Annotated in this window: 115 protein-coding genes, 2 tRNA genes, 1 pseudogene and 2 riboswitches (2 of these 120 running past the window's edge); of the genes and pseudogenes, 41 read left to right on the top strand and 77 right to left on the bottom strand. The window is 62.0% G+C overall.

The features are described from left to right. Both ACZ5U1_RS12740 and ACZ5U1_RS12735 read right to left on the bottom strand, forming a co-directional pair. Positions 1-347 carry the 5' end (the start) of a Y-family DNA polymerase gene (locus ACZ5U1_RS12740; RefSeq protein ID WP_464780051.1) on the bottom strand. The gene continues 1,249 nt to the left of window position 1, outside the view, so the window shows 347 of its 1,596 coding nt (coding positions 1-347); its start codon is at positions 345-347; the stop codon falls past the left edge of the window. Next, positions 244-1,059, bottom strand: coding sequence for an ImuA family protein (locus ACZ5U1_RS12735; protein ID WP_464778710.1), 816 nt, complete (start codon positions 1,057-1,059; stop codon positions 244-246). The genes ACZ5U1_RS12740 and ACZ5U1_RS12735 overlap by 104 nt, the downstream gene beginning before the upstream one ends. A gap of 169 nt (positions 1,060-1,228) precedes the next feature. Between ACZ5U1_RS12735 and ACZ5U1_RS12730 the strand changes: the two genes are divergently transcribed. After that, on the top strand, positions 1,229-2,599 hold the full coding sequence (locus tag ACZ5U1_RS12730) for a sulfotransferase domain-containing protein (RefSeq protein ID WP_464778709.1): 1,371 nt from the start codon (positions 1,229-1,231) through the stop codon (positions 2,597-2,599). Between the two features lie 136 nt (positions 2,600-2,735). Here ACZ5U1_RS12730 and ACZ5U1_RS12725 read toward each other — a convergent pair. The 7 genes and pseudogenes from ACZ5U1_RS12725 to dapA form a co-directional block, all read right to left on the bottom strand. After that, positions 2,736-3,445, bottom strand: a pseudogene (locus ACZ5U1_RS12725) (IS5 family transposase). Positions 3,446-3,725: 280 nt separating this feature from the next. Continuing rightward, a complete protein-coding gene (gene recA, locus ACZ5U1_RS12720) occupies positions 3,726-4,799 on the bottom strand; it encodes a recombinase RecA (RefSeq protein ID WP_464778708.1) in 1,074 nt (357 codons plus the stop codon). A 102-nt stretch (positions 4,800-4,901) separates the two neighbouring features. Continuing rightward, on the bottom strand, positions 4,902-5,258 hold the full coding sequence (locus tag ACZ5U1_RS12715) for a response regulator (protein ID WP_196225113.1): 357 nt from the start codon (positions 5,256-5,258) through the stop codon (positions 4,902-4,904). A gap of 79 nt (positions 5,259-5,337) precedes the next feature. Then, positions 5,338-7,761, bottom strand: coding sequence for a hybrid sensor histidine kinase/response regulator (locus ACZ5U1_RS12710; protein ID WP_464778707.1), 2,424 nt, complete (start codon positions 7,759-7,761; stop codon positions 5,338-5,340). A 44-nt stretch (positions 7,762-7,805) separates the two neighbouring features. Further along, complete coding sequence (locus ACZ5U1_RS12705) at positions 7,806-8,396, bottom strand: DUF2062 domain-containing protein (RefSeq protein ID WP_464778706.1); 591 nt, start codon at positions 8,394-8,396, stop codon at positions 7,806-7,808. Positions 8,397-8,413: 17 nt separating this feature from the next. Continuing rightward, positions 8,414-8,896 (bottom strand): SsrA-binding protein SmpB, encoded by a 483-nt coding sequence (smpB, locus tag ACZ5U1_RS12700; protein ID WP_196225111.1) that lies wholly within the window; start codon positions 8,894-8,896, stop codon positions 8,414-8,416. Between the two features lie 45 nt (positions 8,897-8,941). Next, positions 8,942-9,820, bottom strand: coding sequence for a 4-hydroxy-tetrahydrodipicolinate synthase (dapA, locus tag ACZ5U1_RS12695; RefSeq protein WP_464778705.1), 879 nt, complete (start codon positions 9,818-9,820; stop codon positions 8,942-8,944). 154 nt (positions 9,821-9,974) lie between these two features. On the opposite strand from dapA, the gene ACZ5U1_RS12690 reads away from it, so the two are divergent. Both ACZ5U1_RS12690 and greB read left to right on the top strand, forming a co-directional pair. Next, a complete protein-coding gene (locus tag ACZ5U1_RS12690; RefSeq protein ID WP_464780050.1) occupies positions 9,975-12,014 on the top strand; it encodes a lytic transglycosylase domain-containing protein in 2,040 nt (679 codons plus the stop codon). Positions 12,015-12,088: 74 nt separating this feature from the next. Then, positions 12,089-12,571, top strand: coding sequence for a transcription elongation factor GreB (gene greB / locus ACZ5U1_RS12685; protein WP_464778704.1), 483 nt, complete (start codon positions 12,089-12,091; stop codon positions 12,569-12,571). Between the two features lie 90 nt (positions 12,572-12,661). Here the strand turns inward: greB and ACZ5U1_RS12680 are convergent, their stop codons facing one another. From ACZ5U1_RS12680 to aspS, 6 genes are all read right to left on the bottom strand, one after another. Continuing rightward, positions 12,662-14,011 carry a S41 family peptidase gene (locus ACZ5U1_RS12680; protein WP_464778703.1) on the bottom strand — a complete coding sequence of 450 codons (1,350 nt, stop codon included), beginning with the start codon at positions 14,009-14,011 and terminating at the stop codon, positions 12,662-12,664. 92 nt (positions 14,012-14,103) lie between these two features. Continuing rightward, entirely contained in the window at positions 14,104-14,289 is a 186-nt protein-coding gene (locus ACZ5U1_RS12675) for a hypothetical protein (protein WP_196225106.1), read from the bottom strand. 80 nt (positions 14,290-14,369) lie between these two features. After that, positions 14,370-15,689 carry a methyl-accepting chemotaxis protein gene (locus ACZ5U1_RS12670; RefSeq protein ID WP_464778702.1) on the bottom strand — a complete coding sequence of 440 codons (1,320 nt, stop codon included), beginning with the start codon at positions 15,687-15,689 and terminating at the stop codon, positions 14,370-14,372. An 85-nt stretch (positions 15,690-15,774) separates the two neighbouring features. Continuing rightward, the gene (locus ACZ5U1_RS12665) at positions 15,775-16,557 is read right to left on the bottom strand and encodes a polyphosphate kinase 2 family protein (protein WP_464778701.1); all 783 of its coding nucleotides are present in this window, start codon (positions 16,555-16,557) and stop codon (positions 15,775-15,777) included. A gap of 107 nt (positions 16,558-16,664) precedes the next feature. After that, a complete protein-coding gene (locus ACZ5U1_RS12660) occupies positions 16,665-17,669 on the bottom strand; it encodes an IS30 family transposase (RefSeq protein ID WP_464778700.1) in 1,005 nt (334 codons plus the stop codon). A gap of 113 nt (positions 17,670-17,782) precedes the next feature. Then, entirely contained in the window at positions 17,783-19,567 is a 1,785-nt protein-coding gene (gene aspS / locus ACZ5U1_RS12655) for an aspartate--tRNA ligase (protein ID WP_464780049.1), read from the bottom strand. 127 nt (positions 19,568-19,694) lie between these two features. Here aspS and rnd point away from each other — a divergent pair, with 127 nt between their 5' ends. Together rnd and ACZ5U1_RS12645 are read left to right on the top strand one after the other, a co-directional pair. Further along, positions 19,695-20,861: a ribonuclease D gene (gene rnd / locus ACZ5U1_RS12650; protein ID WP_464780048.1), complete on the top strand. Its 1,167-nt coding sequence runs from the start codon at positions 19,695-19,697 to the stop codon at positions 20,859-20,861. Between the two features lie 11 nt (positions 20,862-20,872). After that, a complete protein-coding gene (locus ACZ5U1_RS12645) occupies positions 20,873-21,169 on the top strand; it encodes an I78 family peptidase inhibitor (protein WP_464778699.1) in 297 nt (98 codons plus the stop codon). 374 nt (positions 21,170-21,543) lie between these two features. On the opposite strand, the gene ACZ5U1_RS12640 is transcribed toward ACZ5U1_RS12645, so the two are convergent. The 3 genes from ACZ5U1_RS12640 to lepA all read right to left on the bottom strand — a co-directional run bounded on the left by ACZ5U1_RS12640 (position 21,544) and on the right by lepA (position 24,723). Further along, positions 21,544-22,242 carry a hypothetical protein gene (locus ACZ5U1_RS12640; RefSeq protein WP_464778698.1) on the bottom strand — a complete coding sequence of 233 codons (699 nt, stop codon included), beginning with the start codon at positions 22,240-22,242 and terminating at the stop codon, positions 21,544-21,546. A 151-nt stretch (positions 22,243-22,393) separates the two neighbouring features. Next, on the bottom strand, positions 22,394-22,780 hold the full coding sequence (locus ACZ5U1_RS12635) for a PH domain-containing protein (protein ID WP_464778697.1): 387 nt from the start codon (positions 22,778-22,780) through the stop codon (positions 22,394-22,396). Positions 22,781-22,917: 137 nt separating this feature from the next. Then, a complete protein-coding gene (gene lepA / locus ACZ5U1_RS12630) occupies positions 22,918-24,723 on the bottom strand; it encodes a translation elongation factor 4 (protein ID WP_464778696.1) in 1,806 nt (601 codons plus the stop codon). Between the two features lie 164 nt (positions 24,724-24,887). Between lepA and ACZ5U1_RS12625 the strand changes: the two genes are divergently transcribed. Next, positions 24,888-25,700: a CsgG/HfaB family protein gene (locus tag ACZ5U1_RS12625; protein WP_464778695.1), complete on the top strand. Its 813-nt coding sequence runs from the start codon at positions 24,888-24,890 to the stop codon at positions 25,698-25,700. 91 nt (positions 25,701-25,791) lie between these two features. On the opposite strand, the gene ACZ5U1_RS12620 is transcribed toward ACZ5U1_RS12625, so the two are convergent. From ACZ5U1_RS12620 to rpsL, 29 genes are all read right to left on the bottom strand, one after another. After that, positions 25,792-26,796 (bottom strand): acyltransferase family protein, encoded by a 1,005-nt coding sequence (locus tag ACZ5U1_RS12620; protein WP_464780047.1) that lies wholly within the window; start codon positions 26,794-26,796, stop codon positions 25,792-25,794. 130 nt (positions 26,797-26,926) lie between these two features. Continuing rightward, positions 26,927-27,466 (bottom strand): ATPase, encoded by a 540-nt coding sequence (locus ACZ5U1_RS12615; RefSeq protein ID WP_464778694.1) that lies wholly within the window; start codon positions 27,464-27,466, stop codon positions 26,927-26,929. A gap of 37 nt (positions 27,467-27,503) precedes the next feature. Further along, a complete protein-coding gene (locus ACZ5U1_RS12610) occupies positions 27,504-28,160 on the bottom strand; it encodes an adenylate kinase (protein ID WP_464778693.1) in 657 nt (218 codons plus the stop codon). Between the two features lie 44 nt (positions 28,161-28,204). Then, complete coding sequence (gene secY / locus ACZ5U1_RS12605) at positions 28,205-29,569, bottom strand: preprotein translocase subunit SecY (RefSeq protein ID WP_464778692.1); 1,365 nt, start codon at positions 29,567-29,569, stop codon at positions 28,205-28,207. A gap of 218 nt (positions 29,570-29,787) precedes the next feature. Beyond that, positions 29,788-30,312, bottom strand: a complete 525-nt coding sequence (rplO, locus tag ACZ5U1_RS12600) for a 50S ribosomal protein L15 (RefSeq protein WP_464778691.1) — start codon at positions 30,310-30,312, stop codon at positions 29,788-29,790. A gap of 154 nt (positions 30,313-30,466) precedes the next feature. Further along, on the bottom strand, positions 30,467-30,643 hold the full coding sequence (gene rpmD / locus ACZ5U1_RS12595; protein ID WP_013847753.1) for a 50S ribosomal protein L30: 177 nt from the start codon (positions 30,641-30,643) through the stop codon (positions 30,467-30,469). Positions 30,644-30,648: 5 nt separating this feature from the next. Beyond that, complete coding sequence (rpsE, locus tag ACZ5U1_RS12590; protein ID WP_464778690.1) at positions 30,649-31,374, bottom strand: 30S ribosomal protein S5; 726 nt, start codon at positions 31,372-31,374, stop codon at positions 30,649-30,651. A 2-nt stretch (positions 31,375-31,376) separates the two neighbouring features. Beyond that, positions 31,377-31,742, bottom strand: a complete 366-nt coding sequence (rplR, locus tag ACZ5U1_RS12585) for a 50S ribosomal protein L18 (RefSeq protein ID WP_464778689.1) — start codon at positions 31,740-31,742, stop codon at positions 31,377-31,379. A 1-nt stretch (position 31,743) separates the two neighbouring features. Continuing rightward, positions 31,744-32,277 (bottom strand): 50S ribosomal protein L6, encoded by a 534-nt coding sequence (gene rplF / locus ACZ5U1_RS12580; protein ID WP_464778688.1) that lies wholly within the window; start codon positions 32,275-32,277, stop codon positions 31,744-31,746. Continuing rightward, complete coding sequence (rpsH, locus tag ACZ5U1_RS12575; protein WP_087574637.1) at positions 32,277-32,672, bottom strand: 30S ribosomal protein S8; 396 nt, start codon at positions 32,670-32,672, stop codon at positions 32,277-32,279. The genes rplF and rpsH overlap by 1 nt, the downstream gene beginning before the upstream one ends. 12 nt (positions 32,673-32,684) lie before the next feature. Beyond that, positions 32,685-32,990: a 30S ribosomal protein S14 gene (gene rpsN, locus ACZ5U1_RS12570; protein ID WP_007707881.1), complete on the bottom strand. Its 306-nt coding sequence runs from the start codon at positions 32,988-32,990 to the stop codon at positions 32,685-32,687. A gap of 48 nt (positions 32,991-33,038) precedes the next feature. After that, positions 33,039-33,611 (bottom strand): 50S ribosomal protein L5, encoded by a 573-nt coding sequence (rplE, locus tag ACZ5U1_RS12565; protein WP_464778687.1) that lies wholly within the window; start codon positions 33,609-33,611, stop codon positions 33,039-33,041. Next, complete coding sequence (gene rplX / locus ACZ5U1_RS12560; protein WP_022682108.1) at positions 33,611-33,922, bottom strand: 50S ribosomal protein L24; 312 nt, start codon at positions 33,920-33,922, stop codon at positions 33,611-33,613. Before rplX ends, rplE begins: the two co-directional genes overlap by 1 nt. Beyond that, positions 33,922-34,290, bottom strand: coding sequence for a 50S ribosomal protein L14 (gene rplN / locus ACZ5U1_RS12555; RefSeq protein ID WP_007686569.1), 369 nt, complete (start codon positions 34,288-34,290; stop codon positions 33,922-33,924). Before rplN ends, rplX begins: the two co-directional genes overlap by 1 nt. A gap of 166 nt (positions 34,291-34,456) precedes the next feature. Then, entirely contained in the window at positions 34,457-34,720 is a 264-nt protein-coding gene (gene rpsQ, locus ACZ5U1_RS12550; RefSeq protein WP_006960320.1) for a 30S ribosomal protein S17, read from the bottom strand. Positions 34,721-34,732: 12 nt separating this feature from the next. Further along, positions 34,733-34,936: a 50S ribosomal protein L29 gene (rpmC, locus tag ACZ5U1_RS12545; protein ID WP_184269416.1), complete on the bottom strand. Its 204-nt coding sequence runs from the start codon at positions 34,934-34,936 to the stop codon at positions 34,733-34,735. 2 nt (positions 34,937-34,938) lie between these two features. Further along, entirely contained in the window at positions 34,939-35,370 is a 432-nt protein-coding gene (gene rplP, locus ACZ5U1_RS12540; protein ID WP_464778686.1) for a 50S ribosomal protein L16, read from the bottom strand. A 21-nt stretch (positions 35,371-35,391) separates the two neighbouring features. Then, positions 35,392-36,087: a 30S ribosomal protein S3 gene (gene rpsC, locus ACZ5U1_RS12535; protein ID WP_196225090.1), complete on the bottom strand. Its 696-nt coding sequence runs from the start codon at positions 36,085-36,087 to the stop codon at positions 35,392-35,394. Between the two features lie 4 nt (positions 36,088-36,091). Next, positions 36,092-36,478, bottom strand: coding sequence for a 50S ribosomal protein L22 (rplV, locus tag ACZ5U1_RS12530; RefSeq protein WP_196225089.1), 387 nt, complete (start codon positions 36,476-36,478; stop codon positions 36,092-36,094). Continuing rightward, positions 36,478-36,756: a 30S ribosomal protein S19 gene (gene rpsS / locus ACZ5U1_RS12525; RefSeq protein ID WP_007686576.1), complete on the bottom strand. Its 279-nt coding sequence runs from the start codon at positions 36,754-36,756 to the stop codon at positions 36,478-36,480. The genes rplV and rpsS overlap by 1 nt, the downstream gene beginning before the upstream one ends. A gap of 5 nt (positions 36,757-36,761) precedes the next feature. Next, positions 36,762-37,598 (bottom strand): 50S ribosomal protein L2, encoded by an 837-nt coding sequence (rplB, locus tag ACZ5U1_RS12520; protein ID WP_196225088.1) that lies wholly within the window; start codon positions 37,596-37,598, stop codon positions 36,762-36,764. Between the two features lie 2 nt (positions 37,599-37,600). Continuing rightward, a complete protein-coding gene (locus ACZ5U1_RS12515; RefSeq protein WP_021239762.1) occupies positions 37,601-37,918 on the bottom strand; it encodes a 50S ribosomal protein L23 in 318 nt (105 codons plus the stop codon). Beyond that, positions 37,911-38,534 (bottom strand): 50S ribosomal protein L4, encoded by a 624-nt coding sequence (gene rplD, locus ACZ5U1_RS12510; RefSeq protein ID WP_464778685.1) that lies wholly within the window; start codon positions 38,532-38,534, stop codon positions 37,911-37,913. The genes ACZ5U1_RS12515 and rplD overlap by 8 nt, the downstream gene beginning before the upstream one ends. Positions 38,535-38,536: 2 nt before the next feature. After that, entirely contained in the window at positions 38,537-39,292 is a 756-nt protein-coding gene (rplC, locus tag ACZ5U1_RS12505; protein ID WP_464780046.1) for a 50S ribosomal protein L3, read from the bottom strand. A 271-nt stretch (positions 39,293-39,563) separates the two neighbouring features. After that, a complete protein-coding gene (gene rpsJ / locus ACZ5U1_RS12500; RefSeq protein ID WP_007686587.1) occupies positions 39,564-39,872 on the bottom strand; it encodes a 30S ribosomal protein S10 in 309 nt (102 codons plus the stop codon). 207 nt (positions 39,873-40,079) lie between these two features. After that, the gene (gene tuf / locus ACZ5U1_RS12495; protein WP_464778684.1) at positions 40,080-41,270 is read right to left on the bottom strand and encodes an elongation factor Tu; all 1,191 of its coding nucleotides are present in this window, start codon (positions 41,268-41,270) and stop codon (positions 40,080-40,082) included. 136 nt (positions 41,271-41,406) lie between these two features. Then, on the bottom strand, positions 41,407-43,500 hold the full coding sequence (fusA, locus tag ACZ5U1_RS12490) for an elongation factor G (protein ID WP_464778683.1): 2,094 nt from the start codon (positions 43,498-43,500) through the stop codon (positions 41,407-41,409). 154 nt (positions 43,501-43,654) lie between these two features. After that, complete coding sequence (gene rpsG / locus ACZ5U1_RS12485) at positions 43,655-44,125, bottom strand: 30S ribosomal protein S7 (protein WP_013847768.1); 471 nt, start codon at positions 44,123-44,125, stop codon at positions 43,655-43,657. 13 nt (positions 44,126-44,138) lie between these two features. Continuing rightward, positions 44,139-44,510 carry a 30S ribosomal protein S12 gene (gene rpsL / locus ACZ5U1_RS12480; RefSeq protein ID WP_007686591.1) on the bottom strand — a complete coding sequence of 124 codons (372 nt, stop codon included), beginning with the start codon at positions 44,508-44,510 and terminating at the stop codon, positions 44,139-44,141. 65 nt (positions 44,511-44,575) lie between these two features. On the opposite strand from rpsL, the gene ACZ5U1_RS12475 reads away from it, so the two are divergent. The 3 genes from ACZ5U1_RS12475 to ACZ5U1_RS12465 all read left to right on the top strand — a co-directional run bounded on the left by ACZ5U1_RS12475 (position 44,576) and on the right by ACZ5U1_RS12465 (position 48,494). Then, positions 44,576-44,740, top strand: a complete 165-nt coding sequence (locus ACZ5U1_RS12475; RefSeq protein ID WP_464778682.1) for a hypothetical protein — start codon at positions 44,576-44,578, stop codon at positions 44,738-44,740. A gap of 136 nt (positions 44,741-44,876) precedes the next feature. Next, on the top strand, positions 44,877-47,162 hold the full coding sequence (locus tag ACZ5U1_RS12470; RefSeq protein ID WP_464778681.1) for a putative bifunctional diguanylate cyclase/phosphodiesterase: 2,286 nt from the start codon (positions 44,877-44,879) through the stop codon (positions 47,160-47,162). A 915-nt stretch (positions 47,163-48,077) separates the two neighbouring features. After that, positions 48,078-48,494 carry a M23 family metallopeptidase gene (locus ACZ5U1_RS12465; protein WP_464778680.1) on the top strand — a complete coding sequence of 139 codons (417 nt, stop codon included), beginning with the start codon at positions 48,078-48,080 and terminating at the stop codon, positions 48,492-48,494. Positions 48,495-48,567: 73 nt separating this feature from the next. Here the strand turns inward: ACZ5U1_RS12465 and ACZ5U1_RS12460 are convergent, their stop codons facing one another. From ACZ5U1_RS12460 to yajC, 7 genes are all read right to left on the bottom strand, one after another. Further along, entirely contained in the window at positions 48,568-50,076 is a 1,509-nt protein-coding gene (locus tag ACZ5U1_RS12460; protein ID WP_464778679.1) for a YifB family Mg chelatase-like AAA ATPase, read from the bottom strand. A 39-nt stretch (positions 50,077-50,115) separates the two neighbouring features. Further along, on the bottom strand, positions 50,116-50,790 hold the full coding sequence (locus ACZ5U1_RS12455; protein WP_464778678.1) for an RlmE family RNA methyltransferase: 675 nt from the start codon (positions 50,788-50,790) through the stop codon (positions 50,116-50,118). Further along, positions 50,787-51,905, bottom strand: a complete 1,119-nt coding sequence (locus tag ACZ5U1_RS12450) for a Ppx/GppA phosphatase family protein (RefSeq protein WP_196225081.1) — start codon at positions 51,903-51,905, stop codon at positions 50,787-50,789. The genes ACZ5U1_RS12455 and ACZ5U1_RS12450 overlap by 4 nt, the downstream gene beginning before the upstream one ends. 135 nt (positions 51,906-52,040) lie before the next feature. Next, positions 52,041-52,382 (bottom strand): MTH938/NDUFAF3 family protein, encoded by a 342-nt coding sequence (locus tag ACZ5U1_RS12445; protein WP_464780045.1) that lies wholly within the window; start codon positions 52,380-52,382, stop codon positions 52,041-52,043. Positions 52,383-52,435: 53 nt separating this feature from the next. Further along, a complete protein-coding gene (gene secF / locus ACZ5U1_RS12440; protein ID WP_464778677.1) occupies positions 52,436-53,422 on the bottom strand; it encodes a protein translocase subunit SecF in 987 nt (328 codons plus the stop codon). An 18-nt stretch (positions 53,423-53,440) separates the two neighbouring features. After that, positions 53,441-55,039, bottom strand: coding sequence for a protein translocase subunit SecD (secD, locus tag ACZ5U1_RS12435; protein WP_464778676.1), 1,599 nt, complete (start codon positions 55,037-55,039; stop codon positions 53,441-53,443). A 7-nt stretch (positions 55,040-55,046) separates the two neighbouring features. Then, positions 55,047-55,382, bottom strand: a complete 336-nt coding sequence (yajC, locus tag ACZ5U1_RS12430; protein ID WP_464778675.1) for a preprotein translocase subunit YajC — start codon at positions 55,380-55,382, stop codon at positions 55,047-55,049. 183 nt (positions 55,383-55,565) lie between these two features. On the opposite strand from yajC, the gene ACZ5U1_RS12425 reads away from it, so the two are divergent. From ACZ5U1_RS12425 to ACZ5U1_RS12415, 3 genes are all read left to right on the top strand, one after another. Next, positions 55,566-55,642, top strand: a tRNA-Pro gene (locus ACZ5U1_RS12425). A gap of 165 nt (positions 55,643-55,807) precedes the next feature. Next, positions 55,808-56,347: a glycoside hydrolase family 108 protein gene (locus tag ACZ5U1_RS12420; RefSeq protein WP_464778674.1), complete on the top strand. Its 540-nt coding sequence runs from the start codon at positions 55,808-55,810 to the stop codon at positions 56,345-56,347. Next, on the top strand, positions 56,340-56,624 hold the full coding sequence (locus ACZ5U1_RS12415; protein ID WP_464778673.1) for a 3TM-type holin: 285 nt from the start codon (positions 56,340-56,342) through the stop codon (positions 56,622-56,624). The genes ACZ5U1_RS12420 and ACZ5U1_RS12415 overlap by 8 nt, the downstream gene beginning before the upstream one ends. A gap of 582 nt (positions 56,625-57,206) precedes the next feature. On the opposite strand, the gene ACZ5U1_RS12410 is transcribed toward ACZ5U1_RS12415, so the two are convergent. Further along, entirely contained in the window at positions 57,207-57,731 is a 525-nt protein-coding gene (locus ACZ5U1_RS12410) for a hypothetical protein (protein WP_464778672.1), read from the bottom strand. Positions 57,732-58,191: 460 nt separating this feature from the next. On the opposite strand from ACZ5U1_RS12410, the gene rpsM reads away from it, so the two are divergent. The 11 genes from rpsM (at position 58,192) to ACZ5U1_RS12355 (ending at position 69,876) form a co-directional block, all read left to right on the top strand. Next, positions 58,192-58,560 carry a 30S ribosomal protein S13 gene (gene rpsM, locus ACZ5U1_RS12405; protein WP_007707977.1) on the top strand — a complete coding sequence of 123 codons (369 nt, stop codon included), beginning with the start codon at positions 58,192-58,194 and terminating at the stop codon, positions 58,558-58,560. Between the two features lie 76 nt (positions 58,561-58,636). After that, positions 58,637-59,026 carry a 30S ribosomal protein S11 gene (gene rpsK / locus ACZ5U1_RS12400; protein WP_004208752.1) on the top strand — a complete coding sequence of 130 codons (390 nt, stop codon included), beginning with the start codon at positions 58,637-58,639 and terminating at the stop codon, positions 59,024-59,026. A gap of 118 nt (positions 59,027-59,144) precedes the next feature. Beyond that, positions 59,145-60,206: a DNA-directed RNA polymerase subunit alpha gene (locus tag ACZ5U1_RS12395; RefSeq protein WP_196225075.1), complete on the top strand. Its 1,062-nt coding sequence runs from the start codon at positions 59,145-59,147 to the stop codon at positions 60,204-60,206. Between the two features lie 226 nt (positions 60,207-60,432). Further along, the gene (rplQ, locus tag ACZ5U1_RS12390) at positions 60,433-60,858 is read left to right on the top strand and encodes a 50S ribosomal protein L17 (protein ID WP_449470786.1); all 426 of its coding nucleotides are present in this window, start codon (positions 60,433-60,435) and stop codon (positions 60,856-60,858) included. Between the two features lie 186 nt (positions 60,859-61,044). Then, positions 61,045-61,587 (top strand): hypothetical protein, encoded by a 543-nt coding sequence (locus ACZ5U1_RS12385; RefSeq protein ID WP_464778671.1) that lies wholly within the window; start codon positions 61,045-61,047, stop codon positions 61,585-61,587. Between the two features lie 278 nt (positions 61,588-61,865). Continuing rightward, positions 61,866-63,119 carry a TCR/Tet family MFS transporter gene (locus ACZ5U1_RS12380; RefSeq protein WP_464778670.1) on the top strand — a complete coding sequence of 418 codons (1,254 nt, stop codon included), beginning with the start codon at positions 61,866-61,868 and terminating at the stop codon, positions 63,117-63,119. 42 nt (positions 63,120-63,161) lie between these two features. Further along, complete coding sequence (gene guaA / locus ACZ5U1_RS12375) at positions 63,162-64,721, top strand: glutamine-hydrolyzing GMP synthase (RefSeq protein WP_464778669.1); 1,560 nt, start codon at positions 63,162-63,164, stop codon at positions 64,719-64,721. 184 nt (positions 64,722-64,905) lie between these two features. Then, the gene (locus ACZ5U1_RS12370) at positions 64,906-66,078 is read left to right on the top strand and encodes an aminotransferase (RefSeq protein WP_464778668.1); all 1,173 of its coding nucleotides are present in this window, start codon (positions 64,906-64,908) and stop codon (positions 66,076-66,078) included. A gap of 71 nt (positions 66,079-66,149) precedes the next feature. Then, complete coding sequence (locus ACZ5U1_RS12365) at positions 66,150-67,583, top strand: DNA recombination protein RmuC (RefSeq protein ID WP_464778667.1); 1,434 nt, start codon at positions 66,150-66,152, stop codon at positions 67,581-67,583. 590 nt (positions 67,584-68,173) lie between these two features. Continuing rightward, positions 68,174-69,163, top strand: a complete 990-nt coding sequence (locus ACZ5U1_RS12360) for a UbiA family prenyltransferase (protein WP_464778666.1) — start codon at positions 68,174-68,176, stop codon at positions 69,161-69,163. Between the two features lie 11 nt (positions 69,164-69,174). After that, positions 69,175-69,876, top strand: coding sequence for an HAD family hydrolase (locus tag ACZ5U1_RS12355; protein ID WP_464778665.1), 702 nt, complete (start codon positions 69,175-69,177; stop codon positions 69,874-69,876). A 27-nt stretch (positions 69,877-69,903) separates the two neighbouring features. Here the strand turns inward: ACZ5U1_RS12355 and ACZ5U1_RS12350 are convergent, their stop codons facing one another. Continuing rightward, a complete protein-coding gene (locus ACZ5U1_RS12350; protein ID WP_464778664.1) occupies positions 69,904-70,347 on the bottom strand; it encodes an EamA family transporter in 444 nt (147 codons plus the stop codon). Between the two features lie 33 nt (positions 70,348-70,380). Further along, positions 70,381-71,499 carry a hypothetical protein gene (locus ACZ5U1_RS12345; protein ID WP_464778663.1) on the bottom strand — a complete coding sequence of 373 codons (1,119 nt, stop codon included), beginning with the start codon at positions 71,497-71,499 and terminating at the stop codon, positions 70,381-70,383. Positions 71,500-71,857: 358 nt separating this feature from the next. On the opposite strand from ACZ5U1_RS12345, the gene ACZ5U1_RS12340 reads away from it, so the two are divergent. The 8 genes from ACZ5U1_RS12340 (at position 71,858) to gltB (ending at position 83,061) form a co-directional block, all read left to right on the top strand. Next, a complete protein-coding gene (locus tag ACZ5U1_RS12340; protein ID WP_464778662.1) occupies positions 71,858-73,291 on the top strand; it encodes a pectate lyase family protein in 1,434 nt (477 codons plus the stop codon). Between the two features lie 53 nt (positions 73,292-73,344). Then, positions 73,345-73,473: riboswitch (yybP-ykoY riboswitch) on the top strand. 100 nt (positions 73,474-73,573) lie between these two features. Next, a complete protein-coding gene (locus ACZ5U1_RS12335; protein ID WP_464780044.1) occupies positions 73,574-74,152 on the top strand; it encodes a TMEM165/GDT1 family protein in 579 nt (192 codons plus the stop codon). An 89-nt stretch (positions 74,153-74,241) separates the two neighbouring features. Then, positions 74,242-75,189 carry a complex I NDUFA9 subunit family protein gene (locus ACZ5U1_RS12330; RefSeq protein ID WP_464778661.1) on the top strand — a complete coding sequence of 316 codons (948 nt, stop codon included), beginning with the start codon at positions 74,242-74,244 and terminating at the stop codon, positions 75,187-75,189. A gap of 62 nt (positions 75,190-75,251) precedes the next feature. Beyond that, positions 75,252-75,383: a hypothetical protein gene (locus ACZ5U1_RS12325; protein WP_464778660.1), complete on the top strand. Its 132-nt coding sequence runs from the start codon at positions 75,252-75,254 to the stop codon at positions 75,381-75,383. After that, positions 75,365-76,174, top strand: a complete 810-nt coding sequence (locus ACZ5U1_RS12320; RefSeq protein ID WP_464778659.1) for an undecaprenyl-diphosphate phosphatase — start codon at positions 75,365-75,367, stop codon at positions 76,172-76,174. The genes ACZ5U1_RS12325 and ACZ5U1_RS12320 overlap by 19 nt, the downstream gene beginning before the upstream one ends. Before the next feature lie 163 nt (positions 76,175-76,337). Continuing rightward, complete coding sequence (locus ACZ5U1_RS12315) at positions 76,338-77,789, top strand: NAD(P)-dependent oxidoreductase (protein WP_464778658.1); 1,452 nt, start codon at positions 76,338-76,340, stop codon at positions 77,787-77,789. Continuing rightward, complete coding sequence (locus ACZ5U1_RS12310) at positions 77,789-78,520, top strand: DUF2059 domain-containing protein (RefSeq protein WP_464778657.1); 732 nt, start codon at positions 77,789-77,791, stop codon at positions 78,518-78,520. The genes ACZ5U1_RS12315 and ACZ5U1_RS12310 overlap by 1 nt, the downstream gene beginning before the upstream one ends. Then, positions 78,520-83,061, top strand: a complete 4,542-nt coding sequence (gltB, locus tag ACZ5U1_RS12305; RefSeq protein WP_464778656.1) for a glutamate synthase large subunit — start codon at positions 78,520-78,522, stop codon at positions 83,059-83,061. Before ACZ5U1_RS12310 ends, gltB begins: the two co-directional genes overlap by 1 nt. Positions 83,062-83,140: 79 nt before the next feature. Here the strand turns inward: gltB and ACZ5U1_RS12300 are convergent, their stop codons facing one another. Next, entirely contained in the window at positions 83,141-83,623 is a 483-nt protein-coding gene (locus ACZ5U1_RS12300) for a hypothetical protein (protein ID WP_464778655.1), read from the bottom strand. 151 nt (positions 83,624-83,774) lie between these two features. Between ACZ5U1_RS12300 and ACZ5U1_RS12295 the strand changes: the two genes are divergently transcribed. Continuing rightward, positions 83,775-83,861: transfer RNA gene (locus ACZ5U1_RS12295), tRNA-Leu, on the top strand. A gap of 599 nt (positions 83,862-84,460) precedes the next feature. Here ACZ5U1_RS12295 and ACZ5U1_RS12290 read toward each other — a convergent pair. Beyond that, positions 84,461-84,673 (bottom strand): DUF3489 domain-containing protein, encoded by a 213-nt coding sequence (locus ACZ5U1_RS12290; RefSeq protein ID WP_464778654.1) that lies wholly within the window; start codon positions 84,671-84,673, stop codon positions 84,461-84,463. Positions 84,674-85,084: 411 nt separating this feature from the next. Beyond that, complete coding sequence (locus ACZ5U1_RS12285) at positions 85,085-86,080, bottom strand: ThuA domain-containing protein (protein ID WP_464778653.1); 996 nt, start codon at positions 86,078-86,080, stop codon at positions 85,085-85,087. On the opposite strand from ACZ5U1_RS12285, the gene ACZ5U1_RS12280 reads away from it, so the two are divergent. Then, positions 86,079-86,213, top strand: coding sequence for a hypothetical protein (locus ACZ5U1_RS12280; protein ID WP_464778652.1), 135 nt, complete (start codon positions 86,079-86,081; stop codon positions 86,211-86,213). The genes ACZ5U1_RS12285 and ACZ5U1_RS12280 overlap by 2 nt on opposite strands. Before the next feature lie 126 nt (positions 86,214-86,339). On the opposite strand, the gene ACZ5U1_RS12275 is transcribed toward ACZ5U1_RS12280, so the two are convergent. From ACZ5U1_RS12275 to ACZ5U1_RS12250, 6 genes are read right to left on the bottom strand one after another with little or no spacing between them, the layout of a single operon-like run. Continuing rightward, entirely contained in the window at positions 86,340-88,028 is a 1,689-nt protein-coding gene (locus tag ACZ5U1_RS12275) for a GMC oxidoreductase (RefSeq protein WP_464778651.1), read from the bottom strand. Positions 88,029-88,043: 15 nt separating this feature from the next. Further along, on the bottom strand, positions 88,044-88,778 hold the full coding sequence (locus tag ACZ5U1_RS12270; protein ID WP_464778650.1) for a gluconate 2-dehydrogenase subunit 3 family protein: 735 nt from the start codon (positions 88,776-88,778) through the stop codon (positions 88,044-88,046). A gap of 14 nt (positions 88,779-88,792) precedes the next feature. Next, entirely contained in the window at positions 88,793-89,650 is an 858-nt protein-coding gene (locus ACZ5U1_RS12265; protein ID WP_464778649.1) for a sugar phosphate isomerase/epimerase family protein, read from the bottom strand. Continuing rightward, on the bottom strand, positions 89,647-90,966 hold the full coding sequence (locus tag ACZ5U1_RS12260; RefSeq protein ID WP_464778648.1) for an MFS transporter: 1,320 nt from the start codon (positions 90,964-90,966) through the stop codon (positions 89,647-89,649). Before ACZ5U1_RS12260 ends, ACZ5U1_RS12265 begins: the two co-directional genes overlap by 4 nt. Before the next feature lie 20 nt (positions 90,967-90,986). Further along, entirely contained in the window at positions 90,987-92,042 is a 1,056-nt protein-coding gene (locus tag ACZ5U1_RS12255) for a sugar phosphate isomerase/epimerase family protein (RefSeq protein WP_464778647.1), read from the bottom strand. Positions 92,043-92,053: 11 nt separating this feature from the next. After that, positions 92,054-93,193 (bottom strand): Gfo/Idh/MocA family protein, encoded by a 1,140-nt coding sequence (locus ACZ5U1_RS12250; RefSeq protein ID WP_464778646.1) that lies wholly within the window; start codon positions 93,191-93,193, stop codon positions 92,054-92,056. A gap of 133 nt (positions 93,194-93,326) precedes the next feature. Here ACZ5U1_RS12250 and ACZ5U1_RS12245 point away from each other — a divergent pair, with 133 nt between their 5' ends. Next, the gene (locus tag ACZ5U1_RS12245; protein WP_464778645.1) at positions 93,327-93,512 is read left to right on the top strand and encodes a plastocyanin/azurin family copper-binding protein; all 186 of its coding nucleotides are present in this window, start codon (positions 93,327-93,329) and stop codon (positions 93,510-93,512) included. A 50-nt stretch (positions 93,513-93,562) separates the two neighbouring features. On the opposite strand, the gene ACZ5U1_RS12240 is transcribed toward ACZ5U1_RS12245, so the two are convergent. Beyond that, entirely contained in the window at positions 93,563-93,697 is a 135-nt protein-coding gene (locus ACZ5U1_RS12240) for a hypothetical protein (protein WP_464778644.1), read from the bottom strand. A gap of 4 nt (positions 93,698-93,701) precedes the next feature. On the opposite strand from ACZ5U1_RS12240, the gene ACZ5U1_RS12235 reads away from it, so the two are divergent. Then, a complete protein-coding gene (locus tag ACZ5U1_RS12235; RefSeq protein WP_464778643.1) occupies positions 93,702-94,532 on the top strand; it encodes a 23S rRNA (adenine(2030)-N(6))-methyltransferase RlmJ in 831 nt (276 codons plus the stop codon). 253 nt (positions 94,533-94,785) lie between these two features. Next, positions 94,786-95,106 carry a hypothetical protein gene (locus ACZ5U1_RS12230; RefSeq protein ID WP_464778642.1) on the top strand — a complete coding sequence of 107 codons (321 nt, stop codon included), beginning with the start codon at positions 94,786-94,788 and terminating at the stop codon, positions 95,104-95,106. 237 nt (positions 95,107-95,343) lie between these two features. Here ACZ5U1_RS12230 and ACZ5U1_RS12225 read toward each other — a convergent pair whose 3' ends face one another. The 5 genes from ACZ5U1_RS12225 to ACZ5U1_RS12205 all read right to left on the bottom strand — a co-directional run bounded on the left by ACZ5U1_RS12225 (position 95,344) and on the right by ACZ5U1_RS12205 (position 100,239). Beyond that, positions 95,344-96,411 (bottom strand): nucleotidyltransferase family protein, encoded by a 1,068-nt coding sequence (locus ACZ5U1_RS12225; protein WP_464778641.1) that lies wholly within the window; start codon positions 96,409-96,411, stop codon positions 95,344-95,346. After that, positions 96,398-97,498 carry a hypothetical protein gene (locus ACZ5U1_RS12220; RefSeq protein ID WP_464778640.1) on the bottom strand — a complete coding sequence of 367 codons (1,101 nt, stop codon included), beginning with the start codon at positions 97,496-97,498 and terminating at the stop codon, positions 96,398-96,400. The genes ACZ5U1_RS12225 and ACZ5U1_RS12220 overlap by 14 nt, the downstream gene beginning before the upstream one ends. Before the next feature lie 59 nt (positions 97,499-97,557). After that, entirely contained in the window at positions 97,558-97,833 is a 276-nt protein-coding gene (locus tag ACZ5U1_RS12215) for a hypothetical protein (protein WP_464778639.1), read from the bottom strand. Positions 97,834-97,970: 137 nt separating this feature from the next. Then, positions 97,971-99,818: a phosphomethylpyrimidine synthase ThiC gene (gene thiC, locus ACZ5U1_RS12210; protein ID WP_464778638.1), complete on the bottom strand. Its 1,848-nt coding sequence runs from the start codon at positions 99,816-99,818 to the stop codon at positions 97,971-97,973. A 13-nt stretch (positions 99,819-99,831) separates the two neighbouring features. Beyond that, entirely contained in the window at positions 99,832-100,239 is a 408-nt protein-coding gene (locus ACZ5U1_RS12205) for a DUF2065 domain-containing protein (RefSeq protein ID WP_464778637.1), read from the bottom strand. A 58-nt stretch (positions 100,240-100,297) separates the two neighbouring features. After that, positions 100,298-100,408, bottom strand: a riboswitch (TPP riboswitch). A 79-nt stretch (positions 100,409-100,487) separates the two neighbouring features. Between ACZ5U1_RS12205 and ACZ5U1_RS12200 the strand changes: the two genes are divergently transcribed. Then, positions 100,488-100,784, top strand: a complete 297-nt coding sequence (locus ACZ5U1_RS12200; RefSeq protein ID WP_464780043.1) for a hypothetical protein — start codon at positions 100,488-100,490, stop codon at positions 100,782-100,784. Between the two features lie 158 nt (positions 100,785-100,942). Here the strand turns inward: ACZ5U1_RS12200 and ACZ5U1_RS12195 are convergent, their stop codons facing one another. Both ACZ5U1_RS12195 and ACZ5U1_RS12190 read right to left on the bottom strand, forming a co-directional pair. Next, positions 100,943-102,307 carry a cytochrome P450 gene (locus ACZ5U1_RS12195; protein WP_464778636.1) on the bottom strand — a complete coding sequence of 455 codons (1,365 nt, stop codon included), beginning with the start codon at positions 102,305-102,307 and terminating at the stop codon, positions 100,943-100,945. Then, positions 102,304-103,431 (bottom strand): tudor domain-containing protein, encoded by a 1,128-nt coding sequence (locus ACZ5U1_RS12190; protein WP_464778635.1) that lies wholly within the window; start codon positions 103,429-103,431, stop codon positions 102,304-102,306. The genes ACZ5U1_RS12195 and ACZ5U1_RS12190 overlap by 4 nt, the downstream gene beginning before the upstream one ends. Positions 103,432-103,452: 21 nt before the next feature. Between ACZ5U1_RS12190 and ACZ5U1_RS12185 the strand changes: the two genes are divergently transcribed. After that, a complete protein-coding gene (locus tag ACZ5U1_RS12185; protein ID WP_464778634.1) occupies positions 103,453-103,746 on the top strand; it encodes a hypothetical protein in 294 nt (97 codons plus the stop codon). 6 nt (positions 103,747-103,752) lie between these two features. Next, entirely contained in the window at positions 103,753-104,580 is an 828-nt protein-coding gene (gene kdsA, locus ACZ5U1_RS12180) for a 3-deoxy-8-phosphooctulonate synthase (protein WP_464778633.1), read from the top strand. A 137-nt stretch (positions 104,581-104,717) separates the two neighbouring features. On the opposite strand, the gene ACZ5U1_RS12175 is transcribed toward kdsA, so the two are convergent. From ACZ5U1_RS12175 to ACZ5U1_RS12165, 3 genes are all read right to left on the bottom strand, one after another. Further along, positions 104,718-105,983 (bottom strand): glutamate-5-semialdehyde dehydrogenase, encoded by a 1,266-nt coding sequence (locus ACZ5U1_RS12175; RefSeq protein ID WP_464778632.1) that lies wholly within the window; start codon positions 105,981-105,983, stop codon positions 104,718-104,720. 203 nt (positions 105,984-106,186) lie between these two features. Continuing rightward, the gene (locus ACZ5U1_RS12170; RefSeq protein WP_464778631.1) at positions 106,187-106,813 is read right to left on the bottom strand and encodes a class I SAM-dependent methyltransferase; all 627 of its coding nucleotides are present in this window, start codon (positions 106,811-106,813) and stop codon (positions 106,187-106,189) included. Positions 106,814-106,964: 151 nt separating this feature from the next. Continuing rightward, on the bottom strand, positions 106,965-109,259 hold the full coding sequence (locus ACZ5U1_RS12165) for a CDC48 family AAA ATPase (protein ID WP_464778630.1): 2,295 nt from the start codon (positions 109,257-109,259) through the stop codon (positions 106,965-106,967). Positions 109,260-109,595: 336 nt separating this feature from the next. Between ACZ5U1_RS12165 and ACZ5U1_RS12160 the strand changes: the two genes are divergently transcribed. Beyond that, on the top strand, positions 109,596-110,477 hold the full coding sequence (locus ACZ5U1_RS12160) for a LysR substrate-binding domain-containing protein (protein ID WP_464778629.1): 882 nt from the start codon (positions 109,596-109,598) through the stop codon (positions 110,475-110,477). Positions 110,478-110,566: 89 nt separating this feature from the next. Then, positions 110,567-111,502, top strand: the 5' portion of a protein-coding gene (locus ACZ5U1_RS12155) for a GGDEF domain-containing protein (protein WP_464778628.1). 228 nt of this gene lie beyond the right edge of the window; only the first 936 of its 1,164 coding nucleotides appear in the window; it begins with the start codon at positions 110,567-110,569; its stop codon lies beyond the right edge, outside the window.

Below are 111,502 nucleotides of genomic sequence, written 5' to 3'. Positions count from 1 at the left end.
ATCGCGGCCGCAGGCGTATAGCGCGCGCAGCCATCGCATAGCCGCTCCAGCCAATCCTGATCGGCATGATGATCGGCCTCGAAGCTGACCAGATCCGGCTCTTGCGCCCGCGCATCGGCCAGCGTCGTGCCTGCGCTAAGGCCCAGCGCCAGCGCGTCGGCATCCGGCGTGACAAGGCGCATGGCCCCGCGCACGGATTCCACGATGGCGACCGGCGCGGCACCGGCCTGCGCCTGCCACAGGTCAGGCCGCGCGATGCGCAGCCGATCGACCGGCAGGAAGGGGAACCACAGCGCCAGGTAGCGCCGCCTCGTCAGCGCGTCCTCCGCTTGCCCATCCATGCTCATGGCGTTCATCGCACTCTTCTCCAAAATCTCCCCGCTCGGCATTCCACACCATCCGCCACGTCATGCCGTCTGCCCCCGAACGGCGGCGCAACAGATGGAGCGAAAAGGCGCTCATGCCCGGCGCATTGCCCGGCAAAGGCACGGATGGCGCAGCCTCCACCCGCCACCGCGTCTCCGCCGCGCTTGGCACCGGATCACCGCCGATCCGCAGCACGAAAGCCGTAACCCCCGACGTCTCCGCCGCCAGCGCCAGACGGCGGCTGGCAGTCAGGTCCAGCAGCGGCGCGCGCCCGCGCAGTTCGATGACCAGCGCGCCCAGCGCCGGACACCGCAACGCATCGACCGCCGCGCGCAGCAGCAGCGCCTCATCCTTCATGACGCCGATCAGCAAATGGGCCGGATCTATTCCAAGCGCGGAGAGCCCCGGGCCATAAGGTTGACCGGCCGTTCCATTTGGAAGGCGCAGCCAGAACAAAGGGGCCTCACGCGCTGCAAGATGGGCAAGGATCAGGGAAAGACCGGCAGTAGCGCCCTCATCTTCAGCATTCCCGAAAAATTCATGTACCCGACCCCTGGCAAGGCCACCCTGCAATGCCTGATCAAAAGCCGCATGTCCGGTCGCGATACGCGCGCCTGCTTTAACGGCCGGAATCCCTTCCAGTGATGCAATGTGCCGCCTGAGGGCTGCAAGCCTGTTCACCGAATCCACCATGGAATGTTCTCTATATGTTCTCTATATGTTCTTTTCGGCGATAGCGCATCCCCTGTCAATCAAGTTGCTGCCATCAGAAAAAAGGGGGGATGATTTCAGCTTCTTACACACATTGGCCATCATCCGGAAAAGTTTCACACCCGGCTTTCTGCCAAGCTAGTCTGTGTTGATGGACACGCCCCACATCGCTTCTCTGGCTCATGCGCCCTTCATTCTGGCGCGCCGAATCGCTTCGGCTCGCAGCCTGCGTCTTGTTTCCAGCGCTGCGACCGCGCTCCTTGCCTCCTACCCGAAGTCGGGCAGGACCTGGCTCAGGTTTATCCTGGCCCAATATTTCCTCGCGTCGCGTGCATATCCGCCCATTACGACCCAGAGCATGTTCACCTTTGCTCCCAATTTCGACTTGGATCCGGTGCGCGGCATACCGGCCTTTGTCCGCAGGTCGGAGGAGGCCTCTTTCCCCCTCATCCCTTCCACCCATCTGCGCTTCAAACCAACCCTCCCCGGTCGGCTTCCCATCATATTCCTCATCCGCGATCCGCGAGCCGTACTCATTTCCGACTATCACCATGTGACCCGGCACAAGATGTCGTTTCAAGGCAGCGTTGACGATTTTCTCATGGACGAGAATAGAGGCCTGCCTCACTATATCAAATATATGAACAGCTGGGCCAATGGCCTCGAACGGCATGATCATCACGTCATATATTATGAGGATCTACTGCTTCAAACGGAGGCAGAAGTCGAAAAGATGCTCAATTTTCTGGATGAGCCAGTCAACACCCATGCCCTTGGATATGCGGTGGAAAACTCATCCTTCGAAAAGCTCAAGGCACTGGAACTCGCCCAGGGCATTCCCGGCCATGAATATGACAGATCGGATTCAGATGCCCTGCGGATCAGAAAGGGGCAATCCGACAGCTTCCGGCAGGAGCTGACGATCGAGCAACAAAAATTCATCGAGGATAGCTGCAAGTCTCAGTTGAACCCCCGGATGTTGGCCAAGCTGGATCGATACGGCTTTTCGGACCCGCCTTCGTCATCCACCGTGAGGCCGATCGGGGTATCGCAATCTCCGGCGCCCGAAAGACAAGTACATGATCCTGTAATCAAGGGCCGCCTTCCCTCTCTTGGTGTACAGCTCTTGAGCGAGGCGATGGTGATAATCGGCCTCGCCGCCATGCTCATCGCCCCGACCATTCTGGCGATAGAAGTAGGCGAATGGCTTTTCCGGCGAGAATGGGATGGTCATTCCCTTGAAGACGGCCTCGCCTTGTTCGGGATCGACCGGGTGGGGCCTGTGGAAACGCCGACCGAACGAATACTCGACGTCTTTCTCGCGTTGCCCCTCACCATCGCCTTGTTCATGAACGGCCTCCTCATATTCCTGGCTGCCGTACATTTCGGAGACTGGGGTCTTCAGGGCGTACGGCTCAAGAAAAAGCTCGCCGTCGAGCAGAGCAAAAGGCGCCAGCGGAGCCACGCCAACAATCCGCCCTCTGACCTCAAACCGACAGGAACGGTAAGCCCCAGCCGCTGATCAATGTTCATTTAGAGCATCGTGCGCAAAAGTGGGAACCGGTTTTGCGCAACAAACGATGCGGCAACAAATAACTAGAGCGCGCATCTTGCGTCCGATTTAACGCAGCGCGCTCTAGGCTGTAGTGACGATTTAATCATTTGAGCCATAGCATGATGCTTGCGAGCTTGATGAAGCCGAGGAAGTTGGCGGCGATTTTGTCGTAGCGGGTAGCGATGCGGCGCCATTGTTTGAGGCGAGCGAAGAAGCCTTCGATGCCCCATCGCTGTTTGTAGGCGATGACATCATATGGTCGGCGGATGCTGCGATGGCGGCGTGGCGGGATGACGGCCTCACCGCCTTGGGCACGGATCAGATCGCACAGGCTATCGGCATCATAGGCGCGATCGGCAAGAACCTGCTTTGCGGGCAGTCCTCGGATCAGGTCGCAAGCAGGCGCCATGTCGTTCTGTTGTCCGGGACCGAGTATGAAGCGCACCGGCAGACCAAGGGCATCGACTACGGCGTGGATTTTGGTGCCGAACCCGCCTCGGGAGCGGCCGAGAGCCTGGGCTTGAACGCCCCCCTTTTTACCCGCGCTCCGGCCGCTTGAGCCTGGGCGCGGATCACGGTGGCGTCGATCGCAAGCCATTCGATGTCGGGATCGTCCGATACCGCCGCGAATATCCGGTCAATCACCCCTTGCTCGACCCACCGATAATAGCGTCGCTTAGCCGTCTGATAGGGGCCAAAACGCTCGGGCAAATCACGCCAGCGTCCGCCCGAACGCGCCAGCCACAGCAGCGCATCAAGAAACCGGCGGCCATCGCTGCGTGGACCACGCTTGCCCTTTCGTCCGCCCGGCACAAACTCGCGCAGTCGCTCCCACTGATCGTCCCGTAAAACCTCGCCTTCCACACCAGCCTCCAAAAGCCAGTGTTGAATCAGAAATCTACGCTCGCGTGAATCCCTAAAATGTCACTACAGCCTAGACCTGTTGAGCAAGCCTCGCCCAGTCGCGCTTTATAACGGTAAAAGGCCCGCCCCGCGAAAATGCGCGGGCGGGCCTTTTCAGTGCGTGAAACGAAAGGCGGGCAGAACCGCGCGGCTATCCTGCGGCTGATCCGGCCGCAGGCGCTTGCCGTGCTTATTCGCCATCATCCTCCGCTTCGGGTCCGGTCATCATTCCTTCGGCGACCTCTTCGGTCTTGCCCCGGATCACCTTTTCCAGGCGCTCCGCCATTTCGGGATTTTCCTTGAGGAAGGTCTTGGCATTTTCACGACCCTGGCCGATGCGAACGGAGTCGTAGGAGAACCAGGCGCCCGATTTTTCGACCACGCCAGCCTTGACGCCAAGGTCGAGTATCTCGCCGATCTTCGAAATCCCCTCGCCATACATGATGTCGAATTCGACCTGCTTGAAGGGCGGGGCCACCTTGTTCTTCACCACCTTCACGCGGGTCGCGTTGCCGACGATATCGTCACGATCCTTGATCTGGCCGGTGCGGCGAATGTCGAGGCGAACCGAAGCATAGAATTTGAGCGCGTTGCCGCCCGTCGTCGTTTCCGGATTGCCGTACATGACGCCAATCTTCATGCGGACCTGGTTGATGAAGATCACCAGACACTTGGAGCGCGAGATCGAGCCCGTAAGCTTGCGCAGAGCCTGGCTCATCAGGCGCGCCTGAAGGCCAACATGGCTATCGCCCATTTCGCCTTCGATTTCAGCGCGCGGCACCAGCGCGGCGACCGAGTCCACCACCAACACGTCGATGGCGTTCGACCGCACCAGCGTATCGACAATCTCCAGCGCCTGTTCGCCGGTATCCGGCTGCGACACGATGAGTTCGTCGATGTCGACGCCCAGCTTCTTGGCATAGGCCGGATCAAGCGCATGTTCCGCGTCGACAAAGGCCGCGATACCGCCGGTCTTCTGCGCCTCTGCAATGGCATGCAACGCCAGCGTGGTCTTGCCCGAGCTTTCAGGGCCATAGATTTCGATGATGCGGCCGCGCGGCAGGCCGCCGATACCCAGCGCGATGTCGAGCCCCAGCGATCCCGTCGAGATCGCCTCAATCTCGATCTTCTCGCGGCTGCCCAGCTTCATGGCCGAACCTTTACCGAAGGCGCGGTCAATCTGGGAAAGGGCCGCTTCCAATGCTTTCTGTCTGTCCATTGTCCCTGTCTTCTTGGAATCGATGAGTGAGAGCATTGCTGTCATCGGCCTATCCCCTGTCAAGCGGAAGCGCCGATTAAGTGGCGCCTTGGCCACCATGTATCCCCTTTGTTCCAAAAGAACAAGAGGGGAACGGAAATTTCCTATTTAGGCGGAAAGAACCTTCGTCAGCGCCCGCTCAACGGCGCCAATCGTATAAGGTTTTGCCAAAGTCGGCCGATCCGAATGCCCTGACGGCACATCATCAGCCATGCCGCCTGTCGCGAAAATAAAGGGGATGCCGCTTTGCGCCAGCAGGTCCGCGACCGGCCAGCTTTTCTCACCCTGCAGATTGCAGTCCACCAACGCGGCGTCGAAGCCGCCCTTGCGCGCATGGTCGCACGCCTCATCCACCGAAACGGCAATGGCATGCAGGCGATATCCCAATGTTTCGAGATAATCTTCCAGCATCATGCCGATCATCGCTTCATCCTCGACCACCAGGATGGTCTTGCCGTCCGACATGTGCGTCCCCTATTTCGTTGCGCTCGCTATCTTATCATCGGCGCGCGGACCAGCATAAACGCTTGATCGTTCAAGAAGTTCATTCCACCGCTGTACCCATTGCCAAGGCGTCCCGCGCCGCCTCCGCGAGCTGGCTGACGGAAAATGGTTTGGGTAGGAAGGCGACATTGGCAAGGTCGATCGACTTGCGCAGCTGCTCCTCGGCATAGCCGGACATGAACAGCACCGGCAGGTCGGGATGCGTATCCCGTGCCCGCGCGACCATGGACGGGCCATCCATGTTGGGCATGACCACGTCGGAGATCAGCAGGTCTATCTTCTCACCGCTCGCCAGCACCTCCAGCCCCTGCTCGCCGTCGTTGGCGGTCAACACCTTGTAGCCCTGACGCGAAAGGGCGCGTTCTGCGACGGCGCGGACCATATCCTCGTCCTCGACCACCAGCACCGTGCCCGTGCCCCATGTCTCGCTGCGCTTGATCGGCAGCTTGGCGGGAATCGCCTGCTCCATGTCGGCGCCCTGATAGACGGGCAGGTAGATGACGAAACTCGCCCCCCGGCCAATTTCAGATTCGGCGAAGATATAGCCGCCCGATTGCTTGACGATGCCATAGACGGTGGAAAGGCCAAGCCCCGTGCCTTTGCCCAGCTCCTTGGTCGTGAAGAAGGGCTCGAAGATCTTGGACAGAATGTCGGGCGGGATGCCAAGGCCGGTGTCGGACACGCGCAGCGCGGTATAATCGGCGGCGGGCAATATCTCCTGCCGCATCTCGCGCACCTTGCCAGCCGGAACCGCATAGGTTTGGATATTGAGGATGCCGCCTTCCGGCATCGCGTCGCGCGCATTGACCGCCAGGTTCACGATCACCTGCTCCAGCTGCCCCGGGTCCGCGCGCACCGCGCCCAGGTTGCGGCCATGGCTGACCTCCAGCTTCACGCTCTCACCCAGCAGACGCTTCAGAAGGTTGGAAACGTCGGCAACGATGTCCGGCAATTGCAGCACCTGCGGACGCAATGTCTGCTGCCGCGAAAAGGCGAGCAGCTGGCGCGTCAGCCCAGCCGCGCGATTGCTGTTCGACTTGATCTGCTGAATATCGTCATAGTCGCTGTCGCCCGGCGTATGGCGCATCAGCATCAGGTCGCAATGGCCGATGATCGCGGTCAGGATATTGTTGAAGTCATGCGCGACGCCCCCGGCCAACTGGCCGATCGCCTGCATCTTCGTCGCCTGCGCCACCTGCCGCTTGAGCTTGCTTTCCTCGCTATTGTCCTTGAGGCTGAGCAGCACCGCTGCCTCGCCCAGGCCCCGGACGCCCGCCAGACTGAGCGCCGTCGGCTCCTCCGGCTCGTTGCGCAACCTGATGGCGATATCGCCCGACATTTGCGGCCCCACCGCAAAGCGGCGCACGGCGTCTGCGACTGCTGCCTGATCTTCCCGCACGACCAGATCGCCGGGATAACTCGGCCGTTCGCTACGCTTGAGCCCCGCCGCACGGGAAAAGGCGCTGTTGAGAAACAGGACGCGACCATCGCGATCCGCCATGGCAAGACCGAAAGGCAGCAGGGACAGCAGCGTTTCGATATAGGAAAGCGCCGATGTGCCGCCCGCGCTGCCCGCTGGCTCATCGATCAGCAGCAGCAGCATCGGACCATCCTGGCCGACTTGACTACCAGCAGGCTGAGCCGTCCGACGCAAGGGCACCTGCAACAGCCGCAGCGGCAGCCCGCCCGACTCCTCACGTGCCAGAAATAGCCGCCCCTTGTCATCGACGCGCATATGGGCGGCAAAGTCACGGCCGGTGATATTGGCGTCGATCCGGCCAGCGGCGCGCAGCAGGAAAGCCCCGTTCGCCGCGCGAATACGCCCTTCGCCGCCGATCATCACCGCCATGATCCCGGCCTCGCCCATCTGCCGTCCCGCATCCCCGGTCAGCAGGCGGTGCACATCGTCCAGCGCGTTGGGCTGGCGAACCGGGGTAAAGCGCCACAGCAGATAATCTTCCGACCGGCCCGTGCGGCACAGATCGACGTCCAGCCGGAGAGCACCCTGCGCCACGCCTTCGACCCGCGCCTCACCATCGCGCCAGGCCGCGCGGGCGGCAGCGCTCAGGCTTTCCGTCAGGCCCGGCTCGGCGGTGAGATTGGGGGGCGTCGGAAATCCGGGAAACCATTCGCCGAACAGGTCGCTGGCGCAGACAAGCCGCCCAGCCCTGTCGGTCACGGCAATCGCCATATTGGACGCGTCGGCCGCAGCGCGCGCTACCGTCCAATCCGGCACCGCCTCGCCGTCTGCCGCCTCTTCCGGGAAAATACGCCGATACCAGCTGAGCAGCGCAGCGATGGCAAGGATCATTGCGCCGAACCCTGTGGCCAGAGCCGGGTTGCCGGTCGCATAGATGACGAGAACCGCCGAAAGCAGCGCCGCCAGTATCAGCAGCGGCAGGGACAGTCGGGAGGGGCGCTCGCCCGTCCACGCTTCCTCATCCCTTTTGACGCGCGAGGCCATCGGCCGGCCTTCCCCCTGAAAACGCCTGGACTATTCGCCTTGCGTCAGACGCGGGCGACTTCTTCCAATGCGCTGCTTTCGGGTGCCTTGCCAATCCTCAATTTACGCGCATGCCATTTCCGGCCCATCCGATGGCGCCAGATCCAGTCGGCAAGGAAATATCCGACCACCGCGAATGCGATCGAAATCAGCGACAGCCCAAACAGCATGGCGGGCGCCGCTTCGGAAAAAAGCCAGCCACACCATTCGCGGATCGATGCGTGCTTATCCACCAGCGCCATGAAACCCGATGCATCCGCGCTGCGCCCGAGAAACCAGTTGCCGACATAGACCGACGCCATCAGGAACAGCGGTGTTGTCGCTGGATTGGAAAGAAACGTCATCGCCGCCGCCAGCGGAATATTGGCCCGGAACGGCAGCGCCAGCATCGCCGCCCCGGCAATCTGCACACCGGGGATCAACAGAAATATCCCGACCAGCAGCCCCAACGCGACTCCACGCGGCACGGAACGACGGGTGAAGCGCCACAACGATGGCTCCAATACCCGGTGCGCGACGGGGGCGATGAAGCGATTGTCCTCCAGCGATTCACGGGTCGGGGCATTGGCATGCCACCACCGCGACAGGCGGCTCATGCTCGCTCTCGGCCCCATCAGCGATGGTCCTTCATGATACGCTGTTGATCGCGCTTCCAGTCGCGTTCCTTGATCGTTTCGCGCTTGTCGTGCGTCTTCTTGCCCTTGGCCAGCGCCAGTTCGACCTTGGCCTTGCCACGGCTGTTGAAATAGACGCTCAAGGGGACAAGCGTCATGCCCTTGCGCTCCACCGCGCCGTGCATGCGCGCGATCTCCCGCTCGTGCAGCAGCAGCTTGCGGGGCCGCTTGGGTTCATGATTATAGCGATTGCCGTGGCTGAATTCGGGGATGTTGCTGTTGACCAGCCACACCTGATCGCCCTTCACCTCGGCATAGCTCTCGGCGATGTTGCCCTCGCCGAAACGGAGCGATTTCACCTCCGTGCCTTGCAGCGCGATGCCCGCTTCGAACACATCCTCAAGGAAATATTCAAAACGCGCGCGCCGGTTCTCGGCGACGATCTTCTTCTTGTCGAACAGTTCGGGACGGGGGCGGGCCATGGGACTCTTAACTAACTCACTTCACCATATAAGGCCGCAGCCCATTTAGACGAGACCCGCAATTTCCAACGCCCGATCGACAGCGGCGCGGCTCGATTCCGACGGCCAGGTGATCGGCAGGCGCAATTCACCGGGCATGTCGGACCGCACGCGGCTGAGCGCATATTTAACCGGTCCAGGTGAAGAATCGCTGAACAATGCGTCATGCAGCGGGTATAGCCGGTCCTGTAACGCCAGTGCACCAACCCAGTCACCCGACGCACAAGCCGCCTGGAATTGCGCGCACAGTTGCGGCGCGACATTAGCCGTGACGGAGATGCAGCCCCTGCCCCCCATGGCGTTAAATCCCAGCGCGGTTTCGTCATTGCCGGACAGCTGGCAGAAATCATCGCGGCAGGCGAGCCGCTGCGCGGTGACCCGCCCTAGATTCCCGGTGGCGTCCTTGATGCCCACGATTGTCTGATATTCTTCCGTCAGGCGATGGATGACCGGCACGCCAATGTCGGTGATCGTGCGGCTCGGCACATTGTAAAGAACGATCGGCAGCTGACAGCGCTCGGCCAGATAGGCGAAATGCTGATATACGCCTTCCTGGTTGGGCTTGTTATAATAAGGCGCGACCACCAGCGCCGCGTCCGCGCCAGAAGCCTGCGCCGCAAACATATGCTCCAGCGCGATTCGCGTGTCGTTGGACCCACAGCCCGCAATCACCGGCACCCGGCCCGCCGCCTGATCGACACAGATCGCGACGACGCGGTTATGCTCTTCCACCGTCATGGTGGCGCTTTCGCCGGTGGTGCCGCATGGCACCAAAGCGCTGCTTCCTTCCTCGATCTGCCAGTCCACTAGGGCGCGAAACGCGGCCTCATCCACGCTCCCGTCGCGAAATGGAGTGACCAGCGCCGGAATCGACCCGGAAAACATCAACAAACTCCTTCAATTCACCGGCATTCCGGGGCACACTGTCGAGTGTAGGCAACGGCGCGCTATAGCGTGTCATTCAGGGCCTGATAAGGATGGAATTGCGATGATGTCCAGTAGGCTGTCAGCTCGCCGCCCCGAAACAACATTGGTCCGCATGCCCTTGATCGCTCTTCTTCTTTTTACCGCCGGCGCCAGCGCCCAGACCGAAGCCCCTGTTGCGTCGCCCTATCCGGCTGGCGCGGTGGTCCAGCAACTGCCCGCCTCGACTCAGGCATCGCCTCAGCCATCGCCCTGGAATCAGGTCAGCGGCCGAATCGGCGTCGCGTCCGATCCATCCATCTCCGCGACGATCAGCCAATGGCGCGCGTTGCAGCAGAGCGATGGCCTGGGCTTTTCGACCTATGCCAGCTTCATCCTCGCCAATCCCGGTTGGCCGGGGGAGGACCGGATGCGGCGGCTGGCGGAAACCGGCATCAATCCCAACAGCTATGATCCGCGTCAGGTTACGGCCTTCTTCGCCCGCTTCCCCGCGCGCACCGCCACCGGCCATGCACGCAATGCGCTGGCGCTGATGCAGATGGGCAGCATGCCCGAAGCGCGCATTGCCGCACGCAGCGCCTGGGTCGGCGGCACGCTTTCGCCGGATGACGAGGCTCGGCTTCTTTCGCTGTTCGGATCCAGCTGGACCAGTGCGGACCATGATCAGCGCGCCGACGTGCTGCTATGGGGCGGCGACATCGCCGGCGCGCAACGGATGCTCGCTTATGTGACGCCCACGCGACGGCCGGTCTACGAAGCGCGTATCGCCTTCCGCCAGAAGGCGCCGGACGCCGCCTCCCGGATGCAGGTCGCCGAGCCGGTTGGCATATCCGACGCAGGCTTCGTCGCGGACAAGGCGACCTGGCTGATGAACACGGGCAATTGGGTCGCCGCGCGGCAATATCTTGCCAACCGTCCCCAGCTGACCTTCCGCCCGGGCAATGCCGAAAAATGGTATGAGACATTGCTTGGCCAGGCGCGCGCCGCCGCCAACGACAGCCAGTGGAGCTTCGCCTATGGCATCGCCAGCAAGCTCGACGACGCCTATGCGCCCGGCACCGACGTTTCCAGCCGCCCGATTGGCGAGCGTGACGACTATACCAGCCTCGCCTGGCTGGCGGGATCGACCGCCTTCTACAATCTGAACCGCCCAGCGGACGCTGCGGCGATGTTCCGGCGCTACGCAACGGCTGCCAAATCCCCCCAGACCCAGTCGAAGGGCTATTATTGGGCAGGTCGCGCAGCACTGGCAGCCGGTGATACGGCCACCGCGACCAGCTATTTCGCCCAGGCTTCGGTGTTCCCGGATCAATTCTACGGCCAACTTGCCCTAGAACGCGTCGGAAAGCCGGTGCCCGCGCCTGCCCTCGTGGAACGGGCCGTGGAGATTTCCGCCGCCGATCGCACATCCTTCAACAATCGTTCGGTCGTCCGCGCCGTGAAGGCGCTGGGACAGATGGGCTATTGGGAGGATCAGAGCAAATTCGCCCGAGCTATCGCCAATAATGCCGACAGCGACAGCGACCATTATCTCGCCGCCGAACTCGCCAAGAGCATCGGCAGGCCCGACATGGGCGTGATGGTCGGCCGCCGCGCCGTGTCCAGCGGCCTCACCGGCTATGGCGAAAGCGCCTTCCCCCGCATGCCCGTGCCGCCCACCGCGCAATCCAACTGGACGATGGTGCACGCCATCGCCCGGCAGGAAAGCCAGTTCGACCGGCAGATCGTCAGCCACGCTGGCGCGCGCGGCCTGATGCAGCTTATGCCCGGCACCGCGCGGGAACAGGCGGGCAAACTTGGCCTCGGCTACGACCCCGGTTCGCTCAACGATCCAAGCTACAACATCATGCTCGGCTCATCCTATTTCCAGCGAATGCTTAACTATTATGGCGGCAGCTATCCGCTGGCGGTCGCAGCTTATAATGCCGGTCCCGGCAATGTGAACCGCTGGATCTCCGCCAATGGCGACCCGCGCCTGCCGGGTGCCGACATGCTGCGCTGGATCGAGCAAATCCCGATTTTCGAAACGCGCAACTATGTACAGCGTGTGCTGGAAAATGCGGTCGTCTATGAAGCGATGAATCCCGAACGCGCCCGCTTCCGGGGCTCGAACACGCCGCTGTCCAAATATCTGGGCAAGCAGACGCCGGGCTAAGGTCCCAGTGTCCCCAGTCGGGCTGAGCGGAGGGCTTCGACAAGCTCGGCCCGACAGGATAGGGATGTCCCGTCATGACCGCTCATCCCAACTATATATCGCCTGAAGGCTTCGCGAAGCTGCGCGCCGAATATGACCAGTTGCTTGGGCAGGAGCGGCCACGCATCGTGGAGATCGTCAGTTGGGCAGCGGGCAACGGCGACCGCAGCGAGAATGGCGATTATCTCTACGGCCGCAAGCGCATGCGTGAGATCGACGGCCAACTCCGCCGCCTGTCAAAGAAGATGAAGGATGCGAAAGTCGTCGATCCTCGTCAACAACCCGACAAGACCCGCGTCTTCTTCGGCGCGACCGTGACGATCGCCGACGAAGACGACAATCACCGCACCGTCACCATCGTCGGCAATGACGAGACCGACGCCAGCGCGGGCCGGATCGGCTGGAGCTCCCCCATCGCGCGCGCTCTGCGCAATGCCGCAGTAGGCGATCTGCGCCGCGTTATGCTGCCCGCCGGGGAGAAGGAATATGAGGTGATGGAGATCGGTTATCCGGAGTGACGTGAAGCTCGTTAAGGGTTCAAACCATCCCTCTCCCCTTCAGGGGAGAGGGAGGAAGTACCCTTCACCCAAAAAAACCAGCCACTCAGATCACCGAACCACCTTCTTCCCTGTCGTTCCCGCCTGTGCAACCACCGCGCCCGGCTTCGCCGCCAGCCGCCCGATCGTCTTCAGCGCATAATCCAGCTGGAAATCCTCGATCCCCTTCTTCTTCAGCTCCTCGGCCGTCATGGCGAAGCGGGGATCTTCCTTGGTGTCTTCTTCCAGCGCGGCATTGTCCGTCTTGATCTCGTTGATCAGGTGGCGGCGCAGGTCGCTTTCGCGGAACTTCGGCCGGTTCTTGTAATCGGGATCCGATAACTGCGGCACCCGGACGTCAGGCTCGATACCGCCTTCCTGCACAGACCGGCCGGACGGCGTATAATAGCGCGCCGTCGTCAGCTTGAGCGCGGTCGTATTGGTCAGCGGCAACATCGTCTGCACGCTGCCCTTGCCGAAGCTGCGCTCGCCCATCACCAATGCGCGATGCTGATCCTGAAGCGCGCCCGCGACGATCTCGGAGGCCGAGGCAGACCCGGCATCGACCAGCACGATGACCGGCAAGCCCTTCGCATCATCGCCGGGCTTGGCATAATAGCGCTCAACATCGCCCTTGTTGCGGCCGCGCTGTGATACGATCTCACCGCGCTCCAGGAACGCGTCGCTCACGGACACGGCTTCATCCAGCAACCCCCCCGGATTGGACCGGAGGTCAAGGATGTAGCCGGTCGGCTTACGGCCCAGGCTCTTGTCGATGCTGCGGATCGCCTGCCGCAAATCGGCGCCCGTATTGGCGGAAAAGCTGACGATGTTGATCACGCCAACGCCGTTCTTCACTTCCCACTTCACCGGCTTCAGCTGAATGATCTCGCGCGTCAGCGTCACTTCGATCGGCTTGTCGCGGCCTGCGCGCACGATGGTGAGCTTGATCGACGTGCCCGGCGCGCCGCGCATCTTGTCGACGGCTTCGTCCAGCGTGCCGCCATAAATCAGCTGCCCGTCGAGATGTGTGATATAATCCCCAGCCTTGATCCCTGCGCGCCAGGCCGGGGTATCCTGCGTCGGTGCGATCACCTTGACCGCGCCATCCTCCTGCGTGACCGATAGGCCAAGGCCGCCATAGCTGCCCTCTGTCTGGGTGCGCAGGTTCTGGAAGTCTCGCGCGTCGAGGAAGCTCGAATGCGGGTCGAGGCTGGCGAGCATGCCGTCGATCGCGCCCTTGATCAGCTTTTCGTCATCGACCTTTTCGACATAGTCGCTGCGGACTTTCTGGAAGACGTCCATGAACTCGTCGAGCGCCTTGTAGCTGCTCGCTTCCCCGTCCGCGAGCGCGGCCGTGGTGGCGGGGATGAGCGCGAGCGCGCCAAGGGCAACGGCGCCCCGGAAGAAATTGGATTTCATTGCTGTCCTGAGTCCTGGCATCAAGCCATCAGTATAGGATGCTTCTCAGGCATACGCAAAGCATCGGTTGCGGCGTAGCGCCGGGCGCGACGCTATTCGTGCGGCCGCAACGCCTGATTGAGATCCTCCATCACCTGGGCGATCGGTTCTACCACGGTGACGCTGCGGCCTTCGCCAAAGCGGATGCGGGTGCCGTCAGTAACAGAAGATACGAAGGTGACCTGCGCGGCATTGATGGCGGTTTCGGTCCGGTCGGCGCCCACGAACATCACGAGCATGGCTTTCCTCTCCTTCTTGTTGGATGTTGAGGTTAGCCGCATTTGCGCATGGCGCCAGCCATTTTTCCCTGAAGCCGACGTCAATCCAATCGAATGGCCTCGATAAAGAGACTGGCCCGCGCATCCAGCCGCTGCGCTTCGCCCGCCAGTTGGCTTGCCGCATGCCGGATGTTGCGCGCGCCATCGACCGCCGCGTCGGCATTCCGGCTGATCTGACTGGCGCTCAGCCGGACATGGTCGCTGGACTCGCCCGCTTCGGCCATGCTGGCAGCGATGCCCCGGCTAAAGGCGCCATGACGCGCCACCGCGTCGAACACGGAAGCCGACAGCCGATCCGCCGTCTCAATCGCGGACCCCATCAACGCATGGCCCTGCGCCACATGACCGACAGTCGCGCGGATATGGTCTATCCGGTCGGCAATTTCCGCCGCGGCTTCGCGGGTCTGCCCGGCGAGCAGCTTCACCTCGCGCGCGACAACGGCAAAGCCTTGCCCCGCCTCCCCGGCTCGCGCGGCCTCTATGCCCGCGTTCAGGGCCAGCGTCGCCGTTGCCCTGGCAACCGCGTCGATCAGCGCCGTCACCTCGCCGATCCCATCTGCCTGAACGCGCAATTGTTGGGTCTGTGCCGACCCCAGCCGCGTCTGTTCGACCGCCGCCTTGATCGCGGCACCCGCCTGACGCACCTCATCCTCGATCGACTGGAACAGCAGGCCAAGGTCGTTGGCCGATCCAGCGATGCCGGACAGATTGTCAGCGGTTTGCGCGGCGGCCACTGCCATGCCTGCTGCCGCCTGACCGTTATGGGCCGCCCTTTCCGCGGCGTCGCTCGCCAGCCGGGACAGCATATCGGCCATCCCCACCAGATCGGCGATCAACGTCGCGATGTCGTCGCGAAAGCTGCCGCTCTCCCGCGTCACGCGCTCCAGCCGCTCCGCCCGCGCAATCGCGACGCGCGCATCCCGCTCCGCCGCCAGCTTCAGCAGCAACTGCCCGCCGACCATCCCGGCATAACGGCCGGCTTCGATGACGATCAGCCCTTCGCATTTCTGCCCCTGCGCTGCGTAGAGGTCGATCAACATCTCGATCGTGGCGCTCCGCTCAACCGAGGCACAGGGCCGGATATGGTCATCAAGCCGCCCACCAAAGCTGGGGTTACGCAGCAGCGCATGACCGAACGGATTGAACAATATCCGCCGCATGTTCCGCTCGTAGATCGCGCCCTTGGGCCGATCCGCTTCGTCCAGCACGGGCAGCAGCCGCAGCGAAGGGTTTTGCTGAAAATGCTCCACCGCTTCGCTCAACGGCCGTCCGATCCGGATTGCCGGACTGGTGGAGACGAAGGGCAGGCCCTGCCAGCGAGGCAGCGACGGCGAAGGATCGAGCATCATGGGCGCGTACATGCGCCGCTGGTAGCGCCCGAATGGTAAATGAGCGGTTAGGTTTTGATGACATATTTATGACAACACACTGTTTTGTTTTGGTTTTTTACGGCAGTTGATAGTTGAATGCTTCCTTGGCGAGCTTGACCACCTCCGGGTCGGCCTCAGGAAAATCCATCGGCACCAGCTTTTCCAAGGACTTGGCGACATATTTCAGCGCGGCGATCCGCCCGGCCGCACGGTGATTATTGTCGATCACCTGCCATGGCGCATATTTGCTTTCCGTCTTCTTGAACATGTCGTGCATCGCGTCGAGATAATCGTCGCGCCGCGCCCGGTTGCGATAATCTTCCTTGCCGGTCTTCCACCGCTTCCACGGCGTGTCGAGCCGCTGCGCCAGCTGCTTGTCCTGCGTTTCCTGGGTAATATGGACGAACAGCTTGATGATGTTCGTCCCCGCGTCCGCCTGCTGCTTTTCGAAGGCGTTGATCTCGTCATAGGCGCGCTTCCATTCGCCCTTGGAGCAGAGCCCTTCCACTCGCTCGACCAGCACGCGCCCGTACCAGCTGCGGTCGAACACCGCGATGTTGCGGCCTGCGGGCAGCCGCGTCCAGAAGCGCCAGAGGAAATGATGATCGCACTCTTCCGCCGTCGGAGCGGCTATCGGCCAGACCCGATAATAGCGCGGGTCCCATTGCGCGGTCATCCGCTTGATGATGCCGCCCTTGCCCGCCGCGTCCCAGCCTTCGAACAGGATGACCGACCGCCGGTCATGGATCACATGAGCAACCTGAATCTTCGCCAGCCGCTCCTGCAGCTTTTGCAGCTCCGCCTCATAGTCGCCTTTGATAGGCTTGCCCTTCTCATAATCGGCAAGGTCAATCGCCATGCGCGTCATCCTTCCTGTTCAGATGAGGAAAGCAACGCCCGAAGCGGCAAAATGTCAAATCCGCCCCGCTCCTGCCCCGTCATCCCAGCGAAAGCTGGGATGTAGATTCACGTTTGAAGTGCAACATTTGGATTGAAGCGAGAGAATGCCTCTGCGGGAGTAAGGAAGTCGAGGCATTTTCTTGGCGTATGATTATAGCGCTGTATGGCAGCGAGGATGTCATCGGTGGTGATGGCATCGAGGTTGGTTTTGCGCGGCAGGCTGCGGCGGAGGCGTCCGATGGCATTTTCGACGCCGCCTTTTTGCCAGGGTGAACGGACATCGCAGAAGAAGGTCTGGATACCGATCTGGTTTGCGAGCTGGTGATGCCGGGCGAACTCGGGTCCATTGTCGAAAGCGATGGAGCGTCGGAGGGTTTGGGGCAGGTCGGCCAGCATGTCCGCCAGATGGCCTGCGGTTCTGCGGGCCTTTCGATCCTGTGGCCGGTGGATGATCGTGAACCGGGAGGCGCGTTCATGGGCGACGAGGATGGCCTGGCCATAGCGGGCAAAGAGCATGAAATCGGCTTCCCAATGGCCTGGGCTTTGCCGATCATCGGCGTCAGGAGGGCGCTCGGTCAACGGGCGGCGATGCTTGATGATGTCGAGCATGCTCCCGCCGGTAGGGACAGGGTGGCCGCGCCTGTGCCGGGCGCGCGGCAGCAGGCGGTGCCAATAATCCTTCTGTGCCGAACGGTGGTAGATGAAGCGGTAGATTGACTCAGGGCTGATGAGGGTGCGACCGTGCTCGCGCGTCAATCGGCCTGCGATCTGCTCGGGGGACCATCCCATCGCAAGGCCGTCCCTCACAAGGCCGCGCAGGTCCGGTTGGCGTTCCAGCTTGAAGCGGCAATCCCATCGGCGCCTGCGTTCGGCAAGCTGCTGGGCGCGGACAGGCTCATAGCCACCGGGCCAGACCTTGGTTCGCACGCTGTTGCGCCGCAGTTCGCGGCTGATCGTAGCTGGCGCCCGCCCGAGATGCGCCGCTATGGCTCTTTGCGATTTACCGCCTGCATGCAGCCGGTAAATCTCGATCCGCTCCTCAAGGCTGAGCTGGCCATATCTCTGTCCCATCGCAACAACACCCTAGCAGGTGTTGCACTTGTTCCGTGAACTCAGGGCATCTCAGGAGGCGCAGCGCGATCTCGACCAAGATCCCAGCTTTCGCTGGGATGACGGTAGGGTGATCAAGCCTTCGCCTGCGGCTCCACCACCCGAACATGCAGTTCGCGCAGTTGCTTGAACTCCGCCGCGCTCGGCGCGCCCATCAGCAGGTCTTCGGCCCGCTGGTTCATTGGGAACAGCGTCACTTCGCGCAAATTCTGCGCCCCGCACAGCAGCATGACGATGCGATCGACACCAGCGGCCATACCACCATGCGGCGGCGCGCCATATTGAAACGCGCGATAAAGGCCGCCGAAACGCTCCTCCACATCCTGTTGGCTGAGGCCCACCTTCTCAAACGCCTTCACCATCAGCTCAGGCGACTGGTTACGGATCGACCCCGAAGCAATCTCATAGCCGTTGCAGACCATGTCATACTGATACGCCTTGATCGTCAGCGGGTCCTGATGCTCCAGCGCGTCCATCCCGCCCTGCGGCATGGAGAAGGGGTTGTGCGCAAAGTCGACCGACTTCGATTCCTCGTCATATTCGTAGAAGGGGAAATCCACGATCCAGCAGAGGTCGAACCGATCCTTGTCGATCAGATCAAGCTGCTCACCCACGCGAATGCGCGCCAGACCCGCCAGCTTGGCGGCCTGGCTTTCCTTGCCCGCCGCGAAGAACACGCCGTCATTGGGGCCAAGGCCCAGCGCCTCGATCAGCTTGGCCGTCCGCTCCTCGCCATGGTTCTTGGCGATCGGGCCGCCGGGCGCGCCGTCCTTGATATTGATATAGCCAAGGCCGGAATAGCCCTCGCCCCGCGCCCAATTATTCATGTCGTCGAAGAACTTCCGGCTCCCCGCGCCCGCGCCCGGCGCCGGGATCGCACGAATGACGCTGCCGCTCTCGACCAGCGATGCGAAGATGCCAAAGCCCGAGCCATGGAAATGCTCGGTCACGTCCTGAATAAGGATCGGGTTGCGCAGGTCCGGCTTGTCCGATCCATATTTCAGGATCGCCTCATCATAGGCGATGCGCGGAAAGCTGCCCGCAGGCGTCACCGGCTTGCCGTCGGCGAACTGCTCGAACACCTGCGCGATCACCGGCTCCATCGTGTTCCACACATCTTCCTGCGTGACGAAGCTCATCTCCAGATCAAGCTGGTAGAACTCACCCGGCAGGCGGTCGGCGCGCGGATCTTCGTCACGGAAGCAGGGGGCGATCTGGAAATAGCGGTCGAAACCCGCCACCATCAGCAGCTGCTTATATTGCTGCGGCGCCTGCGGCAGGGCGTAGAATTTGCCGGGATGGATACGGCTCGGCACCAGAAAGTCGCGCGCGCCTTCCGGGCTGCTCGCGGTCAGGATCGGCGTCGAATATTCGGTGAAGCCTGCCCCTTCCATGCGGCGGCGCATGTCGGAGATGACCTTGGTCCGCTTGACGATGTTCGCATGCAGCGTCTCGCGCCGCAGGTCGAGGAAGCGGTAGCGCAGGCGGATATCCTCGGGATATTCCTGCTCGCCCGCCACGGGAAGCGGCAGATCGGCGGCAGCCGACAGCAGAACCGCGTCCAGCGCCCGGATTTCGATCTCGCCCGTCGGCAGGTTGGGGTTCACGGCCTCGGGCGCGCGCGCCACCACCTTGCCGGTCACCGTCACCACGCTTTCGGCGCGCAGCGATTCGATCACCTTGAAGACGGGACCGTCCACCTCGGTGACGATCTGCACCATGCCATAATGATCGCGCAGGTCGATGAAGACCAGGTCGCCATGATCGCGCTTGCGATGCACCCATCCGGACACGCGCACTTCATTGCCAACTTCGGCAGAAGTCAGGGCGCCGCAAGTATGAGTGCGATAGGCGTGCATGGCGATTGTATCTTTCAGCTTCGTTTTACGGAAATGACAAAGTGCCGCAGCCCCGCTATGGGCGGTCTTGTCAAGCATTGACGAGCCCGTGAGCGACGGGCCAGCCCATAATAAGATCGAAGACCATATGCAAATCCATCCGCTGATCACCGACAGCAAGACTCTCGCCCAATTCTGCGCCCGTATCGCCAAATCACCCTACATCGCGGTCGATACGGAGTTCATGCGCGAAAACAGCTATTGGCCTGACCTCTGCCTCGTCCAGGTGGCCGACAGCAAGGAAGCCGCCGCGATCGACCCCAAGGCGCCGGGCCTCGACCTTAGCCCCCTGCTCGACCTGATGGTCGACAATGAGGATGTGCTGAAGGTCTTTCATGCCGGCGGGCAGGATCTGGAGATCATCTACAACCTCACCGGCCGGACCCCGCATCCGATGTTCGACACGCAGATCGCCGCCATGGCATTGGGCCTTGGGGAACAGATCGGTTACGGCAACCTCGTCGATGCGTGGCTCGGCGTGCAACTCGACAAGGGCGCGCGTTTCACCGACTGGGGCCGCCGCCCGCTCGACAAGCGGCAGATCGACTATGCGATCGGCGACGTCACCTATCTGATCCAGATTTTCCCGATGATGCTGGAGGAGTTACGCAAGACCGGACGGGGCGACTGGCTCGATCAGGAAATGGAGCGCGTCTGCGACCCTTCCAACTATGTGAACGAACCGCAGGACGCCTGGAAGCGCGTCCGCATCGCCAGCCGCAAGGCCGACGTCCTCGGCCGCCTCAAGGCGCTCGCCGCGTGGCGCGAGATCGAGGCGCAGGACAAGAATCTTCCCCGTGGCCGCATCGTCAAGGATGAGACGCTGGCCGACATCGCCAGCCATCCACCCCGGTCTCAGGAAGACCTTGGCAAGGTGCGCGGCCTGTCCGCCACCTGGAAAACCAACGACATCGGCGCCCGCCTGATGGCGGCGCTCGGCAGCCACACCCCGCTCGACAAGGATGAGATGCCCGAACGCGATCCAAAGCGTCCGGGCCTCGGCAAGGACGGCGCGCTGGTCGCGGATTTGCTGAAGCTGCTCCTCAAGATCCGCTCACGCGACATCAACGTTGCCGCCCGCCTCTTGGCCCGCAGCGACGATCTGGACGCGCTGGCCGCAGGTGTCCGCGATGACCTGTCGATCCTGGAAGGCTGGCGCTATGAACAATTCGGCCGCGATGCCGTTGACCTTGTCGAAGGACGCCTGGCCTTTGCGGTCAAGGGCGGCCGCCTCAAGATGACACGCACCGAATAGGAGCAATTATAATGCGGGCAGCGGCGCTAATGATCCCCCTGTTGCTGGCGGCCTGCACCGCCGCTGACGGACAAAGCCCCGCTACCACGCCAGCGACAGCCGAAGGCCCATGCCGCAACGAGGGCCTCGATCGCTTCGTCGGCCAGACCGCAAGCGTCGACCTCGGAACGCAACTGCTAGAAGCATCCGGCGCCCGCACCCTCCGCTGGGGCGCCCCCAGCATGGCCATGACCATGGACTTCCGCCCCGATCGCCTAACCGTCAGCTACGACGAGAAGATGACAATCACCTCCGCAAGGTGCGGTTAGCGCACTCCTACTCCCCCTCCCGCAAGCGGGAGGGGGTCGGGGGGTGGGCCAGCGCAACACCGGTTTCATAGAAGAAGCTCGCTACGCTCGCCCCACCCCTAACCCTTCAAACGAGTCACCTGCCTCCCTTGAATGCAAGCGGAAGGGGAATAACTAATCAGCGCCACCGTCACCCAAATGCCACACCCCCCTAAAAAACCATCCTATTCCCAACACCAGCCCAAAATTCACCCTGTCCTATTCCCCCACAACAACCCTATCCCCGCCCCTCTCTTTGAAACGTCCCACATCACCCCCTCGCGCACGCGCGCCCGGCCACGCGCGCGCATACACTGTGAACTTCGACGGAAATCCGCCGTTTTTTACGCATCACCTCAACATTCCAGTCCTACAAGCGCGCCGCTACCGATCCGGTTCACATGGCGCTTACCGTCGATCTCCAGCCAATCCGGCGTCACCTCCAATCGCCGCCCCCGGATCGTCGTGCGCAAATGTTCCACCGCGATCCGGTTACGCGCCACGATCCGCAAAATGGCTAACCCCTCGCCGCGCGCCGCCATGACGCTGTAGCGATCACCCCGCAGCAGAAACCGCCAGCTACCATTGGCGGCCAGCCATTCATTGCCCTGGATCACCTGCACCGGGTTGCCGTGCGGATCGCCGAGCCGCAGGCTGATCCGCGTCGCGCCCCGGCTGCGGCGCGGCGGCGCGAACATCAGGATCGGCTCCCCATCCAGCACCAGCGGAATCGGCGTATCGCGCAGCGGCCGCGAGCCCCCGACGATCAAAGTCGGCAACTCCGAAGAAAATGGCATGCGGTCCCGAGCGAAGTGCCGCTGGCGGACCACCGGATTGGTATGAAATCCCTGCACCTGCGCCGTGGTCAGCCGCCCCTCCTCCACCAGCGCGTGGCAAGTCGGGCAGAGCAATGTCGCTTGGGGCGAATCGGGCAGGCGAAGATAGCGATAGATGGTCACGCCACATCGGACGCAGGCGAAGCCGCAGGCCTCACGAACGGCCTCACGCTGCGGCTCAGTTAATTCAGGCAGCGAAAGCATCACCGGCAAGGCCATGAAGGACACCCTTTGCAACCGCGCCCCGCGCCATTGCGAAGCAGCGTTACCCAGCGGCATCCTTCCCCGGATACAGGCTTTTCACTGTCCCTTCAGTCAGGACATATGGTCGAAATAAATTGGCGTCAGGTCAAGGGGGCGCGAGCGCCCGTCAACGCTGTGGCAGCAAATCCAGATTACGCGACGCCGCGATGTTCCGGATGCGCCCCGGTCGCGGCATCGACTTGATCGCGATTTCCGCCATATCGCCCGCGCTGAACAGCTCGACATTGCCGACATCGAAGATGCGCTGGCCGAATGTCTGGGTGATGCGCACGCTGCGAATGCTCGATAGCGCGATCTCCGTCCGCTGCTTGGCCAGCAGCCCGCGCTCCATCAGCACCTCCCGGTCGGACAACGCCAACCGTTCCCCCTTCACCCGCAGCCACCAGACCCCGATCGCCAGCAGCCCGACAACCGAAATCAGCAGCAGGATGAACAGGAACGGATGCGCGCGAAACATCGCAGGATGCTCGTCATACAGCCAGGCGTCGCTCATCATTCGTCCCATCAAGAAGTGCGCACGGACATGATCATGGATGCCCCGCCCGCGTCAATCCTTGCTCAGCGCGCCCCTCCTGCCCTTCTCCAACGAAAAGAGCAGGCTTCGACCAGCCCAACCCAAACGAAGGAGTGTTAGCTCTCATCCCCCATACGCAACGCCGCAATGAAGGCCTCCTGCGGGATCTGCACCGACCCATATTCCCGCATCCGCTTCTTGCCTTCTTTCTGCTTCTCCAGCAGCTTCTTCTTGCGGGTGATGTCGCCGCCATAGCATTTCGCGGTCACGTCCTTGCGCATCGCCGCGATCGTCTCCCGCGCAATCACCTTGCCGCCGATCGCCGCCTGGATCGGGATCTTGAATAGGTGGCGGGGGATCAGGTCCTTCAACCGCTCGCACATATGCCGCCCACGCGCCTCGGCGGCGCTGCGGTGGACGATCATCGACAGCGCATCGACCGGCTCATTGTTGACGAGGATGCTCATCTTGACGAGATCGCCCTCGCGCGTGCCGATCTGATGATAGTCGAAGCTCGCATATCCCCGGCTGATCGACTTCAAGCGATCATAAAAGTCGAACACCACTTCGTTGAGCGGCAGTTCATAGGTCACCTGCGCGCGTCCGCCAACATAGGTCAGGTTCTTCTGAATGCCGCGCCGGTCCTGACAGAGCTTCAGGATCGAGCCGAGATATTCGTCAGGGCAGTAAATCACCGCCTCGATCCACGGCTCCTCGATCATCTCGATATGGTTCGGGTCAGGCATGTCGGCGGGGTTGTGCAGGTGCTTCACCTCCCCATCCTTCATGTGCATTTCATAGACCACCGACGGCGCGGTGGTGATGAGATCGAGATCATATTCGCGCGTCAGCCGCTCCTGGATGATCTCCAGATGCAGCAGCCCCAGGAACCCGCAGCGGAAGCCGAAACCGAGCGCCGCCGAGGTCTCCATTTCGAAGGAGAAGGACGCATCGTTGAGCCGCAGCTTGCTGATCGAATCGCGCAGCTTCTCAAAATCATTGGCATCCACCGGGAACAGGCCGCAGAACACAACCGGCTGCACTTCCTTGAAACCCGGCAGCGGCTTAGCGGCAGGGTTCTTGACCGTGGTGATGGTGTCGCCGACACGGGTCTGGCTGATGTCCTTGATCTGCGCGGTGATGAAGCCGATCTCGCCCGGCCCGAGTTCGGGCAGTTGCTCGATCTTGGGCCGCATGCATCCGACGCGGTCGATCAGATGCTCGGTCTCGCCGATCATGAACTTGATCTGCTGGCCCTTCTTGATCACGCCGTTGACGACGCGGACCAGGATGACGACACCGAGATAAGGGTCGTACCAGCTGTCGACCAACATGGCTTCCAGCGGGGCGTTGCGATCACCCTTGGGCGGCGGGATCTTGGCGACGATGGCTTCGAGAATATCGTCGATGCCGATGCCCGACTTGGCGCTCGCCAACACCGCTTCCGACGCATCGAGGCCGATCACTTCCTCGATCTCCGCCCGCACCTTTTCCGGTTCGGCGGCGGGCAGATCGATCTTGTTCAGCACCGGCACGATCTCATGGTCATGCTCGATCGACTGATAGACATTAGCCAGCGTCTGCGCTTCCACGCCCTGCGCAGCATCGACAACCAGCAGCGCGCCCTCGCACGCAGCCAGGCTCCGGCTCACTTCATAGGCGAAATCGACATGGCCCGGCGTGTCCATGAGGTTGAGCTCATATGTCTCACCATTTTTCGCGACATAATCGAGGCGCACGGTCTGCGCCTTGATCGTGATGCCGCGCTCCTTCTCGATATCCATATTGTCGAGGACCTGCGCCGACATCTCCCGGTCGGTCAGCCCCCCGGTGCGCTGGATCAGGCGGTCGGCCAGCGTCGACTTGCCATGGTCGATATGGGCGATGATCGAGAAATTACGGATGTGCGAAAGGTTGGTCATGGACCGCGCCGATAGCAGCCATTTGCGGGCCTGTCAGCAGAGCTTGCAACCAGCCTGACCATCAGTAGGAAAAGCCCGCGAGCTATGGTAATTGACGCGAGCCTTAAACGGGTCGTACCATAATAAAAATTCCATAATTAACCGCTCGAAAGGGATTTGGGGCAATGTTCAAGACGGTTTCCGCGCTCCTCGCGACAGCATCGATGCTTGCTACGCCGATGTCTGCGATGGCGCAGACGAATATGAGTTCTTCTGGCAAGACCTATAAGGATGGCACCACCAAAGGCGCCTCCTCGGGCCGCAGGGCGCAAGAGCGCGCTCAGCAGGAGATTCCCCGCTGTACCCGCCGCCTTGGCACTGTCGCGATCGTCGAACCCGACAACCAGTGGTGGCGCGAGTTGAACCTGGGCAGCCCGGAAGCGATCCTCAAGATATTCATCCAGCAGTCTGGCTGCTTCGGCATCGTCAACCGGGGCCGCGCCATGCAGAGCCGGGCGATGGAACGCGCCATGGCGGACTCGGGCGAATTGCAGGCGGGATCGAACCTGGGCCGGGGTCAGGTCAAGGCAGCCGACTATTATCTGGAGCCTGATATCGTCTCGTCAAACCGCAACTCTGGCGGGGGCGGCTTTGGCGCTGCACTTGGCGGCCTGATGGGCGGCACGTTCGGCGCACTTGCTGGGGGCCTCAACATCAAGAAGAAGGAAGCGAACGTCACGCTTTCCATCGTCAACGCCCGCACGACTGAAGAAGAGGCGCTGACCGAGGGATACGCCCGCAAGACCGACATCGGCTTCGGCGGCGGCGGCGGTGCCGGTTGGTGGGGTGGCTTTGCTGCTGCCGGTGCGAGCGGCTACCAGAATACCGAAATCGGTCAGGTGATCGTGCTCGCCTATCTGGACGCCTATACCAAGCTGGTCACGCAGATGGGTGGGTTGCCCGCCAACGCGGCAGCAGCCGCCCCCCGCGCGCAGTAAATCTTATGCAGGGGCTTGGCGCCAATGCCGAGCCCCTGTGCTTCTCCTTCCGATCACCACCACTGTCGGTGCGACGGAATAAACATCTTCATTAAATAGGCCGGGACGAAACTTCAGCCTGCACAAACCTATTTCCACATCGCCGTCGCCACCACGATATTATCGCCTCGCCTGCGGGACGCTCCACCAGCCTGTTGATGCCCGTGCCCAAAGTTAACGCGACAAGAAACGCGGAGAAGAAGGCGAGCCACGGGCTGTAGCCCCGCTCCGCCATTTTCAGCATCACGACGAAACCAACATGCTGATGGATGAGGTAGAAGGAATAGCTGATCCCGCCCATCCAGAGCAGTGGACGTGACGCGATCCACTGCAGATGCCCTCTGATTAGCGCTGCAAAGCCTGCAAGCAGAATACAGGCCATAAGCGTGACGTCCCAACTTTCCATCGAGGCGGCCGACAGCAGTGCAAGGGCGGCATAGGGAGATTGTTGGCGCCAGCTCCGCTGACCAGACCAGACACGGTAAGACAACATCCCGATGATGAAGAAGGGGAGATAGCGCAGTACCAAAAGCATGATGATGCGTTCTGGCATGTCGGGCCATAACCCATAGATAGCGCGAACCGCGAGCCACAATGCCAGCATCGGTTCGAGCCTTTTCAATCCAGCCCATTTCCAGATCGATATCATGCAGAAGTAAAAGGCGATTTCGACGGTCAATGTCCAATAAGCGCCGTCTACCTCAGGAAGAAACGCGAACCCCTGCAACATCGTGAAGTTAGCCAGGATCGCGCTGGGACCCACCAGCAATTGGGACGCCTTTGCCGCATATTCGATCGACAAGGTCAGCAGCATCGCGACGATATAAGCCGGATAAAGCCGGGCGATCCGGTTTACCGCGAAGTCGGCGACGCTACCGATCCGATCCAGCGTGAAGAATATGGCGAAGCCCGAGATCGTGAAAAACAGCAGGACGCGATAATTGCCTCCGGGAAAGCTGAACGGCACGTGCGCCGCTTGGGGAAAAAGCTCGTGGAAACGCGTGGAATAATGAAAAACCAGCACGCACAGCGCACCGATGCCTCTCAAGGCATCCAATTCCGCCAAGCGGTTCCGAGTAGGTAATGCAGTCACTCGAGTGCATTAGCAATGAAACAGCAATCAATCGGTTAAGATATTGGGGTCGGATACATATTGTTGCTGGCACGGTTACGTCCGGCTTGGAAGGTCAGTCGCCCTGCTCGGCTGTGCGCTTCAGCCGTGCCAATTGCTCGGCCAGAACCTTGTTCACAATGGGCGCAATCTGGGCTGGACGCATTCGCATATAGTCTCCCGCGACATAACTGATGGTCACACGAGCATCCTTGCCAGCCGGATAAAGGGCGATGTCGAGCGTACCAGTGACCGCCTCGGCTTGCAGAGGTCCCAAGGCTTCGGAAAGCCTTAAATGCTTATATGGTTCGGCAAAAATCACGCGAGCATGTTCGACGCTGCCTGCCGACCCGCGTGGGCCGGGAAGCTGCTCACAGAAACAGCCTCCCGCTTTTGTATCCAGGCTAAGGTTGGCGGCATCGCTACTGCAGGTGTGTTCGCTGCTCCACCAGCGCGCCGGTGAAGCGATCAAAGAATATATCGTTCGCACGTCGCCTACGATTTCGACGCTGCTGACTACCTCTAAGCGGAAATTGTTCGCCGACTTAACTTCCGCTTGGGCGGCCGTTCCGCCAGCGAGCGCAGTGACCAGGATGGCCCGAATAGAGTTCCGCATGCCTGACTCCCGCCTCTGAAAGACGGGAGAAATTACTTCAGCCTTTGGCGTGATCCAATATGCCCGCGATTGCCGCAGTCACATCGTCCATGTCAGCCATGCCGTCCACACGAGACACGATCCCTCGCGCTTCATAGATTGGAAGGATGGGGGCGGTCTTAGCGCGATATTCCGCCATCCGGGTCCTTACCGTTTCTTCATTATCGTCGGGACGGCGCTTGAACTCGTGCCCATGGCATTTGTCGCACTCATCAGCAACCTTGGGCTGCTTGAAGCTGTCGTGATAACCCTCTCCGCAGGTCGCGCAGGTGAAGCGACCCGTGATGCGCTCAACCAGAGCGTCCTCATCGACGTCGAGTTCGATGACATGGTCCAATGTACGGCCGCGATCGGCAAGAATGGCGTCGAGCGAACGGGCCTGAGCTTCGGTGCGCGGGTAGCCGTCGAAGATCACGCCTGTGCTGTCGGCCAAACCATCCAATGCTTCGCCGATGATGCCGGAAACGATTTCATCCGAAACCAGTTCACCCGCTTCCATCACCGCCTTGGCCTTGAGGCCAATCGGCGTCCGCGCCTTTACCGCCGCCCGCAGCATGTCACCCGTCGACAGCTGAACCATGCCACGGGTTTCAACCAGGCGGCTCGCCTGCGTGCCCTTCCCTGCTCCTGGAGGACCCAGCAGAATGATGTTCATTTTGCGCATACTCCCCTATTCTTGCGCCGCGCCTCGATGCGCTTTTAGCGAAGACGTCCCTTCAGCTTCGCCTTTTTGATCAGATCCCCATATTGGTGAGCCAGCAAATGGCTCTGGATCTGCGTCACGGTATCCACCGTGACATTGACCACGATCAGCAGACTGGTCCCGCCCAGATAGAAGGGAATACCCGCCCGGGCGATGGCAAATTCCGGAACCAGGCATATGATGGCCAGATAGGCAGCACCAATCACCGTGATCCGGGTCAGCACATAGTCCAGATAATTTTCCGTGTTCTTGCCCGGACGGATACCGGGAATAAACCCGCCGTTTCGCTTGAGATTATCGGCCGTCTCTTCCGGATTGAACACTACGGCTGTGTAGAAGAAGCAGAAGAACACGATGCCGAGGCCATAGAGCGCCATGTAAACCGGGCTGCCATGCGACAGATATTGATTGAGCGTCAGCACCAAGTCACCGAGTCGGCTTTCACCAGCAACGGTGTTCCCCGCAAACTGGGAAATGGTGAGCGGCATCAACAGCAACGAGCTGGCAAAGATCGGCGGAATCACGCCTGCGGTATTCACCTTGAGCGGCAGATGGCTGCGATCCGCCTGCATCAATCCCTGACGAGTCTGACGCTTGGGATACTGGATCAGCACGCGCCGCTGCGCACGCTCCATGAAGCAGATCAGCAGGATCAAGCCAACCGCCAGCGCAATGACCATCACGATCAGCAGACCGGAGATCGATCCTTCGCTGCCCGATTTGAACAAATTGCTCAACGTCACCGGAAGCTGCGCGACGATGCCCGCCATAATGATGAGCGAAACGCCGTTGCCGATGCCGCGCGACGTGATCTGTTCACCCAGCCACATCAGGAACATCGTCCCGCCGATCAGCGAAACAACTGCAGCGATGCGGAACAGGAAGCCAGGATCAACCACCGCCTGTACACCCGACTGCGCACCAAAGCTTTCAAGGCCCACAGCGATGAAATAGCCCTGCACGGCGGTCAGGCCGACCGTGCCGTAACGCGTATATTGGTTGAGCTTCTTGCGCCCGCTCTCGCCTTCCTTCTTGATCGCCGCGAGCTGCGGCGAAAGGCTGGCGGCGAGTTGTACGACGATCGAGGCGGTGATGTAAGGCATCACCCCGAGCGCGATCAGGCTCATGCGCGACAGTGAACCACCCGAAAAGGTGTTGAAGATGTCCAGGACACCACCGTTCGTCTGCGCGTAGAGCTGCGACAGTGCGGTCGGATCGACGCCCGGCAGCGGCACGAAGCTCAGAAAGCGGAACACGATCAGCGCGCCCAGCGTGAACCACAGGCGCTTCTTGAGGTCGGTCGCCTGGCTGAACTTAGCCAGGCTGAGATTGGATGCGAGCTGGTCGGCTCTCGATGCCATCTTGGCTGCCCTTCAAAACATCTTCCCGGATTCAGGTACCCGGAGCGGAATCGCTAACCCCTTAGCGGGGTGATCGCACGCTGTCGAACTCGGAAATTCACACCGTTCATTCTGAACAAAATCAGAGCCGACAATGAGGGTCTTTCTGATCCCAAACACAAGGCCCCGCCTACCCATATCGGGCAGCGGGGCCATGCTTGCAAGCCTTGCGGCTTGGTTCAACCCTTCTTGGCGGCCTTGGCGCTGCCCTTCTTCGCAGCAGCCTTTTCGGCCGCCGGAACAACGGCGATCACTTCGACCTTACCGCCAGCCTTTTCGACCGCCTCGACAGCGCCCTTCGACGCGCCAGCGACGAGCAGGTTGACCTTGGTCGTCAGCTCGCCCTTGGCGAGCAGCCGGACGCCGTCCTTGCCACCGCGAGCCAGAGCAGCGCCCTTGAGCGCCGCATGGTCGATGGTGGCGTTGGCGTCGAGCTTACCAGCGTCGATCGCCTTCTGCAGAGCGCCCAGGTTCACGATCGCGTAATCCTTGGCAAAGATGTTGTTGAAGCCGCGCTTCGGGATGCGCATGTGCAGCGGCATCTGGCCGCCTTCGAAGCCGTTGATCGCAACACCCGAGCGCGCCTTGGCACCCTTCTGGCCGCGACCAGCGGTCTTGCCCTTGCCCGAGCCGATACCACGGCCGACGCGCATCCGGCCCTTGCGGGCACCGGCATTGTCATTGAGTTCGTTAAGCTTCGTCATTGTGCACTCGCTTTCGCTATGTTCGCGCGAAGGCCCGATCCACCGGGATCGGGCCGGAGCCCCAGCGAAAGCTGGGGCCTCATGAGGCTGGGCGCATCTCTATTGAAGAGCGCCCAGCGGCTTGAGATCCCAGCTTTCGCTGGGATGACGGTCTTTAGTCGACCACCGCAACCATGTGCGGCAGCTTGGCGATGGCACCACGGACTTCCGCAGTGTCTTCCAGCTCCACCACGCGGTGCATCTTGCCAAGACCGAGGCCGATCAGAATCTTCTTCTGGGCTTCGGGGCGGCGGATCGGCGAACCGATCTGCTTGATCTTGATCTTCGCCATGTCTGTTACTCCGCAATCGCTTCGGCGTCGGCCTGAGCGACTTCGGCCGAGGCACCACCGCGACGAAGCAGGTCAGCGACCTTCTTGCCCCGGCGCTGCGCTACCGACTTCGGGCTGGTCTGTTCACCGAGGGCCGAGAAGGTTGCGCGGATCATGTTGTAAGGGTTCGACGTGCCGTTCGACTTGGTCACGACGTCAGCGACGCCGAGGCTTTCGAACACGGCGCGCATCGGACCACCGGCGATGATGCCCGTACCGGCCGGAGCCGAGCGAACCGTCACCTTGCCCGCACCGAAATGACCGAGGCCGTCATGATGCAGGGTGCGGCCTTCCTTCAGCGGAACGCGAACCATCGCTTTCTTGGCAGAAGCGGTCGCCTTGCTGATGGCTTCCGGCACTTCGCGCGCCTTGCCATGGCCGAAGCCCGCACGCCCCTTGCCGTCGCCGACGACGACGAGAGCAGCAAAGCCGAAGCGCTTACCACCCTTGACGGTCTTCGAGACGCGGTTGATGTGAACCAGCTTCTCGATCAGCTCTTCGCCCTGCTCCTCGTCACGGTTACCACCGCGACGATCATCACGACGGCCACGGCCGCCACGCTCACCACGGTTGCGGTCACCGCCGCGACCACGGCCACGACCGGGACCACGGCTCTCGGTCGGTGCATTCTCGCCGCCTTCGACAGCAGCAGGTGCGCCCGCCTGGGCCTGGATTTCGTTTTCGTCAGCCATGATCAGAACTCCAGCCCGCCTTCGCGGGCGGCATCGGCCAGCGCCTTGACGCGGCCATGGAACAGGAAGCCACCACGATCGAACACGACCTTGGTGACGCCGGCAGCGGTCGCCGCAGCGGCAACGCGCTTGCCGACTTCGGCAGCGGCTTCGGAAGAGGCGCCGGTCTTACCCAGAGCCTTGGAACCGACTTCCTTGTCCAGAGTCGACGCGGCGGCCAGGGTCTTGCCCTGCGCATCGTCGATGATCTGGGCGTAGATGTGACGGCCCGAACGGTGGACGCTGAGGCGGGGCTTGTGGCCCGAAACCGCCTTGAGCGCGGTGCGAACGCGGCGACGACGCCGCGCGAAGAGGGAAAGCTTTGCCATCTTACTTCTTCTTCCCTTCCTTGCGGAAGATGAACTCGCCGGCGTACTTGATACCCTTGCCCTTATAGGGTTCGGGCTTGCGCCAGCGGCGGATCTCGGCCGCAACCTGACCCACCTTCTGCTTGTCGATGCCGCTAATCTCAACCGTGGTGTTATCCGGGGTCTTGATCTCGATCCCTTCTGGGATCGCGAAATCGACATCGTGCGAATAGCCGAGCTGCAGCTTCAGGGTCTTGCCCTGCGAGTTGGCGCGGTAACCGACACCCGTGATCAGCAGCTTCTTGGTGTACCCTTCGGTCACGCCAGTGATCAGGTTGGCGATAAGCGTGCGCTGCATACCCCAGAAAGCGCGAGCGCGCTTGCTGTCATTGGCAGGCTGCACGGCGATCGAACCATCTTCGATGCTGTAGGTGACTTCGTCGGCCAGCGGCAGTGACAGGGTGCCCTTAGGCCCCTTCACCGACAGCTGACCGCCTTCGATGGCGGCAGTGACGCCCGCAGGGACGGCAACCGGCTTCTTACCAGTACGGCTCATCAGAACACCTCCGCCAGCACTTCGCCGCCGACATTCTGTTCACGCGCTTCGGCGTCGGACAGAACGCCGCGAGGCGTCGAGACAATGGTGATGCCCAGGCCATTGCGGACCACCGGCAGTTCCTTGGAACCCGAATAAACGCGGCGGCCCGGCTTCGAGACGCGGGCGACATGCTTGATCGCCGGCTGGCCTTCGAAATATTTCAGCTCGATGCGGAGGCCCGGATGCTTGCCGAGGGCCTCTTCCGAGTAACCACGGATATAGCCTTCGCGCTGGAGCACGTCGAGCACGCGGGCGCGCAGTTTGGAAGCGGGGGACATAACGCTGTCCTTCTTCGCCTGCTGCCCGTTGCGGATGCGGGTGAGCATATCACCCAGGGGATCGGTCAATGCCATCTCAAATGATCCTTACCAGCTCGACTTGGTGACGCCGGGGATCAGGCCCTTGTTGGCCAGATCACGCAGCTGCACGCGGCAGAGACGGAATTTGCGGTAATAAGCGCGGGGACGCCCCGTCAGTTCGCAGCGGTTCCGAACGCGGGTCGGGTTGCCGTTGCGGGGGATCTCCGCCATCTTCAGACGCGCGATCAGACGATCGCTGTCGTCGGCCGCGGTATCATTCGCGATCGCCTTGAGCTTCGCATAACGGCCGGCATATTTCTTCACCAGCTTCTTGCGGCGCTCGTTCTTGTTGATCGAACTCAGTTTCGCCATGACTTAAGTTCTCTTTCCTTGGGTGTCTGGAAAGAGAAGCGGGACCGGTTAGGCCGCCTGCTTCTCTTCGAGCGGGAAGGGGAAGCCGAAGAGACGCAGCAATTCGCGCGCTTCCTCGTCCGTCTTCGCCGTGGTGGTCACGATGATGTCCATGCCGCGCACCTTGTCGATGCGGTCATAGTTGATCTCGGGGAAGATGATCTGCTCCTTGATGCCGAAGGCATAGTTGCCACGGCCGTCGAAGCTCTTCGGATTGAGACCACGGAAGTCGCGCACGCGAGGCAGAGCGACGTTGATCAGGCGATCAAGGAACTCATACATGCGCTCACGACGGAGCGTGACCTTGGCGCCGATCGGCATGCCTTCACGCAGCTTGAACTGCGCGATCGACTTGCGGGCCTTGGTGATGACCGGCTTCTGACCGGCGATCAGTTCCATTTCCTCGGCCGCCGACGTGACCTTCTTCTTGTCCTGGGTCGCTTCGCCCACGCCCATGTTGAGCGTGATCTTCTCGATCTTCGGGACCTGCATGACGTTTTCGTAACCGAATTTCTCGGTCATCGCCTTGGCGATTTCGGCGTCATAGAGCGACTTCGAGCGCGGGATATACTTGTCGCTCATTACAGCACCTCACCGGACTTGACGGCGACGCGGACCTTCTTGCCGTCGCGATCCTCGAAACGGACGCGGGTCGGCTTGCCATCCTTGTCGGCGACAGCGACGTTCGAAATGTGGAGCGGCGCGGGCTTGCGCTCGATGCCACCCTGTGGGTTCGCCTGGTCGGGCTTGCGGTGACGCGCATGCACGTTGATGCCTTCCACCAGGACCTTGTCGTCCTTCGGAAGCACCTGCAGGACGGCGCCGGTACGACCCTTGTCCTTGCCAGCCAGCACGACGACCTTGTCGCCCTTCTTGATTCTAGCAGCGCTCATTACAGCACCTCAGGAGCAAGGCTGATGATCTTCATGTGCTTCTTGGCGCGCAGTTCGCGAACGACCGGGCCAAAGATACGGGTGCCAATCGGCTCCTCGTTCTTGTTGATGAGCACAGCGGCATTGCCGTCGAAGCGAATCACGCTGCCATCAGCGCGACGCACGTCCTTGGCGGTGCGCACGATGACGGCGCGATGCACGTCACCCTTCTTCACCTTACCACGAGGCGCAGCTTCCTTGATCGAGACGACGATGATGTCGCCCACGCTCGCGAAGCGACGCTTCGAGCCGCCCAGCACCTTGATGCACTGGACGCGCTTGGCGCCGCTGTTGTCAGCGACGTCAAGATTGGATTGCATCTGGATCATAGATCCGGTTCCTTCTTATTTGGCCTACCGGGACAATTCCCGGCGGTTCCGAATTCAAGTGCCTAGAGCCTTTGACTCTACGCGAAGCGCGGGCCTGTACCCTTTCCGTCCGGAAAAGGCCAGCCCCGCGCGCCACTTTTAATTCAAAGGCTCGTACGAGCCTCCCTTAAGCGGCCGTTTCCGGCGACTTATGGGTGTCCACGCGCTCGATGACCTTCCAGGTCTTGAGCTTGGAAATCGGAGCGGTCTCCTCGATGCGGACCGTTTCGCCTTCCTTGTAGACATTGCCCTCGTCATGGGCATGGTACTTCTTCGAACGACGGATGATCTTGCCGTAGAGCGCATGCTTAACCTTGCGCTCCACGCGAACCACCACCGTCTTGTCGGTCTTGTCGGAAACCACCGTTCCCGTCAGCACGCGCTTGGGCATCGTGTGTTTCCTTTACTTCGCGGCCGAGCGGGTACGCTCGGTCTGCAGGGTCTTGATCTGCGCGATCGACCGACGGACTTCCTTGACCCGGCTGGGCTTTTCCAGCTGGTTGGTGGCCGCCTGGAAACGCAGGTTGAACTGCTCGCGCTTCAGGTTGTTGAGTTCGGTCGACAGTTCGTCGTCCGTCTTGGTCTTCAGGTCTGCGACGTTGGCCACGATCAACCCTCCAGGTGCGAGGTGTCGCCGAGGCGGGCAACGACCTTCGTCTTGATGGGCAGCTTCATCGCGGCGCGCGAGAAGGCCTCTGCTGCGAGCGGACCGGGAACGCCGTCCAGTTCGAACAGGATGCGGCCCGGCTTGACGCGAGCTGCCCAATATTCAACCGAACCCTTACCTTTACCCTGACGGACTTCGGCGGGCTTCTTCGACACAGGCACGTCGGGGAACACGCGGATCCACAGACGGCCCTGACGGCGAAGGTGACGCTGGATCGCGCGGCGGGCTGCCTCGATCTGGCGGGCGGTGACGCGCTCAGGTTCCAGAGCCTTCAGACCATAGGCGCCGAAGTTCAGGTCCGAACCGCCCTTGGCGTCGCCCTTGATCCGGCCCTTGAAGGTCTTGCGGAACTTCATTTTTTTCGGTTGCAGCATGACGCTATTACCTTCTTATCTTCAGCGCGCCGGGCGCACGCCGGAGGTCTGAGCCTCCAGCATCAACCGGTCGGTAGCCATCGGATCGTGACCAAGGATTTCGCCCTTGAAGATCCAGACCTTGATGCCGCAGACGCCATAGGCGGTATGCGCCGTGGCTTCGGCATAATCGACGTTCGCACGCAGCGTGTGCAGCGGAACGCGGCCTTCGCGATACCATTCGACGCGAGCGATCTCTGCGCCGCCCAGACGGCCGCCGCAGGTGATCTTAATGCCTTCGGCGCCCAGACGGAGAGCCGACTGCACCGCGCGCTTCATCGCCCGGCGGAACGCCACGCGGCGTTCCAGCTGATCGGCGATACCCTGAGCGACGAGCTTGGAATCGACTTCCGGCTTGCGGATTTCGACGATGTTCAGGCTGACGTCCGAAGAGGTCAGGCTGCCCAGCTTCTTGCGCAGCTTTTCAATGTCCGCGCCCTTCTTGCCGATGATGACACCGGGACGGGCAGCATAGACCGACACGCGGCACAGCTTGGCCGGACGCTCGATCACGACCTTAGAAATCGCGGCCTGCGGCAGGTTCTTCATGATATACTGGCGGATCTTCAGATCCTCCAGCAGCAGACGGCCATAGTCGGCGCCTTCGGCATACCAGCGGCTGTCCCAGGTGCGGTTGATCTGCAGGCGCAGACCGATCGGATTGCTCTTGTGACCCATAGTCTTACGCCTCCGCTTCTTCAGCTGCTTCGCGAACGACGATGCGCACGCGGCTGAAGGGCTTCAGGATCCGGGTCGACTTGCCACGGCCGCGAGCGTGGAAGCGCTTCAGGGTGAAGCTCTTGCCCACCGATGCTTCCGCGACGACCAGGCTGTCGACGTCCAGATTGTGATTGTTTTCCGCATTGGCGATGGCCGAAGCCAGCACCTTGCGCACGTCGACCGCCATCGCCTTCTTCGAGAAAGCGAGGATGTTCAGCGCGTCCTCGACCTTGCGGCCGCGGATGAGCGTGGCAACCAGGTTCAGCTTCTGGGCCGAACCACGGATCTGCGTGCCAACGGCCAGCGCCTCATTGTCGGCGACGCGACGGGGAGCCTTTTCCTTGCTCATTAACGCTTGCCCTTCTTGTCGGCGGCGTGGCCGGGGAAGTAGCGGGTCGGGGCGAATTCGCCCAACTTGTGACCTACCATATCCTCGTTCACCGAGACCGGCACATGCTTGCGGCCGTTATAGACGTTGAACGTCAGGCCAACGAACTGCGGCAGGATGGTGGAGCGGCGCGACCAGGTCTTGATCGGACCCGACCGGCCACCGGCGTCCTGCGCCACTTCCGCCTTCTTCAGAAGGCTGAGGTCCACGAAAGGACCTTTCCAGACGGAACGAGCCATCTCGCTTACCTCTTCTTCTTCGCGTGGCGGCTACGGATGATAAACTTGTCCGTTGCCTTGTTGTGGCGGGTGCGCGCACCCTTGGTTGGCTTGCCCCAGGGCGTAACCGGATGACGGCCGCCCGAGGTCCGGCCTTCACCACCGCCGTGCGGGTGATCGACCGGGTTCTTCGCCACACCGCGCGTCAGCGGACGGATACCGTTCCAACGGTTGCGGCCTGCCTTGGCGAGGTTGGTGTTGCCATTGTCCGGGTTCGACACGGCACCGATGGTGCCCATGCAATCCGAACGGATGTAGCGCTGCTCGCCCGAAGACAGGCGGACCATCACCATGCCGCGATCACGACCGACCAGCTGGGCATAAGTGCCCGCCGAACGGCAGAGCTGACCGCCCTTGCCCGGCTTCATCTCGATGTTGTGGATGATCGTGCCGACCGGCATCTGACCCAGTTCCATCGCGTTGCCCGGCTTCACGTCGGTCTTCTTGCCAGCGATGACCTTGTCACCGGGAGCCAGACGCTGCGGCGCCAGGATATAGGCCTGGGTGCCGTCAGGGTAGTTGACCAGCGCGATGAAGGCTGTGCGGTTGGGGTCATATTCCAGACGCTCGACCGTACCTTCGACATCCCACAAGCGACGCTTGAAGTCGATGATGCGGTAGCGCTGCTTGTGACCGCCGCCGATGCCGCGCGAGGTCACATGACCCTTGTTGTTGCGACCACCAGTCTTGCGCTTGCCTTCGGTCAGCGCCTTGACGGGCTTGCCCTTATGCAGGCTGGACTTGTCGACCAGGATCAGGCCACGCTGCGCGGGGCTGGTCGGGTTGTAGCTCTTAAGCGCCATGATCAGCGCACTCCTTCGGTGATGTCGATCGACTGGCCGTCAGCCAGACGAACGATCGCCTTCTTCACGTCCGAGCGAGTGTAGGGCTTGCCCTTCCACTTCTTCGTCTTGCCCTTGGCGACCAGCGTGTTCACGCTCTTGACGGTCACGCCCCAGAGCGCTTCGACGGCCGCCTTGATCTCCGGCTTGGTCGCATCATTGGCGACCTTGAAGACTACGGCGTTGTTTTCGGAGAGAAGGGTCGACTTCTCGGTGATGACCGGGGCGACGACGACGTCATAATGACGGTTATCGACCTTCGCGGCTTCTTTCTTAGCCATTGAAACGCGCCTCCAGCTTTTCGACCGCGGCGCGCGTCAGCACCAGCGAATCCGCCCTCAGGATGTCGTAGACGTTGGCGCCAACGGCCGGCAGCAGGTTCACGCCGACGATGTTCGCCGAAGCCTTCGCGAAGCTGACGTTCACCGCGTCGCCGTCGATGAACAGCGCCTTGTTGAGGTTCAGCTTGGCGAGGTGCGCGACCAGAGCCTTGGTCTTGCCTTCCGCCACGTCGAGATTGTCGAGAACGATCAGCGAACCGTTCTTCGCCTTCGACGACAGGGCCATCTTGAGACCCAGTGCACGAACCTTCTTGTTGAGGTCGTGACCGAAGGTGCGGGCACGGGCACCGTGCGCCTTACCACCGCCGATGAACACGGGCGCCTTGCGGTCACCGTGACGGGCGGTGCCGCCACCCTTCTGGCGGCCGAACTTCTTGCCGGTGCGGGCAACGTCCGAACGCTCGCGGGTAGCGCGGGTCGGAGCCCGGCGCTTCTCGAGCTGCCAGAGGACGACGCGGTGCAGGATGTCGGTGCGGGGCTCGACGCCGAAGACGGCATCGTTCAGTTCCACGTCACCAGCAGCCTGCGCGTCGAGGGTCTGTACATTGACCTTCATGATTAGCCCTCCTGGCCTTCGGTCGCTTCGGGAGCAGCCGCTTCTTCAGCGGGCGTCTCGGCCGGAGCGTTGTTGCTGTTGGCGGCAGCCTTGAGGCTCGCCGGATAAGGCGCATCCGCAGGACGCTTCACCTTGACGGCGTCGCTGACGGTCAACCAGGTGCCCTTGGCGCCCGGAACCGAACCCTTGACGAACAGCAGACCGCGCTCGACGTCGGTGCGTACGATTTCGAGGTTCTGCTGGGTCCGCTCGCGGTCACCCATGTGACCCGCCATCTTCTTGTTCTTGAAGACGCGGCCCGGATCCTGGCGGTTACCCGTCGAACCATGGGCACGGTGGCTGATGGACACGCCGTGGGTGGCGCGCATACCGCCGAAGCCCCAGCGCTTCATGGCACCGGCAAAACCCTTACCCTGGGTATGACCGGCGACATCGACCAGCTGGCCGGCGATGAAATGATCGGCCGCGATCTCGGCGCCGACATCGAGGAGAGCGTCCTCGGCGACACGGAATTCGACCAGGCGCGCCTTGGGCTCAACTTCCGCCTTGGCGAAGTGGCCGCGCTGCGGCTTGGCGACATTCTTGACCTTCGCGACACCCGCACCGAGCTGAACCGCGACATAACCGTCACGATCAACTTCCTTGCGGGCCACGACCTGATTGCCCTCAAGGGCCAGAACCGTAACCGGAACATGCCGTCCGTCCTCCTGGAACAGACGGGTCATCCCGACTTTCTTAGCGATCACGCCTGTGCGCATCACTGATTACTCCCATAGAGGCCCGCCTTAGCAGCGGGCGTATCCAACGAAAAAACCGCTCAGGATTCCTCCCTCGCGGCCAACCCAAATAACAATCACCCCGTCCGGGTTGGATGCCGACCCCTCCTCGGGACCAGCGACGGGGGACCAGGACCATGAGCCTTTCCGGTTCACCGGAGGGCCATGCGGTATCCCTTGTGTCGTTTGAGCTTCCGGTCTCCCGGAACGCCCGATACCCTGGGACCCTTGCGGGAAGCAGGGACTTGCCGGCTTAGGCCAGCTTGATTTCCACGTTCACGCCGGCAGCCAGGTCCAGCTTCATCAGCGCGTCGACCGTCTGCGGCGTCGGCTGCACAATGTCAAGCATGCGCTTGTAGGTGCGGACTTCGAACTGCTCGCGCGACTTCTTGTCGATGTGCGGACCACGGTTGACCGTGAACTTTTCGATGCGCGTCGGAAGGGGAATCGGACCGCGGATAAGGGCGCCGGTGCGGCGGGCGGTGTCGGCGATGTCGCCGGTCGCCTGATCGAGCACGCGATGATCGAACGCCTTGAGGCGAATGCGGATGTTGCTGTCCATAGTTCCTGTACCGATGCGAAAGAGCCAAAACTCAGAGCATTTTCAGAAATCAGCTGGAGCAGCCGATGACTTGTGAAAATGCACCAACAAAAAATATCCGCCCCCTTTATTGCCCTTCTAGCTCAGTTGAGCCGGAGAAAGGCGATCCGGGGCGGCAGAAATTCCGAGCGGCGCGAATCAGGCGATTCGCGCCGCTGCGGTCCTATATTACTTCGAGATCGTGCCGACAACCCCGGCGCCGACGGTCCGGCCGCCTTCACGGATGGCGAAGCGCAGACCCGAGTCCATCGCGATCGGCGCGATGAGCTTGATGTTCAGCTTCACGTTGTCGCCGGGCATGACCATCTCAGTGCCCTCGGGGAGGATCACTTCGCCGGTCACGTCGGTGGTGCGGAAGTAGAACTGCGGGCGATAGTTCGCGAAGAACGGGGTGTGACGACCGCCTTCTTCCTTCGACAGGACATAGACTTCGGCGTCGAACTCGGTGTGCGGCGTAACCGAACCGGGCTTCGCCAGAACCTGGCCACGCTCCACGTCTTCACGGCCGACGCCACGAACCAGCGCACCGATGTTGTCGCCAGCTTCACCCTGGTCGAGCAGCTTGCGGAACATTTCGACGCCCGTGACCGTGGTCTTGCGGGTGTCGCGGATGCCGACGATTTCGACTTCTTCGCCAACCTTGACGATGCCGGTTTCGACGCGGCCGGTCACCACGGTGCCGCGACCCGAGATCGAGAACACGTCTTCGATCGGCATCAGGAACGGCTTGTCAACCGGACGCTCCGGCTGCGGGATGAACGAGTCAACGGCAGCCATCAGCTTCAGAACGGCTTCGCGACCGATTTCGTCGTTCGAACCGTCCAGCGCCTTCACGGCCGAGCCGGGGATGACGGGGATGTTGTCGCCGTCGAAGTCGTAGGACGACAGCAGCTCGCGGATTTCCAGCTCGACCAGCTCGAGGATTTCCGGATCGTCAACCAGATCGACCTTGTTCATGAACACGACCAGCTGGGGAACGCCGACCTGCTTGGCGAGCAGGATGTGCTCACGGGTCTGCGGCATCGGGCCGTCGGTGGCCGAAACGACGAGGATGGCGCCGTCCATCTGGGCCGCACCGGTGATCATGTTCTTGACGTAGTCAGCGTGACCCGGGCAATCGACGTGCGCGTAGTGGCGGGCTTCGGTCTCATACTCAACGTGAGCCGTCGAGATGGTGATGCCGCGCTCGCGCTCTTCGGGAGCCTTGTCGATGTTGGCATAGTCAACGAAGGTTGCGCCGCCGGTTTCGGCGAGAACCTTGGTGATCGCCGCGGTCAGCGAGGTCTTGCCATGGTCGACGTGACCGATGGTGCCGATGTTGCAGTGCGGCTTGTTCCGCTCAAACTTAGCCTTAGCCATTTTTTCCTACCTTCTAATCAAATCAGCTTTGGTCTGACCGCTCGGCCGCGCCTCGCGAAGGCGCGTCCATAGCAGCAAATTCACAGATTACCAGCCCCTAACCGAGCCGTTTGCACGGCCCGGCCAAGGAAAATCATCAGGCCATCTTCGCCTTGACTTCGTCCGCCACATTCTGCGGCACTTCGTCATAATGGGAGAAGATCATCGAGTAGTTCGCGCGGCCCTGGGTGAAGGAACGCAGCGAGTTCACATAGCCGAACATGTTGGCCAGCGGCACCATCGCCTCGACCACCTGCGCGTTGCCGCGCGTGTCGGTGCCCTGGATCTGGCCGCGACGGCTGTTCATGTCGCCGATGACGTCGCCCAGATATTCTTCCGGGGTAACGACTTCGACCTTCATGACCGGCTCGAGCAGGGTGATGCCCGACTTCTGCGCCGCTTCGCGCATTGCGCCACGAGCACAGATTTCGAACGCCAGAGCCGACGAGTCGACGTCATGGTAGGCGCCGTCATAGAGCACGATGTCGAAGTCGATGATCGGGAAGCCGATCAGCGAACCGGTCGCAGCCGTCTCGCGGAAGCCCTTTTCGATCGCGGGGATATATTCCTTGGGAATATTGCCGCCCTTGATCTCGTCCTTGAACTGGATGCCCGCTCCGCGCTCGCCCGGCGTCAGCTTCACCTTGACGCGGCCGAACTGGCCGGTGCCGCCCGACTGCTTCTTATGGGTGTAGTCGATGTCGACGGGCTTCTTGAGATATTCGCGATAGGCCACCTGCGGCGCACCGACATTCGCCTCGACCTTGAACTCGCGCTTCATGCGGTCGACCAAGATTTCGAGGTGAAGTTCGCCCATGCCCTTGATGATGGTCTGGCCCGATTCGTGGTCGGTCGTGACGCGGAAGGACGGATCCTCGGCGGCCAGGCGGTTGAGCGCGACGCCCATCTTTTCCTGGTCGGCCTTGGTCTTGGGTTCAACAGACAGTTCGATCACCGGCTCGGGGAATTCCATCCGCTCCAGGATGATCGGCTGGCGCTCGGCGCACAGCGTATCGCCGGTGGTGGTTTCCTTCATGCCGGCCAGCGCGACGATATCGCCGGCATAAGCCGCATCAATGTCTTCACGGCTGTTGGCATGCATCAGCAGCATGCGGCCGATCTTTTCCTTCTTGTCCTTGACCGAGTTCAAGTAGGTGCCCTTGGTGAGCGTACCCGAATAAACGCGCAGGAAGGTCAGCGAACCGACGAAAGGATCGTTCATGATCTTGAACGCCAGGCCCGAGAAGGGCGCATCGTCTGACGTAGCGCGGCTGTCGGGCTCTTCGCTGTCGGGGTTGATGCCCTGAACGTCCTCAATGTCGAGCGGCGAAGGCAGATAATCCACGACCGCGTCGAGCAGAGGCTGAACGCCCTTGTTCTTGAACGCCGAACCGCACAGCACCGGCACGAAGGCCTGACCCAACGTACCCTTGCGGATCAGCTTCTTGAGCGTCGCGGTGTCAGGCAGGTTGCCTTCCAGATAGGCTTCCATCGCCTCGTCGTCCTGTTCGACGGCGAGTTCGATCAGCTTTTCGCGATATTCGGCGGCCTTGTCGGCCATGTCGGCCGGAATCTCTTCATAGGTGAACTCAGCACCCAGATTCTCATCCTTCCAGATGATGGCGCGGTTCTCGACCAGATCGACCAGGCCCTTGAAGTCCGATTCTGCGCCGATGGGGAGATACAGGACAGCCGGGGTCGCGCCAAGGCGATCGATGATCGTCTGCACGCAATAATAGAAATTGGCGCCGGTGCGGTCGAGCTTGTTGATGAAGCACATGCGCGGCACGCGATACTTGTCGGCCTGGCGCCACACGGTTTCCGACTGCGGTTCAACGCCAGCAACGCCGTCGAATGCAGCGACCGCACCGTCGAGCACGCGGAGCGAACGTTCAACTTCGATGGTGAAGTCGACGTGGCCGGGGGTGTCGATGATGTTCAGGCGATGCTCAGGACCCTTGCCCTCTTCGGCCTTCCACACACAAGTGGTAGCCGCAGACGTGATGGTGATACCACGCTCCTGCTCCTGCTCCATCCAGTCCATGGTGGCGGCGCCGTCATGGACTTCGCCGATCTTGTAGGACTTGCCGGTGTAATAAAGGATACGCTCGGTCGTGGTGGTCTTGCCGGCGTCGATATGCGCCATGATACCGAAATTGCGATAGCGTTCGAGCGGATGGCTGCGGGCCATGATGCTTCTCCGTTGCCGGCGCACCGGCGGTGAGTGAGTGAGTCTTGCGGCTGGCCCCTAAACCAATCCGTCCGCCATGGGTAGCCCCACGGCGAACGGACCGATTGTCAAAACCAGAAATGACGAAACGGGCACACAAGCGCCCGCCCCGATATTACCAGCGGTAGTGCGAGAAGGCGCGGTTCGCTTCCGCCATGCGGTGCGTGTCTTCGCGCTTCTTGACGGCATTGCCGCGGTTGTTGGCAGCGTCCAGCAGCTCACCCGACAGGCGAGCAGCCATGGTGGTTTCGCTGCGGTTGCGCGATGCCGTGATCAGCCAGCGGATCGCCAGCGCCTGGGCGCGCTCGGGGCGCACTTCGACGGGGACCTGGTAGGTCGCACCGCCAACGCGGCGGCTGCGGACTTCGATGCCGGGCTTCACATTGTTCAGCGCATCATGGAACATGCCGATCGGGTCCTTCTTGGACTTCGCTTCGACAGTCTCGAGTGCACCGTAAACGATGGACTCAGCGACGGCCTTCTTGCCGTCCTGCATGATGCTGTTCATGAACTTCGACAGCACGATATCACCGAACTTGGGATCGGGCAGGATAACGCGCTTTTCGGGGCGACGACGACGTGACATATTCTAGTCTCCCTTACTTCGGACGCTTCGCGCCGTACTTCGAACGGCTCTGCTTACGGTCCTTGACGCCCTGGGTATCCAGAACGCCGCGCAGCACATGGTAGCGCACACCGGGAAGGTCGCGTACGCGGCCGCCACGGATCAGCACAACGCTGTGCTCCTGAAGGTTGTGGCCTTCACCCGGAATGTAGGTGATGACTTCGCGCTGGTTGACAAGACGCACCTTCGCCACCTTACGGAGAGCCGAGTTCGGCTTCTTCGGGGTCGTCGTGTAAACACGGGTGCAAACGCCGCGCTTTTGCGGGTTCGCTTCCATTGCAGGGACCTTCGACTTGGTCTTCTGCAGCTCGCGGCCCTTGCGGACCAGCTGGTTGATTGTTGGCATGAAGCCCTTCACCTTTTCAGTTACTTTACCGCAAGCATTCCCGCGTTCTTCACGGCCTGAAAAGAATGACCTTTCAAACAGCAAAGGCCCCGACGGGAGTACCCGTCTGGAGCCGCAAGAGCACCGGCAATGTTCAGCTCTATGTCGCCTGGCACGTCACCAACCAGAAAGACCGAATCTTTGCAGGTGGATCGCCGCTGGGCAGGCGCGCCTATAGCGAGGCACGGTAATCCGGTCAAGAACGGCGGCGCGCCACCCTGTTTCGGCTTCGTTCCAAGATGGTGAAGCCTTCATTAGCAGATTGATAACCGACACTATTCTATTGATTTCCAGTGGCGCCACCGGGAGCGCCGACGTGGATTGGCCGTGACCCATCTTTCTCTCTTTTCAGGTGAGTTTCTCAGCCGGACACAGGAAGCCGCTTTTCAAGCAGAGCGCCTCACCGAGTCGCGTCGGCACGCCCGTATACTCTTCATCTGCTCGGCCATACTGAACGCGCTTTTCCTGCTGAGTGATTGGCGCTTTTTCGGCACGCCTCATTTCTGGATCGCAGTACCGGCGCGCGTCATTGTGGTGCTATGGTCACTTGGATGCCTGTATTTCAGCCGGAAGCTGAACTCCTTCCAGAAGGTCGAGCGGCTCTGCTTCGCCTGGCAGATCGTAACCACAATCGGCGTGGCGTTCCTGGTCAGTTCCCGCAGTGATATCGCGATTTTCGTGCTCGTCATGCTGCCGCTGATCTTTTACCTGGGCGTGCCTACCAGCTTCCGGGGCAATTTCGGCGGCGGGCTGGGATGTGGAGTCGCGCTGCTCATCGGCTATCTGGCGCCTGCGCCCTTATCCCCCACCGCCCCCGGCATGATCATGGCCGTGCTGATCCTTCATTGCGGCATGTGGATCACGATCATGCGAACCAATCGCCTCCAGCGTCTGGAGTGGATGGCGAGCCAGGCGGCCGGTGCGGCGCGAGCCGCGTTGGCGCGCAACAGCGAAACACTCGAGCGCATGTTCATGAGCGTACCCATACCGCTGCTGGTCACGCGTCAGGACGGCACAGTAATCCGCTTCAACACTGCTGCTGCTCAGGCCTTCGGATCAGACGGCGACATTTCGCGCGTTCACCTGCTTGGCGAGGGCTCCGCTGCGCAAGCGAGCCTGCAGGACCAGATCGCAAGCGGAGATGCGCTCAACAATCAGGAATGCCGGATCGTCGGACAAGATGCGGTGGTCCACGATGTGTTGCTCGCGACGCGCCCGATTCAGATAGACGACGAAGACTGCATCCTTTCCAGTATCGTCGATATCACAGACCGCAAGGATGCCGAGCGGCATCTGGCCCATCTTGCCATGACCGACGCGCTGACAGGCTTGGCAAATCGCTCGCATTTCATGGCGACGCTGGCGCAGGCGGCAAGTGCGACAGGCCATGCGGGCGGACAGATGGCCGTTGTGCTGATCGACGTCGATGAGTTCAAACGGATAAACGACAGTGCCGGGCATGCGGTCGGCGATGCGCTCCTTTGCGCTGTAGCCGAACGCCTGCGGCGCGCAGTGCGGCCGGGAGATCTGGTTGCGCGCATGGGAGGCGATGAATTTGCCGTGCTGTTGACGCGTCTGCGCAATGGACCGGATCTGGAAGCGATCCTGGCGCGCATGATGGCTCAACTTCATCAGCCACTCGCCTACGGCCATCGTGACGTCGATTGCCGTGTCAGCATGGGCGTCGCACTTTTTCCGGAACATGCCGGGGACATTGCGGACCTTATAAAATTCGCGGACATCGCCCTGTATGAAGCGAAAAATGGCGGACGAGGGCGCGCGTGCCTGTTCGAGCCCTCGCTGCTCGAACGCTGGCAACAGGAAGCCCGAATGCTGGATCGCGCACGCCACGCCTTGGTCCATGCCCCACCCGTCCCCTGGTATCAGCCCAAGATCGATCTATCGACGGGCGCCATCATCGGCTTCGAGGCGCTGCTGAGATGCGTTCATAATGACGGCTCAGTCATCATGCCGTCCGAGATTGCCGCTGCGTTCGAACATTCCGAGCTAGGCCGGACAATCAACGAGCGGATGCTGGATCGGATTCTGGTCGACTGTCGACGCTGGCAGGATCAGGGACTGGATTTCGGTCATGTCGCCATCAATGTGCCAGGGGTAGAGCTTCACGACAGCAGCTTCCCTGATCGATTGCTCTCCCGACTCGCCACGACGGGTGTATCCACTGCAAGGATCGAATTGGAGGTGACGGAGTCGGTTTTTCTTGGCCGGAATGCGGAGGTCGTGGAACGCAGTCTTCATCAATTGAGTACAGCGGGTCTGTCCATCGCGCTGGATGATTTCGGCACCGGCTATGCGTCACTTTCGCATCTGAAGCAGTTTCCAATAGATATCATCAAGATAGATCAGCGTTTCGTCCGGGACCTGGAAACCGATCCGGATGACGCCGCCATTGTGCGAACGCTGCTGAATCTTGCCTACAGCCTTGGTATTCGAACGGTCGCCGAGGGCGTCGAGAACGTCCATCAGGTTGATTATCTGCGTGCGGGTGGGTGCCATTATGCACAGGGCTTTCATTTCGGCGCAGCCGTCCCGGCTAGCGAAGTTCCCGCTCTGCTGGGGTTGCATGTCGAAGCCCGTCCCACCGAGGCATAATTTTTACTTTTCGTCAGGAACCAGAACGGTCGAAGCACGTTTCGCCCCGATCTGATTTCGACTCGTCACGAGTCCGCGTTGGCGGATTCGCGTGCTGCCCTTCCCTTTGCTAACGGCCCGATTCTCTAAGAATTGAGCACGGGGTCGTCATTGTTGCAGCGGTTTAGGTTAGGCATTTTCAGCCTATGGGCGAGGATTGCCGCTTTGTGCCCGGAGCGGCAATTCATCTTCCAGTCTGGCGGAAAGCGGCAGCGTGTCCGCATCTCAAGCCGCGCCCAGGTATCGACCGCTCTCTTATCCGCAGCGCTCCTGATCGGTGCGGCTACGCTGGCTCTTTCGCTTTCGTGGAATCGGTCTGAAATGGAGAGGGAAAGCGCCGCAATTGATGCGAAGGCCAGGGCGTTAGCTGATGCCGCTGGCAAAGCGGAAAGCTATAGGAAATCCGTTGAACAACGTGCGCGCGACCTGGAAGAGCGGCAAGATTTCATGGATGATCTCTACCGCGCTCATTTTGGCGAGGATGCTTCCCAAACCAGTGGGGAACTGACAGGCCCGTCCGCACAAGCTTCGGCGCAAGGCGAGACCGATGCATCAAAGGCGCGCATCAGCGCCGCGCAAGACATTCGCCCTCTGGGAGCGATTGACGCAAGACAGCGCCGGTTCGCGGAGCTCCTTACTCATGCGGTCAAGCGCCGGGCAGACGAAACGGCGCATGCAATTCGCCGCCTGGGTCTTAATCCCGACCTATTGGCGCGTGCCGCTCCCCGTGCGCAAGGCGGTCCCTTCGTGCCCTGGCGTGATGCGCAGAGGCCGATGCCCCGGGAATTTGAGCGTCTTGCCGACGCTCTTTCCCGGATGGAATCCTTGGAGACCAGTCTTAAGACCATTCCATCTGGCCTCCCAACGATGGCCCCGATGCAATCCAGTTCCTATGGCTATCGCCGCGATCCGTTCAATGGCCATGCCGCATTCCACGCGGGTATCGACTTTCCCGGCCGTCACGGCGAACCCATATTGGCCGCCGCGACAGGCAGGGTCAGCTTCGTTGGTCAGCGGAGCGGCTATGGCAATGTGGTGGAGATCACCCATAGTAACGGCTTGATGACGCGATATGCCCATCTGTCCGGTTTCAATGCCCGTACTGGGCAACAGGTCATGCGTGGACATCAGATCGCGCGCATGGGTTCAACCGGCCGATCAACGGGTGACCACCTCCATTTCGAAGTGCGCTTGAAGGGGGAGCCCGTCAATCCGCGACCTTTCCTGGAAGCTGCCCGAAACGTTCGGCAAGTGGCCGCTGCCCGGAATGCTGATATCCGAAGCCGCAGTTGATACTCCGCGACTTCAACGGTCGATAGTCCGGCGGTTTCACTCATGAGCATCAGGTTAGCCGAACCGGTTCGCGTCAGTTGACTGGCGCCCGTCGCCTGTAGCTGAGCGCTTCTGCCACATGTACGCGGCCGACCTGTTCCGCTCCAGCGAGGTCGGCGATCGTGCGGGCTACGCGCAATACCCGCGTATAGCCCCGGGCAGAGAGCTTCATCGCCGCCGCCGCCTGCGCCAGCAGTTCCCGCCCAGCAGCATCAGGACCGGCAACTTCCTCAAGCCGCTCTCCATCGACTTCCGCATTGGTTCGCACGCGGGTTCCGGCATAGCGCTGCGTCTGGCGGTCGCGCGCGGCCGCCACCCTGCCCGCCACCTCCACCGAACCTTCAGTGGGGGGAGGCAGAACGAGATCTGCCGCCGTTACCGCCTGAACCTCGACATGCAGATCGATACGGTCAAGCAGTGGCCCCGAAACCTTCGCCTGATAGTCCGCGGCACAGCGCGGCGCGCGTGAGCAGGCGAGAGCTGGATCAGCAAGATGGCCGCAACGGCAAGGGTTCATCGCGGCAACAAGTTGGACTCGCGCCGGGAAGGTCACATGGGCATTGGCGCGAGCAACCGTAACCTCGCCCGTTTCCAGCGGTTGACGCAATGAATCGAGTACGGTGCGCTGAAACTCGGGCAGTTCGTCGAGGAAGAGGACACCAAGGTGCGCCATGCTGACCTCGCCCGGTCGTGCCTTATGCCCGCCGCCGACCAACGCTGCCATCGATGCACTATGATGTGGACTACGAAATGGCCGTGCCCGGCTGATGCGACCGCCTTCCAGTGATCCCGCAACGCTTGCCACCATAGACGTTTCCAGCGCTTCGGCCGGGGTGAGTTGCGGCAGGATACCGGGCAGGCAACTTGCCATGAGCGACTTGCCTGCGCCCGGCGGCCCCACCATCAAAAGATTATGGCCTCCGGCTGCGGCAATCTCCAGCGCACGCTTGGCCGTTTCCTGTCCCTTCACTTGGCGCAGATCTGCCGTACGATGCGGAACGTCCACGACGCCCGGCTGTGGCGGGGAAAGCGCGGCATTGCCTTTGAAGTGGTTGAGCAAACTCAGAAGGTCCGGGGCGGCGATGACCTCCACCTGGCCCGCCCAGGCTGCTTCCGGTCCCTGAGCGACCGGGCAGATGAGGCCCAACTCCTTTTCGCCAGCGTGTAATGCGGCGAGCAGCACGCCGGGGGTGGAAGCGATGCGGCCATCAAGCCCCAATTCTCCCACGACGACATAGCCAGACAGCGTCTCCGCATCGATCACCCCCATGGCGCCGAGCAGCGCAAGTGCAATGGGGAGATCGAAATGCGATCCTTCCTTGGGAAGGTCCGCAGGTGAAAGATTTACCGTGATACGCTTGGGCGGAAGGGACAGGCCGATCGCGGCGATGGCATTGCGCACCCGCTCGCGGCTTTCCGCCACCGCCTTGTCCGGCAAGCCGACGAGGATGAAGTTCGGAAGGCCCGGAACGAGTTGGCACTGCACCTCCACGCTGCGCGCGTCCAGCCCGAGATAGGCGACCGTCGATACCGTCGAAACCAATGTGCCCCCATTTTCTGAAAAACGCTGCGCGTGGCTGCGTCAGCCCTGTTCTTCGGGCCGTCCCTTAAAACCCTGCGCCACGACATACCATTCCACGCTGCCTTTGCGGCTGGCGGGCGGCTTCGCGTGCTTGATCGTCGTAAAATGCTTTTTCAACACCGCAAGCAGATCAGCATCAGTCCCGCCCGCGAACACCTTGGCCACGAACGTTCCGCCTTTGCGGAGATTCTCTACTGCAAACCAGGCCGCTGCCTCGACCAGGGCCATGGTGCGCAGGTGATCGGTCTGCGGATGGCCAACCGTGTTCGCGGCCATGTCGGAAATCACGAGATCAGGCGCGTCGCCCAGAGCTTCGGCCAGAGCAGCGGGCGCCTTATCATCCATGAAGTCCATCTGGAACAGCGTGACGCCGGGGATAGGGTCCGTCGGCAGCAGGTCTATGCCCACGACCTTCGCCTTGGGCGAGAGCTTGCGCACCACCTGCGCCCAGCCACCGGGCGCGACGCCCAGATCGACGACGGCGCGTGACCCCTTCACGAAATGGAACTTCTCATCCAGTTCGATCAGCTTGAATGCGGCCCGACTTCTCCACCCCTCCGCCTTTGCCTTGCGAACATAGGGGTCGTTCAGCTGCCGTTCCAGCCAGCGGGTGGATTGCGCCGTCCGCCCTTTTGCCGATTTGACCCGAACCTTGCCGGCGCCCGCGCCTCTCACATCATTGCTCCATCGCGATCCATAAGGCCGCGCAATATACCCTCGCGAATGCCGCGATCAGCCACGCCCAACCGCTCGGCGGGCCAGATGTCCAGGATAGATTCCAGGATGGCGCATCCGGCCACTACCAGATCGGCTCGCTCAGAACCAATACATGGTAATTTCTGCCGTTCGGCCAACGACATGGTGGATAGCCTGCCTGAAATCGACCGCATCGATGTCGAGGGCACAATCAGCCCATCGATCGCTTGCCGATCGTAGCGCGGCAGATTGAGATGCACGCTGGCGAGCGTCGTCACCGTGCCCGATGTACCCAGCAAACGTATCGAGGAAGTTTGTCGCGGCAAGCGGCGGGCGAGTGGTGCAAAGGCATCCGCCACACGCGACCGCATTCGGCCGTAGGCAGCCAGGCGTTCGTTCTGATCCGCATGATCGAACAACTCGCTTTCGGTAAGCGACACCACGCCCCATGGCGCGCTGACCCAATCCACGATGTGCGGCGCTCCCGCCCGATTTGCATCAACCAGCACCAGTTCGGTCGATCCACCGCCGATGTCGAAGATCAATGCAGGGCCATCGCCTGGCTCCAGCAGCGCGTGACAGCCCATGACGGCAAGCCGCGCCTCTTCCTGCGCACTGATGATGTCGAGAGCGATCCCCGTCTCCCGATAGACGCGCTGGATGAACTCCGCGCCATTAACAGCACGGCGACATGCCTCGGTCGCGACAGACCGTGCCAGCGTCACATGCCTTCGCCGCAGCTTGTCAGCGCATACGGAAAGCGCGGCAATCGCTCGGTCGATCGCGGCATCGCTGATCCGCCCTGTCGCAGCCAGCCCTTCGCCCAATCGCACGATACGGGAAAAGGCATCGACGACGATGAAGCCGTCAGCCGATGGCTTGGCAATCAGCAATCGGCAATTGTTGGTGCCCAGATCTATCGCAGCATAAGACCGCCTGCCACGCGGCGGATGAGGCAATGAGCCCCGCTGCTTCGACGGGGGAGGTATGGCCGCAGCCGTGCTCCCATTACCCTGGCCGGAGCGGGCAGCTTTGCCCGAAACACCCCCGGCGGGACCGGAACTCTGCGGCGATGGGCGGCTTTGCTGCACCATGGCCGGATCAACTTCTCTTCTTCGCCGACACCGACAGGTGGCGGAACTTGATGCCAAACTATGCGGATGCCGCGCAAAGCGCAAGACGGCGCCAGAAAAGCCAATGACATAGTGCGCTGGCGAGCGCCGCACCTGTCAAAGCGGGAGCAAGGCCGCCACGATCCAGCGCTCTTCTGCCCGCAACACGCCCCAGGCGCGGGCTGCGGCACGGCTGTCCATCACTTCCACGCCGATGCCCATATTTTCGAGTTCGCGAACGAAAACCCGGGGCGGCTGACGCAAACCTCCCCCGGTACCAAGCAAGAGAAATTCGGGCAGGGGGTCGATCGTCAGAAGATCACCCAAAGAGGCAAGCGTTAGCTGCTCAGGAGAAGGCGCCCCGCTCCACTTCGATGCGCGGACCGGGGTGAGCAGCAGCCCTTCAGGGAAGACGTCATCCCTGACGCGAAAGCCTCTTCCGGAAAAGCCGGTTACGATCGGCCCCTGCCCCGTCTCATCACGGCGGACCTCGATACCAGTGCGCTTGTCGGTCAGGGCCGCGCCCCGTCATCACGCGGACCCATGCGCTCTGCCTGCGCGGCGATGTTCGACTTGCTCGCTTTCCGGTCTGCGACCTGCGGCGAGAGCCCCAATGTGATCAACAGTGACGACGAAACATATACCGACGAATAGGTGCCGACGATGATACCCAACATCATGGCTGCGGTGAAGCCACGCAGCACATGGCCGCCGAACAGCAACAGCGCGCCCAGTGCGAGCATGATCGTGACCGAGGTCATCACGGTTCGAGGCAGCGTTTCGTTGACCGAAAGGTCGATAAGCGCCTTCATATCCATCTTGCGATATTTCCGCATATTTTCGCGGATACGGTCGTCGATCACCATCTTGTCATTAATCGAATAGCCAACGATCGTGAGAACCGCAGCCACGATATTCAGGTCGAATTCCAGCTGGGTGATCGCGAAGAAGCCGAGCGTCATAAGAACGTCGTGCATGATCGCCACGAAGGTCGATACGCCGAACTGCCATTCATAGCGGAACCAGGAGAAGATCGCGATACCGATCACCGCCAGCATCACCGCCAGCACGCCATTCTGGATCAATTCGCCCGACACCTTGCCCGACACAGTGTCGTAGCGGGAGAAGGTAACACCGGGAAATTCAGCGGTGAGCGCCTTGCGCGCCTTTTCCACGATGGCATTGGCCGCGCCTGCTCCGCCCTCTTCGGGTAGCGGCAGACGGATTTGCACGGTTTTGGGATCGCCGAACTGTTGCAGCGATCCGTCGCCTACTCCGAGCCCGTCAATCGTCGTGCGAACCCGATCGAGCTGCGCCGGTTGCTGGAACCGGGCCTCTATCATCAGGCCGCCGACGAAATCGACGCCAAGGTTGAGCCCACGATGGATCGTCGCGCCCACGGCGAGCACGGTCAGCAGCGCGGTAAGGGCGAACGCCCAATGGCGCAGCTTCACGAAGCCAATGTTGGTATTGTCGGGGACGAGTTTAAGAAGTTTCATGGGTTTTCTCCCGGCCCCTTAAATGTGGATCTCGGTCGGGCGCTTGGCACGAAGCCAGCGAGACGCGAGCAGGCGGGTGAAGGTGACGGCGGTGAACACGCTGGTCGCGATGCCGATCAATAGCACGATCGCGAAGCCCTTGACCGGGCCGGAGCCGAGCGCGAGCATGATGCCGCCAGCAATGGCGTGAGTCACGTTCGCTTCGAAAATCGTCCGGCTCGCTTCCTTGTAACCGAACTCGATCGCCTGAACCACGCCGCGCCCGCGCCTTCGTTCTTCGCGGATGCGCTCATATATTAGGACGTTGGCATCGACGGCCGTGCCGATGGTCAGGACGAAGCCCGCGATTCCCGGCAGCGTCAGCGTCGCCCCCAGCATTCCCATGACGCCAAGGATGACGAGCACGTTGATGGCGACCGCCAGGTTCGCATACATGCCAAAGCGGCCGTAGCTGGCGAACATGAAGATGGCGACCGCCGCTACCGCGATCACTGAAGCCAGCAATCCGGCGCGGATTGAATCGGCGCCGAGCTGTGGGCCAACGGTGCGCTCTTCCACTACGGTCAGGGCGACTGGCAGCTTGCCCGATCGCAGGGCGATGGCGAGCTGGTTGGCGCTTTCAACGGTGAAATTGCCGCTGATCTGGGCGGAGCCACCGAGGATCGGTTCATTGATGTTGGGTGCCGACAGGACTTGGCCGTCCAGGATGATGGCAAAGGGCCGGTTGACATTCTGGGACGTCACCTGGCCGAACTTGCGCCCGCCTGACCCATTGAAGCGGATGTTGACGATCGCCTGGTTGCTCTGGTCGTAGCCCTGCGTCGCGTCGGTCAGGTCTTCGCCGGACACCATGACCTGGCGCTTGACCGCGATCGCCGGAACGCCGGATGGGTTGCCCGGATAAGGAAGCACTTCGCTGCCGACCGGCGCGCGGCCCTGAGCAACCTCCGACGGATTGGCACTGGTATCGACCAGCTTGAATTCCAGCTTGGCGGTCTGGCCGAGCAGGTCCTTCAATGCCTTCGGATTCTGAAGGCCAGGCACCTGCACGACAATGCGATTGCCGCCCTGCTGCTGGATGGTCGGCTCGCGCGTGCCCATTTCGTCAATGCGCTTGCGGATGACTTCGGTTGCCACCTCCATCGCGCTCTTGACCGCATTGTCGATCCCCGCCTCGGTCGGCGTGATCACGATCGTCGAACTGTTGACCACCTCGACGTTGAAGTCCCGCTGCCCTGTGAGGCCCGCGCCCTGTGTCAGCGGACGGATACGCTCCACCGCAGCATCGACCTGCGAGGGATCGCGGACCATGAAGCTCAGCTTCCCGTCGCGGCTGGAAATGTCCCCGACCGAGATGCGCGGGCTGCCGCGGCGAAGCTCGGTGCGGACCTGTTCCTCCATGTTGGCTAGACGCTGCTTAGCCACGTCCTGCGTCGATGCTTCGAGCAGAAGATGGCTACCGCCCGAAAGGTCAAGGCCAAGATTCACTCGGGTCTGCATGAACCCGGGCAGCCGCTGCACTGCGGAGTCCGGCAGGAAGCTGGGGATCGCGCAGGCGATGCCGATCAACAGGGGCAGCAGGATCGCTGCGATAGTCCAGCGCGAGAAGTTCAGCATCGGCCGATCAGTCGTTCGCGGGCTTGGCGGTCGCCGGGTCGATGACATCGGTGAGCGTCGATTTGACCGCCTTCACCTTCATGCCCGGCGCCAGTTCGACATCAACGTAGAACTCGTCGACGCGGGCTACCTTGCCAACGAGTCCCCCGCCAGTCACGACCTGATCGCCCTTCTTGACGGCGCCGATCTTCGCCTTGTGTTCCTTCATCCGCTTCTGCTGAGGGCGGATCAGGAGGAAGTAGAAAACCACGAAGATGAGGACGAGCGGTGCCATCTGCACCAGCATGGAGGCACCGGACGACTGTTCGCCCGCGGTCTGGGCAAAGGCTGGGGTAATGAACATGGTGGGACTTTCGCCTTATCTCTTGTCCAGCCGCAGACAGGCAAATGCCTGCGGATCAAGGGCGCGCGGCTAACACAGATCGGGATCGGGAGGCAACATGATTAGGGAAGGAAGAAAGCGGCAAAAAGCGCGCGCCAACGCTTGCATGTTCTCAAACATGCTTCTATGTGCCGCCGCTCCGGTCGGGACGTAGCGCAGCCTGGTAGCGCATCACACTGGGGGTGTGGGGGTCGGAGGTTCGAATCCTCTCGTCCCGACCAAATTCATGAAGGAAATGGCGAAAAGAACGCGTTTTTGCGGGTTCGCCTTTCCTCCCCCGGCAAATCCTATTTTTCCTATTTTTGCGCCAGACGCGAAATTATGCTGTCCTACAGCTAACCAAATGGGATAAATGCCCTGCCTCATTCGACGAAGGAGGCGGGTTCATGGATATTTCGGCACTGATTGACGAGGTGATCGCGCGCGAAGGTGGCTATGGCCATCATCCGGCGGATCGCGGCGGACCCACGAATTTCGGGATCACGCAGACCGTCGCGCGGGCCAATGGCTATGCTGGCGACATGCGGAAATTGCCTCGGACGCTGGCCGAGACGATCTACCGAAGGCTTTATTGGGAACGGCCGGGCTATGCCTTTGTCGCGGAGGTCGCGCCGGACGTCGCCGCCGAATTGTTCGACAGCGCGGTGAATATGGGGCCGGGCACCGCCACCGGGTTCCTGCAACGTGCGCTCAACGCGCTTAATCGCAATCAGAAGGACTATCCCGACCTGAAGGTCGACCGCACGATCGGCGCGAAGACGTTGGCGGCGCTGCGCGCGTTCATGGCGCTGCGCGGGAAGGCAGGGGAGAAGGTGCTGCTAAAGGCGATCGAGGCCCTGCAGGGGGAGCGTTATCTGGCGCTGGCGGAGAGCAGACCCGCCAACGAGGCCTTCCTCTACGGCTGGCTGGCGAACCGTGTTGGTTAGAGATAGGACGGCAGCGAGCAACCGGAGGCGACGCGCCGATCGCTGGACGCTGTGGGCGCGGCCAGCCTTTCTTTACGTCATGTACGCCCTGCTGCTGTGGTCGGTGCCGGTGGGGCTGATCGGGGGTATGTGGCCGGAGGGCGCGGCGGCCATCGTCGGGGCGATGCGGGGCTATTTCGAGGCGCTGCCCGAGCCGCTCTATGCGCTGTTTGGCACGGGGTACCTTGGATATACGGCGGCGCGGACATGGGGGAAGGTTAAGGGCGTTGAGCGGTAGGAGGGGATTGTGCTTCGGATCAGGCGTTGCGCGACCCCCTCTCCCTAGCCCTCTCCCCTAAAGGAGAGAGGGAACTGGGTTGCACTTCAGCCCCATATCGGTTTGCGCTTAGGCCACAGAAATGAGAGGGGCCGCTGGGTAGATAAGTCCCAGCGGCCCATCATTGACATGGTCACAGCGGCCGGAAGTGCCGCCAAACGGAAACGTTGATCGCGCTATCTTTGCAGGCAAGGAAAGCCCGTTCGCGACTGGTCGCGGCAGAGGCTGTTTCAATGTCTGTAAAAACCGACGTTATGACGTCGCTCAGCGGCGCGTTTCCCGAATGGACTTGACCGACCTCACTGCTGAACCATGAGACATCGGATCACCTCCTTTCGCTTGTTAAAGCCCGCGCAGCCCGCCCTGGAAAACCGTTTTTGACCTGGCCACGACATGGACTGTGAATCAGACGGGAAGCATGATCAAGACTTGTAAAATTCTTTTTTCGAATCATAATGGCGCGTCCGCTTGAAAAGCTGATCTGGTGCTTTTCAGTCGACCCCCCCCACAAGATGTACGGCAAGCGGTCGGAAACCGACCCTATTAGCGACGGCAGTCCTCTATGGCCCGGCCGACCTCTGCCCAGGCGGGCAGGATCAGGGTTTCGAGCCCCTGCACCTCCACGGCGAAATGGCCGCGGCTGTAGGCAATCTGATCCAGCACTGCGTCGCTGGCGGCGCGGACTGCGAGGGTTGCCGAACCGTGTGGCGTGGCGGGCCAGCTGACCGCGCCATAGCTGGTGCGGAGCGTGACATTTCCCTTCCCTGCCCCGGCGCGCAGAAGACTGATCCGGCCTGCGGCGGGATCGCATCGCAAGGAGAGCAGCGTGCCGGAAGCGGGGCTGGCGAAGGACGCGACGGAGCCCGATCCTTCCGCGCGGTAGCTCCAGTTGCCGGACGTCGCGGGACGATATTGCCATTCGACCGGCCCGGGAGCTGGCAGAGGTGGCCTTGCCGAGGGCGAGGGCGCCGGGCGCGGAGCTGGCGGCGGGGGCGCTTCTGGGGCGCCGACGCAGGCCGGGAGAAGGAGCAGGGACGCGAGGATGGCGGAGGCGGGGAATATGCGCATGCGCCACTCAATGCCCGAGGGGGCAGACTGGGTTCAACTGGAAAAGGATTTTTTGGGCTAGCGGGTTGGGATATGGTGAGGAAGGGAAGACGCCCCTCTTCGCAAGTGGAGGGATAAAGGGACGCGAGCAGAACCGCTTCTTTTTGTCACATCGGCGTTGCGCTGGCCCACCCCCCGGCCCCCTCCCGCTTGCGGGAGGGGGAGCAGGAAGGTGCTATGCCCTAGAACGCAGCCTAACTAAGAACGCAGCCTAAGCACCCCTCGCCAATTGACAGTTTCCCGCCGAATCGCTAGAGGCGGACGCATCCCGGACACGCTGGTGAGCGGCAGTGCATGGCACTGGCCGTCTTTTTTGCGTCTCGGGGGCTATCGAATCGGCTGAAGTCCTTCTAGGGCTTGGCCCGGACGCTTTGAGATGGGGTGGCGCCAACCGCCCCGTGGAGCAGGAGTACAGATTACCATGGCACGTATTGCGGGTGTTAACATCCCGACCAACAAGCGCGTGATCATCGCGCTCACCTACATCCACGGCATCGGCCGCAAGACCGCCGTCGACCTCGCCGACAAGCTGGGCATCGACCACAGCCGCCGCGTTCAGGACCTGTCGGACGCCGAAGTCCTGCAGATCCGCGAAGCCATTGACGCCGACCTCACCGTTGAAGGTGACCTGCGTCGTGAAACCGCGATGAACATCAAGCGCCTGATGGATCTGGCCTGCTATCGCGGCCTGCGTCACCGCAAGGGCCTGCCGGTTCGCGGCCAGCGCACGCACACCAATGCGCGCACCCGCAAGGGCAAGGCTAAGCCGATCGCTGGCAAGAAGAAGTAATCGTTGAGGGTCGGCTCCTTCAGCTCGGCCCTTCGATCACTTCCGCTTTTAACGATTTCAGTAGGATTAGAGCAAAATGGCACGCGAACCCCAGCGCATTAAGCGCCGCGAACGCAAGAACATCTCGGCCGGCGTCGCGCACGTCAACGCCAGCTTCAACAACACGATGGTCACCATCACCGATGCCCAGGGCAATGCGATCAGCTGGTCCTCGGCCGGCATGATGGGCTTCAAGGGCAGCCGCAAGTCGACCCCGTACGCCGCGCAGGTTTGCGCCGAAGACGCTGGCCGCAAGGCTGCGGAACATGGCGTGCGCACCCTGGAAGTCGAAGTAAAGGGTCCGGGTTCGGGCCGTGAATCGGCTCTGCGCGCCCTGCAGGCCGTCGGTTTCCACATCACCTCGATCCGCGACGTGACGCCGATCCCGCACAATGGCGTGCGTCCTTCCAAGCGCCGCCGCGTCTAACCGCTGCGCTTGAGTTTTCCGGGCGGCGGACGCGCCGCCCGCTAACCCATCTACATCGCCGGTCGGTCCTGTCGGGTTCAGGATTTCAAACGTTCCGGCCTATCCCCAGGGGAAATACATGACTGTCAACATGAAGAACTGGCAGGAATTGAAGAAGCCCAACAGCCTTGAGATCAAGGCAGCGGGCGACGGCAAGCGGAAGGCGACTTTCGTTGCCGAACCGCTGGAGCGCGGTTTCGGCCTGACGCTTGGCAACGCGCTGCGCCGGGTTCTTCTGTCCTCGCTCCAGGGCGCGGCGGTCACCTCGATCAAGATCGAGAACGTGCTCCACGAATTCTCGTCGCTGGCCGGCGTGCGTGAAGATGTGACGGACATCGTCCTCAACATCAAGCAGGTTGCGCTCCGCATGGAAGGCGACGGTCCCCGCCGCCTGCAGCTGTCCGCCACCGGCCCGGGCGAAGTGCGCGCCGGTGACATCACCACCGTGGGCGACATCGAAGTGATGAACCCCGACCTGGTGATCTGCCACCTGGACCAAGGTGCGACGCTGAACATGGAACTGACCGCTGACGTCGGCAAGGGCTATGTTCCCGCCGTCGCCAACCGTCCGGCCGATGCGCCGATCGGCCTGATCCCGATCGACGCGCTCTATTCGCCGGTGCGTCAGGTTGCCTACAAGGTCGACAATACCCGCGTTGGCCAGGAACTGGACTATGATAAGCTGTCGCTGACCGTCGAAACCGACGGCACCGTCACGCCGGAAGACGCGGTGGCCTATGCCGCCCGCATCCTGCAAGACCAGTTGCAGCTGTTCGTTCACTTCGAAGACGCGCTGCCCGTGGCCGCTCCGGCTGCTGGCACCGCTGCGGCTGCCGCCGCCGAGGGCGAGAGCGACACCAACCAGATCAACCGCTACCTGCTCAAGAAGGTGGACGAGCTGGAACTGTCGGTTCGCAGCGCCAACTGCCTCAAGAACGACAACATCATCTATATCGGCGATCTGGTCCAGAAGACCGAAGCCGAGATGCTGCGCACCCCCAATTTCGGCCGCAAGTCGCTGAACGAAATCAAGGAAGTGCTGTCGTCCATGGGCCTACGTCTGGGCATGGACATCCCCGGCTGGCCGCCGGAAAATATCGAGGAAATGGCCAAGAAGCTCGAACAAGAGCTGCTGGGCTAAAAGTTCCTCCCCGCACGAAGTGGGGGGAGGGGGACCGGCGAAGCCGGTGGAGGGGCCGTCGCGCAAGCGACGGTTTCACCGTCGCCCCCTCCACCATTCGCTGCGCGAATGGTCCCCCTCCCCATCTCACGATGGGGAGGATTAAAGGTGGAATGGGCGACGACCTCTAACGGTTGCCTGGTCTGGGGTACCTCAAACGGCCCCTTAACAAACGAAGGAAGAAGATATGCGTCACAAGGTTGGTCATCGTAAGCTGCAGCGCAGCGCCGGGCATCGTAACTCGCTGCTCCGCAACCTCGCGGCTTCGCTCATCAAGCATGAGCAGATCCTGACGACCACGCCCAAGGCGAAGGAACTGCGTCCCTACGTCGAAAAGCTGATCACCCTCGCCAAGAAGGGTGGCCTGTCGAACCGTCGTCTGGCGCACGCCCGCCTGCAGGACGACACGCAGCTGATCAAGCTGTTCGAAGTTCTGGCCGAGCGTTACAAGGATCGCAACGGCGGCTACACCCGCGTGATCAAGGCCGGTATCCGCGCTTCGGACGCGGCGCCGATCTCGATCATCGAGCTGGTCGACCGCGACGTCGATGCGAAGGGCAAGGATTCGGGGCCAGTCCAGAACGCCGACGCGGACGAGCTGGAAGCGGCCTGATCAAGGGCTAGGCGCGCCTTCTTAGGGGCGGCCGGATAAATTGAAACAGGCTGCGGCTCGATGGAGCCGCGGCCTGTTTTGTTTTTGCGCTGCCTACCTCCTGCCTCGCCGATGTCCCGGCCACGTTCAGCCGCGCGACAGCCGGTCAAGCCTAGACACGTCCCGCAGCTGACAAGGAGTGATGGGATGACCGGCAAGGCGGGTTGGATGACGGGAGCGATGCTGGGCGTGGCGGCGCTGGTGCCCGGCAGCATGGTCCACGGACAGACGCAACCGGATTATGGCTATCCCGACGCGAACGATCGGCAGGCGCAGGATGATCCTTATGCGGATGACGATGTGACCGGCGGCGAGGAGCGGGGCAGCCAACCCCAGGCGCAGCAGCGGGCTGACGATGATTTTTCCGATGTGACCGGCGGGGTGGATGAGCAGGCCGGTTCCCCTCCGGGCGAGCGGGCTGAAGACGTGCGGGTCGACTGGGAACGCGAGGAGGCGATCACCGAATGCGCGGTCGCGGCGCGTGACGAGGCAGAGCGGGACGGCGGCTTTGCCGAGGTACGGCAGGTGCAGGAGGCGGTGGAGACCCGCGGGGGCTATCAGGTCGAGGGGGACATCGACGCCCGTTCCAGCTGGCGGTCGGAGGACGGCCGGACGCTCCATTTCACCTGCTCGGTGCAGAATGGCCGGATCGCCAATCTCCAGTTTCCCCGGAACCCGGCGGCGCGATAGCCGGGGCGGGAGCGAACCCCTTTTTTTCAGGCGGCGAAACCGCTAGGGGTCGGGCTTCGTCATGGCGTGATTGAACCAAGCCGCGTCAGGAGCGTCCCCAATCTAATGCATGATCCGATCTGACTGGATCGGATCATGCATTATTTGTCTTTTGTTTCCCGCATTTTCCGAGCCAGCAGATGATACCATCTGCTTCGAAAATGCTTTAATGCATGCGCTGAGCAGGTGATGTTATCTGCTTTTGAAGGCTTAACGCCGTCGCAGCGCGAGGAGCCATCATGTCCCCGCCGCCCGTCCCGCCTCGTACAGCCGCCATCGCGTTCATTCTTTTGACGGCGATGCTCGACGTGATGTCGATGGGGATCGTCATTCCGGTCGTGCCGCAGCTGATCGAGGAGCTGACCGGATCGACCACGGGCACGGGCTTGTGGAACGGCCTGCTCGTGGCGCTGTGGGCGGTGATGCAGTTCCTGTGTTCGCCGATCATTGGATCGCTGTCCGATCGCTTCGGGCGGCGGCCGGTGATCCTGATTTCCGTTGCCGGGCTGGCGCTGGACTTCCTGCTGATGGCGTTGGCGCCCAATCTGTGGTGGCTGGCGCTGGGGCGGATATTGGCGGGGGTTACGTCGTCGAGCTTCACGTCGACCTTCGCCTATATGGCCGACATCATGCCGCCGGAGAAGCGCGCGCGGGGCTATGGGCTGATCGGCGCGGCGTTCAGCGGCGGGTTCGTCGCCGGGCCGCTGCTGGGCGGCATGCTGGGGGAGATTTCGGTGCGGGCGCCTTTCTGGGCGGCGGCGGGTTTTTCCGGCCTCGCCTTTTTCTACGGCCTTGTCATCCTGCCTGAGTCGCTGGCGCCGGAAAAGCGGATGGCCTTTTCGTGGAAGCGGGCCAATCCGTTCGGGGCGCTGAAGCTGCTCAGGTCGCATCCGGAGCTGTCGAGCCTCGCCACCGTCAACTTCCTGCTCCATTTCGCGCATCACCTGTTTTCGGCGGTGTTCGTGCTCTATGCGGGCGATCGTTATGGCTGGGGTCCTTGGCAGGTGGGCATATTGTTCGCGCTCGTCGGGGTGTTGGACATGGGCGTGCAGGGCCTGATCGTCGGGCCAATGGCCAAGCAACTGGGCGACCGGCGGACGATGATCATCGGACTTTCCTTTGGCGCGCTGGGGTTGGCGGCCATGGGCCTGGCGTCCACGGAGGCGTTGTTCATCGCGGCCGTGTTCCCCAATGCGCTGTGGGGGCTCGCCATGCCCACGATCCAGTCGCTGATGACGCAACGCGTGTCCGAATCCGAGCAAGGGCAATTGCAGGGCGCGAACAACAGCGTCGGGTCGATTGCCGGGGTTCTCTCGCCGATCTTCTTTGGCGCTGTATATAGCTTGTCGGTCGGCGAGCGGCCGGTGCTGCCCTTCATCGGCAGCCCGTTCCTGATCGCAGCGGCGGTTCTGGCTGGCGCCGCGCTGCTCGGCTGGGCGGCGGGGCGGGCACAGGACGTCCCTTCGCTGGACAAGCGCGGCCAAGCGCACTAACCGCGCCCCATCCCATTTCTCTCGGCTCATAAAGGCGATTCGATGACGCTGCCCCTTCAGGATTCCATCCTTATCGTGGATTTCGGCAGCCAGGTGACGCAGCTGATCGCGCGCCGCGTGCGCGAGGCGGGCGTCTATTCCGAGATTGCGCCGTTCAACAGCGCCGATGCCGCGTTCCAGCGGATGAAGCCCAAGGGCATCATCCTGTCGGGCGGGCCTTCATCGGTGATGTGGGAGGACAGCCCGCGCGCGCCGCAGAGCTTCTTTGACGCGGGCATTCCGATCCTGGGCATCTGCTACGGCCAGCAGACGATGATGCAGCAGATGGGCGGCAATGTCGAAGGCGGGGAAAGCGGCGAGTTCGGCCGCGCCTTCATCGAAATCAAGAAGCGTTGTGCGCTGTTCGATGGCCTGTGGGCCGAGGGCGAGCGGCATCAGGTGTGGATGAGCCATGGCGACAAGGTGACGCAACTCGCGCCCGGTTTTGAAGTGGTGGCAGTGAGCGAAGGCGCGCCCTTCGCCATGACGGCGAACGAGGAAAAGCGTTTCTATGCGACGCAATTCCATCCCGAGGTGGTGCACACGCCCGATGGCGGCAAGCTGATCGCCAATTTCGCGCGCCATGTGTGCGGCCTGAAGGGCGATTGGACGATGGCGGAATTCCGCGCGACCAAGATCGCCGAGATTCGCGAGCAGGTCGGCGACGGCAAGGTGATCTGCGGCCTGTCGGGCGGGGTCGATAGCGCGGTGGCTGCGGTGCTGATCCATGAGGCGATCGGCGACCAGCTGACCTGCGTGTTCGTCGATCATGGCCTGATGCGCAGCGGCGAGGCCGAGCAGGTCGTATCGCTGTTCCGGGGCAGCTATAATATCCCGCTGGTTCATGTGAATGCGGAGACGCTGTTCATGAAGGGCCTGGAGGGCGTCACCGACCCCGAAGCCAAGCGCAAGTTCATCGGCAAGACCTTCATCGACGTGTTCGAGGATGAGGCGAAGAAGATTGGCGGCGCGGCTTTCCTGGCGCAGGGGACGCTCTATCCCGACGTGATCGAGAGCGTGAGCTTCACCGGCGGGCCTTCGGTGACGATCAAGAGCCACCATAATGTCGGCGGCCTGCCCGATCGCATGAACATGAAGCTGGTCGAGCCGCTGCGCGAACTGTTCAAGGACGAGGTGCGTGCGCTGGGTCGTGAATTGGGGCTGCCGGAGATTTTCGTCGGCCGCCACCCCTTCCCCGGTCCCGGCCTTGCGATCCGCATTCCCGGCGAGGTGAACAAGGAGCGTTGCGACATATTGCGCAAGGCGGACGCGGTATATCTGGAAGAAATTCGCAACGCTGGGCTGTACGATGCGATCTGGCAGGCATTTGCCGTGCTGCTGCCGGTGCGGACGGTCGGCGTGATGGGCGACCATCGCACCTATGACAGCGTCTGCGCTCTGCGGGCGGTGACATCGACGGACGGCATGACGGCGGACATTTATCCGTTCGATGCGGCTTTCCTGAGCCGGGTCGCGACGCGGATCATCAATGAGGTCAAGGGTATCAACCGGGTGTGTTATGACTTCACATCCAAGCCTCCCGGCACGATCGAATGGGAATAAACCGGATTGAATGACCGTTCGGGGGACGGTCATCCGGTTTATTCGGTACCGCAAGGTGCCCCAGCGTCAAGCGCTGACAGAAGGAAAGGGCTTCGACAGGCTCAGCCCGAACGGGGTGAGGTTGTTGTGCTTCCACTTCTTGGGCGCGCTATACTCGGGCGGTTGCACGCTTTAGGCTGTCTCCATGATCAGCGCGCCTCTTGGCCATCCCGTCTATCGGGACATGCCCGCCACCATTTTTGAAAAGATGTCCGCGCGCGCGCGTGAGACAGGGGCGATCAATCTGGGCCAGGGGTTTCCGGATGCGCAGGGTCCAGAGGACATATTGCGCGCCGCCGCCGACGCGCTGATGACCCGGTCGAACCAATATCCACCAAGCGGTGGCCTGCCTGAATTGCGGGCCGCCGTCGCTGCGCATTATGAACGGCATCAGGCGCTGGAGCTGGAGACCGAAGACGTCATCGTCACCTCCGGCGCGACCGAGGCGATCGCCGCCAGCCTCCTTGCGCTGGTGCAGCCAGGTGACGAAGTGCTGCTGCTCGCCCCGCTTTATGACGCTTATCTGCCGCTGGTCGAGCGCGCGGGCGGCGTGCCGCGAGTGATACGGCTGACCCCGCCCGATTGGCGCGTCACGCGAGAAGCGCTGGAGGCGGCGGCGGGACCGCGCACGCGCCTGTTGATCCTCAACAATCCGCTCAATCCCAGCGGGAGCGTGATGGACGAGGCGGCGCTTTCCATGCTGGCGGCCTTTTGCGTGGAGCATGACCTGATCGCCATTTGCGACGAGGTGTGGGAGCATGTGACATTCGATGGCCGGGTCCATCAACCATTGATGCGGTTTCCCGGCATGCGCGAACGAACTGTGAAGATCGGATCGGCGGGCAAGATCTTTTCGGTGACCGGCTGGAAGATCGGCTGGATGTGCGCGGCGCCGCCGGTGGCGAGGCTGTTGGGGCGAGCGCACCAGTTCCTGACCTTCACCAGTCCGCCCAATCTGCAATGGGCCGTGGCGGAGGGGCTGGCCAAGCCGGATGCCTGGTTTGCGGACATGCGGGCGGGCTATCAGGCGTCGCGCGATCGGCTGGTCGAGGGGTTGCGGCTGGCGGGCTATGACGTGCAGGCGAGTGCGGGCACCTGGTTCGTGACGGTCGATCTGGTCGCTTCCGGGATCGCGCTCGACGATGTCGGCTTTTGCGAGCGGATCATCGAGGAAGCGGGCGTGGCGGCGATTCCGATATCGGCATTTTATCCCGATGCGGCGGTTACGCATCTGGTGCGGCTTTGCTTTTCCAAAAGCGATGCGGTGATCGATGAGGCGGTCGCGCGGCTTGGCTGTTTTCGCCTTATGCTCGGGTGAGGCGCAACTAGCGCTTGCGGCACCGCGTGGCGGTCGCTAGGTTCACCTTTCGTTCCACCGGGGGATCATTAATGGACAGCCTTGCCATCATCCTCAGTCTGGCCGCCCTGATCGCGGGGCTGGCGCTGGGCTGGCTGTTGCGTGGGAAGGCAGTGGCGCCGCTAGTGACGGAAAAGGCCGAGCTTGTTGCGAAGCTGGCGCAGGCGGAAGCGCAGCGTAATGGCGCCTTGCAGGAACTGGTTGTGGCGCAGGAGCGGGCGGCGCAGGCGGGCGTGCTGGCGCAGCGGCTGGAGGATGAGCGGGCGGCGCGGGGCCTTGCCGAGCGGGAACTGGCGGCGCTGCAATCCGACGCGCAGGCACGGGCCGAGGCTTTCGAGGCGCAGATCGTGGCGTTGAAGGACGCGAAGGAGCAGTTGTCGGCGCAGTTCAGCGAGATTGGCGGCAAGTTGCTGCATCAGGCGCAGAGCCATTTCCTGGAGCGCGCGGACCAACGGCTGGCGCAGGCGCATGAGAAGAGCGAGGCGCAGCTCAAGCAATTGCTGCACCCGGTCAATGAGACGATCCAGCGCTACGACCAGAAGATCAGCCAAATCGAACAGCAGCGCACCGAGGCTTACGGCATATTGCGCGGCGAGATCGAATCGATGAAGTCCGGACAGGAAGCCGTGCGCGCGGAAGCGCAGCGGCTGGTCGATTCGCTGCGCCATGCGCCCAAGGCGCGCGGCCGTTGGGGCGAGCAGCAGTTGCGCAACGTTCTGGAGACGTGCGGGCTGTCCGAACATGTCGATTTCCGCACCGAGGTGAGCGTCGAGGGCGAGGATGGGCGGTTGCGGCCTGACGCGATCGTGCGCATTCCGGGTGGCCGCGCGCTGGTGATCGACGCCAAGGTGTCGCTCAACGCCTATCAGGATGCCTATGGCGCGGAGGGCGAGGAGGAGCGCAAGCGGCTGCTCTCCGCCCATGCCGCCGCGATGCGCGCGCATGTCGAGACGCTGGGGCGCAAAAGCTATGCCGACCAGTTCGACGAAGCGCCGGACTATGTCATCATGTTCGTGCCCGGCGAGCATTTCCTATCAGCCGCGCTGGAGCATGATCCGCAACTGTGGGATCATGCCTTTGGCAAGCGGGTGCTGCTGGCGACGCCCACCAACCTCATCGCCATCGCCCGCACGGTCGCGGCGGTGTGGCGGCAGGAGAAGATGGCCGACGAAGCCAAGCGGATCGGCGCGCTGGGCAAGGAATTGTACGAGCGCTTGGCGGCTGCGGCGGGGTCGCTCAAGAAGCTGGGCAATCGCCTGACCGGGGCAGTGAGCGATTATAACAGCTTCGTCGGTAGCTTCGAGGGCCGGGTCTTGGTGACCGGGCGCAAGCTGCGCGACCTCAATATCGAGACGGGTGGCCGCGAACTGGAGGCGCTTGAGCCGGTCGAGGCGCTGGTGCGCGAGCCTGCCTCACCCGAGGCGGTGCGGGCATTGCCCGAGGCCGTAGCCGACGCGGCGGAGTGAGGTTTGTCGGGCGGGGCCTGTTGGTTCCGGTTATCGTGAGCAAGAAACGCCCGTCGGCTGACAAGGGGTGGGCAAACTGGCTGAGGGCGATTAGCCAGCTTTGCTGACGCTCGGCGCCACCCCTACTAATAGCGTTTGCCCTGAGCCTGTCGAGCCGAAGGCCGACGAAGCCAACGGTTCTGCTTCTTTTTAGAAGGAGTAGGGCTTCGACATTCGAACGAGGCAAGTGACTCGTTAGGACAGCCCGAACGGGATTGGGTGTTAGATTAAGGCACGATGTTCTAACTTGCTCGCCAGAAATCCAGGCTGCAGCGATGCCCATTGTCAGAGCCAGGAGGTCGGCCATCTTGCCGCCCGGAATTGCCATGTTGGTCAAGGCTCTTTCGGGACAGAATGCCTCTGACCCGTATCCAAATGCGTCGCGCTTCTGCCCCCTTTGAACCGGGGGTGCCACTGGCCTGACCCAAGTCCCTATGGCAATAATATCGGCAACATCGTGGACGATAATGGACAGCAAATAACGCCCGTTTCACCGCCCAATGCCGCGAACGGGATGAGCTTATCTGCATGCCCCGAAGGAGCAGCAAGTGATGATCAACCAGTCTGACGCCACCGCCCGTGGCGCCATTACATCCCAGGCGTCGCTGCGCGATTATCTGGCGATCGCGCGCTTCGACCATATGACGAAGCATGTCTTCATCATTCCGGGCATTGTGCTGGCCTATGCTGTCCACCATGGCGCGGCGCATCTGTCGATCGATCGCCTGCTATTGGGGTTTGCGAGCGCCATCCTGATCGCGTCGGCCAATTATGTGATCAACGAATGGCTGGATCGGGACTTTGACGCCTTTCATCCGGTCAAGTCGCAGCGCACGGCGGTTCATCAGGCGCTTTCGCCGACGCTGGTCTATGCCGAATATCTCGCCTTGCTGCTGCTCGGGCTGCTGCTGGGCTATCAGTTGGGGCAGCTGTTCTTCGTCGCTTCGGTGGCGTTCGGGCTGTCGGGCATCACCTATAATGTCGAGCCGATCCGGACGAAGGACAAGGTCTATCTGGATGTCATCAGCGAGTCGGTGAACAATCCGATCCGCCTGTTGCTCGGCTGGGCCATGGTGGACCCGACCGCCCTGCCCCCGGCCAGCCTTTTCATCGCCTATTGGGCAGGGGGGGCATTCCTGATGGGCGCCAAGCGGCTGAGCGAATATCGCGATGTCGTCGCGGATCAGGGCGTCGAGATGCTGCACCGCTATCGCAAGTCGTTCCGCAGCTATACGAGCGAGAACCTCACCGTATCCTGCTTTCTCTATGCCATGCTGTCGGCCTTTTTCATTGCGGTGTTCCTGATCAAATATCGTCTTGAATATATCATCGCCTTTCCCTTCATCGCGGGCCTGTTCGCCATCTATATGTGGCTGGCGTTGCGGCAGGGATCGGTGGCGCAGCGGCCGGAACGGCTGTTCCGTTCGCGCCGCCTGCTGGCCGCGACGGGCCTCGCCGTGCTGGCGGTGGTGGTCGCCACCTTTGTCGACCTGCCGTGGCTGAGTTCGCTTTCGCAGCCCTATCTCATCAAGGTCGGCTGATCGGGTCCGGCATGGCGGCGCAGTCCATCCCGATCGATTGGAGCGCGATCGACCTCGTCATCTTCGACATGGATGGCACGCTCTATGATCAAAGGCGGCTGCGCGCGCGGATGCTGGCCGCTCTGCTGCGAGACGCCGTCGCCCGGCGAAGTCTGGACACGCTGCTGACGCTGCGTTCCTTTCGCCGTTGTCGCGAGGCGCTGGCCGAAGGGTCGCAGGATTTCCTGGCCGATCAGTATAGCATTCCGGCGGCCGAGCGCGGATGCACCGCCGAAGAGGTGCGCGGGCTGGTCGCCCAATGGATGGAAGAGCGGCCGCTGTCCATGCTTGCTGCCTGCCGCCGTCCGGGTATCCAGCAGCTGTTCCAGGCGATAGCCCGGGAGGGCAAGCGGATCGCGATCTTTTCGGATTATCCGGCGGTTGCGAAGCTTGCGGCGCTGGACCTGACCGCCGACTATATCGTGGCGGCCACTGATCCCGACGTCGGCCGCCCCAAACCCGATCCGACAGGTCTTGAGAAGCTGTTGCGCCTGTCGGGTGTCGCAGCCGATCGCGCGGTGCTGATCGGCGATCGGGTAGAGCGGGATTGGGCGGTGGCAACGCGGTTGAACATGCGCGCACTGATCCTGTCGCGGGGCGCATCAGGCGAGGTCGAGCGGTTCCGTTCGTTCGGCGACGCGCTGTTTCAGCCGCTGCTCATGAAAATGGCGTGATGATGGTCCCCTCGCGGGGATTGGGAATCAGAGACGGGACGCCTGTTCAAGGGTCCCGGAAAGCTGTTCCGGCCTGTCCGTCGGGGAGACGGAGAGGCCGATCAGCACTACGCCGAAGACAATGGACGCAACGCCGACAATCTTGGTTGTCGATATCGGCTCGCCAAGGATGAAATAGCTCGACGCCACCGTGATGACGAGGCCCAGCCCGATGAAGGGGTAGGCGGTGGAGAGGTCGACACGCGCCAGAACCAGCAGCCATATGAGCGCGCTTAGCACAAAGCAGCTGAGCCCGAGGATGACCAGACGCGAGGTCGCGATCACCATCGCCGTGCGGAACAGCGATTGGTCCGGCTGGGCCAGAGCGCTCTGCACCGCCGCGCTCGACATGCCGAGCTTCAGGATCAACTGCGCTGCCGCAGACAGGAAGACGCTTGCCAGAACCAGTCCGAGGAGCATTGCCTTTGCCATAAATCGCCTTTCCTTTTCGTCGCCGCTGATGCCTTACGAATGTTCGGGAAATGCCGCGATCGGGGCGGAGGATTTTGCCGCACCACGCGCCGGACGGTTCGGGGTATCTGATGCCGCGCCCAGTCGCGACCGGGCCATGCTTTCCACAGCGCCCAGCAGGAACAACGGCATCGAGAACATCACTATCCGGCCAACATTATATTGGACGTCCAGCGCCAGCGCGAACAGGAACAAGGCGATGACGCCGCCGATATCGCAAAGATAGACCATGGGGTCACGGCTCGGCCGAATCGCGGTCCACCACAGGATGATCACGACGATCGGGGGCCAAAGATTCTGATAGGCGCCCTTCAGCCCAAAAAGATGGCGGGTCGAACGGACCATCCCCGAAACATAGGTGCCGGGGTCCCGTTGATTGTCGAGGCCCGGCATGGCGAGGGTGAGGACGGTCGCCGCATAGGCTGCCAGCGCGACGGCGGCGACGCATGCCATGACGAAATAGACCTTGCGATGCTCCACCACGAACAGCATCCGGAGACCCGTAGCGAAGAGGGCAATCAGGGCCACCTTTTCATTGACGATGGTCCCCAGGATGACGGCGGCGGCGAAGATGGCGATTCTGCGCTCGATCATCGCGATGGCCGCGATTACGAGCGGCAGCGTCGCTATGCCGTCGGCGGAGCCCATGCCGAGATAGCGTGTCAGCAAGAGGAAGATGAGGGTGGCGCAAAAGGCCCAGCCCACCGAAACATTGCGCCAGAAGGCGAGATAGAGGCCGACGAGGCAGGCGGATACCGCCGCATAGGCCGCATTGGCCGCGCACATCGCCTGCAAGGCCCTTACATATTCCGGCTGCATCACGACGGGCGCGTGGTGAATGCCCTGACCCGAAAACAGGATGACCGGCAGCTGGTAGAAGGGTGCAGCCAGGATTACCGAACCGATGCGGTATACGTGCGGGCTGGGTGGGATTTTCCCGCCCGGCTCGCCCAGCACCCACAGAAGATAGCGCGAATAGTCATCATAGGACATCGTGCCATAATAGACGGTCCTGTAGACCTCGAAGAACATCGGCAGGACAAGCGCCACGAGCATGGTGGCCATGAATATCGGCGCGAGGTAGGTTCCGCCGCGCGGTTCCTTAGAGTGCATTTCCAAGGCCATCCCCCACCATCCCTCAGTTCAGCGCCGCCGTGGAGATCATCGGCCGGGACAGGTTGATCGTGATGGTGCGCAGGACACAGCGGACGGTCACGAAACTTTCCCATGGCTTTGATCCATCCCGATTTTCTACAGGAGCCCCACTGGGTCCACACTTGCGATTTCGGAGAAGGGCCACTCCTTGGGGGGATCGCTTTTACTCCCCGGATAGGTCCGGAATAGTTGTTTCGATTTGCGGCACTTTGGTGATCATCGGGGCATGAAATCGGCTCGAGAAACAGGCATGGCCGGGGAAATGGTGCCCACTGGGCACATGAGGCAGCATCCCTTGTCCGCGGGCGGTGAGCCGTTGGCGCGTACCTGGGGCCTGCCGAAGGCGGTTGCGCTCTTGCTGGCGATCTCGCCCGTTGCTGCCGAGGCCAGGACGCTGGAGGCCTTTCCCGGAGCGGTGGGCTATGGCCGGTTCACCCAAGGCGGGCGAGGTGGCGCGATCATAGCGGTGACGAGCCTGGCCGATAGCGGGCCGGGAACATTGCGCGCCTGCATCGATGCGCGCGGGCCGCGCACATGCGTTTTCCGGGTCGGCGGGATCATCCGCTGGACGACCGAGCGGCCGGTGATCCGCAATCCCTATATTACCATTGCGGGACAGACGGCGCCCGGCGGCGGCATCCTGATCACCCATGCGGGCGGCCGATATGGCCTGACCCCCCTTGTCGCCAAGAACACGCATGATGTCATCATTCGCCACCTAAGGGTTCGGCTGGACAACCGGGGGGACACGCGCGCTTCCGACAGCGGGATCATCTTCGAAAAAAGCAGCAACGTCATCATCGACCATGTCAGCGTGTCATGGTCGGAGGATGAAACCGTCGGCGGTCAGGGGCAGAACGACAATATAACGATATCCAATTCCATCCTTGCTGAAGGTCTGCGCAAGCATGACAAATGTGCGCTTTTGAGCAGCGATGCCAAATCCAGCCAGAAATTGACGTTCATCGGAAATATCTGCGCCCATAACGGCGACAGGAATCCCGACGTCAACTTCTTCCCCGGCTCCTGCGTCGATGTGGTCAACAACCTGATCTACAATGCGCGATCCGATTTTGTCGAAGTTTGGGAACAGCATGGCGGAAGTCCCGTCAATATCGTGGGAAACTATTTCAAGGCGGGACCCAATATGGTGCCCGGACGATACATTATCGCTCGCCAGTCGGTGAATTCGACCGGCCGCGCCCGGATTTACGAGGCGGGCAACTATATTGACGGCAGGATCGTCCGGGAGCCGCCGCCCTATGTGCGCGAGGCGATGGTGCAGACGCCGTCATGTCCCATCGGCGCCCCGGTCATCGACGCCAGGCAGGCCTATCATCGCGCGCTGACGACGGCCGGGGCCTTTCCCCGCGATACTGTGGACACACGGATCGTGAAGGAGGTGAGACAGGGCACTGGCAAGATCCGCTATGAGCCCGGCATCCTCCCCGAGATAGCCGATGGAACGCCTTATGCGGATTCCGACGGAGACGGCATGTCCGACCAATGGGAAAAGGCGAACGGCACCGACGCGACCAGAAACGACGCCTGGGAAGATGCGAACCGCGACGGGTGGAGCAATCTCGACGAGTTTCTGGATTATGCGCATCGTCAGGTGCTGGCAGGCTCCAGCCTCGCGGAAACGCAGGAATATCAGGACAAGCCCCGGACTGTTACGGCATGGGTGGTCGCCCTGACCGTCGCCGCGCTCGCTGGGCTGGGGGGCCTTTTGAGAGCGGCGATGATGTGAAGCCCTCCCCTGCCCTTCGCTCCATTGCATCCACCACCAATCTCTCCTAAAGGCAGGCCGTCATCTGGGGAGTAGCCAGCCGTTCGCTTGGTCGGACGGGCCGTATGTCAACATATTTGGCCGAGAGGCCGTGGCATGCGGGATATGGGAAGCCAAGGCGAGCGCCTTGAGCGGGCCGTATCGGGCGAGACCAATGGCATCGGTTCTTCCCTGTCCGGCCGGGCGGGAAGAGGCGGTGGCATTGCGTCTTCAACCCTTCGCCCGGCCCCGGATATATTGTCGATGGACGCTCTCTTCACCTCCACCGCCCTGGTCGCGCTCGCCGAGATGGGCGACAAGACGCAGTTGCTGGCCATGCTGCTCGCCACCCGCTTCAGGAAGCCGGTGCCGATCATCATAGGCATATTATTCGCCACGCTGGCCAATCATTTCCTGGCGGCGCTGGTCGGTCATTCGATCGCGGGCGTGCTGACCCAGCCTTGGTTCCGCTATGCGGTGGCGGCGAGCTTCATCGCTATGGCTGCGTGGACGCTGATCCCCGACACGTTCGATGACGATGAGCCGCTGAAGGCGCCGTCGAAGGCGGGAGTGTTCGTGACGACGTTGATCGCCTTCTTCCTGGTGGAGATGGGCGACAAGACGCAGGTGGCGACGGTGGCGCTGGGCGCGCAGTTCGACAATGTGCTGGCGGTGACGGCGGGCACGACGCTGGGCATGATGATCGCCAATGTGCCCGCCGTGCTGTTTGGCGAGGCGCTGGCCAAGAAAGTGCCGATGCGCGCGTTGCAGATCGGCGCGGCGCTGCTGTTCCTCGCCCTTGGGTTGTGGATGATCGCGGACTTGCAGGGCTGGATCGGTTAAAAAAGGAACAGGGACCGCCGCCCGGCTGTTGTCAGCAGGCGGCGGCTGTTGCAAGGGGAGCTAAGTCATTTTCCCCAAGCAGGACAGGCATGGAACGCGTGATGAAGGACAATCTGGTTACGGTGTTCGGCGGCGGCGGCTTCCTTGGCCGACAGGTCGCCCAGGCCCTGATGGAACGCGGCGCGCGGGTGCGCATAGCCCAGCGCGACCTGGCGGGGGCCTTTCGCATCCAGCCTCTGGGAGCACTCGGGCAGAAGCAACTCGTCGCGGCCGATATCCGGAATGCGCAGAGCGTCACTCGCGCGATTGCGGGCAGCGATATCGTCATCAATCTGGTGGGCGTGCTGAGCGGCGACCTGGAAGGATCGCATCATGACGGCGCGGCCAATGTCGCGAAGGCTGCGGCGGAGGCCGGAGTCAAGGCACTGGTCCATGTGTCGGCCATCGGCGCGGATGCGGAAAGCCCGTCGGCCTATGGACGGTCCAAGGCTGCGGGTGAGGCGGCGGTTCGGGCAGCTTTCCCTGCTGCGACCATCATTCGTCCGTCCATCATCTTCGGGCCGGAAGATCAGTTTCTCAACCGCTTCGCCGACCTGATCAGCCGCCTGCCGGTGGTTCCGGTGATCGGCGCCGATACCAAGTTCCAGCCCGTCTATGTCGCCGACGTCGCGCAGGCGATCGTCAATGCGGCGGCGGATCCCGGGCTTCATGGCGGCAAGACATTCGAACTGGGCGGGCCGCGACAGCTCAGCATGATGGAGCTGAACAGCTGGATCGCCAAGGCCATTGGCCGCAATCGCAGCCTGATCGCGGTGCCCGCGCCGATCGCATCGACCATCGCGAGCTTCGGCTGGCTGCCGGGCGCGCCGATCACGCGGGATCAATATGCGATGTTGCAGAAGGACAATATCGTGTCGGCGGGCGTACCGGGGCTTGCTGAGCTGGGCGTTGCACCGACGCCGATGGAGGCGATCGCCGACACATGGCTGGTCCGCTACCGCCGCCACGGGCGCTTTGCCGGGCGCGTCAAAGCCTGACCTGAGCGCGCGAGCCATCGCCGCCTGTCCAACTGTCGATGGAATGACGGGATGGCGCGGCGATGAGCATCGCCGTGCATTGCGCGCGCGCCACGCATCTGCACAATAAGCGCGATCTTTCCTCCGCCGAATTCCGTGCGGATTTCCCCTTCCAGTTCAAGGACCAGAGCCGCCCATGGACCTCCATTATCTGACGGTCATCCTGCTTGGTATCGTCGAGGGGCTGACCGAATTCCTGCCGGTGTCCTCCACCGGGCACCTGATATTGGCGAGCGAACTGCTGGGTTATGACGCGGCGACCTGGGCCATGTTCAACGTCGTCATCCAGCTGGGCGCGATCCTGGCGGTGGTCGTGCTCTACTGGCGGACATTCTGGGCGGTGGCGACGGGGCTGCTGCGCAAGGAACCCATGAGCTGGCGCTTTGTGCGCAACCTGCTGGTCGCATTCCTGCCGTCCGTCGTCATCGGCCTCGCCATGCATGATTATATCGAGGTGCTGCTGGGCGCGCCGCAGGTCGTTGCCTGGGCGCTGATCATCGGCGGCATTGCCATATTGGCGATCGAACGGATGGCGAAGGATAACCGCTTTCACGGCATTGCCGATATCCCCTTGGCGCGGGTGATCGGCATCGGGCTCATCCAGTGTATCTCCATGATCCCGGGGGTCAGCCGATCGGGCGCGACGATCATGGGTGCGCTGGCGCTGGGCGTGGAGCGGCGGACGGCGGCGGAATTCAGCTTCTTTCTGGCGGTCCCGACCATGTTGGGCGCTTCGACGCTGGAGCTGCTGAAAAAGGGTAGCGACGTCACCTCCGCCACGGTCGGCTGGGGCAGCATCGCTCTGGGTTTTGTCGTGTCATTCATCGTCGCGCTGTTGGTTATTCGGTGGTTCGTCGGCCTGGTTTCTCGGCAGGGTTTTGTCCCCTTTGCCTGGTATCGGATCCTCGCCGGGACGGGCGCGCTCATATGGCTGTGGTTAAGGTAGGTCCGAGTCGGTCCTTGATTTAGCCTTATCGATCGCCTGTTCGATCAAGCGTGTTGGAAATAGTCTCATTTTAGGTCAGTTAATATGACCTTTATGCTCGAATCCGCGTGACTTTGGCGGTTTTTCTGCTATGTGAGCCCTGAACAGATTTTAGGGACTCACCATGGCTGACAATCCGATGCTGAAATTTGTGGGAACGGGCCAAGCCTATCCCGAGAAGCGTTCGGCCGATGATCGGGCCGACGATTTCCTGGAAATCAGCAGCAGTTTCCTTCTGGAGCGCGCGGAAGAGCAGGCGGCGCGCTGCTCGCAATGTGGCGTGCCTTATTGCGCGACGCACTGCCCGTTGCACAATCATATCCCGGACTGGCTGCGCCTGACGGCCGAGGGACGGCTGCGCGAAGCCTATGAGCTGAGCAACCTTACCAGCACGATGCCGGAGATTTGCGGCCGTATCTGCCCGCAGGACCGCCTGTGCGAAGGCAATTGCGTCATCGAATTTTCGGGCCATGGCGCGGTGACGATCGGATCAGTCGAAAAGTTCATCACCGACACTGCATGGAAGGAAGGCTGGGTCGAGCCGCTGGCGCCCGGCAAGCCGCTCGGCCAGTCGGTGGGCGTCATCGGCGCAGGTCCGGCGGGCCTGACCACCGCCGAATATCTGCGCGTCGCGGGCTATGAAGTGCATGTCTATGACCGGCACGACCGCGCGGGCGGGCTGCTGACCTATGGCATCCCCGGCTTCAAGCTGGAAAAGGATGTGGTCATGCGCCGGGTCCAGCGGCTGAAGGATGGCGGCATCGTCTTCCATGAAGGGTTTGAGGTCGGCCGCGATGCGTCGATGGAAGAATTGCGCAGCCGCCATGACGCCATCCTGATCGCGACCGGCGTCTATAAGCCGCGCGACATCAAGGCGCCGGGCGTGGGCGCGCCGGGCGTGGTCAAGGCGCTCGACTTCCTGATCGCCTCCAACAGGGCCGGGTTCGGTGACGCAGTGCCGGAACATGAGGACGGCTCGCTGCATGCCAATGGCAAGAAGGTCGTCGTCATCGGCGGTGGCGACACGGCGATGGACTGCGTCCGCACCGCTGTGCGTCAGGGTGCGACTTCGGTGAAGTGCCTCTATCGCCGCGACCGGGAGAATATGCCGGGATCGCAGCGCGAGGTGCAGAATGCCGAGGAGGAAGGTGTCGAGTTCGTGTGGCTGTCCGCGCCGATCGCGTTCGAGGGCACGGAACATGTGACTGGCGTCAAGGTGACGAAGATGCGCCTTGGCCAGCCTGACGCTTCGGGCCGTCGCGGGCCGGAGGCCGATCCGGGCACCGAGCACACGCTGGAAGCCGATCTGGTCATCAAGGCTTTGGGCTATGACTCCGAAGAGCTGCCCAAGCTGTTCGGCGCGGAGGATCTGTCGGTCACCCGCTGGGGCACGCTGCGCGTCGATCACAAGACGATGATGACGTCGATGGACGGCGTGTTCGCCGCTGGCGACATTGTGCGCGGCGCTTCGCTGGTGGTGTGGGCGATCCGCGATGGCCGCGATGTGACGGAGCATATGCACCGATATCTGAAGGCGAAGGCCAAGGCTGCGACGGGCGAGAGGCAGGCGGCGTGATGCGGGCTTTCCGTTCATCCTTGATCGGGCTGGCATTGCTGGCCGCGCCAGCGGTTCATGCGCAGGGCACACCCGACGCCGCGCGCGTATCGGCTGCGCGGCCGGTCGTGGACAAGATTTTTCCTGTCGGCACTTATCGCCGGATGATGGACGGCACCTTGTCTAAGATGATGGATAGCATGATGGACGGCGTCATGAAAATGCCGATCGCGCAGTTCGCCCGTATTGGCGGTGTGCCGGAAGATAAGCTGGCCGGGCTGGACGAAACGTCGATGGAGCAGATCAGCGCCATCCTTGATCCGAATTTCCGGGAGCGCACCAAGCGCGGCATGGATGCGATGATGGCATCGATGGTCGACATGATGGATAGCTTCGAGCCCAAGGTGCGCGATGCGCTGACCCGCGCCTATGCGCGCAAGTTCGACGGTAAACAGCTGGGCGAGCTGGAGAGATTCTTCAAGACGCCGACCGGCGACCTTTATGCCCGCGAGTCCATGATGATGTTCATGAACCCGGAGATCATGGGCGAGATGCAGGCTTTGATGCCTGAAATGATGAAGAAGATGCCCGAAATGGCGGCGAAGGCGGAGGCGGCGACCAAGAGCCTGCCGCCGCCGCGCAAGATCGCCGACCTGTCGCAGGAGGAGCGCGGCAAGCTGGCGAAGCTGTTGGGTGTCAAGGCGAGCGACCTGAAGGACGGCGGCGCCATGAGTGACGAAGGAACGAAGTGATGACCGACCAGACCCCATATATGGCGAGCCCCGAAGAGCGCGCGCGCCTTGCCGCCGAGGGCATGTATCACCCGGAGATGGAGGGCGATGCCTGCGGCGTCGGCCTTGTCGCCGCGACGGACGGCCGGGCGAGCCGCCGCGTCGTTGCTTCGGCGATCGACGCGCTGAAGGCGGTTTGGCACCGTGGCGCGGTCGATGCGGATGGCAAGACCGGCGACGGCGCGGGCATCCATGTCGATCTGCCAGTGCGCTTCTTTGACGATGCGATCGCGGATTCGGGGCACAAGCCGCTGCCCAACCGGTTGGCCGTGGGCATGATCTTCCTGCCGCGCACGGATTTGAGCGCGCAGGAGACTTGCCGCACGATCGTTGAGAGCGAGATCATTGAGGCGGGCTATACCATCTATGGCTGGCGTCAGGTGCCGGTCGACGTCTCCGTCATCGGCGAGAAGGCGCAGCGCACCCGCCCCGAGATCGAGCAGATCATGATCGCCGGACCGATGCCGGAGGAGCGCGATCAGGTCGAGTTTGAAAAGGACCTCTACCTCATCCGCCGCCGGATCGAGAAGAAGGTGATCGCGGCGCAGATACAGGATTTCTACATTTGTAGCCTGTCGTGCCGGTCGATCATCTATAAGGGCCTGTTCCTCGCGGAATCGCTGTCGGTCTTTTACCCGGACCTGCGCGACGAGCGGTTCGAGAGCCGGGTCGCGATATTCCACCAGCGTTATTCGACCAACACCTTCCCGCAATGGTGGCTGGCCCAGCCGTTCCGCACGCTCGCGCATAATGGTGAGATCAACACCATTCGCGGCAACAAAAATTGGATGAAGAGCCACGAAATCAAGATGGCTTCGCTGGCCTTTGGCGATCATTCGGAGGACATCAAGCCGGTGATCCCGGCTGGTGCGTCGGACACCGCCGCGCTCGATGCCGTGTTCGAGGCGATCTGCCGTTCGGGCCGCGATGCGCCGACGGCGAAGCTGATGCTGGTGCCCGAGGCGTGGCAGGCGGCTGCGGGGGAAACGCCGCAGGCGCATGTCGATATGTATGAATATCTCGCCTCCGTCATGGAGCCGTGGGATGGTCCGGCGGCGCTGGCGATGACGGATGGGCGCTGGGTCGTCGCGGGTGTGGATCGCAACGCGCTGCGTCCGCTGCGCTATACGCTGACCGGCGACAATCTGCTGATCGTGGGTTCGGAAACCGGCATGGTCGTCGTGCCCGAAACCACCATCGTCAAGAAGGGCCGCATGGGCCCCGGCCAGATGATCGCCGTCGATCTGCAGGAAGGCGCAATCTACGACGACCGCGCGATCAAGGACCAGATTGCGGGCGAGCGGCCCTATGCCGAGTTGATCAAGGACTTCATGAAGGTTGGTGATCTGCCACAGACCACCAGCGCCCTGTCCGCGTGGGACAAGGCGGAGCTGACGCGCCGTCAGGTCGCGGCCAACCTGACGCTGGAGGACATGGAGCTGATCCTCGCCCCGATGGTCGAGGATGCGAAGGAAGCCGTAGGCTCGATGGGCGATGACACCCCGCTGGCCGTCATTTCCGACAAGCCGCGCACGGTGAGCCATTTCTTCCGCCAGAATTTCAGCCAGGTCACCAACCCGCCGATCGATTCCCTGCGCGAACGGCATGTGATGAGCCTGCGCACGCGCTTTTCCAACCTACACAATATCCTGGAGCAGGATACGCAGAACAGCCATGTGCTGGTGCTGGAATCGCCCGTTCTGGTCTCGTCCGAATGGGCGCGGCTAAAGGCGCATTTTGGCCCGGCTGTGGCAGAAATCGACTGCACCTTCCCGGCGGAAGGCGGGCAGGAGCAGCTGCGCTCCGCGATTGCCCGCATCCGGGAGGAAGCGGAGCAGGCGGTTCGGGAAGGCCGCACCGAAATCTTCCTGACCGACGAGCATGTTGACGCGGAGAAGGTCGCTATTGCGGGCGTGCTCGCGGCGGCGGCGGTGCATACGCATCTGGTGCGCAAGGGGCTGCGCAGCTACGCGTCGATTAACGTGCGGTGCGCCGAAGCGCTCGACACCCATTATTTTGCGGTGCTGATCGGTGTCGGTGCGACCACGGTGAACGCTTATCTCGCCGAGGCCAGCATTGCCGATCGCCATGCTCGCGGCCTGTTCGGCGACCTGGCGCTGGAAGAATGCTTCGAACGGTTCCGCACCGCGATCAACGAAGGCCTGCTGAAGATCATGTCCAAGATGGGCATCGCGGTCATCAGCAGCTATCGCGGCGGCTATAATTTCGAAGCGGTCGGCCTGTCGCGCGCGCTGGTCAACGACCTGTTCCCCGGCATGCCCGCAAAGATTTCGGGCGAAGGCTATGCGTCGCTGCATCATAATGCCGTGCTGCGGCATGAAGCGGCCTATGACAGCGCGGTCGTGCGCCTGCCGGTCGGCGGCTTCTATCGTCAGCGTAACGGTGGGGAGAGCCATGCCTATTCGGCGCAGCTGATGCATCTGTTGCAGACGGCGGTGGGTACCGACAGCTATTCGACCTATCTGCAATTTTCGCGCGGGGTGCGGGATTTGCCGCCGGTCTATCTGCGCGATCTGCTGGAGTTCAACTTCGCGCGGGAAGCGGTGCCGATCGACGAGGTCGAAGCCACGACCGAAATCCGCAAGCGCTTCGTGACGCCGGGCATGTCGCTGGGTGCGCTCTCCCCCGAGGCGCACGAGACGCTGGCGATCGCGATGAACCGCATTGGTGCGAAGGCGGTATCGGGCGAAGGCGGCGAGGATGCGACCCGCTTCAAGCCTTATGAGAATGGCGACAATGCGAACAGCGTGATCAAGCAGATCGCGTCTGGCCGCTTTGGCGTTCATGCCGAATATCTGGGTTCGGCCGAGGAGATCGAGATCAAGGTCGCTCAGGGTGCCAAGCCCGGCGAAGGCGGCCAGTTGCCCGGTTTCAAGGTGACCGAGTTCATCGCAAAGCTGCGCCATTCGACGCCCGGCGTGACGCTGATCTCGCCGCCGCCGCACCATGACATCTACTCGATCGAGGATCTGGCGCAGCTCATCTACGACTGCAAACAGATCAACCCGCGCGCGCGCGTCTGCGTGAAGCTCGTCAGCCAGGCGGGCATCGGCACCGTCGCGGCTGGCGTGGCGAAGGCGCATGCCGACGTCATCCTGGTCGCAGGCCATGTCGGCGGCACCGGCGCGTCGCCTCAGACGTCGATCAAATATGCCGGCACGCCATGGGAAATGGGCCTGTCCGAAGCCAATCAGGTGCTGACGCTCAATGGCCTGCGCCATCGGGTGAAGCTGCGTACCGATGGCGGGCTCAAGACCGGCCGCGACATCGTGATCGCGGCGATACTGGGCGCGGAAGAGTTCGGCATCGGTACGCTGAGCCTCGTCGCGATGGGCTGCATCATGGTGCGCCAGTGCCACAGCAACACCTGCCCCGTGGGCGTGTGCGTGCAGGATGAGAAGCTGCGCCAGAAGTTCACCGGAACGCCGGAGAAGGTCATCAACCTCATGACCTTCATCGCCGAGGAAGTGCGCGAAATCCTGGCGCGGTTGGGCTATCGCAGCCTGGATGAGGTGATCGGGCGCACGGAACTGCTGAAGCAGGTTAATCGTGGTGCCGAGCATCTGGACGACCTCGATTTGAACCCCATCCTTGCCAAGGTGGACGCGCCTGATGACCAGCGGCGTTTCAGCCTGACGGCTTGGCGCAATGAGGTGCCGGACAGCCTGGACGCGCAGATGATGCGCGATGCCAAGGCCGTGTTCGAGCGCGGCGAGAAGATGCAGCTGACCTATACGGTGCGCAACACGCATCGCGCGGTTGGCACCCGGCTGTCGGCGGCGGTGACCGAGCGGTTCGGCATGTCTGCCCTGGCGGACGGGCATCTGACGGTGCGCCTGCGCGGGTCGGCTGGTCAGTCGCTGGGGGCGTTCCTATGCAAGGGCATCACGCTGGAAGTCTTTGGCGATGCTAACGACTATGTGGGCAAGGGCCTGTCGGGCGGCACTATCGTCGTGCGCACGACCGTTTCCTCGCCGCTGACGAGCAAGGACAATACCATCATCGGCAACACCGTCCTGTACGGCGCGACGGCGGGCAAGCTGTTCGCGGCGGGACAGGCGGGTGAACGCTTCGCCGTCCGCAACTCGGGCGCGCAGGTGGTGGTGGAGGGTTGCGGCGCCAATGGCTGCGAATATATGACTGGCGGCACGGCGGTGATCCTGGGGCGCACGGGCGCGAACTTCGGCGCTGGGATGACCGGCGGCATGGCCTTCATCCTGGACGAGGATGGCAGCTTCGAACGGCGCGCCAACCCGGAAAATATCGTGTGGCAGCGGCTGGAAAGCGCCCATTGGGAAGCGCAGCTCAAAGCGCTGATCGCGGAGCATGCGGTGACGACGGACAGCAAATGGTCGAACACGATCCTGGATGATTGGGACCGTTGGCGGCGTCACTTCTGGCAGGTGTGTCCCAAGGAGATGGTGCATCGGTTGACCCATCCGTTGAGCGATGCAAGCGCCGAGGTGGTGGCTGCGGAATAGGATGAGGGGGGAAGGCTGAGGGCTTTCCTCCCCCTTTTTCTTGGGACAGTCCGTGCCTGGGGCTGCTGCGCGGCTTTGGCTAGTAGGAGACGGGTGAAACGGCAGGCGCAGAATCGAATTTCGCGCCGTTGCCCTGCGCCAGTTGCGTCGGCTGCAGCTGTGCATCGTCGCCGTTCGCGAACCGGTCTATGTTGGCTGGTAGGCGGTGCATCGGCGATGGCGGGGCGTCCTCAAGCGGTTGCCAATTGTCGGCTTGCTCATCCTGCGCTTCATAATGCTGCACAACCGGATCGTCATAGCCGCTCCAGCCCGCCGTCATGCTTGCCATTTGCCGGTCCGCGAGGGTCGGGCCGCAGCCCTTGCAATTAATCTCATCCGGCCCCGTCAGATCGGGGCTGCCTTCTGATTGCGCGATCGAGATAGGCGATGCGGAGTAAGAAGAGGATTGTGCGTCGCTGAAGGATAGCCGTGGCGGAGTCGTCGCGTAGAGGCCAAGGCCTAGCCCGCTGACCAACGCGGCCCCCGCGCTTGCCAGGCTGAACAACCAGAAACGGGGGGACATGCGACCTTCTCCTCTTCCGCGCTCGCCTGCGTCATCGCCAGCACCCGGCAAAAGAAACGCACATGAAGATCGGTTGTTGCATGGGTCCAAGGCCTTTGCTAAGGGCCGCCTCCTACCAAGGCACCGGCACCGCCGGTTTCCCTTCAGATGTGCGGTCGTGGCGGAATTGGTAGACGCGCAACGTTGAGGTCGTTGTGGCCGAAAGGCCGTGGAAGTTCGAGTCTTCTCGACCGCACCAATCAATCAGACAAGGTAACCGATTTTTGCCTTCGGGCCTACGAAATGGCGCAGTTCCGCATGGTTCGGCGGCGTGATTTTTGGGAACGTGGGTCGGAGACGCCGTTCATCCCCCTGCCGAGAGGCAAATCTTCCTCCAATTCTCTGTCCGGATTTTCGTCGCACACGCCAGGGAGCCGGTGGAGATGACGGTAGTGCCTGCGCTCAGGCGCCGGTGCCGAACAGGGCTTCCTACGCCGACCAGACGAGCGGGAAGGCGGTTTCGAGCAACCGTGTCCGGTTGATTGAGCTGGGCTGCGCCTTATGAAACAGGTCACGCAGCTCGCTGGCGTCGTCGAGGCTGCGCAAGCATACTCATCCTCGGAGCAGGTCGGCCAGGCCGGTTGTGGCTGCCTGCGCTGTCACCTGACGCAGAAGCGACCGCGATGCCCGGCTAACCCTGCCGAGCTTCTGTTTCTGCAGCCGATAGCCGACCCCAGCCACAACAGATCTGCCGAAAGATTGGGAGCAGGCGCGCCGTAGTGACGCACCCACTCTGCCTTCAGGTCCTTGAGCAACAGCTCGGCCAGCCGATTGAGCGTCATCGACGGGGCCGACCCATCAGGCGGCTGCCTGAAGGCTGCTGATAAGGTAAATCGTCACGCCTTCCGCGCGCTGGATCTTCGCCACGATCCTACCCTTTTTGCGCAGGCCAGTGAGGAAGGTCCAGCAGGTGTGCGGCTGCCAGCAGGTTGCCTGGCCCAGGTCATCGAGCGAGGCGCCACCTTCGCGCGACGAGATAGTGGAAGCAGATATTCGTAGCGCCCGACCCACGACAATGCTGTGACGGCGACGCGCACTTTTTGCCGTCAGACTGTGCTTCCGCTGCGCTTGGAAGCTTCCATTCAATTTACGACCAAGGTTATGGGACGAAGCCGTCGGTCGTGCGTGGGACGGCTTCTCGGCGAATCGATTCTTCTTCAGACAGATACGTTCAAGTCGCCTCTTAATTTGCAAACCTGGCCGTGGGTTCGCCTAAGCCAACCTGGGTTTGGAGAAAGAATGCCCGAGATTTGGTGACATGGAAAAGCTCTCCACTACCGCTATGAAGGCACCGGGCGGCTCTGCGGTGGGGGTGTCAGTTGGTGTCCCCTCATCCTGCACAAAAGCTTCACCGGAATCGAAGGCCGTTCTTCCGAAGGCTATGCTTGTGAGACAAACTCATCCTGGCGATAGGAGACCGTCCTACCGCTGCGCGCAGACGGCTTTACGATCAGCTGCCCAGGAAACTACCGATCCCAGCATCTGAACGACCTGGGGCTGCATATAAGACTCCGCACGATGGCCGAGGGCGGAGTAGAATGCACGACCGCGACCCACGCACTTTGACCAGGCGATCGGATGATCGGAACCCATCCTCAAATCCTGGTTGCCCAGTCCGATCGGTTTGTAAGTCGATTCGTCGATTGTGACGACGACATTCGCACCGGTCTTGCGGGGGCTTTCGCGGAACGAATACCACTCATCCTTCATGTTCCACTCGCTAGGGAGCCCCGCGGCCACAGGATGTTGATAGTTGGTGACGACCAGGCGCGCATCCTGGAACTGCTGGGTTGTCGGATGGCCGGTGAAATAAGCCCCAATCAACTCATCCGCGTACCACTTCCAGAAATATGTGCTGTCGCCACCCGAGCCATGGAGCGCAACGAAGCCGCCGCCCCTTTTGACATATTGCTCAAGCGCGCGCCGTTGCGAGAGGGTGAGCACATCGCCGCTGACGTTGCTCCAGACAATTGCGTCGAATTGGCGCAAGGTCGCCGGATTGATCGACCCGCCCTTGTCGGTGAAGGCAACCGACCAGCCCTTGCTGTCGGCCAATGCCTGCATGGCTTTGCGCGCGGCTGGAATGGCTTCTTTGTGGTAGAAGCCATTGACCTTGTCGAATACCAGGATGTTGGTCTTGCCTTTGGTGAAGGGCAAAGCAGCGCGCTCATTGTCGTACCGGGCGCAGCGGGCAACCTTGTCAGCCGCCGTGACGGGCACCTGACGTAGGCGACGGTCCATTTCAGCCACTTGCTCCGGGGTGAAACGGAGCAGGCTTGCAACAGCGTTCAGATCCATGATCGCGGCGAAGGTTGGCGCACGTGTCCCCATGAATTCCGCAGGCAATTTGGATATGCGACCGGGGACGACTTGCTCCACCGCAGCTTTCGCCTGGTTGCTGAGCAGGATATCGATCATGGGCGTCGCGGCCGAGAATGGCATGTTCCGCAAGGGGCAATCAGTCACCGGCTTGGATCCCTGTGCCGCCGCCTGCGTAGCCATGACGGCAAGCACCGAAGCCATTAATGTCGAGATCATCTTCATCGCGTAATCATCCTGGATTGGGGCCGGAGGCTAGATCATGATCCGATCCAGTCCGATCGGATTACGCTCTATTTATTCTTAGTTTTCCGCATTTTCCGAGCCAGCAGGTGATACCATCTGCCGCGAACATGCTCTAGATTTTGCCTTCTTTGAGGAACTGCGCCGCATGGTGGGCCGCGCGCGCAGACAAGGCCATATATGTGAGCGATGGATTCTGGCAACCGCTCGACGCCATGGCCGACCCGTCGGTGATAAACAGGTTGGGGACGTCATGTGCCTGATTGTAGCGGTTCAGCACGGATTTCTTCGGATCCTTGCCCATGCAAGCAGTCCCCATCTCGTGAATTCCGAGGCCCGGAGGGCCGAGCTCATCCATCTTCGCTACCACATAGCCGCCGGCGGCCTCGATCATCGCGCGGCCATCCGCCTGGATCTGCGCCGCCATCTTCCGCTCATTCTCCCGCAGCTCACAGTCGATGTGGACAATGGGGATTCCCCATTTGTCCGTCCGCGTAGGATGCAGCGTCACCCGATTATCGGCATGGGGCAGCATTTCACCAAAGCCCGAGATATACATGATCCAAGGTGCCAGCTGACGCGTACGTGCTTTCAGCTTTTCGCCTATACCCGGCGTGGCCAGTGCCATCGAACGCCAACCCATGCGCGATACGCCACCTTGATAGCCATAGCCCCGGATGAAGCCCTCGCCTGTCTCGGTAACGTTACGAAAGCGCGGGATATAGATGCCCGTGGGACGGCGGCCATGATAGGTCGTGTCTGGTCCGCGCGGCATCAACCCCGCTGTGGTTAGGCCATAAAGATGGTCCATGAGGTTGCGCCCCACCATGTCGGACGAATTTGCCAACCCGCGCGGATTGGCCTCGCTCTTCGAATTGAGCAGGATCTGCACGGTGGCGATCGAGGAGGCGCAGCCAAACACCATGCGACCTTCGTAAGTACGGCCTTTGCGCGTGTTGCTGTCGATGACCCGCACGCCGGTGACCCGCCCCGTCTTGGGATCGTGGATGATGCTGTGCACAATGGCATCGGTCACGATCGTCAGATTGCCGGTCTTCTCCGCCGCAGGCAGCGACGAACTAAGACTGGAATGATAGGCGCCATAGCTGCACCCGCGTTCGCAAATGGAGCGGTTCTGACAACTCGTCCGGCCCAGTTCCTCATGATGCGGCTGGGCCTGCGACAGATTGGCGACCCGGCCTGATATCACTTTGCGGCCGGGAAACTTGCTCTCGACGGCCTTTTTGAACATCAGTTCGGCATCGTTGAGCCCAAATTCCGGCAGGAACTGACCATCGGGAAGCTGCGGCAGCCCTTCTTTCGATCCAGCAACGCCTATGAATTTTTCAACATGATCGTACCACGGCGCGAGATCGGCATAGCGTATCGGCCAGTCGGAACCGTGACCGTCCCTGCCGTTGGCCTCGAAATCCATCTCACTCAGGCGGTAGGACTGGCGACCCCACATAATGGACCGTCCGCCCAGATGATAGCCGCGGATCCATGCGAAGGGTTTTCCTTCAGGCGTGCTGTAGGGATGCTCGCTGTCTTTCACCCAATATTCTTTGGTCGCCGCGTTCATCGCATAGCATTGCCCCTGAACCGCGTAATCTCGCGCCAGTTCCTCCTCCGGCACGAGATTGGCATTGGGCAAATCCCACGGCTGCATCCAGTCGGTATAGGACGCGCCGTGCTCAAGTTTGCGGCCCCGTTCCAGGACGAGCGTTTTCAGCCCGCGCTCGCACAATTCCTTGGCCGCGATCCCGCCGCTCATTCCCGAGCCGATGACGATTGCATCAAACATCTATGCTCGATCCGATCAGAACAGGCTGGCACCGCCCGAAGCGCGCATACCCGGCGTTACTGGGACCGATGGCTGCCAAGCGCCTGGACTATGTTCGTAGACCAGTTCCTGTGTGAGGGCGGGCTCCGAATAATAATAGAGCGTCACGATCAGCTCCTTGAGTTTCTGATATCCTGGATCGACAACTACTGGCCCAAGAATGAATGCTGCACTCTCGCCCGTTTTTTCGGCTTTTGCTGGAGCTTGGCCCTGAACCGGAGTCTGCACAGGCTCCTGGCGCGGACGTCCATGATTGGGATCGACCACGACAGGTGGGCTGGCGGCGGCCGGTGGCGCGGCAGTTGCGGCGGCGGGCTTGAGAGCGGCTATGTCGTGCGCCGCCAACAATGTGGTGCGGTTTTGAGGATCGAGAGCGACGAAAGGCCGACCATGTTGCGTACGGGCAAGCGCATCGATCCGATCAAGCGCTTCGATCAGCGCGTTTCTGTGGTCAGGACCGGCCCAATCCCGCAGCATGCCGTCGAAAAGTGCCGGTACGCCCACATCCGTTGCACCCGGAGTGTCCGTCCGCGGGACGATCGTGTCGGCCACCGCGCCCAGCAAGGCGAAACGCGGCGCTGACAGAAACAGAGTGCTTCCCTCAGCTGTCGCGGCAAAAAGACCGTCCAGCGGCAAGGTGGCGGCACCAAGAAGAAACATGGCCCGGCCGAGCATATCTCGGCGATTGATATCGAAAATGTCTGACTGCATCAGTCAGGCTCCTCTCAAGCCTGCGCCCAGCAATGCTGGATGTAACGATAGCCATTTTCATAAACGTCTCGCGGATCGGGAAAGAAGTCGCGCCAGACGCGGGTCGCAGCAGCAAGCTCCGGCAAGCCTTTTCCGAAGGCTTCAATCGTCAACCAACCCTGATAACCGCGCGTCTTCAGCGCAGCGATGGTTTCGGCAATCGGAGCGTGGCCGCTGCCGGGCGTACCGCGGTCATTCTCGCTAATATGGACGTGGTTGACGTCACCCCGGTCATAAGCCTTGAGAAGCGCAGCAACCGGATCCTTTTCCTCGATATTCGCGTGAAAAGTGTCAAAAAGCATCCCAAAGCCGTCTTCGTTCAGTCGCGCGAGATAGGCGCTGGTTTGTTCGCAAGTGTTGAGCAAATGGCATTCGAAACGGTTCAGCGGCTCTAACGAACAGATCAAGCCAGCATCCCGCGCGGACTTGGCGATCCGGCGATGGACTTCGGCGCAATGGTCGAGTTCCGCTTCCGTGGGTCCCTGCCCGGTGAAATCGCCAAGCGCCTGGAACCAGGGACCTGCCAGAAGCTCTGCGCCAAGCTCCGCGCAACAATCGATGACCTTCATCAGGTGATCGATGCCCGCCTGGCGTGCTGCTGCATCCGGGGAGATCGGCGAATGCGCGGCATTGGGGATTATGGTGACAGCTGTGCGTTGAAGCCCCATATCGTCGAGCCGACGGCCAAGCGCGCGATAGTGACCCGAATCGGATGGATCGAACACGGGCACCTCGACGCCATCGTATCCGGTCGCCTTTAGTGCCTCCAGCACCGGGACATGCTGATCGGTCACATGCCCGGTCCAGAGCAGCAGATTCATGCCGATCTTCATACCGCGCTCATCTCACTTGCCTTCAATCCGGCCGCGCGTTTGCGGCGCTCCACCAGCCACACGCCAGCGAAGATGAAGAAGAGCACGACTGGGATAATGGCGATGGTTTTGAACGAAGTCTCGGCGGCATAGGCCATGACCTGACCATATTCCGGCGAGCTCGGCTGCAATGCGGCAAAGGCTTCGGTCCCGCCCGCTTTGGACAGCTTGGCCCGATCGTAAATGGCGCCAAGTTCGGGCAATACGAAATAGATCGCCATGGCTCCGGCAAAGCCGATCAGGCCGATCCCCCAGGCGCCGCTGCGGAAATAGCGCCGCGAAACCGCAGCCATCATCGTCGGCCACATGAAGCAGACGCCGATGGCCCAAAGCGTCGCAGCGACGATAGCGGTGAACGGAGAATTGGCCGTGCTGAGCAGGTAAAGGCCAGCCGCAGCAGGAATGGTCGACATGAGAAGCAGGCCCATGTCGGAAAATCGCTTGTCGAGCGGCCCCGCAAAGTGCCGCATGACGAACATGATCGCGGACACATAGGCCAGAACCAGGATGCCCGGCATCTTGACGGTCTGCGTCAGGGCAATATCGACCCACGCGCCGGGCGCGAGCTCGGCCGAGGCGGTCAGGAACATGATCGCGAAGAAAATCCAGAATGTCGGGCGACGGAACGGCTCCATCATCATGTCACGGAAGGGGACACCCTGCGCGGTGCTCTCGGTTTGGGGAAAGCGGTGCCGTGCCGCCCAAATGCCCAGTAGCGCCCCGGGCACGATCGGCAGGGCGATCAATGCTTGCCAGGGGAGGTCGAGTATCTTGAAGAAAAGGACGCTCAGAAGGCCGCCCACTACAATCCCGGCGGGCCACCAGGCATGCAGATGGTTCAGCTTCCCCGTCTTGTCATCGGCGTAGAGCGTCGTCGTAACGGGGTTGATAGTCGCCTCGCTGGCGCCCCATCCCAGGCCCCAGACGACCATCGCCACGTTGAGCATCACATAGGACGAAGTGCCCAAGAGCGGACACGACAGGACAAGCAACGGCCCAACGACAAAGCAGGCCGATGCCAACAGGATGCACCGCTTGGCCCCGATCCGATCCAGCAATGGGCTGATCACCAAAAGGCTCAGCGCGAAGCCGAGGAACGAGCTTCCGAGCACAGTGCCGATCATCTCGCCCGAATGCTGCGCATCGATGGGATCGAGCAAGGCAGTCTTGATGGCGCCCGCCGCGCCCGCCCGGATCGAATTGGACATTGCCGCGACGAACAGCGAAAGAACACAGATCCAGAATAACGCGCGCCGATCGTAAAGCCGTTCTTCCATGGTCATCCCCTGCCTTGTCTTTATATGTCTTGCCCAATCCCCAGAACCGCGTTGAGCAGCGCCTTGTCCGCCGTTCCCCCGGCGAAGTCATCAAATGCCCTGTCGGCTTTGCGGATCATGTGGCGAGCGATGAACGGCGCGCCCTCGACCGCACCCTGTTCGGGATGCTTGTACGCGCATTCCCATTCCAGCACCGCCCAACCCTGATAGCCATAGTGCGTCAGCTTGCTGAATATGCCGGTGAAATCGATCTGCCCATCGCCCAGCGACCGGAACCGCCCCGGACGTTCCGCCCATCCTGAGTAGGAACCATAGACCCCGGCGCGCCCATTAGGACGAAATTCGGCGTCCTTGACATGGAACGCCTTAATCCGTTCATGATAGATGTCGATGAAGGCCAAGTAATCCATCTGCTGAAGCAGGAAATGACTTGGATCGTACAGGATGTTGGCGCGCGAATGATTGCCGACTGCATGCAGAAATCGCTCGAATGTCACCCCATCATGCAGGTCCTCACCGGGATGAAGTTCGAAACACACATCGACGCCATGATCTTCAAAGACGTCGAGAAGCGGCGACCAGCGACGCGCCAGTTCGGCAAACCCCTCTTCGACCAGCCCGGCAGGACGCTGTGGCCAGGGATAAATGGTATGCCAAAGGAGCGCCCCCGAGAAGGTTGCATGCGCAGTGCAACCAAAGCGCTGGCTCGCTTTCGCGCCGAGCTTCAACTGCTCGACCGCCCACTCCGAACGAGCTGCCGCATTGCCATGCAGGTGCGACGGCGCGAAAACATCGAACAGGCGGTCATAAGCGGGGTTAGTGGCGATCAACTGCCCTTGAAGATGGGTCGATAATTCAGTGACTTCGACCCCGTTCGCTGCACAGATGCCTTTGACTTCGTCGACATAATCCTGGCTTTCAGCGGCTTTTTCCAGATCGAACAGCCTGCGGTCCCAGGTCGGGATCTGCACGCCCTTGTAGCCGAGGCCACCCATATAGCGGGTGATCGCGTCCAGTGAGTTGAACGGCGCTTCATCCCCTGCGAATTGGGCGAGGAAGATTGCGGGACCCTTCATATCATATCCTGTCAAAGGTCGGTCCAGACCGCGCCTGCGCGGCTGGACTTCAAGCTGGCGTCGATGAATTTCATGCCGGAAAGCGCGTCCGCCATCGTCGCGAAACCGGGTTCGTCCTCGGAGCTTGGCTCGCTGCGGATCGCTCGGCCGAATGCGGCGTAGATATTCGCAAAGGCTTCCAGATAACCCTCCGGATGCCCTGCGGGCGTGCGTTGAATGGCGAGGATATCTGGGGCGAGATAGGCGCGGTTCGCCCCCGCGTTCCAGATTTCGGTTGGCTTGTCCCGGTAGCCGATGCGCAGCGTATTCGGCTCCTCCTGACGCCAGTGCAGCCCAGCCTCGTCGCAATAAATATCAATCGCCAGGTCGTTGATGTCGCCCACACAAACCTGGCTCGCGGTCAAGGTGCCACGCCCTCCCCCGGCCAGTCGGAACAGTGCGGCCCCGTCGTCGTCAATGCGTCGACCGGGCAGCATATTAAGATCGGCGCAAATCGCTGAAATCCGTTCCCCGGTAATAAACTCAACGAGGTTCGCGGCGTGGGTGCCGATATCTCCGAACGCGCCCGCCTGCCCCGATCGCGCGGGATCGACCCGCCACTCGGCCTGCTTGTTGCCGATCAGGTCTTCCGGGCGCGACAGCCAATCCTGCATATATTTGACAGATACCCGGCGAACTTTGCCCAATGTGCCGGAGGCAACCATCCGGCGTGCCTGCTTGACGAGCGGATATCCGGTATATGTGTGGGTCACCGCGATCCGGCGCCCCGTGAGCTGCGCCGTGTCCGCGATCGCCTGCGCCGCTTCCAGACTGTCCGCCAACGGCTTGTCGATGATGACGTCGAACCCTGCCTTCAGCGCGGCAATTGCCGGCTCAGCATGCACGTGATTGGGGGTTACTATCGCCACGGCTTCGATCCGCTCGGCCGGGGGCAGCGCAGCCTCGGCAGCGAGCATCTGCTCCCATGAATCATAGGTCCGCGCCGGATCGACACCGATCTCCTGACCGGATGCGCGTGAGACGCTCGCGTTCGACGAAAACGCCCCAGCGACAAGCTCCCAGTTGCCAGCAATCGCCGCAGCAGTCCTATGGATGCCACCAATGAACGCACCGGTGCCGCCGCCGATCATGCCATAGCGTACGCGCTCCATTGCACTCCTCTTCCCATTTGCGCGACCTTTGGCCGCGTCGAGATTGCTTAATGCCATCGGCGAACAGCCTTGGCAAGGTAATTGAACGGTATAGTACGTTTAATCTACGTTCAAGGGCAACATCAACGAAGAAGTGGTCGTGCGCTTCAACGCCCCTGGCCTTTATTGCTTCAAATGTCTGCCGCACCTCGGGATGGGCATGGTCGGGCTAGGACCGATCAAGCAGCCGAGCGAGGCAGACGGACCGTATTTCGGAACGGAAAAAGGGGCGGTTGTACGGCCACAAAGGTCGCTCTCCGCCTCCGGTGACGATCACTAACGTGGGCTTGGAGCCTTGCGCTAAAGCGCTTTGGAGGTTTCCGCCCGACCCTATGCGAGCACCGGATTGGTTGCTTCAATCGCCTCGCGCTCGGTTTGTGCGCCCAACAATAGCGGCACGGCCATAACTTCGCTTTGCAGAAGGTCCGGCAGCTCGTCTAAAGGCAGGCCGTCAGGATTTTGCATCACAATGAATTATCGCCATTCCTTCCATGCTGGCAATAGCGCCGATGTCGTAAAGCACAGCCTGCTGATCGCCCTCGTGCGGGCTTTGCAGCACAAGCAGAGCGCGCTGACCCTGATCGACACCCATGCCGGTTGCGGGCTGTACGACCTTGGCGGCGACGAAGCCCAACGCACCGGCGAAGCCACGCAGGGCGTGCTGCGGGCCTTTGCCGATCCGAACCCGTTGCTGGACGACTACCGTGCCGCCGTACGGGCGGTGAATGTGGGTGACGAACCGCAGCTTTACCCCGGCTCACCGCGATTTCTGGCCCAGCTTTTGCGCCCGCAGGATTTCCTGATCCTCAACGAAAAGCACCCGGAAGACGCTTACGCCCTGCGCGGCGCGATGCGGGGCACCAGCGCAGCCGTGCATGAACGCGACGCCTACGAACTTTGGCTGGCTATGGTTCCGCCCCGCACCGCGCGCGGCGTGGTGGTGGTCGATCCGCCCTACGAACAGCCGGACGAACGCGCGCGTATCACCGCCACCCTCGCCGCCGCTTACCGCAAATGGGCGCATGGCGTGACGGTTATCTGGTATCCGCTGAAAGACAGCGCCACGCATTGGCGGTGGAAGCAGCAGTTACGCAAGCTCGGCATCCCGAAATTGCTGCTGGTGGAGCATTGGCTATACGATAGCGAGCAACCCGGAATCTACAACGGCGCGGGCCTCTATATCGTCAATCCGCCCTATGCTTTCACACAGGCATTGCCGCCATTGTTGGAGGCTTTGCGCGCCGCGCTGGCGCCCGAAGGGCATAGGGGCGAGATTATATCCGGTTGGTTGGGCGATTGAAATAAACCCTCGTCCCCTCTCCTTCCGGAGGAGAGAATTGCCGCGCTTCAGTGTGCAAACAAATTGTATCACGTGGATTTTTGCAACACGGTTTCACGTTCGGTGGCCGTGCTCCAGACGATTGTGCCTATGCGCCAGTTAGCGATGGACTCGATCATGTGATCCTGTTCGATCAGAGTGGCGACGGAGGGCGTCGAGAAAACCCTGCGACACCAGGGGTGAAGTACCGCTGTTGACATGCTAGGGGTATGAGATGTTTCAAGCACCCGGCCGCAGCGGCACTGTAGAGATCGACGGTTTCAAATATGATTGGGAACTCCTGAGCGAGCCTCAGTTGTCTTCTTCCGATGGCTGGAAGGGAATGACTGTCTCCCTACGTCAGAGAGACATGCCGCGCGAAGCCGTGTTGGAATTTCCGGCACCCAAGCGGCTGATGAGAGGATTGCCGAAAGGGCGCTTGCATATCAACGATGCGATTGCTTCGCGAGGGGTGCGGGCAGCATTATCGGCAGGATGGGATCCTGCGTCCCGAGGCAAGCCCACGGTTTTCATGGTTGATGCCAACGGTGACTAAGGGGGCGTAAATCGTGCACGCCGCCATCGCAATATAAATGGAGTCGGGCGAGCATGTTGTAGATTTCCACTTCGCCCTGAATCGCATTTTCGCCTCGAAAATGGCAGTCGCCAGACGCAGGTTCGCTCGGGACTGCGTCGCGCACCATTCTTCTCTCAAGAGAAGCGGAACGCCCGGTCGCTGATCGGAAAGTGCCTTTGGCTGAAGCGGCGCGGCGCCCGCGCAGCAGGGCCTTTCCTATATTTTCCCCAGTTCGTTGCGGATGAACAGCCGTTCCAGACTTTCGCGGCGGGGCATTCCAGAGGCCGCGATCGGCTCACCGTCGAGCAGCGTCCTCCGGGCGGCGCGGCGGGCGAGGATATAACTGGGATCGAGGAGCGACAGGAAAGTCAGAAAGGGCGCCAGGCCGGGCCAGCGCAACTGGGCGAGGCGTCGCATATATTGCAGTCGCGCACGGATGCCCCGCGTCAGGGCACGTGGCACTTCCATGCCGAGCAACTTGCGCGCCGTGAGCAATTGGGTGCGCATCGCGTTGCGGGCATAGCCGGACTGGAAATGCCGGTTCAGCTCATCCCAGTCATCCTGCTGGAAACGACTGGCGAAGGACTGCATGTCGAGCAAGTGGCGCAGGTCGATCCGGCCGCGCAAATAGTCCCTCCCCTTCAACTGGTCATGCAGCAGCAATATCGCGGTGCATGCAACCGGCGATGGCAGCAGGACGATCCCGCCCGCCAGTTCCAGCAGGGCGGCATTCTGCGCGAGATCGTCAAAGCTATAGGAGAGCGAGTTGATGCTGCCATAATCGGGGTGAAGATCGATCGTCGCCGTATCCTGCGGGCGCGAGAGGACAGCGGGCACTCCGGGTTGGGGATCGGACGTGTCGGGGCAGTAACCGATGCCGCGCAGCTGATCGATCATGGGCAGGAAACGATCGGCAGGCACCATCAGGTCGATGTCCGCCAGCATCCGGGCGGCACGCTCCTCCGGTGGCGCATGGGCCAGCCATGCCGTGCCCTTTAGCAGGATCGGCGACACACCGGCCGCGTTCATGGTCGCGGCGGCTTCGTCCAGTTGCGCCATGATGCGATCGTTACGATCGCCATTGCGCCTTTCCATCTCGGCGAAAAATGTCGCGACATCCGATGGCAGTGCGGGAAAGCGTCCGGCTTTCCTAAGCCGCGCGGCCACGGCAGGGCTGCACAAGGTCTTGTTGGCCAGCGCAATGATGCGGGGCCAATCGGCATGCGAGGGTGTTTGGCCGCGCAGGCAGGACAACAGGCCATTGAGATGATCAAGCCGGATCACAAAATGCTCCCAGCAGCGCGGCCGCTTCATCCAGATCGTCATATTCCAGTTCGCAGGTCCGGGCGCCGCCGACGGCGCGGATCAGGCTGTCGATCGCGGGGCGGCTGGCCTCTCCACTGCAAGAGGCGGCTTCGGAGAGCAGATGCTTGACCAGTGGCGTGGGATGTTGCGGGATCAGGCGCGCGGGCGCGCCCTTCGTCCGCCGCAGCTTCAATATCCAGCCCACCGGCAGGGGCGCTTGCCCTAAAGGCGGCGGCGAGGCGAGGTAGCGCACCCGCCGCCCATCGGGCCGCCAGTGGATCAGCGGCTGAAGCTGCCCCGGGTAGCGCGCGGCCATCATCGGCCAGGCGCCCGATTTTACGGTTGGCAGAAAGGGAAGGCCGAGCACGTGACCGTCGGGTCCCAGCATGCTGATGTCATCGCCATGATAGGCAAAGCCGCTGCCGATCAGCCACGAGGTCAGGGTCGTCTTTCCCGCCCCCGGAGGCCCGGTCAGCAGGAGCGCCTTTCCATTGCGGCTGACGCAGCCCGCATGCAGCGCCAGGTTCCAGCGGGGATCATCGATGATGTCCTGGATGATCTGCGCCTTGACCAGGGTCGCCGCCTGATGGCGTTGAAGGACGGAGGCATCGCCCGCATCACGGCTGAAGAGGCAAAGCCCGTTGCTTTGCCAGAGATGATAGAGGGTGCAGGACGGCGCTGGGGCGGCTTCCGTTTGGAGATGGACGAAAAGCGGTGCCACGTGCCCTACCAGCGCCTCGTCATGATAGCGCAGCATGAGCGCGCGACCGCCAAGCGATATGGATTGCGTCAGGATGGGGGCGGATGCGGGCGGTCGGACAGTGGCGTGGACCAGCCCGGAGTGGGACCATTCCGCCAGCACGGTGTCGAGCATGGATGCGGCATGATCGACGCCCCGGTCGGCAACTTCCTGCGCGAGTTGCGACAAGGACACGCCGTCCTCAAGGCGGCATCCGATATAGCCTGCTATCTGGTTCAGTTCATAAATGGCGTGCCGGGACTGCGAAACGATCACCGGCTGATTGCCGATAAAGGTCATCGAAGTCCCGGGTGTAAGGCGCAGCATCAGTTCCGCCCCGTCAGGGCGCTCCGCCCGTTCGCCATCAATCAGCTGAACCTTGGCGTTCAGGGCCTGTTGCCCGGATTGCCGGGGCCGGTGCCGGGGCCGTCATTGATCGGTGGGTTGCCCGGGGGCTGGGGATCGGGGCCGTTGCCGACACCATTATTGCCCTTGGGGCCGCCGCCACCGCCGCCGCCCGATGCAGCGATCGCCTGTGACGACAGGGAGGTCGACAACATGATCGTCATTGCCGGGGGAACAGTCGCAGCGAAGCGACCGCAGGTTTTCAGAAAGCGGCGCCGGTCTTCGGTCGCAGCCAAAATGGTGGGTTCCTCAGCCAAGGGTAGCCTCCTCTTTTTCAGGATTGAGGCAAGCTACCACCTGGGCCGAACCGACCGCACTGCTATGGCGGGGTATATCAGAAGGTATAACCCCGCCCGCCCTCTACAGCCTATGATATTTCATGGGCTTGGAGGAATTATTCCGAAGTCGGCAGGTAAATCTCGCCCCCCTTGGTCTTAAAAGTCTCGCTCATTTCGGCCATGCCTTTTTCCGCATCTTCGGCCGCGATGAATGAGTCGGCGGGTTGGTTCTGCTTCGCTGCGAAGTCCCTGACCTCCTGCGTGATCTTCATCGAGCAGAACTTTGGGCCGCACATGGAGCAGAAATGCGCGGTCTTCGCGCCTTCGGCCGGGAGCGTCTGGTCGTGATATTTCTCGGCCGTGTCGGGGTCGAGCGACAGGTTGAACTGGTCGCGCCAGCGGAACTCGAAGCGAGCCCGGGACAGGGCATCGTCGCGGACCTTGGCGGCGGGGTGGCCCTTTGCCAGATCAGCGGCGTGGGCGGCTAGCTTGTAGGTGACGACGCCGACCTTCACGTCATCGCGGTCGGGCAGGCCCAGATGCTCCTTGGGCGTGACGTAGCAGAGCATTGCCGTACCGTACCAGCCAATCATCGCGGCGCCGATACCGCTAGTGATATGGTCATAGCCCGGCGCGATGTCGGTGGTGAGCGGCCCAAGCGTGTAGAAGGGCGCCTCACCGCAGGCTTCGAGTTGCTTGTCCATATTCTGCTTGATCTTGTGCATGGGCACATGGCCCGGCCCTTCGATCATCACCTGCACATCCTGTTCCCAGGCGCGCTTGGTCAGTTCGCCCAGCGTGTAGAGTTCGGCGAACTGCGCTTCGTCATTGGCGTCGGCGATCGATCCGGGGCGCAGGCCATCACCCAGCGAATAGGCGATGTCATAGGCCTTCATGATCTGCGTGATCTCATCGAAATGCTCGTAGAGGAAGCTTTCCTTGTGATGCGCCAGACACCATTTCGCCATGATCGACCCGCCGCGCGAGACGATGCCGGTGACGCGCTTGGCGGTCATCGGAATGTAAGGCAGGCGCACGCCCGCATGGATGGTGAAATAATCGACGCCTTGTTCGGCCTGTTCGATCAGCGTGTCGCGGAAGATGTCCCAGGTCAGTTCCTCGGCAATGCCGCCGACCTTCTCCAGCGCCTGATAGATGGGCACTGTGCCGATCGGAACGGGCGAGTTGCGCATGATCCATTCGCGGGTGTCGTGGATGTTGCGGCCCGTGGACAGGTCCATCACCGTGTCGGCGCCCCAGCGGATCGACCAGACGAGCTTGTCGACTTCGCTCGCCACGTCAGAGGCGACGGCGCTGTTGCCGATATTGGCGTTGATCTTCACCAGGAAATTGCGGCCGATCGCCATCGGCTCGCTTTCCGCGTGATTGATATTCGATGGGATGATGGCGCGGCCACGGGCGACTTCCTCGCGCACGAATTCCGGCGTCACATAGTCGGGGATTTCAGCGCCCCAATCCTGCCCATCACGGACATATTCGGCGAGGCGGGCGCGGCCCAGATTCTCGCGCTCGGCGACATATTCCATCTCCGGCGTGATGATGCCGCGACGGGCGTAATGCATCTGGGAGACGTTCATGCCGGGCTTGGCGCGCAGGGGGCGCTTCACGACATGGGGAAAGGGCTGGACGCCGCCGCTGCGGTCGGGGCCTTTGAGGCCGTTATCTTCCGGCTGGATGGCGCGGGCGTCATATTCTTCCACATCACCGCGCCCCATGATCCAGTCGCGGCGCAGCGTGGGTAGGCCCGCCATGATGTCGATGCGCGCATTGGGATCGGTGTAGGGGCCGGAGGTATCATAGACGCGGACGGGCGGCTCGCCACTGCCGGGTTCGAGGTCGATCTCGCGCATGGCGACCTTCAGCGGACCGACATGGATCTTGCGGCTGCCGCGAATGGGGCCGGTGGTGACGCGCATTTCGGTGCGGGCGGGAACATCTGCCATAGGTTTCGTCCTTTCAGGCGGTGATAGTGGCGCGGCCCGTCAGGCCAGCGAGGAAGAGCAAGATGCCGAGCAGGATCGAGATCACTGCCCAGGCGCGGGTAAATTGGACCGCTGAGCGGCCGATGCGGAGAAGCGGCGCGGGCGTGGCTAGCAGCAGCGCACCTTCAACCAGCGCGACATAGCCGATCAGGCTGACGATGACGGCAAGCGGATCGGTCCAGATGCTGTGGATGAGGACGAGGGCAGCGCCGACCGCGAAGACGGGGAAGCCGAGCGCCATGACCAGGCCGGGCGAGCGTTCCAGGTCGTCCATCATCGCGCGCCAGCGGGACGGCGCGGCAAAGCCGCCGATACCGACGACGATCATGTATAATCCGATCGCTTCGGAAAGACGCAGGGTGAGGATGGAGATGGTGTCCATGGCAGCTCCGTCCTCCTCCTCTTCTTCTTCGCTGGGCGGAAGGAGGATGCGGACATGCCGGTGACAAGCCCTCCCTCCCTACGCCGGTCTCATCCGGATCAGGTTCAACGGGTCGCAGCCACATCAGCTGCCTCTCAACCGCTTGTGAGCGGTCCCCCGGGGATTGGGTGGCGATAGCGGAAATGCGCAGGCGACGCCAGCCCATTGCGCTGGACATGGGACGGGCTTTGCCGCTTTTATGGCAGGCGATGAAGCATCATGATCTGTCCACGAAAGAAGGGCGCAAGGCGCATCGGCATGAACTGCGTATGGTGGCCGTGCGGCCGAGGCGTTGGGGACTGTGGCTGCTGACGGCCGGTTTCCTGTTGGTACTGACCCCCTCTGCGCTGGATGTGCATAGCCTGTTCGGGCTGTGGCCGCCAATGTTGGGGGCGATTTGCGTGATGATCGGCGTGCCGCTGTTGGTGGCGAGCGTGGTGCTGAAGCGGCGCTACGTGCGGGAGCGTGCGGCGGGGCAGGTGATGGTGGGACGGGTTAGGGGGTAGGTTCACGGTCTTCGGTGTAGTCTTATTCCCCTCCCGCAGGCGGGAGGGGTTAGGGGTGGGTGCGAGCGGAGCGAGCTTCAGGGCTAGCCTTTGAAGACTCCGCTGATGTTGCGCTAGCCCACCCCCTAACCCCCTCCCGCTTGCGGGAGGGGGACGAGTTACGCCTCGAACATCAGCTTCATGCCCGTCCTTGGCCTTATCGTCAGGCGGCTGATCGGTTCGGGCTTGAACCCTTCCGGCACGGATAACCGATAGCGGCGCAGGACGCTGGCGATCACGGCCATCACCTCCTGCTGGGCGAAACCCGCGCCGACACAGACGCGGGGGCCGCGGCCGAAGGGGAACCAGGCCTGTTTCACCATCTCCGCATTGGCGGGATCGTCGAAGCGATCGGGATCAAAGCTGTGCGGGCAGCCCCAATTATCCTTGTTGCGCTGGGTGAGCCATGGCGCGACGACCAGCATCGCGCCTTCCTCAAGATTCTTGTCGCGCATGGGCATCGGGCAAGGCACTTCGCGCGGGAAGAAGGCGACGGGGGGATAGAGGCGCAGCGTTTCGCGGAAGATGTTGCGGACGTGGCCCATGTCCTTGAGCATCGCGGCGGTGAGCGGGGCATCGCCAGCCAGCGCCACCACTTCGGTACGCGCTGCGTTCTGGATATGCGCGCATTCGGCCAGCATGTAGAGCGCCCAGGTCATGGTGCTGGCCGATGTTTCATGGCCCGCGAGGAACACGGTGGAGACCTGATCCATCACCTGTTGCAGGGTGAAGGGATCGCCGGTTTCGGGATGCTTCGCCTCGATCAGGGACTGGAGGATGTCCTTGTGCGGCGATTCCCCGCGCTCATGGAAGCCCTGATAGCGGGCCTCGACAATCGGACGGAACACATCGTGGATCGCTTTGGCGGGCTTGAGCGATCGCTTTTCGAACCAGCGCGCGGGGAAGCCGTAGAGACGCAGCATCGATGCACTGTGGGCGTAGCGCTGGAAACGGCCGAACGCGTTGTGGATGATGTTGGAACGGTGCTCATCCAGCGCCTCTGAAAAGAGCGTGCGGAAGATGATGTCGGCCGCAACATGGGTCATCATCGGGTCGATATCGACGGGCTTGGTGCGGTCGGCGGCATCGATGCGAGCGAGCAGTTCGTCAGCGGCCGCGACCATCAGCGGCATGGAGCGATGGAGCGCGGTATGGGCGAAGGCCGGGTTCACCATGGCGCGCTGGCTTTCCCAATCCTCGCCATTGGCGGAAAAGACGCTGTTGCCGATCAGCGGCGAAAGGTTGCGCACCAGTTCGCGATGTTTGGGGAAGGCGGTGCCGCCGCGCAGCACCTTGTCCACCAGCGGCAGTTCGTTCGCGATATACATGATCTGGCCGGGCATGCGGATTTCGCCCAGCTTCATCGTGTAGCTTTTTTCGAACAGCACATGAATCCAGCTGTGCCAACCGCGCAGGAAGCGCTTCATCAGGCCGCGCTTGGTCCGGGGTGGCTGCGGATAGGGAGGCGTGAAGGGTTCGGTCACGGGATGGCCCTGAATGCGGCGATGGCTTCGTTGATGGTGCGGCGGCCTGCGGTCAGGCTGACATAGTCGACCGGCGAGAGGCGGTCGCCGACGCGCAGATAGTCGAAATGCGCTTCATATTTGTTCGACCAGCCGCTGTGATAATTTTCTGGATCGTAGAAGAGGTGGAAGCGCGGCGAGAGCAGATCAACGCTCGCGGCGCAGCGATCCGACACGAGGCGGATCGGGTGGACGTCATGATAGGCGGCGCCATCCGGGGGCGCGGAGAAATCGACGAGGCGGAACTGCCCCTCGTCCAGCGCCTTCAGGTCGGCATGATACCAGCGCGCGTCCTTGCGCAGCGCGATGACGGGGACGACTTGGCCGAGCGTCAAGGCGGTGAAGTTGTCCGGTAGCGGTCTGCCCTCGCGCAGTTCCAGTATGCGGCGAAGGACGCTCATCGCGTAGATGGTGCCGTTGCTGTGGGAGGCGAAGATGACTTCGTCCCATGGGCCGTCGATTTCCTGCACGATGCGGGCGGCGAACTGGTCGAGGCGGGCGTCCATTTCCTCGCCGGGACCACGCGCGGCGACGCTGTGGTTGTAATACATGAAGCGCAGCAGCCAGGGTACGATTAGTTTGTTAAGCAATCGGCCCGAAAGCAGGGTGCTGGCGCCGATGCCGATCAAAGCTGCCGCCCAGAAAGGCATGAACAGCGACAGCAGTAACGCCGGGACCAGCGCCAACACGAGCGGGATCAGGATAGCGAGCAGCGGCGGGTAGAGGATGGTGATGACGGGGCCGGGCCGCAGCTTGCGCATGCGCAGGAACTGCATGTGCCGTGCATGGGCGAAGTAGGTGGCGATCGATCGCCATGCGAGAAGCAGCGGATTGCGGATCCACACCTTGCCGACCAGATCCTCCCACCGGAGGAATTCATAATCGGTCTCGACCCCGGCGCTGTGGTTGGAGACGGTCCAGATCGCGGACGAGGCCGGGCCTGCTCGGCGCGCGCTTACCTCCACCTGTTCGCCGGAGAGGCGCGCATAACGCTCCACCTGCTCACGATACATCTGGTGGTAAAAACGTACCCCGCGCGGATCGAAACCGCCAAGGTAGAAGACTTTACGCTTGAACTTTTGCACGGCCCTGTTCCACATCGGGCCATGACGACACCCGAACGCGACTACTGCTATTTCATAGATCACCGCAAATACAACCGAAACATCGGCTGTCGTCGCCATGACAATGCCTATGGCATCAATGGCGGCGGCAGTGAGCGGGACCGATGGCGGGCGGATTTCGCCTTTTACCGGCATATGCGCGGCCATGGCGATCCGATGGCGCTGCCTGCGCTGCTTGCCTGCCTGGTGTTCGGCTGGTTCTGCTGGAACTATCATCCGGGCAAGGGGCTGTGGCGGGGACAGCTCTTGCGCCGTTTTGCGAAAGCGCCGAAGTAGAGCGGCATGAGCAATCCCAAGCATGTTTCCGTTGGGCCGGTGACGATCGGCAATGACCTGCCCTTCGTCCTGATTTCTGGTCCCTGCCAGATTGAAAGCCGCGATCATGCGATGATGATGGCTGAGAAGCTGGCCGAGGTAGCGCGCAAGGCAGGCGTGCCGTTCATCTTCAAATCATCCTTCGACAAGGCCAACCGAACTTCGGTGTCGGGTCAGCGCGGGGTGGGGATCGATGCGGGGCTGGCGATCCTGGCGGAAGTTAAGGCGCAGCTCGGCTGTCCGGTGCTGACCGATGTGCATGAGGCTGATCAGGTGGAGGCGGCGGCGCAGGCGGTGGATATATTGCAGATCCCGGCATTCCTGTGTCGCCAGACGGACTTGTTGCTGGCGGCTGGGCGGACTGGGGCTGTGGTCAATGTGAAGAAGGGGCAGTTCCTTGCTCCCTGGGACGTGGCGGCGGTGGCGCAGAAGGTCGCCTCCACCGGCAATGAGCGCATATTGCTGACGGAGCGCGGGGCGAGCTTTGGCTACAATACGCTGGTCAGCGATATGCGGTCGCTGCCGGTGATGGGGGCAACTGGTTATCCGGTGGTGTTCGACGCCACCCATTCGGTGCAGCAGCCGGGTGGACTGGGGTCAGCTTCGGGTGGTCAGCGGGAATTTGCGCCGGTGCTGGCGCGCAGTGCGGTGGCGGCGGGCGTCGCGGCGGTGTTTGCCGAGGCGCATGATGATCCGGATCGGGCGCCTTCGGATGGGCCTGTCATGCTGCCCCTGAAGTGTATGGGGCCGCTGCTGGCGAAGTTGAAGGCTATCGATGAGGCGGTGAAGGGCTAAAGAAGCCGATCCCGTACATTAAAATCTACCCCGTTCAGGCTGAGCTTGTCGAAGCCTCTTCCTTCTTAAAGAAGTAAAGCCCTTCGACAGGCTCAGGGCGAACGGGGTGGAGTAGTTGCGATAGACGCAAATTGAACTTACGGCCGCGTCTGGCCTGTTCCGCGTACCAGCCATTTGTAGGTGGTGAGGCCTTCCAGTGCCACCGGGCCGCGCGCATGCAGCCGCCCGGTTGAGATGCCGATCTCCGCGCCAAGGCCGAACTCGCCGCCGTCGGCGAACTGGGTGGACGCGTTCCACATCACGATGGCGCTGTCGACCGCGTTTAGGAAGCGCTCGGCTTTCTCCGCATCTTCGGTGATGATCGCGTCGGTGTGATGGCTGGCGTGGGCGGCGATATGAGCGAGCGCTTCGTTCAGCCCGTCGACCAGCCGCACGGAAACGATCGCGTCGAGATATTCGGTATCCCAATCCTCGTCCGATGCAGGGATCACGCGCGCGTCCATCGCCTGCACCGCTGCATCGCCGCGCACTTCGCACCTGGCATCGAGCAGCGCTTTCACGATGGCGGGCGCGGCACCGAAAGCCTTGTCGATCAGCACCGTCTCGGTCGCGCCGCAGATGCCCGTCCGGCGCATCTTGGCGTTGACGATCAACTTGGCGGCCATGTCCGGATCGGCCGCGCCATCGACATAGCTGTGGTTGATGCCGTCGAGATGCGCGAGCACGGGCACGCGCGCTTCCTCCTGCACGCGCGCGACCAGGCTCTTGCCCCCGCGCGGGACGATGAGGTCGATGAAGTCCGAAGCCTTGAGCAATGCGCCCACGACGGCGCGATCCGTCGTCGGCACCAATTGTACCGCGTCGGCGGGGAGGCCCGCAGCGGCTATGCCTTCGGCCATCGCGGCGTGGATGGCGCGATTGCTCTCCTTCGCTTCGCTGCCACCGCGCAGGATGACGGCATTACCCGCGCGCAGGCAAAGCGCAGCGGCGTCGGCGGTCACGTTGGGGCGGCTTTCATAGATGATGCCGATGACGCCCAAGGGCACGCGGACGCGGGACAGTTCCATGCCGTTGGGCCGGACCTGCTTGTCGATGACGCTGCCGAGCGGATTGTCGAGGCTCGCGACCTGATCGACGCCAGCAGCCGTTGCCGCCACACGGGCTTCGTCGAGGCGCAGACGGTCGAGCATGGCGGGCGAGAGACCATTGGCGGCAGCGTTTTCCACATCGCGCGCGTTTGCGGCAAGGATTTGCGGCGCCTGATCCCGAAGCGCCTGGGCGGCGCGGCGCAGGGCGTCGATCTTCTGCGTGTCACTTGCGCTGGCCAGCGTCGCGGCAGCAGCACGGGCGCGCGCGCCCATCGCGGCAATCAGCATTTCGGGAGTCTGGGTCAGGTCATTCATCTGGTCGAGCCTTTCGCCCGCGCCCTTAGCATGAAAGCGTCGCAGGACGAAAGGCGCTGGACGGGTTTTGGCTCCGCTATAGTATTACGGAGCGCATCTCGATCCAACCAATATGCCGGGCTGAACTTGCCGAAGCCCTCGCCTACTTGAAGAGAAGAAAGGCCCTTCGACAGGCTCAGGGCGAACGGGGATGGGATGATATTTCAGGCGGCCTGCGCCAGACTTTCCGCCTTAAGGGCGCGGAAGGTACGGCAGGGGGGGATATTTCGCCATTCGACGCGTTCGGCGATCTCGTTGAATTGCCCCGTAAGCAGCCGCCGGACATAGGCCGAATATTGATAGACAAGGAATTCACCGCCGGGCCGCAGCGCGCGCTGCGTTTCCGCGCAGATCAACTCGCCGACGCCATCCGGCAAAGTGGAGAAGGGAATGCCCGAGAGGATATAATCAGCCTGTCGATGCCCCGCTTCAACAATGAAGCGGCGCACATCCGCCGCCGACCCGTGTACGACCCGCAGGCGGGGATCGTCGATCTGCGCCTCCAGCCATGCGACAAAGTCCAGGTTAAGATCGATCGCCACCAGTTTCGCGTCCGGGTGCATGCGCTCCAGGATCGGGCGGGTGAAGGTGCCAACGCCCGGGCCATATTCCACGAACAGGCGCGTACGCTGCCAATCCACCCGGTCCAGCATGCTGTCCACGAGCGCAGCCGAAGAGGGGATCACGGAACCGATCATCCCGGGATGCTTCACGAACTGGCGGAAAAACATGCTCCACTGACCCAGGAATGACGCCGGATCTGCTTTTTTCTTCAAGGGAATGGAGGCCATCAATACTCGCCTGTTTGCCTTCACGTCTGGGCCTTGCAAATATCGGCAAGCCTGGCAAGCCGCTTTGCATGCTGGCGGGGTTAATACCCGGCCATGGGTAAGCGAACGCGCGGACTGCGGATGGGTTCAATCCGCAATCCGCTAGCCCTTGTTAAGATTGCGATTCGCGCGATCGGAGCATCCCCGGCGCCACAAAGCCGATGGGGTCGACCCGCATGGCGCTCTGCTTCAGCTGGGACTGAATCTTTTCATATTCATGCTCCATTTCCGGCGTCACCGACGCGCGGGTTTCCTCAAGCGCCTCGTTGAAATGCGCCTGCTCGACCCGCTCTACCGACAGGGATTGGCGCAGCGCGATCAGACCGGCGCGGCGGACCAGATCTTCCAGGTCCGCGCCGGTGAACCGCTCCGTCCGTTCCGCCAGATCGTCAAGGTCGACATCCTCACCCAGCGGCATGTTGCCGGTATGGATCGTCAGGATACGCCTGCGCCCCGCCTTGTCGGGCACCGGAACATAGATGAGCTCGTCGAAACGGCCCGGGCGCAGCAGCGCCGGGTCGATCAGCGTCGGCCGGTTGGTTGCGCCGATGACGACGACCGATTGCAATTCTTCCAGCCCATCCATCTCGGAGAGGATCGTGTTCACCACCCGCTCCGTCACCGCCGGTTCGCCAAGGCCGCCGCCACGCGCGGGGACAAGGCTGTCCAGCTCATCGATGAAGATGACCGTGGGCGCCACCTGCCGCGCGCGGGCGAACAGGCGTGCGATCTGCTGTTCGCTTTCGCCATACCATTTGGACAGCAGGTCACTGGACTTGGTCGCGATGAAGTTCGCCTGCGCTTCTCGTGCGACCGCCTTGGCCAGAAGCGTCTTGCCGGTGCCGGGAGGACCGTAGAGCAGGAAGCCCTTGGCGGGACGGATGCCGATGCGGCGAAAGGCGTCCGGGTCCTTCAGCGGCAGTTCGACCCCTTCCTTGAGGCGCATCTGCGCTTCATCCAGTCCGCCAATGTCTGACCAGCCGATATTGGGCGCCTGCACCATCACCTCGCGCATGGCCGATGGCTGGACGCGCTTGATCGCCGCCATGAAGTCGTCGCGCGTGACGGACAGTTCCTCCAGCACATCCTGCGGGATAGTGCCTTCCTCCAGGTTGAGGCGGGGCATGAAGCGACGTACCGCCTCGATCGCGGCCTCGCGCGTGAGGGCGGCGAGGTCAGCGCCAACGAAGCCGTAGGTCATGCGGGCGAGTTCACCGAGATCGACGCCCTCGCCCAGCGGCATGCCGCGGGTGTGGATACCCATGATCTCACGACGCCCACGCTCGTCGGGAACGCCGACGATGATCTCACGGTCGAATCGGCCGGGGCGGCGCAGTGCTTCATCAATCGCCTCGGGCCGGTTCGTAGCGGCGATGACGACCAGATTGGTGCGCGGTTCCAGCCCGTCCATCAGCGTCAGTAGCTGCGCGACAAGCCGCTTTTCCGTCTCGCCAGTGACACTGCCGCGTTTGGGCGCGATCGAATCGATCTCGTCTATGAACAGGATCGACGGCGAGGACTTGGCCGCTGCCTCGAATATCTCGCGCAGCTGCTTTTCCGACTCGCCATAGGCCGATCCCATGATCTCCGGACCGTTGATCAGAAAGAACTCGGCCTCCGATTCATTGGCGACGGCGCGAGCGAGGCGCGTCTTGCCCGTTCCCGGCGGGCCGTGGAGCAGCACGCCCTTGGGCGGGTCGACCCCCAGCCGTTCGAACAATTCGGGGTAGCGCAGCGGCAGTTCCACCATCTCACGCAGTTGGTCGATCGCTTCGGCCATGCCGCCCACATCGTCATAGGTGACATCGGCACGCCGGGATTCGCGCGGCTCCTCATATTCGGCGCGCAGTTCGATCTCTGTATCAGCGTCGATCTGCACGAAGCCCTTGGGCATGGTCGATACCACGATCAGCCGGATTTCCTGCAGCGCATAGGCGGGTGCCGCGAGCATCTGGCGCAGCTGCGGGGGCATGTCGCTTGGTGGAACCTGTTGTTGGCCTGCCGTTGCAACGACGTCGCCAGCGCCGAGCGGGCGCTGAAAGAAGACCCGTTTCAACGCGTCCGGATTGCCCTGGAGCCGCAGGTTATTTTGTGCAGGTGCGAAAACGACCCGTTGCGCCGGGCGAGGCTCGATCTTGGTTATATGCACGAAATCGCCGGACCCGACGCCGGCATTGGCGCGCTGCAACCCATCGAGCCGAAGAACGTCAAGCCCTTCATCTTCCTTATAGGGCCGGACCACGCGGGCAGGCGTCGACCGCTTCCCCGCGATCTCGATCACGTCGCCCTCGGCCAGATGAAGTTCCGCCATTACCGCCAGCGGAATGCGCGCAAGCCCGCGTCCTGCGTCTTCGGGTCGCGCATTCGCTACCTGAATTCGGCGTTCCGGGCTTTCCTGTTCGGCCATTGCCATTCCCATTCTTGTCACTGCGTAACGAGATAGGAAACGCCGGTCGCCAAGGAAAGGGGCCAGCGATCATGACGGGCCGGGACAAAAAAAGGGCCGACCCGAAGGCCAGCCCGAAAAGTTTTAGGAGAGGATGCCTGAAAGGCCTTTCCTATGTGCAGTGCAACATGATATTTTGCAATTGCGAAAAGGTCCGGGGAGTTGCAAAATTTGCATCTTACCGGTTGACGCTTTTTCATGCTGGTGAAAAGAGGATGACTTGGGTTAGGCCGATCAACCTTCGAAGCGTACCGATGACGCGTCGCAACAGAGTTATGGCTTAAGTACAGATCGATTATGCGCAGACTGCCGCCCCTTACCGCCCTAGAGGCCTTTGTTCAGGTAGCCCGTCTTGGCTCGGTCAAGGCTGCGGCTGAAGAACTGGCGCTGTCCACGCCCGCGCTGAGCCGCCGCGTTCAGGCGTTGGAACGATTCATCGGTCGCCCGCTGTTCGACCGCAAGCATCAGGCGTTGGAAATCAATGCCGATGGCCAGAAGCTGCTCGACGACATCGCGCCCGCGCTGGATTCGCTGAGCCAGGCGCTGGAGAATATTCAGAGCGGCGGCAACCAGCTTCGCCTTCGGCTGGCGGTGATGCCGCTGTTCGCGACGCAGCGGCTGTTCCCCCATCTGGGCGCGTTGCGGCAGAAGCATCCGCAATTGCACATCGACATCGAAACGACGCCGCATGCCGTGGCGCGGCTGGGCGAAGGGCTGGACGCGGCGATCGTGCTTGCGAAGGATATCGATCCGGCGCTTTATGCCCATGAGCTGGACCATGACGAAGTTTATCTGATCGGTCGCAAGGCGCTGCTCGAATCGCCGCAGAAGATCGCGTCTCCCGCGGACCTGGCGGAGCACACCATCCTGCTTCACCGCGACATGAACCTGTCCTTCGATGCGTGGAAGGAAGGAGTGGGATTGCCGGACCTGCAACCTCTGGCGATCGACAATTATGATTCGGGCCAGTTGATGCTGGAGGCGGCAGCGCAGGGCCTGGGCGTCGCGGTCATGCATGCGAGCCACTTCAAGGAAGCGGATGACGCACGCCTCGTTCGCCTATTCCCCGAAACGCGGGTGGAAAGCCCCTATCGCTATTATTTCGTCTGTCGGCCCCGCGCCTTGCAGACACGCGCGGTGCGCATTTTCCGCGACTGGCTGATCGCGGCGGACATCTGATCGACGCCAATATTGTCGGCGGATCGGGCTGGGCGTTTTTTTGACTCCCGCGCTCTTAACCTTAGTCAGTTCGATCCGTTATTACCGGCATGACTGGGGCATCATCATCCGCAAACGCGCAGCACGGCCTGGCCGATCGTCTGACTCGATGGGCTCGCGGCCTGTCGGGCAAACCGGACGCAGAGGAAGAGACGGACGAAGCTGAACCCCAGCGCGCCCGTTCTGGCAGCACCGCGCATCGCGAGATCAATCGGCGGCGCAAGCTGTATGACGAGATCGGCAATTTCCTGTTCGCGCACGACCTTGACCTGACGCCGCTGAATTTCGGCGTCGCGCATGATTATCTGACCGGGTCGCAGATCGGCGTGGAAAAGGCGATCAGGGCGGTGCTGGCGGAGCGTGGCAAGATCAGCAACAGCTGGGTCGAAGAAATCGTGGCGGAGCAGCGTGGAGATGAGGTGACGCCCGAGGCGCTGTCCATGATGCTGGCGAAAGTCGAAGAGAATCTGTCCGAATTTACCGGCTTGATGACCGAATCACGCAATTCCGCGAAGGATTATGGCGCGGCACTGCAGGAAGAGGTGAAGGGCCTTACCGCTGGCGCGAAAAATGAGCCCGTCCTTGCGCGGCTGGTGGCCCTTACGCGGTCCATGGTCGAAAAGACCCGACAGGTCGAAGGGCAGCTACGCCAGAACCAGAAGCAGAACCATGCGCTGCGCTCCAGCCTCGCCAATGCGCGGCGAGCGGCCGAGCATGACCATCTGACGGGCCTGCCCAACCGGCGCGCTTTTGAAGGCACATTGCGCGAAGAGGTGGCAATGGCCCAGAAGGAAGGCCAGCCGCTGGCCGTCGCATTCTGCGACATCGATCATTTCAAGGTGATCAACGATACGCACGGCCATGACACGGGCGACCGCGTCCTGAAATTCGTCGCGGGGCTGCTGGCCAAGGCAAGCAACGACCAGTGCCATGTCGCGCGTCACGGCGGCGAGGAATTCGTCATGTTGTTCCGCGGCAAGACGGCG

It is taken from the genome of Sphingobium sp. TomTYG72 (assembly GCF_055394715.1).
The sequence above is the reverse complement of the archived record's forward strand: the minus strand, read 5'-3'. Positions and strand labels throughout refer to the sequence as shown.

What these genes read in the sequence shown, in the direction of transcription:
- ACZ5U1_RS12185 (WP_464778634.1), top strand. Translation starts at nt 103,453, where the DNA reads ATGACGACACCCGAACGCGACTACTGCTATTTCATAGATCACCGCAAA.
- ACZ5U1_RS12635 (WP_464778697.1), bottom strand. Translation starts at nt 22,780, where the DNA reads ATGAGCGACGCCTGGCTGTATGACGAGCATCCTGCGATGTTTCGCGCG.
- rpsK (WP_004208752.1), top strand. Translation starts at nt 58,637, where the DNA reads ATGGCACGCGAACCCCAGCGCATTAAGCGCCGCGAACGCAAGAACATC.
- ACZ5U1_RS12410 (WP_464778672.1), bottom strand. Translation starts at nt 57,731, where the DNA reads ATGCGCATATTCCCCGCCTCCGCCATCCTCGCGTCCCTGCTCCTTCTC.
- ACZ5U1_RS12710 (WP_464778707.1), bottom strand. Translation starts at nt 7,761, where the DNA reads ATGGCCTCGCGCGTCAAAAGGGATGAGGAAGCGTGGACGGGCGAGCGC.
- ACZ5U1_RS12690 (WP_464780050.1), top strand. Translation starts at nt 9,975, where the DNA reads ATGCCCTTGATCGCTCTTCTTCTTTTTACCGCCGGCGCCAGCGCCCAG.
- ACZ5U1_RS12310 (WP_464778657.1), top strand. Translation starts at nt 77,789, where the DNA reads ATGCGGGCTTTCCGTTCATCCTTGATCGGGCTGGCATTGCTGGCCGCG.
- ACZ5U1_RS12735 (WP_464778710.1), bottom strand. Translation starts at nt 1,059, where the DNA reads ATGGTGGATTCGGTGAACAGGCTTGCAGCCCTCAGGCGGCACATTGCA.
- ACZ5U1_RS12280 (WP_464778652.1), top strand. Translation starts at nt 86,079, where the DNA reads ATGGGCGTCGCGGCCGAGAATGGCATGTTCCGCAAGGGGCAATCAGTC.
- ACZ5U1_RS12240 (WP_464778644.1), bottom strand. Translation starts at nt 93,697, where the DNA reads ATGCAAAATCCTGACGGCCTGCCTTTAGACGAGCTGCCGGACCTTCTG.
- ACZ5U1_RS12220 (WP_464778640.1), bottom strand. Translation starts at nt 97,498, where the DNA reads ATGCTGCGCCTTACACCCGGGACTTCGATGACCTTTATCGGCAATCAG.
- secY (WP_464778692.1), bottom strand. Translation starts at nt 29,569, where the DNA reads ATGGCATCGAGAGCCGACCAGCTCGCATCCAATCTCAGCCTGGCTAAG.
- rplX (WP_022682108.1), bottom strand. Translation starts at nt 33,922, where the DNA reads ATGAGCGCTGCTAGAATCAAGAAGGGCGACAAGGTCGTCGTGCTGGCT.
- ACZ5U1_RS12260 (WP_464778648.1), bottom strand. Translation starts at nt 90,966, where the DNA reads ATGGAAGAACGGCTTTACGATCGGCGCGCGTTATTCTGGATCTGTGTT.
- rpsE (WP_464778690.1), bottom strand. Translation starts at nt 31,374, where the DNA reads ATGGCTGACGAAAACGAAATCCAGGCCCAGGCGGGCGCACCTGCTGCT.
- ACZ5U1_RS12200 (WP_464780043.1), top strand. Translation starts at nt 100,488, where the DNA reads ATGAAGCATCATGATCTGTCCACGAAAGAAGGGCGCAAGGCGCATCGG.
- ACZ5U1_RS12680 (WP_464778703.1), bottom strand. Translation starts at nt 14,011, where the DNA reads ATGAAATCCAATTTCTTCCGGGGCGCCGTTGCCCTTGGCGCGCTCGCG.
- rplV (WP_196225089.1), bottom strand. Translation starts at nt 36,478, where the DNA reads ATGAGCAAGGAAAAGGCTCCCCGTCGCGTCGCCGACAATGAGGCGCTG.
- rpsL (WP_007686591.1), bottom strand. Translation starts at nt 44,510, where the DNA reads ATGCCAACAATCAACCAGCTGGTCCGCAAGGGCCGCGAGCTGCAGAAG.
- ACZ5U1_RS12645 (WP_464778699.1), top strand. Translation starts at nt 20,873, where the DNA reads ATGCGGGCAGCGGCGCTAATGATCCCCCTGTTGCTGGCGGCCTGCACC.
- ACZ5U1_RS12330 (WP_464778661.1), top strand. Translation starts at nt 74,242, where the DNA reads ATGGAACGCGTGATGAAGGACAATCTGGTTACGGTGTTCGGCGGCGGC.
- ACZ5U1_RS12345 (WP_464778663.1), bottom strand. Translation starts at nt 71,499, where the DNA reads ATGCACTCTAAGGAACCGCGCGGCGGAACCTACCTCGCGCCGATATTC.
- tuf (WP_464778684.1), bottom strand. Translation starts at nt 41,270, where the DNA reads ATGGCTAAGGCTAAGTTTGAGCGGAACAAGCCGCACTGCAACATCGGC.
- ACZ5U1_RS12160 (WP_464778629.1), top strand. Translation starts at nt 109,596, where the DNA reads ATGCGCAGACTGCCGCCCCTTACCGCCCTAGAGGCCTTTGTTCAGGTA.
- kdsA (WP_464778633.1), top strand. Translation starts at nt 103,753, where the DNA reads ATGAGCAATCCCAAGCATGTTTCCGTTGGGCCGGTGACGATCGGCAAT.
- ACZ5U1_RS12370 (WP_464778668.1), top strand. Translation starts at nt 64,906, where the DNA reads ATGATCAGCGCGCCTCTTGGCCATCCCGTCTATCGGGACATGCCCGCC.
- ACZ5U1_RS12380 (WP_464778670.1), top strand. Translation starts at nt 61,866, where the DNA reads ATGTCCCCGCCGCCCGTCCCGCCTCGTACAGCCGCCATCGCGTTCATT.
- rpsJ (WP_007686587.1), bottom strand. Translation starts at nt 39,872, where the DNA reads ATGGACAGCAACATCCGCATTCGCCTCAAGGCGTTCGATCATCGCGTG.
- greB (WP_464778704.1), top strand. Translation starts at nt 12,089, where the DNA reads ATGACCGCTCATCCCAACTATATATCGCCTGAAGGCTTCGCGAAGCTG.
- secD (WP_464778676.1), bottom strand. Translation starts at nt 55,039, where the DNA reads ATGCTGAACTTCTCGCGCTGGACTATCGCAGCGATCCTGCTGCCCCTG.
- ACZ5U1_RS12230 (WP_464778642.1), top strand. Translation starts at nt 94,786, where the DNA reads ATGTTTCAAGCACCCGGCCGCAGCGGCACTGTAGAGATCGACGGTTTC.
- ACZ5U1_RS12270 (WP_464778650.1), bottom strand. Translation starts at nt 88,778, where the DNA reads ATGCAGTCAGACATTTTCGATATCAATCGCCGAGATATGCTCGGCCGG.
- rplO (WP_464778691.1), bottom strand. Translation starts at nt 30,312, where the DNA reads ATGACGAAGCTTAACGAACTCAATGACAATGCCGGTGCCCGCAAGGGC.
- ACZ5U1_RS12665 (WP_464778701.1), bottom strand. Translation starts at nt 16,557, where the DNA reads ATGGCGATTGACCTTGCCGATTATGAGAAGGGCAAGCCTATCAAAGGC.
- ACZ5U1_RS12615 (WP_464778694.1), bottom strand. Translation starts at nt 27,466, where the DNA reads ATGCGGAACTCTATTCGGGCCATCCTGGTCACTGCGCTCGCTGGCGGA.
- rplD (WP_464778685.1), bottom strand. Translation starts at nt 38,534, where the DNA reads ATGAAGGTCAATGTACAGACCCTCGACGCGCAGGCTGCTGGTGACGTG.
- ACZ5U1_RS12360 (WP_464778666.1), top strand. Translation starts at nt 68,174, where the DNA reads ATGATCAACCAGTCTGACGCCACCGCCCGTGGCGCCATTACATCCCAG.
- ACZ5U1_RS12730 (WP_464778709.1), top strand. Translation starts at nt 1,229, where the DNA reads ATGGACACGCCCCACATCGCTTCTCTGGCTCATGCGCCCTTCATTCTG.
- ACZ5U1_RS12705 (WP_464778706.1), bottom strand. Translation starts at nt 8,396, where the DNA reads ATGAGCCGCCTGTCGCGGTGGTGGCATGCCAATGCCCCGACCCGTGAA.
- ACZ5U1_RS12275 (WP_464778651.1), bottom strand. Translation starts at nt 88,028, where the DNA reads ATGTTTGATGCAATCGTCATCGGCTCGGGAATGAGCGGCGGGATCGCG.
- ACZ5U1_RS12625 (WP_464778695.1), top strand. Translation starts at nt 24,888, where the DNA reads ATGTTCAAGACGGTTTCCGCGCTCCTCGCGACAGCATCGATGCTTGCT.
- ACZ5U1_RS12475 (WP_464778682.1), top strand. Translation starts at nt 44,576, where the DNA reads ATGACCTTTCAAACAGCAAAGGCCCCGACGGGAGTACCCGTCTGGAGC.
- fusA (WP_464778683.1), bottom strand. Translation starts at nt 43,500, where the DNA reads ATGGCCCGCAGCCATCCGCTCGAACGCTATCGCAATTTCGGTATCATG.
- ACZ5U1_RS12235 (WP_464778643.1), top strand. Translation starts at nt 93,702, where the DNA reads ATGAATTATCGCCATTCCTTCCATGCTGGCAATAGCGCCGATGTCGTA.
- rpsQ (WP_006960320.1), bottom strand. Translation starts at nt 34,720, where the DNA reads ATGCCCAAGCGCGTGCTGACGGGAACGGTGGTTTCCGACAAGACCGAC.
- dapA (WP_464778705.1), bottom strand. Translation starts at nt 9,820, where the DNA reads ATGTTTTCCGGGTCGATTCCGGCGCTGGTCACTCCATTTCGCGACGGG.
- ACZ5U1_RS12675 (WP_196225106.1), bottom strand. Translation starts at nt 14,289, where the DNA reads ATGCTCGTGATGTTCGTGGGCGCCGACCGGACCGAAACCGCCATCAAT.
- gltB (WP_464778656.1), top strand. Translation starts at nt 78,520, where the DNA reads ATGACCGACCAGACCCCATATATGGCGAGCCCCGAAGAGCGCGCGCGC.
- ACZ5U1_RS12285 (WP_464778653.1), bottom strand. Translation starts at nt 86,080, where the DNA reads ATGATCGATATCCTGCTCAGCAACCAGGCGAAAGCTGCGGTGGAGCAA.
- guaA (WP_464778669.1), top strand. Translation starts at nt 63,162, where the DNA reads ATGACGCTGCCCCTTCAGGATTCCATCCTTATCGTGGATTTCGGCAGC.
- smpB (WP_196225111.1), bottom strand. Translation starts at nt 8,896, where the DNA reads ATGGCCCGCCCCCGTCCCGAACTGTTCGACAAGAAGAAGATCGTCGCC.
- rplE (WP_464778687.1), bottom strand. Translation starts at nt 33,611, where the DNA reads ATGAGCGACAAGTATATCCCGCGCTCGAAGTCGCTCTATGACGCCGAA.
- rpsM (WP_007707977.1), top strand. Translation starts at nt 58,192, where the DNA reads ATGGCACGTATTGCGGGTGTTAACATCCCGACCAACAAGCGCGTGATC.
- ACZ5U1_RS12465 (WP_464778680.1), top strand. Translation starts at nt 48,078, where the DNA reads ATGCAATCCAGTTCCTATGGCTATCGCCGCGATCCGTTCAATGGCCAT.
- ACZ5U1_RS12450 (WP_196225081.1), bottom strand. Translation starts at nt 51,905, where the DNA reads ATGGTGCAGCAAAGCCGCCCATCGCCGCAGAGTTCCGGTCCCGCCGGG.
- rpsG (WP_013847768.1), bottom strand. Translation starts at nt 44,125, where the DNA reads ATGTCACGTCGTCGTCGCCCCGAAAAGCGCGTTATCCTGCCCGATCCC.
- ACZ5U1_RS12640 (WP_464778698.1), bottom strand. Translation starts at nt 22,242, where the DNA reads ATGGCCTTGCCGGTGATGCTTTCGCTGCCTGAATTAACTGAGCCGCAG.
- ACZ5U1_RS12170 (WP_464778631.1), bottom strand. Translation starts at nt 106,813, where the DNA reads ATGGCCTCCATTCCCTTGAAGAAAAAAGCAGATCCGGCGTCATTCCTG.
- secF (WP_464778677.1), bottom strand. Translation starts at nt 53,422, where the DNA reads ATGAAACTTCTTAAACTCGTCCCCGACAATACCAACATTGGCTTCGTG.
- ACZ5U1_RS12300 (WP_464778655.1), bottom strand. Translation starts at nt 83,623, where the DNA reads ATGTCCCCCCGTTTCTGGTTGTTCAGCCTGGCAAGCGCGGGGGCCGCG.
- ACZ5U1_RS12265 (WP_464778649.1), bottom strand. Translation starts at nt 89,650, where the DNA reads ATGAAGATCGGCATGAATCTGCTGCTCTGGACCGGGCATGTGACCGAT.
- ACZ5U1_RS12395 (WP_196225075.1), top strand. Translation starts at nt 59,145, where the DNA reads ATGACTGTCAACATGAAGAACTGGCAGGAATTGAAGAAGCCCAACAGC.
- ACZ5U1_RS12385 (WP_464778671.1), top strand. Translation starts at nt 61,045, where the DNA reads ATGACCGGCAAGGCGGGTTGGATGACGGGAGCGATGCTGGGCGTGGCG.
- ACZ5U1_RS12250 (WP_464778646.1), bottom strand. Translation starts at nt 93,193, where the DNA reads ATGGAGCGCGTACGCTATGGCATGATCGGCGGCGGCACCGGTGCGTTC.
- thiC (WP_464778638.1), bottom strand. Translation starts at nt 99,818, where the DNA reads ATGGCAGATGTTCCCGCCCGCACCGAAATGCGCGTCACCACCGGCCCC.
- ACZ5U1_RS12610 (WP_464778693.1), bottom strand. Translation starts at nt 28,160, where the DNA reads ATGAACATCATTCTGCTGGGTCCTCCAGGAGCAGGGAAGGGCACGCAG.
- ACZ5U1_RS12205 (WP_464778637.1), bottom strand. Translation starts at nt 100,239, where the DNA reads ATGGACACCATCTCCATCCTCACCCTGCGTCTTTCCGAAGCGATCGGA.
- ACZ5U1_RS12175 (WP_464778632.1), bottom strand. Translation starts at nt 105,983, where the DNA reads ATGAATGACCTGACCCAGACTCCCGAAATGCTGATTGCCGCGATGGGC.
- ACZ5U1_RS12660 (WP_464778700.1), bottom strand. Translation starts at nt 17,669, where the DNA reads ATGGGACAGAGATATGGCCAGCTCAGCCTTGAGGAGCGGATCGAGATT.
- yajC (WP_464778675.1), bottom strand. Translation starts at nt 55,382, where the DNA reads ATGTTCATTACCCCAGCCTTTGCCCAGACCGCGGGCGAACAGTCGTCC.
- rplP (WP_464778686.1), bottom strand. Translation starts at nt 35,370, where the DNA reads ATGCTGCAACCGAAAAAAATGAAGTTCCGCAAGACCTTCAAGGGCCGG.
- rpsS (WP_007686576.1), bottom strand. Translation starts at nt 36,756, where the DNA reads ATGGCTCGTTCCGTCTGGAAAGGTCCTTTCGTGGACCTCAGCCTTCTG.
- rplN (WP_007686569.1), bottom strand. Translation starts at nt 34,290, where the DNA reads ATGATCCAGATGCAATCCAATCTTGACGTCGCTGACAACAGCGGCGCC.
- ACZ5U1_RS12355 (WP_464778665.1), top strand. Translation starts at nt 69,175, where the DNA reads ATGGCGGCGCAGTCCATCCCGATCGATTGGAGCGCGATCGACCTCGTC.
- ACZ5U1_RS12715 (WP_196225113.1), bottom strand. Translation starts at nt 5,258, where the DNA reads ATGTCGGACGGCAAGACCATCCTGGTGGTCGAGGATGAAGCGATGATC.
- rplB (WP_196225088.1), bottom strand. Translation starts at nt 37,598, where the DNA reads ATGGCGCTTAAGAGCTACAACCCGACCAGCCCCGCGCAGCGTGGCCTG.
- ACZ5U1_RS12255 (WP_464778647.1), bottom strand. Translation starts at nt 92,042, where the DNA reads ATGAAGGGTCCCGCAATCTTCCTCGCCCAATTCGCAGGGGATGAAGCG.
- ACZ5U1_RS12320 (WP_464778659.1), top strand. Translation starts at nt 75,365, where the DNA reads ATGGACCTCCATTATCTGACGGTCATCCTGCTTGGTATCGTCGAGGGG.
- rpsN (WP_007707881.1), bottom strand. Translation starts at nt 32,990, where the DNA reads ATGGCGAAACTGAGTTCGATCAACAAGAACGAGCGCCGCAAGAAGCTG.
- ACZ5U1_RS12515 (WP_021239762.1), bottom strand. Translation starts at nt 37,918, where the DNA reads ATGGCTAAGAAAGAAGCCGCGAAGGTCGATAACCGTCATTATGACGTC.
- ACZ5U1_RS12670 (WP_464778702.1), bottom strand. Translation starts at nt 15,689, where the DNA reads ATGTACGCGCCCATGATGCTCGATCCTTCGCCGTCGCTGCCTCGCTGG.
- recA (WP_464778708.1), bottom strand. Translation starts at nt 4,799, where the DNA reads ATGACAGCAATGCTCTCACTCATCGATTCCAAGAAGACAGGGACAATG.
- rplC (WP_464780046.1), bottom strand. Translation starts at nt 39,292, where the DNA reads ATGCGCACAGGCGTGATCGCTAAGAAAGTCGGGATGACCCGTCTGTTC.
- ACZ5U1_RS12325 (WP_464778660.1), top strand. Translation starts at nt 75,252, where the DNA reads ATGAGCATCGCCGTGCATTGCGCGCGCGCCACGCATCTGCACAATAAG.
- ACZ5U1_RS12335 (WP_464780044.1), top strand. Translation starts at nt 73,574, where the DNA reads ATGGACGCTCTCTTCACCTCCACCGCCCTGGTCGCGCTCGCCGAGATG.
- ACZ5U1_RS12315 (WP_464778658.1), top strand. Translation starts at nt 76,338, where the DNA reads ATGGCTGACAATCCGATGCTGAAATTTGTGGGAACGGGCCAAGCCTAT.
- rpsC (WP_196225090.1), bottom strand. Translation starts at nt 36,087, where the DNA reads ATGGGTCACAAGAGCAATCCGATCGGTCTGCGCCTGCAGATCAACCGC.
- lepA (WP_464778696.1), bottom strand. Translation starts at nt 24,723, where the DNA reads ATGACCAACCTTTCGCACATCCGTAATTTCTCGATCATCGCCCATATC.
- rplR (WP_464778689.1), bottom strand. Translation starts at nt 31,742, where the DNA reads ATGGCAAAGCTTTCCCTCTTCGCGCGGCGTCGTCGCCGCGTTCGCACC.
- rplQ (WP_449470786.1), top strand. Translation starts at nt 60,433, where the DNA reads ATGCGTCACAAGGTTGGTCATCGTAAGCTGCAGCGCAGCGCCGGGCAT.
- ACZ5U1_RS12350 (WP_464778664.1), bottom strand. Translation starts at nt 70,347, where the DNA reads ATGGCAAAGGCAATGCTCCTCGGACTGGTTCTGGCAAGCGTCTTCCTG.
- ACZ5U1_RS12365 (WP_464778667.1), top strand. Translation starts at nt 66,150, where the DNA reads ATGGACAGCCTTGCCATCATCCTCAGTCTGGCCGCCCTGATCGCGGGG.
- ACZ5U1_RS12165 (WP_464778630.1), bottom strand. Translation starts at nt 109,259, where the DNA reads ATGGCCGAACAGGAAAGCCCGGAACGCCGAATTCAGGTAGCGAATGCG.
- rpmD (WP_013847753.1), bottom strand. Translation starts at nt 30,643, where the DNA reads ATGGCGAAGATCAAGATCAAGCAGATCGGTTCGCCGATCCGCCGCCCC.
- rpsH (WP_087574637.1), bottom strand. Translation starts at nt 32,672, where the DNA reads ATGGCATTGACCGATCCCCTGGGTGATATGCTCACCCGCATCCGCAAC.
- aspS (WP_464780049.1), bottom strand. Translation starts at nt 19,567, where the DNA reads ATGCACGCCTATCGCACTCATACTTGCGGCGCCCTGACTTCTGCCGAA.
- ACZ5U1_RS12420 (WP_464778674.1), top strand. Translation starts at nt 55,808, where the DNA reads ATGGATATTTCGGCACTGATTGACGAGGTGATCGCGCGCGAAGGTGGC.
- rnd (WP_464780048.1), top strand. Translation starts at nt 19,695, where the DNA reads ATGCAAATCCATCCGCTGATCACCGACAGCAAGACTCTCGCCCAATTC.
- rplF (WP_464778688.1), bottom strand. Translation starts at nt 32,277, where the DNA reads ATGAGCCGTACTGGTAAGAAGCCGGTTGCCGTCCCTGCGGGCGTCACT.